This window comes from Pseudomonas sp. Z5-35, assembly GCF_051131945.1.
Taxonomy (GTDB): Bacteria; Pseudomonadota; Gammaproteobacteria; order Pseudomonadales; family Pseudomonadaceae; genus Aquipseudomonas; species Aquipseudomonas marvdashtae.
In genome coordinates this window covers 1,108,331-1,223,673 of record NZ_CP071640.1, presented here as the reverse complement: position 1 = coordinate 1,223,673, position 115,343 = coordinate 1,108,331, and the positions used below count along the sequence as shown (strand labels likewise).

Sequence of the window (115,343 nt, the reverse complement as noted above, 5' to 3'; positions counted from 1 at the left end):
CCACACAGGACGATACGCTCGCCCTGCTTGACGTTCAGGTTGATGTCTTTCAACACGTGGAACTGGCCGTACCACTTGTTCACACCCTGCATCTGAATAATGCCTTCAGGGCTCACAGGCTGTTTGATCGCTTCACTCATAAACTACGCTCCTAACGCTTGTGGCCAGTGTCCAGCTTGCGTTCCAAATGCATGGAATAGCGGGACATACCAAAACAGAAAATCCAGAACACCAGGGCGGCAAACACATAGCCTTCAGTGGCCATGCCCAGCCATTTCGGGTCGGCGGCAGCTTGTTTCACGCTGTTGAGCAGGTCGAACAGGCCGATGATGATCACCAGGCTCGTGTCCTTGAACAGCGCAATGAAGGTGTTGACGATCCCCGGAATGACCATCTTCAAAGCTTGCGGCAGAATCACCAGGCCCATGCTGCGCCAGTAGCCCAGGCCCATCGCCGCGGCCGCTTCGTACTGCCCCTTCGGAATCGCTTGCAGACCGCCACGCACCACCTCGGCCACGTAGGCCGACTGGAACAGGATCACGCCGATCAGTGCCCGCAGCAGCTTGTCGAAGTTCATGCCCTCAGGCAGGAACAACGGCAGCATCACCGACGACATGAACAGCACCGTGATCAACGGCACGCCGCGCCAGAACTCGATGAAGGTCACGCAGACCACGCGAATCGCCGGCATGTTCGAACGACGCCCCAGCGCCAGGACAATACCCAGCGGCAAGGCGCCGGCGATACCGACGGTGGCGATCACCAGGGTCAGCATCAGGCCGCCCCATTGGCTGGTCGCCACGGTGGCCAGGCCGAACACGCCGCCGTGCAGCAGGCACCAGGCGATGATCGGATACAGCACCAGGAAACTCAGGCCGTAGATCGCCTTGCGCGGGAAGCGCGAGATGAACAGCGGCGCCACGCCGATCACGGCCAGCCATACGGTCAGGTCCACGCGCCAGCGCAGGTCCGCTGGGTAATAGCCGTACATGAACTGGCCAAAACGCTGCTGGATGAACACCCAGCAGGCGCCCTCCTTGGTGCAGTCGGCTTGAGTGGTGCCGACCCAGTTGGCATCGAGAATCGCCCAGCTGAGAATCGGTGGAACCACCAGGTAGATCAGGTAGAACGCAAACAGGGTCAGCAGCGTATTGAGCCAGCTGGAGAACATGTTCGCGCGCATCCAGGCCATCGGCCCGAACACTTTGCTCGGTGGCGGCATATCAGGTTTGAAAGTATGGGATGTCATGCGCGTTTCCTCACCGCTCGATCAGCGCAATGCGCTTGTTGTACCAGTTCATCAGCAGGGAAATGCTGATACTGATCGCCAGGTACACGCTCATGGTGATCGCAATCACCTCGATGGCCTGGCCGGTCTGGTTCAACACCGTGCCGGCAAACAACGAAACCATTTCCGGGTAACCGATACCGGCCGCCAGCGAAGAGTTCTTCGCCAGGTTCAGGTACTGGCTGGTCAACGGCGGAATGATCACGCGCAAGGCTTGCGGGATGATCACCTTGCGCAAGGTCGGACCGTTGCGCAGGCCCAGCGAGTGAGCCGCCTCGGTCTGGCCATGGCTGACCGACTTGATGCCCGAACGCACGATTTCGGCGATGAACGCCGCGGTGTATACGGTCAAGGCGAGGGTCAAAGCCAGCAGCTCAGGAATCAGTACCCAGCCACCCACGAAGTTGAAGCCCTTGAGTTCCGGCATTTCCCAATGCACCGGAGCACCGAAGATCGCGGCGCACAACGCCGGGATCACCAGGAACAGTGCCAGGCCCACCCAGAATTTATGGAACGGCACGCCGGTCGCTTCGAAACGCTTGTTGGCCCAGCGGGTCATCAGCACGATGGCGACGATCGCCAGCACCACGCTGACCGCGAACGGCCAGAACCCTTCGGCCATCAACGCCGCCGGCATGTTCAGGCCCCGGCTGCTGACAAAGAAGGTGTCGCCGAAGTTATGGCTGTTGCGCGGCCCTGGCATGGTCAGGAATACCGCGAAGTACCAGAACAGGATCTGCAGCAGTGGTGGGATGTTGCGGAAGACTTCCACGTACACCGTCGCCACTTTGGCGATGATCCAGTTTTTCGAGAGCCGGGCCACGCCGACAATGAAACCGAGGATCGTCGCCAGGATCACACCGATGAAGGTCACCAGCAGCGTGTTGAGCAACCCGATGACGAAGACCCGGGCATAACTGTCCGCCTCGGTGTAGTCGATCAGGGTTTGAGCGATGCCGAAACCGGCACTGCGCTCCAAAAAGCTGAAACCGGAGGTGATGCCCCGGTGCTCAAGGTTGGTCTGAGTGTTGTCGAACAGAAACCAGCCCAGAGAAATGACCGCCACGATGGTGACGATCTGAAATACCCACGCACGCACTCGTGGATCGCTGAGGCTGAGCCTCTGCTTAGGTGCGCCGATTGAATTTTGCATGAAGTGCCCCGCAAAGAATGGAACAGAACATCACCCGGTGGTTGGCCCACCGGGTGATAGAACCATCAGCGCACTGGTGGTGCGTATTGAATGCCGCCTGCGTTCCACAGAGCGTTCAGGCCACGATCGATTTCCAGCGGGGTGCCCTTGCCGAGGTTGCGCTCGAAGATTTCGCCGTAGTTGCCGACTTGCTTGACGATCTGCACAACCCAATCTTTCGGCAGTTTCAGGTCTTTGCCGTATTCGCCATCAGCGCCGAGCATACGGGCGACGTCCGGGTTCTTGGTGGCTTTGGCTTCAGCTTCGACGTTCTTCGAAGTGATGCCGGCTTCCTCAGAGTTGAGCAAGGCGTAGCCAGTCCAGCGGATGATTTTCGACCACTCTTCATCGCCATTACGCACGACTGGGCCCAGTGGCTCCTTGGAAATGGTTTCCGGCAGAACTACGTAGTCCTTCGGCGAAGCCAGCTTGCTGCGCTGGGCGAACAGCTGGGACTTGTCGGAGGTCAGCACATCGCAGCGACCGGATTCCAGCGACTTGGCGCTTTCATCGGAGGTGTCGAAAGTGATGGGGGTGTACTTCAGGCCATTACCGCGGAAGTAGTCGGAAACGTTCAGCTCAGTGGTGGTACCGGCCTGGATGCAGATAGTCGCGCCGTCCAGTTCCTTGGCGCTCTTGACGCCCAGCTTGTTGTTTACCAGGAAGCCGATGCCGTCGTAGTAGGTAATGAAGCCAGGGAACACCAAGCCCATGCCGGCATCGCGGGAACTGGTCATGGTGGTGTTGCGCGACAGGATGTCGATCTCGCCGGACTGCAGCGCGGTGAAACGCTCCTTGGCGTTCAACTGGCTGAATTTCACCTTGTTGGCGTCGCCAAACACGGCGGCGGCCACGGCGCGGCAGAAGTCAGCGTCGATGCCGAGGATCTTGCCGGAGGCATCAGGTACCGAGAAACCCGGCAAACCATCGCTCACACCGCACTGTACAAAGCCTTTCTTCTGTACGGCATCCAGGGTTGCACCCGCCTGAGCGAACCCGCTGACGCCGAGAACTGCTGCTGCAGTCACGACTGCCAGGGTGGATTTCAGTAACTTCATTCAAACCTCCAGTTTTGCTCTTGTTGTGTCGGAGCTTGAGCCCTGTCGCACCCTTTTGAGGCATTGCCGACCCTTGTTGGCTTTTTTTAGGGTCAACCGACGTCTGGGCCTTCGCTATGAGTCTAATCATGAGAGTGCCTATAAACAGCGGCCTTACTCACTTCTCACCAATCGGCCGAACGGGCTGTAGCCCTTCACGTTCGCGAAGCCCGTAGCGGCTATTGGCGAACATCCATCACCGGATTCTGATATCCCATGCGGCGCGTCGAGCTGATAGTGTTACCGCGCAGCGTAAGAATCATCACTCAGGCTTCCCCATAGCAAAGCCCGTACCACACCGCTGCGCTTGCCCCTTACTAAACACGTCAAGACAAAAAGTTGTAGCATTGCGACATCTAATTAACTGAGGCACCAGGCCCGCACCGTAATCACGCACTGATTGAGCGCGCCCGCACATTTTTGGAGCACACCATGACCGACCCCTTGATTCTCGAGCCTTCCAGCACCGTCGACGCGTGCGTTATCTGGCTCCACGGCCTGGGCGCCGATCGTTTTGATTTCCTGCCGGTCGCCGAAGTGTTGCAGGAAAAACTGCTCACCACGCGGTTCGTCCTGCCCCAGGCACCGACGCAGGCGGTCACGATCAACGGTGGCTACGCCATGCCCAGTTGGTACGACATCCGTGCCTTGAGCCCGGCCCGGGCCATCGACGAGCAGCAACTGGAAGCGTCCTCGCAACGGGTCATCGACCTGATGGAAACCCAGCGAGCCAGCGGAATAGACGCCTCGCGGATCTTCCTGGCGGGTTTCTCCCAAGGCGGCGCGGTGGTTTATCACACGGCATTCGTCAAATGGCAGGGGCCTCTGGGCGGCGTGATCGCATTGTCCACGTACGCGCCAACGTTCAGCGAAGAACTGCAGTTATCTGCCAGCCAGCAACGCATTCCGGTCCTGGCGCTGCACGGTCAATACGACGAAGTGGTACTCAACCCCATGGGGCGGACCGCTAAAGAGTATCTGAAGCACCATGGTGTCACCGTGACATGGCAGGAATACCCAATGGGCCACGAAGTGTTACCCGAGGAGATTCGCGATATCGGCACCTGGCTGGCCGAGCGTTTGCGCTAAGCGGCCAATCGCCACGCCGACGCTTTGATGATCACACTACGCCGCGCCCGTTTCTTGCATTACACTGGCCGGCGTACATTCCTTAACCAATCGATGAGATGACCGTGCTCAAAGCACTCAAGAAGATGTTCGGTAAAAGCGAGGCCGAGCAGCTCGCGCCTGGCACCAGCACGCCGATCCACGGCCCGAGCCGTACCGAAGCACCCCAGCAGCCGCGCCGCGCCGCACCGGTTGTCAGCGATAAAAAAGCGCCGGCGCCCGCTGCCGCAACCGAGCCAGACGTTTCCCCGGCACCGGAACGGCCACCCGAAGCCGCCAAGCCACGCCGCGAACGCGCACCGAAACCGCCGGTTGTCGCCTGGAAGCTCGAGGATTTCGCCGTAGAGCCCCAGGAAGGCAAGACCCGTTTCCACGACTTCAAACTGGCCCCGGAACTGATGCACGCCATCCAGGACTTGGGTTTCCCGTATTGCACGCCCATCCAGGCGCAGGTGCTGGGTTTTACCCTGGCCGGCAAAGACGCCATCGGTCGCGCCCAGACCGGCACCGGCAAGACTGCCGCGTTCCTGATTTCCATCATCACCCAATTGCTCCAGACCCCGCCGCCCAAGGAACGCTACATGGGCGAACCGCGGGCGCTGATCATCGCGCCGACCCGCGAGCTGGTGGTGCAGATCGCCAAGGACGCCGCCGACCTGACCAAGTACACCGGCCTGAACGTGATGACATTCGTCGGCGGCATGGACTTCGACAAGCAGCTCAAGCACCTCGAAGCGCGCCACTGCGACATCCTCGTTGCAACGCCGGGCCGCCTGCTGGACTTCAACCAGCGCGGCGACGTGCACCTGGACATGGTCGAAGTGATGGTACTGGACGAAGCCGACCGCATGCTCGACATGGGCTTCATCCCGCAAGTGCGCCAGATCATTCGCCAGACCCCACCGAAAGACGAACGCCAGACCCTGCTGTTTTCCGCCACCTTCACTGAAGACGTGATGAACCTGGCCAAGCAGTGGACCACCGACCCGGCCATCGTCGAGATCGAGGCGCTGAACGTCGCCAGCGAAAACGTCGAGCAGCACATCTACGCCGTCGCTGGTGCCGACAAATACAAGCTGCTCTACAACCTGGTCAACGACAACGGTTGGGAGCGGGTGATGGTATTCGCCAACCGCAAGGACGAAGTGCGCCGCATAGAAGAACGCCTGGTGCGCGATGGTGTCAACGCCGCGCAACTGTCGGGCGATGTGCCCCAGCACAAGCGCATCAAGACCCTCGAAGGCTTCCGCGAAGGCAAGATCCGCGTGCTGGTCGCCACCGACGTGGCCGGGCGTGGCATCCACATCGACGGCATCAGCCACGTGATCAACTTCACGCTGCCGGAAGTGCCGGATGATTATGTGCACCGGATTGGCCGTACCGGCCGTGCCGGGGCTGCGGGGGTCTCGATCAGCTTTGCCGGCGAGGATGATTCCTACCAGTTGCCGTCGATCGAGGCGTTGCTGGGGAAAAAGATCAATTGCGAAACCCCGCCGACGCATTTGTTGCGGCCGGTTGAGCGCAAGCACTCCTGATTATTTGAAGTGATGGGTCCGATCAGCGCAGCCGTAACAGCTGCGCTTTTTTTTGCAGTTGCTTATGACTTCCAGCGCTGCGCCGCCGCGTGATCGCTGTCCCGCCCTTCAACCCAGCGCGGGCCGTCGGCGGTGTTTTCCTTTTTCCAGAATGGAGCGCGAGTCTTGAGGTAGTCCATGACAAAGGCGCAGGCGTCGAACGCCGCCTGGCGATGGGCACTGGCCGCCGCGACGAAGACAATCGGCTCGCCCGGTTCCAGGGCACCGATACGGTGCAGCACCTCCAGCTTGAGCAACATCCAGCGCTGCTCGGCCTCGGCGGCGATCTTGCCGAGGGCTTTTTCGGTCATGCCCGGATAATGCTCCAGGAACATGCCAGACACATCCAGTCCGTCATTGAAGTCACGCACGTAGCCGACAAAACTCACGACCGCCCCGACGCCGACGTTGGCCGCGTGCATCGCGTTGACTTCGGTTCCCGGGTCGAATGGATCGGCCTGCACACGAATCGCCATGGCTCAGCCTCCGGTCACGGTGGGGAAGAACGCCACTTCGTCACCATCCGCCAGCTGTTCATCAAGCTGGCACAGGTCTTCGTTGCGCGCGCACATGAGGTTCTGCTCCTTCAGCACCTCGACACCGTCACGTTGGGCGAGCAACGCGCGCACATCGTCGACCGTGTCGAAATCGCCTTCAACCTTTAGCGAATCCACACCCAGCGCTTCACGGTAACGGGCGAAGAACTTCACCGTGATGTTCATGACGCATCCGCCTGGAAGTGGCCGCTCTTGCCGCCAAGCTTCTCCAACACCCGCACGCCTTCGATGGTCATGCCCCGGTCCACGGCCTTGCACATGTCATAAATGGTCAACGCGGCGACGCTGGCGGCGGTGAGGGCTTCCATTTCCACGCCGGTCTGCCCCGACAGTTTGCAGCGGGCGACGATGCGCACCCGGTCCTCGCCTTCGGAAATGAGCTCGACCTTGACGCTGGTAAGCATCAGCGGGTGGCAGAGGGGAATCAGGTCGCTGGTTTTCTTGGCCGCCTGGATACCGGCAATACGCGCAACGGCGAACACGTCGCCCTTGGGATGACCGCCGCTGACGATCATCTGCAGCGTGGCGGGCAGCATGCGCACAAAGGCTTCGGCGGTGGCTTCACGGAATGTCACGGCCTTGTCGGTCACGTCGACCATGTTGGCGCGACCTTGGGAATCGAGATGGGTCAGCACAGGGCCTCCTTGAGGCAGCCGCAAGCTACAAGCCACAAGCGGCAAGTAAACAACGCAGTCCAGCTGCGGATTTAAAAGGGGCATTTAAGCAGCCACAAGTGACAAGCTACAAGCGGCAAGTGAGTTCACTCGGTCCGCTTGCAGCTTGCAGCTTAAAACTTGTAGCTGATTTTAGAGATGCGATTCGGCGTATTCGGCCAGGATCGAGCGCGGTACGCCCTGCAGGGTGATATGGACCCCGTTGGGGAAATCCTTGAAACGTTCGGTCAAGTAGGTCAGCCCGGAGCTGGTCGCGGACAGGTAAGGGGTGTCGATCTGCGCCAGGTTACCCAGGCACACCACTTTGGAACCGGCACCGGCACGGGTGATGATGGTTTTCATCTGGTGCGGGGTCAGGTTCTGGCATTCGTCGATCAAGATCAGGCTCTGCTGGAAGCTGCGGCCTCGGATGTAATTGAGGGATTTGAACTGCAACGGCACTTTGCTGAGGATGTAATCGACGCTGCCATGGGTGCTTTCATCATCCATGTGCAAGGCTTCGAGGTTGTCGGTGATGGCGCCCAGCCAAGGCTCCATTTTTTCCGCTTCGGTGCCGGGCAGGAAACCGATTTCCTGATCCAGGCCCTGCACGCTGCGGGTGGCGATAATGCGCCGGTAGCGTTTGCTGACCATGGTCTGCTCAATGGCCGCGGCCAGGGCCAGGATGGTCTTGCCGGAACCGGCGGCACCGGACAGGTTGACCAGGTGAATGTCCGGGTCGAGCAAGGCGAACAAGGCCAGGCTCTGGTAGATGTCACGCGGCTTGAGGCCCCAGGCCTCCTGGTGCAACAAGGGCTCCTGGTGCAGGTCGAGAATCAGCAGCTTGTCGACCTGGATTTCCTTGATCCAGCCGACGAATCCTTGTTCATCGATAATGAATTCATTGATGTGCACTGCTGGCAGGTTGTCGATCAGTTGCACCTGGTGCCAGGTGCGACCATGGTCCTGGCGCGTCTCGACCTTGCTCACACGGTCCCAGAACGAGCCGGTCATGGTGTGGTAGCCGTTGGGCAGCAGCGATACATCGTCGACCAGCTGGTCGGTGCTGTAGTCCTCCGCCGCGATTCCGCAGGCACGGGCCTTGAGGCGCATATTGATGTCTTTGGTCACCAGCACGACGGCTTGATCCTTGTTGCGCGCGTGCAGGTCGATCAGCTGGTTGATGATGATGTTGTCGTTCAGGTGTTCAGGCAGCACCAGGTTGGGTTCGGTGCGTTTGCTCATCAGGATCGAGAGCAAGCCCTTGGGACCACTTTTTCCGCGCTGGATCGGTACCCCGAGTTCAACGTCTTCGGGCGAGGCGTCGCCCAAGGTCTTGTCGATCAGGCGGATCGCCTGCCGGCATTCAGCCGCCACGCTGTGATGCCCGCTCTTGAGCTTGTCCAGCTCTTCAAGCACGGTCATCGGGATGGCAACGTGGTGTTCTTCGAAGTTCAGCAGCGCGTTTGGATCGTGGATCAATACGTTGGTATCGAGTACATACAGGATTGGCTGGTTGGAGGAAGGGCTACGTCCGTGGTCATCCATACTCGGTCACCTTTGTGGGGGCCATTCGACGCAATACCGTGACAGTGCTGCGCCTCGAGGTAGCCACCGAATTCACCCGCGAGGATTTCGGGTGAACTGCACACAATCTGGGTCTTGGAAGACGCCACCTGTGTTGCAGGTTTCGGCGGTCTGACTTCTTGATACTCCAAAACCCATGACAGGAAAAAGTACTTTGACGCTTTTTTGAAGTTTATTTTTCAGAGTGACGAATAACCCTTGGCGTACCGCCGCCGCGCCGTTAAAGTCGGAAGTCGGGTCGCCCCGAATGCACGACACAATTCCATCCTCGCCCAACGTTTACGGGGCTTTTGCTCTTCAGCGAAACGCGTCCTGGCAATCCTCCCAACCGATCCCACTTTGCGCCGTTTGCGCAATGAGCCAGGGCATCGCCGTTTTGACCGTGTCCTGCTTGGCGTTGAAATTGATGACGCCGTGGCGCCATAGCAACATCAGGGTCAGCACGCGCTGGGCACTTTGCTCGGGCTTGAGGCGGTTGGTGCCGTCCTGGGGATCGATATCCCATAGCGCCACTTGCAGGCCCTGGGTCCTGAAGAAGGACTGGGCATCGCCTCGGCGCTGGCCTTGGGGCGGGCGGAACAGCGGCACGTAATTCTCGGGCAGCTTGCCCTTGACCAGATCGACGCTGCGCCGCACCGAGTCCTGCCAATCCTGCCAATAGCTGTGGGAGCGGAACTCCCAGCCCTGCACCCCGACGCATTGCCCGGAATACAGCGCCTGGAGATCATTGACCGAGCGATCCACGAGCCGCGCCTGGAAGTCCTTGCCCAGCACAAAGAACGTGCCGTTGATATTCGACTTGCGCAGATACTCGGTCAGCCACGGTGTATTGTCCGGCGCGACGTTGGCGCCGCTGTCAAAGGTCAGCAAGAACAGTCGGTCGTTCATCGCCTCGCCGTTGCGTTCGTAATCGCCGAAACGCTCGATTTCGCTGCTGACCTGGGGAAAAAGTGCCGCCTTGCGCAGCAGCTCGTCCCGATATTGCGTATGGAAGATCCGGCTCGGCCCGGCCCACTTGATGTAATAGGAATTGTCATCGAGCTGGAACCTGCCCGCTTCTTCACGCAGGGTCGCCATGTCTTCGACCAGGTAACAAAACGACGCGTCCAATCCGCAACTGCGCTGGGCAAAGTTGTAGCTGGACAGCAGCCGCTGCCACAGCCGTGCCCGCAGGGCGTTGACCGCTTGCATGTTCACCGTGCGTAGCCCCAGGTACTGCTTGAGGGCTATTTCGTCCATGGCATCGACGTCCAGCAACACCCGGGCAAACATCAGGACCTCGGCCCGCGAGGCCACATCGAACAAGGTCGGGCTGGTGAGCTGCTCAGGCCAGGCGCTGCGGTCCAGGGTGGCGACGTCGTTGGGCGCGGCGATGACGCCGAGGCTCAGCAACCAGGCCGATAGAAGAAGAGCGATGCGCAAAAGGTATGTCTCCATAACGAAACCCGCGCGGGATGATAGCTGATCCAGAAGCAGTACCCATTGGCAAACTGGCACCGACCACCACCATCACCACCGATCCCCTATTGCCCCAATAGCTGGAGTCCACCCAAACAACCCCCTAGAATCGCCGCACCCTTAAAGGAGACGTTTGCATGCTGATGGTGATTTCCCCCGCCAAGACCCTCGATTTCGAAACACCACCGGCCATCGAGCGCTTTACCCTGCCGCAATACCTGGATCACTCCCAGGAACTGGTCGAGCAGTTGCGAGAACTGTCACCGGCCCAGATCAGCGAGCTGATGCACGTTTCCGACAAGATCGGCGGCCTCAATGCCGCGCGGTTCGGCAGCTGGAATCCGGCGTTTACGCCAGACAATGCCAAACAAGCCCTGCTGGCCTTCAAGGGGGATGTCTACACCGGTCTCGACGCACAAAGCCTTGGCGAAGCCGATTTCGATTACGCCCAGCAACACTTGCGCATGCTTTCGGGCCTGTATGGCCTGTTGCGCCCGCTGGACTTGATGCAACCCTATCGCCTGGAAATGGGCACGAAGCTGGCCAACGCCCGAGGCAAGGATCTTTATGCATTCTGGGGCACCCGTATCAGCGAGTGGCTGAACGAAGCCCTGGCCGACCAGGGCGACGACGTATTATTGAACCTGGCGTCCAATGAATACTTCTCGGCGGTCAAGCGCAGTGCACTGAATGCACGCGTCATCGATACCGAATTCAAGGACCTCAAGAACGGCCAGTATAAAATCATCAGCTTCTACGCAAAAAAAGCCCGAGGCTTGATGAGCCGATTTGTCACAGAGCAACGCATCAATGACCCGGCGCAACTCCGACACTTCGATGTCCACGGCTATCGCTACAATGCCGAACAGTCCTCAGCCAATAAAATGGTCTTTCTGCGCGACAGCGCCCCGCAATAACGCAACGTCTCTTTCAGGCCTCGATAAGGGGCCTCGATTGAAGCTGTATGTGTCATCCCACTTCCCCGCCCAACTTGACACTTTCTTGGCGTCAACAAAACAAACACCCCCTGCGCTAACTTTTGTTTCACTCGACAAATGTCAGATTTTTCCGTAGTGGCACAAAAATTTTTGATCCGTAGTGGCACATAACTATCGACCCCCTTTAAACGCCCGTAACTAAAGGGCCAAACCATCAGTGCTATCAGTATGAGGGCAGTGCCATCTAGGCAAATATTTCGAAAAATTTCGAAAATGGCGATGAGCGGATCGGAACTATGTGAAATTGCACGGCTCATACCACCCGTAACGATTCTCGCCGAGCGTGTACGAGATAACTTACGTAGCACGTCGTCCAAAGTAACCGAGTTGTCACGACAACTTCGCGAAACGGTCGTCTAATTGGATCCACACTTAAGGGACGGGAGATAACGCACCATTACTATCCCCTACAAGGCCAAGGCTGTGCCCCTATTAACGTGCTCCCCCGAGCACACAAGCTTCTGATTTTGTGGGCTTTTTGCCAGAAATCGGAGGTCAACGACCTTTTGCACGGACGTCCCGACAACGAGGACTGGCTGCATAACAGGGCAGGTCATAACAACTAGGCCGCTTTGCGCACAACTTGAGTGCAATTATTTAGACACTCGGAACTTAGTATGCCTGCACACGGCATTGTGGCGCCTGCATTCCACACTTCCGAGTGCTCGATGACCGCTGAACACTATTAACTCCGGCCATTTAATGGCGTGAAAACAGAGGTAAATGCGATGCGCATTAGCATATTTGGTTTGGGTTACGTCGGTGCAGTATGTGCCGGTTGCCTGTCTGCACGGGGCCATGATGTAGTTGGCGTAGATGTCGCCAAAGACAAAATCGACATGATCAACGCCGGTAAATCTCCGATCGTTGAACCGGGTCTTGGCGAGCTGTTGGCGCAAGGCATTCAAACAGGTCGCCTGCGCGGTACCACCAACTTCGCCGAAGCCATTCGCGATACTGACCTGTCGATGATTTGTGTCGGTACGCCAAGCAAAAAGAACGGCGACCTGGAACTCAACTACATCGAAGCAGTGTGCCGCGAGATTGGTTTCGTCCTGCGTGACAAGACTACCCGCCACACCATCGTGGTTCGCAGCACCGTGCTGCCAGGCACCGTGGCTAATGTGGTCATCCCCATCCTCGAAGACTGCTCCGGCAAGAAAGCCGGCGTCGATTTCGGCGTTGCGGTCAACCCTGAGTTCCTGCGTGAAAGCACCGCGATCAAGGACTACGACCAGCCGCCAATGACTGTCATCGGCGAATTCGACACCGCCTCCGGCGACGTCCTGCAATCGCTGTACGAAGAACTCGACGCACCGATCATCCGCAAGGACATCGCCGTTGCCGAGATGATCAAGTACACCTGCAACGTCTGGCACGCCACCAAGGTGACCTTCGCCAACGAGATCGGCAACATCGCCAAGGCCGTCGGCGTCGATGGTCGTGTCGTGATGGACGTGGTCTGCCAGGACAAGGCCCTGAACCTGTCCCAGTACTACATGCGCCCCGGCTTCGCTTTCGGCGGCTCGTGCCTGCCAAAAGACGTGCGTGCCCTGACCTACCGCGCAAGCTCCTTGGACGTGGAAGCGCCGCTGCTCAACTCGCTGATGCGCAGCAACGAATCCCAGGTGCAGAACGCCTTCGACATCGTCTCCAGCCACGACAAGCGCAAAGTCGCCCTGCTGGGCCTGAGCTTCAAGGCCGGCACCGACGACCTGCGTGAAAGCCCACTGGTAGAACTGGCGGAAATGCTGATCGGCAAGGGTTTCGACCTGAAGATCTACGACAGCAACGTCGAATACGCACGCGTGCACGGTGCGAACAAGGATTACATCGAGTCGAAGATTCCTCACGTCTCGTCCTTGCTCAATTCCGACTTCGACGCGGTGATCGACAGCTCCGACATCATCATCCTCGGTAACCGCGACGAGAAGTTCCGCGCGCTGACCGAGAACGTACCGGAAGGCAAGCAGGTCATCGACCTGGTTGGTTTCATGTCCAAGGCCACCTCCCCGAGTGGCCGGACCGAAGGTATTTGCTGGTAAAGCAGCCGCAAGCTTCAAGCTGCAAGCCTCAAGCTCAAAGCCCGTTTGCTTGAGCTTGCAGCTTGGAGCTTGCCCCTTGCAGCTTGCCTCTGACTTTAGGATCCCGATTATGCACAGGCTAAAGCACGGCCTGCTTCAGGCCGCCGGTTGGCTGTTTTACTTGAGTTTATTGATGGGCATCGCCACGGCGTTGCCCACGTCCACGTTCGACGCCGAATCGAAGGATTTCATTTTCCTGATCGGCGCCGTGGGCATTTGGCGTTACTCCATGGGAGCAACGCATTTCGTGCGCGGCATGATCTTCCTGTACATCGTCTACCCACACTTGCGCCGCAAGGTACGCAAGCTGGGCAAGGCGGCGGATCCGTCCCACGTGTACCTGATGGTCACCAGCTTTCGGATCGACGCACTGACCACCGCCCAGGTCTACGGCTCGGTGATTCGCGAAGCCATCGACTGCGGGCTGCCGACCACGCTGGTCTGCTCCATCGTCGAGATGTCCGACGAATTGCTGGTCAAGAGCCTCTGGGCCCGCATGAATCCGCCAGAGCGGGTCAAGCTGGACTTCGTGCGCATCCCCGGCACTGGCAAGCGTGACGGCCTCGCCTACGGTTTCCGTGCAATCTCCCGCCACTTGCCGGACGACCGCGCCGTGGTCGCCGTGATCGATGGCGACACCGTGCTCGCCGAAGGCGTGGTACGCAAGACCGTGCCGTGGTTCCAGCTGTTCGGCAACGTCGGTGGCCTGACCACTAACGAATTCTGCGAAGTGCGCGGCGGCTACATCATGAGCGAGTGGCACAAGCTGCGCTTCGCCCAGCGTCACATCAACATGTGCTCCATGGCCCTGTCCAAGCGCGTGCTGACCATGACCGGGCGTATGTCGGTGTTCCGCGCCACCGTGGTTACCAACCCGGACTTCATTGCCGACGTGGAAAGCGACTCGCTGCAACACTGGCGCCTGGGCCGCTTCAAGTTCCTCACCGGCGACGACAAATCGAGCTGGTTCAGCCTGATGCGCCTGGGCTACGACACCTTCTATGTGCCGGATGCGGCGATCAACACCGTCGAGCACCCGCCGGAAAAAAGCTTCATCAAGGCGAGCCGCAAGTTGATGTTCCGCTGGTACGGCAACAACCTGCGGCAGAACTCCCGGGCATTGGGCCTGGGCATGAAACGTCTGGGCCTGTTCACCTCGGTAGTGCTGTTTGATCAGCGCGTATCGATGTGGACCTCGCTGCTGGGCTTGACCGTGGCGATCATCGCCAGCTTCAAGTACGGCACCGCGTTCATCCTGGTGTACCTGCTGTGGATCGGCATCACACGGTTGCTGTTGACCCTGTTGCTGTCGTGCTCCGGACACCGGATCGGCCCGGCCTACCCGGCGATTCTCTATTACAACCAGATCGTCGGCGCGCTGGTGAAGATCTACGTGTTCTTCCGCCTCGATCAACAATCCTGGACTCGCCAGCCCACCCACCTGACCCGTGATCTCGCCAGCTTTCAACGTTGGTTCAACACTTGGTCGTCTCGGACCATGACCTTCTCCGCCGGCAGCATCTTTGTCGCCGTGCTGCTGACGATGGTCTGACCGGACTTGAATGAATTAACTAGGAAATCGCCCCTATGAACACCGCCGTGAATGTCAACGTAGTGCATGAATCCGAAGCCCAACGCCAACACGCCCGGGTCAAAATCCCGGCCAAGTTGCGCTTCTTCGGCCCTGACCGTACGCCCATGGAAGTCAAGGTCCTGGACCTGTCCGCCGGTGGGCTGTGCTTCAACGCCGGTCAGTTGCCGCTCAAGGTTGGCGAGACCTACAAGGCTCGCTTGCAGTTCGTGATCGACAACCTTGGCCTGGCCATGGACGTCGAATTGCAGATCCGCTCCTACGACCGCCAGACCGGCCGCGCCGGTTGCCAGTTCCAGAACCTGGAGCCGCGGGACATCTCGACGCTGCGCCACATCATCACCTCGCACCTGGCCGGCGACATCGTCGGCGTCGGCGACGTGCTGGCGACGCTGCAGCGCGACAACTTCACCAAGGCTCGCAAGCAGAAAGATGAAAACGGCGGCATGAGCGCCTTCGGTCGCCTGCGCGCCGTGACCTTCAGCCTGGGGATTTTCATCGTCGGCCTGGCGGCGTTCGGTTTCATCTTCAAGTCGGTATATGGCATGTACTTCGTCAGCCACGCCCAGGCCGGCATCGTCAACGTACCGGGCATGGCGATTACCATGCCGCGCGACGGCACCGTGCAAAGCCTGGTCAAGGCTGACGGCTTGGCGGCCAAGGGCGCCCCGCTGGCGACTTTCAGCACCAGCATGCTCGACGTGCTCAAGGGTCACCTGGACGACAACCAATTGCAGCCGGCCAAGGTCGAGGAACTGTTCGGCAAGCAAATGACCGGCACCCTGACCTCGCCATGCGATTGCATCGTGGCTCAGCAAATGGTTTCCAACGGCCAGTACGCCAGCAAGGGTGACGTGATCTTCCAACTGGTCCCTCGCGGCGCCGAAGCCAATGTCGAAGCACGCTTCTCCTATCGCCAGTTCGGCGACGTGCGTCCAGGCACCCCGGTCAGCTTCCAAGTGGCCGGCGAAGACGCCACCCGCACCGGCAAGATCGTCAGCAGCACCAGCCTGAAAAGCGCCGACCTGTCTTCCGATATCCGTGTGCTGATCCAGCCTGACGAAGCCTTGGACAGCGCGCTGGCCGGCCGTCCGGTGGAAGTCGTCAGCGACCGTGGCCCGAACCTGAACTGGCTGATCGACAAAGCCATGGCCGTTGGTCTTTAAGTCGAGGATATGCCCGTGACCATTATAAAAATCCTTAACACCCCACAGAGCCTGTGGGAGCGAGCATGCTCGCGAAAGGATCAACGCGGTCAGGATGAGATGCCGCAAGCGCGTTCCCAAGTGGGAACCCTGTGTGCCTTGGCATTGGCCGTGAGCCTGGCCGGTTGTGCCGGCCTGCCCGACCAACGCCTGGCCAACGAAGCCCTCAAGCGCGGCGACACGGCATTGGCGCAGCAAAACTATCAGCAGTTGGCAGACCTGGGCTACAGCGAAGCCCAGGTGGGCCTGGCCGATATCCAGGTGGACAGCCGCGACCCCGAGCAGATGAGAAAGGCCGAGGCGACCTACCGCGCCGCTGCCGACATCTCGCCACGGGCCCAGGCTCGCCTGGGTCGCCTGCTGGTGGCCAAGCCCGGTTCCACCGAAGCGGAAAAACATGAAGCCGAAGGTTTGCTGAAAAAGGCCTTCGCCAACGGTGAAGGCAACACCCTGATCCCCCTGGCGATGCTGTACCTGCAATACCCTCACAGCTTCCCGAACGTCAACGCCCAGCAGCAGATCAGCCAATGGCGCAGCGCCGGTTATCCGGAAGCGGGCCTGGCGCAGATCCTGCTCTATCGCACCCAGGGCACTTACGACCAGCACCTGGATGAAGTGGAAAGCGTCTGTAAGGCCGCATTGGCGACCACCGACATCTGCTACGTCGAACTGGCCACGGTCTATCAGAAACGCGGCCAGCCGGAACAGCAGGCTGAACTGATCAAGCAGATGCAGGCCGGTCACGCTCGCGGTGTGGTTTCTGCCCAGCGTGTGGACAGCGTCGCTCGTGTCCTGGCCGATTCGAGCCTGGGCAAGACCGACGAGAAAACCGCCCAGTCGCTGCTCGAAGGCATCGCGCCCGGCTATCCCGCTGCCTGGGTCAGCCTGGCGCAACTGCTTTACGACTTCCCCGAGCTGGGTGATGTCGACAAGATGATGCAGTACCTGGAAAACGGCCGTGCCGCCGACCAGCCGCGTGCCGAAGTGCTGCTGGGCAAGCTGTACTACGAAGGCAAGTGGGTGCCGGCTGACGCCAAAGCCGCCGAGGCACATTTCCAGAAAGCCGCTGGCCGTGAAGTGTCCGCCGACTACTACCTCGGCCAGATCTATCGTCGCGGCTACCTGGGCCAGGTGTACTCGCAAAAAGCCCTGGACCACCTGCTCAAGGCCGCCCGCAACGGTCAGAACAGTGCGGACTATGCCATTGCCCAGTTGTTTTCCCAGGGCAAGGGCACCAAGCCCAACCCGGTCAACGCTTATGTGTTCAGCCAGTTGGCCAAGGCGCAAAACACCCCGCAGGCCATCGAGCTTGCCCAGACCCTCGAAGCACAATTACCGCCGGAACAACTTGCACAAGCGCAACGCCTGCTACAACAAGAGCAGGCCATTCGCGGCGCAATGAGCCCCGATACGCTGGAACTGCAAGCCCTAAAAGAAGATGACGGCGAGGAACCTCTATGAAGCTTTTGAAGCTCAATCCTTTTGTGCAGGCCGGTATTGGCCTGTCGTTTGCCCTGCTGTGGTCCTGCCCAACCCTGGCGGCCCTGACCGACAGCAAGAATTTTGGCCTGGAAGTGAAGATCACCGGCCAGTCCGAAGATGACCGCGACCTCGGCACCCAACGCGGTGGCGACGTCAACGGCGTCGGCCTGGACCTGCGTCCATGGGTCTATGGGGAAAGCGGCGCCTGGAGCGCCTACGCCATGGCCCAGGCCGTGGCATCCACCGACATCATCGAGACCGACACCCTGCAGCAGTCGGACGACGCGACCCAGCAAACCGACAGCGGCGACCGCGAGGCCAAGAAAAACTACCTGGCCATGCGCGAATTCTGGATTGGCTACCGGGGCCTGACCCCTTATCCGGGCGAGCAACTGAAATTCGGTCGCCAGCGCCTGCGCAACGACGACGGCCAATGGCGCGACACCAACATCGAAGCGCTGAACTGGACCTTCGACACCACGCTGCTGCGCGCCAACCTGGGCGTCGCCGAGCGGTTCAGCGAATACCGCACCGACCTCAAGGAGCTGTCGCCCCAGGACAAGGATCGCATGCACGTCTACGGTGACGTCGGCTATCAGTGGATGCCTGGCCAGTGGGCGGGTATCCGTGCCCACCATTCCCATGACAGCGGCAGCCTCGATTACCCGACCCCGGGCGAAGCCACCGACACCCTGGACAAGACCCAGAACGGCGACTTGACCTGGCTCGGCCTGGAAGCCAACAGCGACGCCTACAACTGGCGCAACACCAACACTGTCAATTACTGGGCAAGCCTCACCGGCATGACCGGCGATCGCGACACGGTCAACCCGCTCAACGCCGACGGCACTCGCCCTGCGCAACTCAAGCGCAGTGATGACGTCGACGGCTGGGCCACTGACCTGGGCATCCGCCTGCGCCTCGACCCGCAATGGCAAGTCGGCGCGGCCTATGCCCGTGCCAGCGAGGACTACGAACAGAACGGCCTGCAAAGCAACCGGTCGAACTTCACCGGTACTCGCTCGCGGGTCCACCGTTTCGGCGAAGCCTTCCGAGGCGAAATGGCCAACACCCAGAGTGCCAGCCTGTTCGGTTCCTGGCAGCTGCGCGACGAATACGACGCAAGCCTGGTGTACCACAAGTTTTGGCGCGTGGACGGCAACAAACCGGTGGGCAGTAACGGCATCAATGCCGTGGAAAACAACACCGATGACGTGACCGGCGCCATCCTGTCCACCTCGTCCCTGCCGTTGCGTGATGGCAACAAGGACTTGGGCCAGGAAGTCGATCTGGTCGTCACCAAATACTTCAAGCAAGGCCTGCTGCCGGCCGCGCTGAGTCAATCCATTGATGAGCCGTCGGCGCTGGTGCGCTTTCGTGGCGGCGTATTCAAGCCAGGCGACGCCTACGGCAAAGAGGTCGATTCGTACATGCATCGCGCCTTTGTCGACGTGATCTGGCGCTTCTGATGCGAACGGCCATGGGAGTGCCCGATATGAACCGCTACCTCAGGAACAGCCAGGCGATGAAAGGTTCGATCAGCCTGTTGGCCGCAGCGATGCTGCTGGCCGGCTCGTCGGCGTTCGCCAACGTTGAACCGGTGGTCAAACCGGGCAACGTGGTCAAGGAACTGCAACAAGCCAAGACCTACACCGTCAGCAGCGCGCCAACCGAACCGCTGGAGCTGGCCGCCCCGACCCTGCCCGACCTCTCCGGCTACACCGCCGAAGCGGTCGCCGCAAAGATCGTGCGCAGCAAGCCCGGCAAGGTCAGCGTGCGGCGGATGATGCAGGAAAACGCCTTGAAGGACTTCATCGGCGGCGACAACAAGATGGCCGAGTGGGTGGTGCGTCAGCACGGCATCCCACAGGCCATCTTCCTTGACGACGGTTATATGAATCTCAAGGACCTGGCTAAAAAGGTGCCCAAGTACATCATCGAAACTTCTCCAGGCGTCTACCTGGCGAAGATCCCGATCGTGGTCGGCCAGAAAGGCATCCTCGAAATCGACAAACAGACCCAGGAATTGCGCCTGTCCCAAGAGGGCGGCTCGTTCCTGGTCAACGATGGCCACATGTTCATCCGCGACACCAAGGTCACCGGCTGGCGTGAAAAGGACAACGGTCCCGCCACGTTCCGCTCGGCCAACGAATTCCGGCCGTTCCTGCTGTCCTGGGGCGGCACCGAGACCTACATCGTCAACACCAAGATGGCCAGTTTCGGCTATGCCAACAGTAAGTCGTACGGGGTGAGTATTTCCCAGTACACGCCGAACATGGCCAAGGTCCTCAAGCGCCCGGAGCCGACCGGCTGGATCATCGGTTCCGAGTTCTCGGACATGTGGTACGGCTTCTACTGCTACGAGACCAGCGACTTTGTGATCAAAGGCAGCACGTACAAAGACAACATCGTCTACGGCATCGACCCCCACGACCGTTCCCATCGGCTGATCATCGCCGACAACACCGTCTACGGGACCAAGAAAAAGCACGGGATCATTATTTCCCGTGAGGTGAACGACAGCTTCATTTTCAATAACCGCAGCTACGACAACAAACTCTCCGGCGTGGTGATCGACCGTAACAGCGTGAACAACCTGATCGCCTACAACGAGATCTACAAGAACCACACCGACGGCATCACACTGTACGAAAGTGGTGACAACCTGCTGTGGGGCAACAAAGTGATCAGCAACCGCCGCCACGGCATCCGGATTCGTAACAGCGTGAACATTCGCCTCTACGAAAACCTGTCCATGGCCAACGGCTTGACCGGTCTCTATGGCCACATCAAGGACCTGTCCGATACCGACCGAGACATCAAGCTCGACCCGTTCGACGCCGAAGTGTCGTTGATCGTGGTCGGTGGCGAACTGGCCGGCAACGGCAGCGGTCCGTTGTCCATCGACTCGCCGTTGAGTGTTGAGCTGTACCGCGTGTCCATGCTCGCGCCGACCAAATCCAGCGGCATCAGCTTCACGGGGATCCTGGGCGAGCGCCAGGATGAAATTCTCGACCTGCTGGTGCGCCAGCAGAAAGCCGTGCTGATCGACCCTGTCGAACGCCAGACCGAAATGCGGGACTGAGGAATGACCTTTATGAACCCACAGATGATCAAACTCCTGGGCCTGTCCGCCCTGACTGCCGGCATTCTCGCCGCCGCAAGCGGCGCGCGCGCCGATGAAGTCAAGGCACCGGCCTTTACCGCTGAACCGTGCTGCAATCTCTGCCCTGCCGCCCATGACGCGAAGAACTACACCACGCGCTACCAGCAGAACTTCACCACGCTGGTACAAGCCCAGGGCGACTGGCTGTTCCGTACCCAGGAAGACCTGCGCACCGAATTCAACACCACGCCGGCCGGCTACAAACGCATGCAACAGCTGCACGATGCCTTCAAGAAAAAAGGCGTTGAACTGGTACTCGTCTACCAGCCGACCCGGGGCCTGGTGAACCGCAACAAACTCAACCCGCAGGAAAAGGCCAGCTTCAACTTCGACAAGGCCTTGGCTAACTACAAGACCATGCTTGGCCGCTTTGCCCAGATGGGTTATGTGGTGCCAGACCTGTCGCCGCTGACCAATGAAAACTTGCCCGAAACCCTGCCCGCCCACGACTTTTACTTCCGTGGCGATCAGCACTGGACGCCCTACGGCGCCCAGCGCACGGCAAAAATCGTCGCCGAGAAGATCAAGCAGCTCCCGGCCTTCGCCGACATTCCCAAGCAGGAATTCGAGACCAAGAAGTCCGGCCGCATGGGCAAGACCGGCACCCTGCACAACATGGCCGGGCAGCTGTGCGGCACCAGCTACGCGATCCAGTACATGGACCAGTTCACCACCGAGCCCAAGGGCGAGGCTGGCGACGGAGACCTGTTCGGCGACTCCGGCGATCCGCAGATCACCCTGGTGGGCACCAGCCACAGCGGCAAGAACTACAACTTCGCCGGTTTCCTGCAGGAATCCATCGGCGCCGACATCCTCAACGTGGCCTTCCCAGGCGGCGGTTTCGAGGGCGCGATGATCCAGTACCTGGGCAGCGAAGAGTTCCAGAAGAACCCGCCGAAAATCCTCATCTGGGAATTCTCGCCGCTGTATCGCCTCGACCAGGAAACCATCTACCGCCAGATGATGGCGTTGCTGGACAACAACGGTTGCGAAGGCAAGCCGGCGCTGATGAGCAGCAAGGCCAAGCTCAAGCCGGGCAAAAACGAATTGATGGTCAACAGCAAGAATATGGACCTGCGTAACGGCAGCCACCAGATCGACATCCGCTTCGCCGACACGTCGGTGAAAACCTTGCAAGCCACCCTCTGGTACATGAATGGGCGCCACGAGGACATCAAGATCGAAAAACCGAACACCTCCGAAACCGACGGACGTTTCGCCTTCCAATTGCGCACCGACGAAGACTGGGCTTCGCAAAACCTGCTGGCTCTCGAAGTCCAGGGTCCTGAAGCCGGTAAAGAGCCGCTGCAAGTCGAAGCGAAAGTCTGCAAACGCAACGCATCTTCGCAAGCCGAGCAACAAACGGCTCAAATCGGACAATGAGGTCTCGTCTCATGACTAGAACCATGCGCACCCGAACGCTGAAAACGCTGCTGGCGCCGTCGCTGCTGGCCTTGGCGATGTTCGCCGGGGCCACGCAGGCCTCGGCCCCGCTGCGTCCGCCGCAGGGCTACTTCGCACCGATCGAAAAGGTCAAGGAAGGTAATGGCGGCCAAAGTTGCGATGCCGTGCCGACGCCGTATACCGGCTCGCTGCAGTTTCGCAGCAAGTACGAGGGCTCCGACAAGGCTCGCTCGACACTGAACGTGCAATCGGAAAAAGCTTTCCGTGACAGCACCGCCGACATCACCAAGATCGAGCGCGGCATCAGCAAGCAAGTCATGCAGTTCATGCGCGACGGTCGCCCCGAGCAACTGGAATGCACGCTGAATTGGCTGACCGCCTGGGCCCAGGCCGATGCGTTGATGTCCAAGGACTTCAACCACACCGGCAAGTCCATGCGCAAATGGGCCTTGGGCAGCATGGCTTCGGCCTACGTGCGCCTGAAGTTCTCCGAGTCGCGTCCGCTGGCCAACCGTCAAGAGCAAGCGCAATTGATCGAAGGCTGGTTCAGCAAAATGGCCGACCAAGTCGTCAGCGACTGGGACAACCTGCCGTTGGAAAAAACCAACAACCACTCGTACTGGGCCGCCTGGTCGGTAATGGCCACCTCCGTGGCGACCAACCGTCGCGACCTGTTCGACTGGGCCGTCAAGGAATACAAGGTAGGCGTCAACCAGGTCGACGCCGAAGGCTTCTTGCCCAATGAGCTCAAGCGCAAGCAACGGGCCCTGTCCTACCACAACTATGCCCTGCCGCCACTGGCGATGATCGCCAGTTTCGCCCAGGTCAATGGCGTGGACCTGCGCCAGGAAAACAACGGTGCCCTCAAGCGCTTGGGTGACCGCGTGCTGGCCGGCGTCGAGGACCCGGATATCTTCGAAGAGAAGAATGGCGAAGAGCAGGACATGAAAGACCTGAAGATCGATTCGAAATTTGCCTGGCTCGAACCGTTCTGCAGCCTCTACACCTGCTCCGAAGACGTGCTGGAACGCAAGCATGAAATGCAGCCGTTCAAGACCTTTCGACTCGGCGGCGACTTGACCCGGGTGTATGACCCTTCGCGGGAAAAAGGCGAGAAAGGAAGCTGATGCTCGCCACGGGTAAGTAAGTGTTCGAAATGCAATGACCCCCCCGGTTTCAATGGGGGGGTTTGGGGGGGCTCTGGCCCTTGACTGTTGATTCAACATGGAGAGATCGGGATGGTATTTTCATCCAATGTGTTCCTGTTCCTATTCTTGCCGATCTTTCTCGGCCTGTATTACTTGAGCGGGCAACGCTATCGCAACCTGCTGCTGCTCATCGCCAGCTATGTGTTCTATGCCTGGTGGCGGGTGGACTTCCTGGCCCTGTTCGCAGGCGTCACCCTGTGGAACTACTGGATCGGCCTGAAAGTCGGCGCCGCCGGTGTGCGCACCAAACCAGCCCAGCGTTGGCTGCTGCTCGGCGTGGGCGTCGACTTGGCCATCCTGGGCTACTTCAAGTACGCCAACTTTGGCGTGGACAGCCTTAACGCAATCATCTCCGGCTTCGGGCTCAACCCATTCATCCTGACTCACGTGCTGCTGCCGATCGGTATCTCGTTCTACATTTTCGAGTCCATCAGCTACATCATCGACGTCTATCGTGGTGATACCCCGGCCACCCGCAACCTGATCGACTTCGCGGCATTCGTAGCGATCTTCCCGCACCTGATTGCCGGCCCCGTGCTGCGTTTCCGTGATCTGGCCGACCAGTTCAACAACCGCACCCACACGCTGGACAAGTTCTCCGAAGGCTGCACGCGCTTCATGCAGGGCTTCATCAAGAAAGTGTTCATCGCCGACACCCTGGCGGTGGTGGCCGACCATTGCTTTGCCCTGCAAAACCCGACCACCGGCGATGCCTGGCTCGGCGCCCTGGCGTACACCGCGCAGTTGTACTTCGACTTCTCCGGCTACAGCGACATGGCGATCGGCCTGGGCTTGATGATGGGTTTCCGCTTCATGGAAAACTTCAAGCAGCCGTACATCAGCCAGTCAATCACCGAGTTCTGGCGTCGCTGGCACATCAGCCTGTCGACCTGGCTGCGCGATTACCTCTACATCACCCTTGGCGGTAACCGCAAAGGCACGTTGATGACCTATCGCAACCTGTTCCTGACCATGCTCCTCGGTGGTCTGTGGCACGGCGCGAACATCACCTACGTGATCTGGGGTGCCTGGCACGGCATGTGGCTGGCCATCGAGAAAGCGGTGGGTATCGACACCAACCCACGCAGCATCAACCCGATCCGCTGGGCACTGACGTTCCTGCTGGTGGTGATGGGCTGGGTGATCTTCCGTGCCGAAAACCTGCACGTGGCCGGTCGCATGTACAGCGCCATGTTCAGCTTTGGCGACTGGTCGCTGTCGGAACTGACCCGCGCCAACCTCACCGGCCTGCAGATCGCTACGTTGGCGGTGGCCTACATCACCCTCGCCTTCTTCGGCCTGCGCGACTTCTACACCAACCGTCCGCCGGTCAAGGCCAAGCCTGAACAGAGCACCGAAGCCAACGGTCCTGCCACCGCGCAACCGGGGCTGATCAAAGCCGTACCGGGCGACAACCCGTCGACCATCCATGAACCAGGCTACACCGTCGGCGTCGAAGCCCAGGTGCAACCGGCCTACTGGACCGTGGACTGGTCGCGCTACGTGATGCGCACCCTGGTGTTGGTGCTGTTCATCGCCTCGATTCTCAAACTGTCGGCGCAAAGCTTCTCGCCGTTCCTTTACTTCCAGTTCTGAGGGATCTGAACATGACCCGCTCATTACGCATCTTCTACGTCGCGCTGTTTATGCTGATCCTGACAGCCTTGGGTATTTGGTCGATGCGCAGCTTCCTCGGCTTCAGCACCAACCCCGACGCGACCGTGCTCAACGGGCGCTGGGCCAAGGCCGTGGAAACGCACTACGACGAAGAGTTCCCGATCAAGCGCCTGGGCACCAACATCTGGGCTGCGCTGGACTACAAGCTGTTCAACGAAGGCCGCAAAGGCGTGGTCCTGGGCCGCGATCAGTGGCTGTACAGCGACGAAGAGTTCAACCCGATCGTCAACGAAGAACAGAACCTGCAGGACAACTACGCACTGGTCGAAGGCGTGCGCCAGAAACTCAAGGAACAGGGCATCACCCTGGTCATGGCGATCGTCCCGGCCAAGGCGCGGCTGTACCCGGAATACCTGGGTGAAGTGAAGCCTTCGAGCATTCACGCCAACCTGTACCAGGATTTCCACGCCCGTGTCGCGGCAGACAAAATCCTCGCCCCGGACCTGCTCGGCCCGATGCAACAGGCCAAGCAAAGCGGCCAGCAAGTGTTCCTGCGCACCGACACCCACTGGACGCCGGAAGGCGCGCAAATCGCTGCGGAACATCTGGCCAAGGCGATTGCCGAACGTACTCCTCTTAACGGCGAGCCACAGCGTTTCGTCACCGAGCCTGCTGAAAAGATCATCCACAAGGGCGACCTGCGTCAGTTCCTGCCGCTGGACCCGCTGTTTGAAAACCTGATGCCAGCCCAGGAGCCGCTGGTCAAACGCAACACTCGCGAAGCCGACGACCAGCCGGCCAGCGATGACGCGTTGTTTGCCGATGCCCAGGTGCCCGTGGCCCTGATCGGTACCAGCTACAGCGCCAACCCAACCTGGAACTTCGTCGGTGCACTCAAGCAAGCCCTGCACAGCGACGTCGTGAACTACGCCGAAGACGGCCATGGCCCGATTCTGCCGATGCTCAGCTACCTCAAGAGCGACGCCTTCAAGAACAGCCCGCCACAAGTGCTGATCTGGGAGTTTCCAGAACGTTATTTGCCAGTGAACAACGAGATCGGCGACGCCGATCCGCAGTGGGTCGCCGAGCTCAAGCAAGCCGGTGCCCGCCAACAGAACGTAGCTGCTAACACACAATCCGAGACGCCCGACCGGGCGCAAAACTGAAAGAGAGGTCCACCATGACTTTCAACACTACTCCTCGCCGTCTCGCTGCTCGCTCCTTCAAGGCCGTTGCCCTGGTCGCCAGCATGAGTGCCCTGTCCTTCTCAGCCTTCGCCGGTGACTCGGCCCTGTACGGCCCGGTCGCGCCAAAAGGCTCGAGCTTCGTGCGCATCTACAACGCCAGCAACGCCGAAGTCAGCGCCACCGTCGGCAGCACCAACATCAGCGACGTGGCCCCGTTGGCCAGCAGCGACTTCAGCTTCATGCCTGGCGGCGACTACAGCGCCAAGGTGGGCAGCCAGACCGTTCCGGTTAAACTGGCTTCCGATCACTATTACACCCTGGTCAACAACGCCACCGGCCAGCCACAACTGATCGAAGAACCACCGTTCAAGAACAAGCAGAAATCTCTGGTACGCGTCCAGAACCTCACCGACAAGGCGTTGACCCTCAAGACCGCTGACGGCAAGACCGAAGTGGTTCCGAACGTAGCGGCCAAGGGCCGTGGCGAACGTGAAATCAACCCGGTGAAAGTAAGCCTGGCCCTGTTCGAAGGCGACAAGAAAGTCGGCGACCTCAAGCCAGTTGCCCTGGAACGCGGCGAAGCAGCCGTGCTCTACGTGACCGGCTCGGGCAGCAGCCTGTCGCCAGTGTGGGTCAAGCGTCCGGCTTCCACCCGATAAGAGCAGCGGCGAGCTTTAAGCTTCAAGCGGCAAGCTTTGACTTGTAGCTTGAAGCTTGAAACTTGCCGCTGCCCTCCTGGAACAACAACAAGAGAGTGAAACGACAGAACGCAGTAGCTCTAAAACCATTTCGATTTTGTAGGAGTAACACACATGATTCCGGTGATCTTGTCAGGTGGTAGCGGCTCACGTCTTTGGCCGCTTTCGCGCAAGCAATTCCCTAAACAGTTCCTGGCCCTGACCGGCGAGCACACCCTGTTCCAACAGACCCTCGAACGCCTGGTGTTCGAAGGCATGGACACGCCGATCGTGGTCTGCAACAAAGACCACCGCTTCATCGTCAACGAGCAACTGTCCGCTCGCAACCTGGAAGCCCAGCGCATCCTGATGGAACCGTTCGGGCGCAACACCGCGCCGGCCGTGGCCCTGACTGCGATGATGCTGGTCAACGAAGGCCGCGACGAGCTGATGTTGGTGCTGCCGGCCGACCACGTGGTGGAAGACCAGAAAGCCCTGCAACGTGCTTTGGCCCTGGCCACCGTGGCCGCCGAGCGTGGCGAAATGGTCCTGTTCGGCGTACCGGCGACCAAGCCGGAAACCGGCTACGGCTACATCAAGTCGACCAACGATGCGCTGCTGCCTGAAGGCGTCAGCCGCGTCTCGCACTTCGTCGAAAAACCCGACGTCAAGCGCGCCACTGAATTCGTCGAAGCCGGCGGTTACTTCTGGAACAGCGGCATGTTCCTGTTCCGCGCCAGCCGTTTCCTCGAAGAGCTGAAAAAGCACGATCCGGACATCTACGACACCTGCCTGCTGACCCTGGAGCGCAGTGAGCAGACGGCCGACACCATCACCTTTGACGAAGCCACCTTCGCCTGCTGCCCGGATAACTCCATCGACTACGCCGTCATGGAAAAAACCCAGCGCGCCTGCGTGGTGCCGCTGTCGGCCGGCTGGAGCGATGTCGGTTGCTGGGCGTCGCTGTGGGAAGTCAACGCAAAAGACACCAACGGCAACGTCACCAAGGGCGACGTCGTGATCCAGGACAGCCGCAATTGCATGATCCATGGCAACGGCAAACTGGTGTCGGTGATCGGCCTGGACAACATCGTCGTGGTCGAAACCAAGGACGCCATGATGATCGCCCACAAGGACAAGGTCCAAGGCGTCAAGCAACTGGTCAACACCCTCAACGCCCAAGGCCGCAGCGAAACCCAGAACCACTGCGAGGTCTATCGTCCGTGGGGCTCCTATGACTCGGTGGACATGGGCGGTCGTTTCCAGGTCAAGCACATCTCGGTCAAGCCGGGCGCGTGCCTGTCGCTGCAAATGCACCACCACCGCGCCGAACACTGGATCGTGGTCAGCGGCACCGCCGAAGTGACCTGCGACGAGAACGTGTTCCTGCTCTGCGAAAACCAGTCGACCTACATCCCGATCGCGTCGGTGCACCGTCTGCGCAATCCGGGCAAGATCCCGCTGGAAATCATCGAAGTGCAGTCCGGCAGCTACCTGGGTGAAGATGACATCGAGCGTTTCGAAGACATCTACGGCCGCTCCACCCCGATCGAACGCGGCGTGTCGGTGAAGACCATCGCGCAGTAACGACCAGCAGAACAAGAAGCCCCCATCCAGCCCACTGCGTCCCCTATCCGCAGCGGGTTGGGTGGGGGCTTTTTATTGATTGACCACTCTCTTGGCATCAAACTTTTCGGCAATCCTGGCCGAGCGCGGATTGACAGCTTCCGTTCTGATTTTTCTGATATCCGCTCCCTTCGAAATCGCGTTGATTGCGTTCACCGTCAAGAATGTACCCACTCCCTTCAGAATCGGCATTTGCACCACTGAGGTGGCCCCTACCAGCGCCTCTTTTTCCAACGTCCCGTCACCCTGGGTTTCAGGATGAACGACCACTTGCACAACATCCACTTCCGTTTTTCCCTTGGAGGTAAGCATGTTCAGTTCGGCCAGACCATAAATGTGCCGCTCCTCATGCGATTTCAATTTGTCGGATTTTTTCATGACTGCGAAAAAGCGCCGCTCAACGACGAAGTCAGGGTGTCCGTTCAAGGCGTCCGGATTGATCGACTCGTCCACAAATACCTCATTGGCACTGCGCAACATATAACCGGAAATGCTTGCCCCCAGACCGAAGTTTGAAGGCTGCCCAACGACCTTCGACTGCAATGTTTCGCTGGAGAGGGTTTTATAGCGTTGCTTGTAGCGTTGAAGATTCTGTTTGACCTCATCTCCTCCCACCAGATAGTCATTGAATGCACCGACCTCCACCACTTTGAAGTCGTTCACTTCACTGTACTTTCCCGTGGTTTGCTTAAACACGCTAACACGGCTCGTAAGCGCTGCCGCTATGAGCTTGAGCCGATTTTTCACGCCCATTTCAATTTCGTACTTTCCAGTCTTGTTATGCCCGTCGGCGTCCCGAAAAGTAAGTGGGTTATTGCTCACCATCGCGTACAGGTTCAGCCCATCGACATTTCCCGCGGGGTCTGGATTGAGCCAGCGCTGCAAGCCAGGCATGTAGTAGCGATAGCCGTAGTAGTAGAACCCCGTCGCATCCCGTTCTTTTCCCGAATAACGAGCTGTCTTGTAACTGACACCGACCCCGTCAGCCCCCGCCAAGTACGCGGTCTCGCCGAAGGAGTAGAAGTGCTCCCGGCTGATAATCCGCCCGTCCTGGGCCAGTTCCAGGCCGACCGAGCCCAGGTGATCGGCAACGCTGTATCGATAGCAGTCCTTCTCGCCGGTCGGCGATGCGCTTTCCCAATGTAGGACCCGAACATCGCTGAGCCCACCCTGAGCGACGATTACCTGCAGCGCCTCGCCCGTGCCGCTGTTTGCGCGCAGTTCCAGCCCCGGCAAATAACGTACTTCGGCGGCCAGCGTGCGAGCGCCGGTTTGCAGGGTCCGCAGCTTGCGCACCCGTTGCCCGCCGCCGTCATAGATATAGGCCTCGCTATCGTTGAGCCCCGAGGCGCGTTCAATGGGCGTGACCGAACTCAACTGGTTACGCAGGTCCCACGCCAGGAACCGGCCCGCGTCCAATTCCAGGCAATTGCCCCGCACATCGAACGCGGCGGCGATTTCTTGTTCCGTGGGCGGCACGCCATTGCGGTAAGGCAGGCAGCGATTGCTGTAGCGAGCCGCTTTGATTTCCCGACCATGGCTTTGGGCACCGACGTGGGTCAGTTCCAATAAATTACCGGCCTCGTCGTAGCGGTAGGTCTGCCGGTAATTGCTCACCGCCGCTGGGTCGTTGCGCCCCACGGAGTCGGGCCCCTGGTTGGCGGCGCCCGCCTCCCAGCCGGTGGCTTCGATCAGTTGGTAGAGACTGTCGTAGGCAAAACGGCTGACTGGCTCGATGCGCTGATTGGCAAAATAGCGGATCGGCTGTTTTTTGTCCTCGATGCTCAATACGTTGCCCATGGGGTCGTAGGCGTAAAGCAAATGTTGCAGAACATCGCCCGCGCGCACGGCTTGACGCTCTATCAACCGCCCGTCTTCGGGGCTGTAGATGAGCGTGGTCCTTAGGCCATTGCCGGCCGTTTCCTGTTCGATCTGCCCAAAGGCGTCGTAGCGAATGTCGTTCACCAACGACTGCCACTCGCCCTGCCCCGCCAACTGCAATTGACTGCCAGACATCCGGCCATCGAGCGTCAGGCTTTGCCGTTGTCGATTTCCCCTGGCATCGACCTGCTCCAGCGCATCACCCAGCGGGCCAACGCGCCACGTCGAAACGGCGCCGTCGCCAGGTTCAAGCAAGAGCTCGCGATCGGCTTCCGACTCCGGCCAGTCAGCTGGCGCGGCATCGAGAATGAAACGACGATCCTGGACAAGGTTCTGCCCCGCCAAGGCAAACGACGCGAGCACCAGCGTACCCGCCGGGTCGTCGTGACGAATCAATTGCCCATGCTGATTGTGGTTCTGATCGCCCTGGCCGGGGTATCCGTGGGTCATGCGCTCGGTGCAGCGACGTGGCTGGCTGGTGCCTTGCTCGAACACCGCCACGGGACGCAGCAGGTTGTCATATAAAATCTCACGCTGCGTCCCTCGCCCGTCCCAGCCCAACAAGCCTTCATCGGCAAGACCGGGCAGACCGGTCTGTATGCCCGCGTCGACGCCGTCCGTATGCAGCGTGGCGCCGGACAGCGAATAGATCGCCGAAAGATTGGCCGGCGCCGTCTCATCCGTCCGTTGCAAAGCCCACAAGCGCGGATCCCACTGTTTCACCGCGCGTCCGGCCATATCGAAGCGGCTGCGGTTGATGCGCCGCTGCGCGGGGCCATGCTCGACGTTGCGGCAATAGCCGACCGAACGCACCGGCAAACCGCGCGCGTCGACGGCTGTCAGTGTCGGTGTTCCATGATCCAAACCCATTTATAAGACGTCCCATCGTAGCGACATGGTGTCCAAGCCATCTAGCCGACAGTCCAGCGGGCTGCCTACTGTCAGATGTGACAGTGGCGACGCACGGTCAACGACGGAGCAATACCCACGGCCCGCCCCCTTCGGTAGGATGTGGCGAAGGTCACGGAGGCTTCAACCATGCTCATCGGCGTTTTGCTGGTCATCACTTGGCTCATCCTGCTGCTGCGCTACCCGGCCAAGGCCTTGCCAGTGTCTCTGGCGGCGTTCATCGGGCTGGGACTGGTCGCGGCGTGGGTGCTCTGGCAGGAGAACCGCGAAACGCGACAATTGGCGCGCCTGGATGTGCGCATTGCCTATGCGCCTGAGCGCTGCCCTGCTGATCGTCCGCTGTCGTTGAGCCTGAAAAATGGCAACGACGTGCCGTTGACCGAGCTGCACTGGCGAATAGCGGCCTACGCGCCTGGCGACACCATCAACCTGGCCGAGAACGTCTACAGTTCACCGCGCTATCGCGGCCCCGGCGAATTGCAACCTGGCGCCGACTGGCAAGACTGCCTGCCGTTGCCGCCGTTGCGTCCCAGCTATCGCCCGCAAACCCTGGAGTTTCGCGCCGAGCGGTTGCAGGGAAGTTTCTCTAATTGATTTCAAATCCGCCGTTACACAAGGAAAGCGCCATGCCCGTTGCGTTGATCACCGGATGTTCCAGCGGCATCGGCCGTGCCCTCGCCGATGCCTTCAAGGCCGCCGGTTACCAGGTCTGGGCCAGTGCGCGCAGGGCTGAGGATGTGGCGCTACTCAGCGCCGCCGGGTTCACCGCCGTGCAATTGGACGTTAACGACGGCCAGGCCTTGGAAAAACTGAGCGAAAGGATCAACCAGCAACATGGCGGCCTTGATGTCCTGATCAACAACGCCGGTTACGGCGCCATGGGACCGCTGCTGGATGGCGGTGTGCCCGCCATGCAGCGCCAGTTCGAAACCAACGTGTTCGCCATCGTCGGCGTGACCCGCGCGCTGTTTCCCGTTCTGCGCCGCGCCAAGGGGTTGGTGGTGAATATTGGCAGCGTTTCCGGGGTGCTGGTCACGCCGTTCGCCGGCGCCTATTGCGCGTCAAAGGCAGCGGTGCATGCCTTGAGCGATGCGCTGCGCATGGAACTGGCGCCGTTCGGCATTCGCGTGATGGAAGTCCAGCCCGGCGCCATCGCCTCCAGCTTCGCCAAGAATGCCGGCCACGAAGCCGAACAGCTGATCAGCGAACAGTCGCCCTGGTGGCCCTTGCGTGAGGGTATCCGCGCCCGCGCCAAGGCGTCCCAGGACAACCCGACCCCGGCCAGCGAACTCGCCGCAGGGCTGCTCAAAGCCGTGCAACAACCCAAACCGCCGCGCTTGTTGCGTCTGGGCAATGGCAGCCGGGCGTTGCCGTTGATGGCGGGTTTATTACCCAAGGCGCTGCTGGAGAAGGGATTGATGAAACGGTTTGGGTTGGGGAAATCGCTGTAATCATCGCGAATTGGGCTTTTGGCTGCTGTGGGGTGAACCAAATCTCACCATCACCCCATCAGTAGCCAGTGATCTCAGCGCTTGTCGTGCGGCTCGACCACCACCGTACACGTCATCCCCGCCGCCAGCAGCACGCCATCCGGCACCTCGTCCAGGTGAATGCGCACCGGTACCCGCTGGGCCAGGCGCACCCAGTTGAACGTGGGGTTTACGTCGGCGACCAATTCACGGCTTTGGGGATTGTCACGGTCGTGATGCCCCTGGAAATACTTTCCACATGGCCCTTGAGCACCTCGCCGCTCATCAACTGCGACTGCGCGGGATCGCCGACCCGCACCTTGGGCAACTTGGTCTCTTCAAAGAAGCCATAGACCCAGAACGAATTCATATCCACCACCGCCATCTTTGCCTCGCCGATTCGCGCGTAGTCGCCCCGGTGCACGTTGAGGTTGGTGACGTAGCCGTCCACCGCCGCGCGAACTTGCGTGCGGGCAAGGTTCAGCTCGGCGGCCTCCAGTTGCGCCTGGGCGTGCTGGTAGTCGGCCAGGGCCGAGTCGGCGAGGTTGCTGGCGTCGTCACGGTTTTCACGGGAAATCACCAGGCTGTCCAGGTCGGCACGCCTGTGGGCATTGACCTTGCGCATTGCCCAGGTGGCCTTGCGCGACGCCACCAGAGAACGGGCCTGTTTGACCGCGATGCGGTAATGCTCGGGGTCGATGCGCATTAGCAGGTCGCCCTTCTTCACCTGCTGATTGTCACGCACTGGAACGTCAAGCACCTCGCCGCTGACATCGGCCGCCACGTTGATGATGTCGGCCCGCACCCGACCATCGCGGGTCCAGGGCGTATCCATGTAATGCACCCAGAGCGTACGACCGATCCACAGCGCCAGGGCCAGCACCAGCAGCGTCGCCATCAGGCTGAAAAATTTTTTCATGGCTTCGATCTCAACGGTAGACCGCCAGCGCCAGCGCGCCGAACAGGCAGGTAAACAGGCTCAGGCGCAGCAACGCCGGATGCCAGAAAAAACGGTACAGATCCAGCCCCGAAAGGAAACGGTCCAGCGCCCAGGCCAAGCCGGCAGCGATGAAAAACATCAGGGTCATGGTGGGCATGTACACGCCATGGAAGGCGATCTCACGAGGCATGTCGAGGTTCCTGGAGCAGCGGCGCGGCGTGGGCCGACAAGGGCGATTGCGGGTCCATCAGCGAGGTCCGGATAAAGTGCAGGTAGCTTTTCACCCGGCGCAGGGCCGAGGTGTCGAAATGCGCGGCGAAAGGTTCATCAGTGGCTTGCACGCGACTGATCGCATCGTCGACCGCCATCCGCGCCCGTTCCAGATTGTTCTGACCAGGCTGGCGGAACAGCCGCACCAGCGCTCGTCCCATCAGGCGGATCGCCTGTCGCCATGGCTGGCTTTCGGCATAGGCCGGGTGCACCGGCAGGATTGCTTGTTCCTTGCGCAATTCGATGATCGCGTGGCCGACCTCCAGCACCACCAACAGCCAGCGCAACAGCTCCCGTTGCACCTGCGGCTGCCCCGTCGCGAGACCGTAGGCTTGGTGCAGCAAGTCACGGCTGCGACTCTCGAAGCCCGAGGCCAGGCCCTTGAGCTTGCCGCTGATGGCAAACACCACTTGTTCACGCAGGTCCTGTTCGAGTCGACGCCACATCCAGCGGCTGTTGGGTGGCAGGATGACCGCACCAGCCGCCGCGCACACCAGCATGCCGAGGATCATCGCAATGTAATCATTGATGAAGGTGTAAGGGTTGTAGACCGTCGGATTGTCCGGCACCGAGCCGGTGCTGAAGAAAATCAGCAGCCCCAGCCCGACGCCGGCGTATTGCGGGCGTGAACTGAGGAATGAGCCCAGCATGATTACCGGCGCCAGCATCACGCAGAGCAAAGGAAAGCCGTCGATCAATGGGAAGACAAAAAACATTTCGACGAAACCGATCAACGCCCCGAACAACGTCCCACAAGCCATCTGGAACGCCATGCGCTTGGGGTTCGGCGTGGCGGCCGACAAGCCCACGGTGGCGGCCGCGATCATCGTCATGGTCGCGCCGCTCGGCCAGGCCGTGACGACCCAATAGCTGCCCAGCACCAGCAAGATAAAGGCTGCGCGAAACCCGGAAGCTGCAGCGGCCAAGCCGTTGGTCTGCGACACGAAGGGCTCGTCCCAGCGTTCGCGTTCGTGGCGATGATCGGTCAGGGACGCGTGGGTCTGGGCGTAGCCGTGCAAGTCGTCGACAAAGCGATAGAGCAGCTCGTAGGCCGTATGAAAATCCAGCTGCTGCGCATCACTGGGATCCGTCTCTTGGAAGCGCGCCCGCAACCGGCGCACCAAGGCCGGCAAGTCGGCCTTGTAGTCAGCCAGTGCCGCCGCCAGACGCGCCGCATCGGCATCGGTCAAGGCCCGCGCGCTGAAGCCATCGAGCAATTCGGCCAGCGTCTGTAAACCGGGTTTGATGGCGTTTACCACGTGATCTGCCCGGGCCTCGCGCAAACGTTCGAGCAACTGGTGCAAGGCATTGAAACGTGTGGTGACGCCCATGAACTCACTGTTCAAACGGCTGAGCCGGCCGTTGCGCCGACGCATGTGCGGATCTTCGAAAACAGTCACGCTGCGCAGGCTTTCCAGGCCCACCGCTTCGGCGATGAAACCAACGTTGCGCGCTTCGAATGCCTCGGGCTGGCTGCGCCCGCGCAAGCCATCGGTGACGAACAGGGCGAATACGCCGAAGCGCTGATAAAGCGCGTTGCGCATGGCGGCGCTCGCGGTTTGCGGCAGGACCGCGGCGCTGACCAAGGTCGCACAGAGTATTCCCAAGGAAATCTCCAACACGCGCCAGACCGCCGCCATGAACGCCGCTTCTGGATGGGCCAGGGCCGGCAGGCCGATCATTGCCGCGGTGTAGCCTGCCAGCACAAACCCGTAGGCCCGGAAATTGCGATAACGCGCCGCCCCCGCCGAGCAGATTCCGACCCAGATGGCCAGGCAGCCGAGGAACAGCTCGGTGTTCTGGGCGAACAAGGCGATCAATGCGACCATCACCGTCGAACCGACCAAGGTGCCAAGCAAGCGATAGAAGCTTTTGGCCAATACCTGGCCGCTCTGGGGTTGCATGACGATAAACACCGTGATCATGGCCGTGCGCGGTTGTGGCAGCTCCAGGCGCATCGCCAGCCATAACGTCAAGAACGCGGCCAACAACACTTTGAAGATGTAGACCCAGGTCACTCCGTCGCTGCGGGCCCAGTCGAAGAAACCACGGCGCCATTCGAGGCAATGGAGCCGGCGCAAGGGGGCACGTAGAGTCCTCATGAAATTTCTATTCGGCACCGTGGCTCACATCAGGCACGTCGCTGCCAGCCTCCAACCCGCCACCCAGCGCCGTCACCAGATCGGCATGGACAGTCAATCTCGCGGCTTCTACTTGCTGAAGTACCTGTTGTTGCTTGAATAACAGGCTCTGGGCATTGAGCGCGTTGAGGTAATCGGTGAGGCCGCGCCGGAACGCCACCATGGCGATGTCGTAGGTGCGCTGGGCGGCGGCCACCGATTCGGCGGCGAAGGCCTGTTGCCTGTCCATCGACTCGCGACGGATCAATCGGTCGGAAACACGCTTGAGGGCATTCACCAGGGTCTGGTTGTAGTGCGCCACGGCGATGTCATGACCCGCCGCGGCTTCTCCCAGCGCTCCACGCAAGCGCCCTGCGTCAAAGATCGGCAGCGAGATGGCCGGCCCGACGTTGTAGGTGAGTTTCTTGCCGGTCAGGAATTCCAACGCCCCGCCGCCGGTAGCCATGTAGCCGAGGCTGCCGACCAGATCGACATTGGGATAAAAACCGGCCCGGGCCACATCGACGCCACGGGCCTGGGCCGCCACTTGCCAGCGCGCAGCAACCACATCCGGGCGCTGACCGAGCAGTTCGGCGGGCAAGGCGCAGGGCAATTCCAACGGAGCACCCAGCGCCAGGCTCGGCCGTTGCAGGCGCGCGCCCTCTCCCGGCCCCTTGCCAGCGAGCGCCGCCAGTTGATTGCGGCTCAAGGCAATGGCTTCGTCGAGGGCGTCAAGTTGGCGATGGGTTTCGGGCAACGGCGCCTGGGCCTGGCTGACTTCAAAATGGGTGCCGATGCCGCCGTCCAGGCGCTTTTTCGCCAGTTGCCGAATCTGCTCCTGTTGATCGAGCGTCGCGGCGACGATGTCGCGCTGGGCGTAGTGCAGCGAAAACTCGATGTAGGCGCGCACAATGTTGTTTTGCAACTCCAACTGCGCCTGCCGCGCTTCGGCGACGCTGACATGGGCCAGATCGACGGCCTGCTCGCTGGCGTTGCGCTCACGTCCCCATAAATCCAAGGCGTAGCTCAGGCCCAGGGCGGCGTTGTTGTCCCAGGTAGTGGTATCGGCCAGCTCGCCGGGTCCATAGAACTGATCGGTCGGCCAGTTGTGACGCTTGAGGGTGGACTCGGCATTGACCTGCGGCGACTCGGCGGCCTGCGCGACACCGGCCATGGCCTTGGCCTGCCGCACTCGGGCGGCGGCCATCGCCAGGCTCGGGCTGTCTTGCACAGCCAAAGCGATCCAGCGATCCAGTTGTCGGTCGCCATAGGCCTTCCACCATTGACGGGTGGGCCAGTGGGCCTCGCCGGCGGCCTGGCGAATCGCTTCATCAGTCGCCAGTTGGTTGGCCGACAACGCCTTGCCTTGCGGCGCAATCCCTCCCGTGCCGATGCAACCGCCGAGGGTCAACGTCAAAACCCAAACACTGAGAGTCTTCAGCTCTCTGCTGATGCAACGCGGCACTGGCGCAAATTCCTGGGAGAGAAAGTCGGGGGAACTGTGGAAACGCAGGGACCGCGCCACAGTGGCGGCAATTCTAGGCATCGCCCCCAACGGCGATAAGCCAACCTTTCTGTGATTCTTTGTTACCGTTAACGTGATAATCGATCGGTCGGGGTCCCGTAGCGCCGTAACTTCATGTCACAATTTGCCACCTCCCAAGAGAGCCCTCCATGGACACTTTGCAAAACATGCGCGCGTTCAGCTGTGTTGCTGAAGCCGGCAGCTTCACCGCTGCCGCCGCGCAACTGGACACCACCACGGCCAACGTCTCGCGTGCGGTTTCCAACCTCGAAGCCCACCTGCAAACCCGCCTGCTCAACCGCACCACGCGCCGCATTGCACTGACCGAGGCGGGTAAACGCTATCTGCTGCGTTGCGAGCAGATCCTGGCGTACGTCGAAGAGGCGGAAGCCGAGGCCAGCGACGCCCATGCGCGCCCGGCCGGGCAGTTGAAGGTGCACACCATGACCGGCATCGGCCAGCACTTCGTGATTGACGCCATCGCTCGCTACCGCAAGACCCATCCGGACGTGACCTTCGACCTGACCCTGGCCAACCGCGTGCCAGACATCCTCGACGAGGGCTACGACGTCTCCATCGTCCTCGCCAGCGAGCTGCCGGATTCAGGTTTCGTCTCCCAGCGCCTGGGGATCACTTACAGCATCGTTTGTGCGTCGCCCGCCTATGTGAAGGCCAGCGGCTGTCCGCAAAAACCCAGCGACCTGCTCAACCACGCCTGCCTGCGCCTGGTCAGCCCGGTCATTCCGCTGGAGAAATGGGTGTTCGACGGCCCGGAAGGCCAGGAGATGGTGACCATCAATAGTTCACCGTTCCTGGTGAATTCCGCCGATGCGATGAAAACCGCGATCACCAGCGGCATGGGTGTAGGGGTCTTGCCGGTGTACGCCGCCATCGAAGGCTTGCGCAACGGCACGCTGGTGCGGGTCATGCCCAACTATCGCTCTCAGGAGCTGAACCTCTACGCCATCTATCCTTCGCGCCAGTACCTGGACGCGAAGATCAAGACGTGGGTCGAGTACCTGAGAGGTTCGTTGCCGGAAATCCTGGCGGCACACCAGGCGGAACTGACGGCTTATGAATTGAGTGGAAGCCTGACAGGGCCCGCCGCCACTCCTCAATTATTCAGGACATGACAGCCACGCATTCAATTTCTACCCGGGCATCACGCACCAGGCTTGCCGCGAACGTCGTGCGAGCCGGCAGCCGCCTGGAATTGAAGTATTTTTTATAGACGTCGTTCATGCTGGCGAAGTCCTTGATATCGGCAAGGATCACGGTGCACTTGGCGACGTGTTCAAGAGAAGATCCAGCCCGCTCGAGCGCCGCCTTGAGATTATCCATAGCCTGCCTGGTTTGTCCGGCGGCCCCGCCCTCGACCAGACGACCGTCCGAGCCAAGACCCAACACACCCGACAAGTAGACCGTTGGCCCAACACGCACGGATGACGAGAACGGCAGGCCTTCTAGTGATTCATAAATTGGCGAAACGTCTTGGGCAACCGAAGCCTGTTGCTGGGCATAAGACGGCGCAACACCGCTGAGCAACAAGGCAGGCAAAAAGGCAAGCCAGGTTTTATTTATCGACATGAACGTCTCCACAAAGATGACCCGTTACGCATCCTGAATGGTGGCGCCGGGGCATTTCATCTTCGCGAGGACTGATAAAGTTAGCTGTAGGCATTGACCTACATTCTTGTAGGCAACGCCTTAAATTAACGTGTACTCAGGGTCTGCAAGGCTCAGCGTTTGCCCATTGAACGACGCGTACCGGGAGGCGCCGCGCCGGGGGTCTTGGTGTGACCGTTCTTCGCGCCGTTCTTGTACCAGGGCTGTTGCCCGGCACCTTTGGCCGTGGCCAGTTCGCCGGGTTTGAACGGGAACTTGAAGGCCGCGATCGCCGCCGTGGCGTTTTCAGCGCTGCCATTCTCGCTGTTGGCCAGGTCAGCCTGGTCGTCGCTCGTGAGTTCGTCCACGGGCGAAGGTGTCGGGGAAGTCATGTAAGGCTCCGGTAAAGCGGGTATGCCGGGCTCGGTGAGTGAGCCGCGAAACGCAGCAGTATACTCGCCCGCTATCGCCGTGCACCGGGCAGATTCAATCGAGACTGACCGTCTGACAGGAAGTCGGGACAAAACTGACAGCCGTGACAGCTAGCCGTCACCTTCCTGACGGGCTCACAACGCTATATAAGAAAGCCCAAGAATTCCTTCGTCCCGAACCGGCGTTTCACGTTCATGCCTATCCAGAAAAAAACCGTCTTGCTTGTCGTGCTATTGATCGCCCTGGCCGCCCTCGCCCTCTGGTTTGCCATCAAGCCCGTCGCCACCCGACCCAGCGCGTCCGCCGCCGTACCGGTGAGGGTCGTCAGCGTGGTCGAAAAGGACGTGCCGCGCTTTGCCAGCGGTATCGGCACGGTGCTGTCGCTGCACAGCGTGGTGATCCGTTCGCAGATCGACGGCATCCTTACCAGGCTGCTGGTCAAGGAAGGACAACTGGTGAAGAAGGGAGACCTGCTGGCGACCATCGATGATCGCTCGATCCGTGCCAGCCTCGACCAGGCCCGCGCCCAGCTCGGCGAGAGCCAGGCGCAACTGGCCGTGGCCCAGGTCAACCTCAAGCGCTATAAATTGCTGAGTGTCGATGACGGCGTATCCAAACAGACCTACGACCAGCAACAGGCCTTGGTCAATCAGCTCAAGGCCTCTGCCCAAGGCAACCAGGCGGCCATCGACTCGGCCCAGGTGCAATTGTCCTACACCCAGATCCGCTCCCCGGTGACCGGTCGCGTCGGCATTCGCAACGTCGATGAAGGCAACTTCCTGCGAACCAGCGACACCGAAGGCTTGTTCACGGTGACCCAGATCGACCCGATTGCGGTGGAGTTTTCCTTGCCCCAGCAAATGTTGCCGACCTTGCAGCGATTGATCGCCGCCCCCGACCAAGCCTTGGTCAAGGCCTACATCGGCGCCGATGACGCCACCGGGGACCCACTCGGCGAGGGGCGGCTCAGCCTCATCGACAACCAGATCAATACCAACACCGGGACCCTGCGGGCCAAGGCTGAATTCAATAACGCCGCGCAACGGCTGTGGCCGGGGCAACTGGTCACCCTGAAAATCCAGACAGCCATCGAAAAAGGCGCCCTGGTGGTGCCACCCACCGTGGTCCAGCGCGGGCTGGAGCAACACTTCGTGTACCGGGTCAAAGGCGACAAGGTGGAAAGCGTGCCGGTAGAAATGGTCTACCAGGATAGCGGCATGCACATCATCAAGGGGGTGAGCGCCGGCGACCAATTGGTGAGCGACGGCCAGTCACGGCTCAAGCCCGGCGCCAGCGTCCAGGTACTCGGCGATCCCCCCGCCCTCGCCAAGACCGGGCAGGCGCAGCCATGAAGGGCCGCGGCTCGATATCGGCGTGGTGCATCGACCACCCCATCGCCACGGTGCTGCTGACATTCGCCCTGGTGTTGCTGGGGTTGATCGCCTTCCCTCGCCTGCCCGTCGCGCCGTTGCCCGAGGCGGAATTCCCGACTATCCAAGTCAGCGCCCAGTTGCCTGGCGCCAGTCCCGAGACCATGGCTTCGTCGGTGGCGACCCCGCTGGAAGTGCAATTCAGCGCCATCCCGGGCATCACCCAGATGACCTCCAGCAGCGCGTTGGGCTCGACCAACCTGACCCTGCAATTCAGCCTCGACAAAAGCATCGACACCGCGGCCCAGGAAGTCCAGGCGGCCATCAACACCGCAGCCGGCAAGCTGCCCAACGACATGCCGAACCTGCCGACCTGGCGCAAGGTCAATCCAGCCGACAGTCCGGTGCTGATCCTCAGCATCAGCTCAGACCTGATGCCAGGCACCGAGCTGAGCGATTACGTCGAAACCCTGCTCGCCCGCCAGATCAGCCAGATCGACGGCGTCGGGCAAATCTATATCACCGGCCAGCAACGCCCGGCGATCCGGGTCCAGGCCTCGGCCGACCGACTCGCGGCCATCGGCTTGACCCTGGCCGACCTTCGCCTGTCCCTCCAGCAAGCCAGCCTCAACCTTGCCAAGGGTGCGCTGTACGGAGAGTCGAGCATTTCCACGCTGTCCACCAACGACCAGTTGTTCAAGCCCGAAGAATACGGCGAATTGATCGTTTCCTACCGGGACGGCGCGCCGGTTCACCTCAAGGACATCGCCAAGGTCGTCAACGGTTCGGAAAACGCCTACGTCCAGGCCTGGTCCGACGATCAGCCCGGGGTCAACCTGGTCATCTTCCGCCAACCGGGAGCGAACATCGTCGAGACCGTCGACCGCATCCAGGCGGCCCTGCCGACCTTGGAAGCCATGTTGCCCGCCGCGGTGCAGGTCAAGGTGATGATCGACCGTACGCAGACCATTCGGGCATCGCTGCACGAAGTGGAGATCACCTTGGTGATCGCGGTGCTGCTGGTGGTGGCGGTGATGGCGCTGTTCCTGCGCCAGCTCTCGGCGACCCTGATTGTCTCGGCGGTGCTCGGCGTGTCGTTGATCGCCAGTTTCGCCCTGATGTACGTGATGGGGTTCAGCCTGAACAACCTGACCCTGGTGGCCATCGTCATCTCGGTGGGGTTCGTGGTGGACGACGCCATCGTCGTCGTGGAAAACATCCACCGGCACCTGGAGGCCGGCGAAGGCATGCGCGAGGCGGCGATCAAGGGCGCCGGGGAAATCGGCTTCACCGTGGTTTCCATCAGCCTCTCGCTGGTCGCGGCGTTTATCCCGCTGTTGTTCATGGGCGGCGTGGTCGGTCGTCTGTTCAAGGAGTTCGCCCTGACGGCCACCTCGACCATCCTGATTTCGGTGGTGGTGTCCCTGACACTGGCGCCCACCCTGGCGGCGTTGTTCATGCGCGCCCCGACGCACCATGCTCACGCCAAGCCCGGGTTCGGCGAACGTCTGCTGGGTTGGTACGAGCGGGGCTTGCGCAAGGCCCTCGCCCATCAGAAGCTAATGATCGGCGTGTTCGGCCTGACCTTGGCGCTTGCGGTAGTGGGCTACGTGTTCATTCCCAAGGGTTTTTTCCCGGTGCAGGACACTGGCCTGGTGCTGGGCACCAGTGAGGCGGCCGCCGACGTGTCGTTCCCGGACATGGTGGCCAAGCACAAGGCCCTGGCCGAGATCGTTGCCGCCGACCCGGCAGTGCAGACTTTCTCCCACTCCGTCGGCGTCTCGGGCAACAACCAGACCATCGCCAACGGCCGCTTCTGGATCGCCCTCAAGCCCCGGGGCGAGCGCGATGTATCGGCCAGCGGCTTCATTGACCGGATCCGTCCCAAACTGTTGAAGATCCCCGGCGTCGTGCTGTACCTGCGGGCAGGGCAAGACATCAACCTCAGCTCCGGCCCCAGCCGCGCTCAGTATCAATACGTGCTCAAGAGCAACGACGGACCGACCCTCAACACCTGGACGCAGAAACTCACCGACAAGCTGCGCGGCAATCCGGCGTTCCGCGACATCTCCAACGACCTGCAACTGGGCGGCAGCATCACCCACATCAACATCGACCGCAGCGCCGCGGCGCGTTTCGGCTTGACCGCCACCGATGTCGACCAGGCGCTGTACGATGCCTTCGGCCAGCGCCAGATCAACGAATTCCAGACCGAGACCAACCAGTACAACGTAATCCTGGAGCTCGACACCCAGCAACGTGGCAAGGCCGAAAGCCTGGCGTATTTCTACCTGCGCTCGCCACTGAGCGGGGAAATGGTGCCGCTCTCGGCCCTGGCCCGCTTCGATGCGCCCACCAACGGCCCGCTGTCGATTGCCCATGACGGCATGTTCCCGGCGGCGAACCTGTCGTTCAACCTGGCGCCCGGGGTGGCGCTGGGGGATGCAGTGCGCCTGCTCGACCAGGCCAAGAACGAGATCGGCATGCCCGCCGCCATCACCGGTAATTTCCAAGGCGCGGCCCAGGCGTTTCAAAGTTCGCTGGCGAGCCAGCCGTGGCTGATCCTCGCCGCGCTGGTGGCGGTGTACATCATCCTTGGCGTGCTCTACGAGAGTTTCGTGCACCCGCTGACGATCATTTCCACGTTACCCTCGGCCGGCCTTGGCGCGCTGATCATGCTCTGGCTGCTGGGCCAGGATTTTTCGATCATGGCGTTGATCGGGCTGGTGCTGCTGATCGGCATCGTCAAGAAGAACGGCATCCTGATGATCGACTTCGCCCTCGACGCCCAGCGCAATGGCGGGATGACGCCGCAGGACGCGATTTTCCAGGCCTGCCTGACCCGCTTCCGTCCGATCATCATGACCACCCTGGCTGCCCTGCTCGGTGCCCTGCCGCTGATGCTCGGCTACGGCGCTGGCGCGGAATTGCGCCAGCCCCTGGGCATCGCGGTGGTTGGCGGCCTGCTGGTGAGCCAGGCGCTGACGTTGTTCACCACTCCGGTCATATACTTGTGGCTCGAGCGACTGTTCCATCGGCCCGCCCAGCACCCAGGGCCGGCGCCGACGGCGACGCTGGCAAGCACAGACCACTGAGGCGGGCCCATGCGCGTTCTGATCATCGAAGACGAAGAAAAAACCGCTGACTACCTGCACCGCGGCCTGACCGAACAGGGCTACACCGTGGACGTGGCGCGGGACGGCGTCGAAGGGCTGCACCTGGCCCTCGAAAGCGATTACGCGGTGATCGTGCTCGACGTCATGCTGCCGGGGCTGGATGGCTTTGGCGTGCTGCGTGCCTTGCGCGTGCGCAAGCAGACGCCGGTGATCATGCTCACCGCCCGCGAACGGGTCGAAGACCGCATCAAGGGCCTGCGCGACGGTGCCGACGATTACTTGGGCAAACCCTTCTCCTTCCTTGAACTGGTGGCCCGCTTGCAAGCCCTGACTCGCCGCAGCGGCGGCCATGAACCGGTGCAGGTCAGCATCGCCGACCTGTGGATCGACTTGATCAGCCGCAAGGCCACCCGCGCCGGCCAGCGCCTGGACCTGACCGCCAAGGAGTTCTCGCTGCTCAGCGTCCTGGCCCGTCGCCAAGGCGAAATCCTCTCGAAAACCGCCATTGCCGAAATGGTCTGGGACATCAACTTCGACAGCGACGCCAACGTCGTCGAAGTGGCGATCAAACGGCTGCGGGCCAAGCTCGACGGACCGTTCGAAGAAAAATTGCTGCACACCATTCGCGGCATGGGTTACGTGCTGGAGAACCGAGGTGAGTAATAGCATCGCACTGCGCCTGAGCGGCATGTTCACGCTGGTCGCGGCGCTGGTGTTCCTGCTGATTGGCGGCGCCCTTTACCAGCAGGTCGAAAAAGGCCTGGGCCTGTTGCCGGAAGCCGAACTCGATGCCCGCTACAGCGTGCTTGAATCCACCGTCGGGCGTTTCGGCACGCCCGAGCACTGGGTGAAAATCAACAACAAGCTGCGGTTGCTGGGCGAAGAAGACAAGCGCATCCATTTCTGGGTCGTCAGCGGCGACCCGCGCTTTGAATACGGCAACCCCGCCCCTCAGGTCCGCGCCGTTGCCCAAGGCCCGCTGGGCAAGCACGACCTTGTATTGCCCGACCGGCATTATCCGATGAAGGTCCTGGTGAGCCAGTTCCCGGCCAAGGACCAGCGTCCGCCGTTGCGGTTCATGATCGGCATCGACACCGAGACCTTCTACCAGACCCAACATCATCTGCTGGTGGCGCTGGTGAGCCTGGCGTGTATCGGCGTGCTGCTGGCTTCCTTGCTGGGCTATTGGGTTGCGCGCATCGGCCTCAAGCCCCTCATCAAGTTGTCCGATGAAGCCCAGCGCCTGGCCCCGCCCCGCCTCACCGGTCGCTTGCGCTTGTCGCCGTTGCCGCCGGAACTCAGCCAGTTCGTCAGTTCGTTCAATGCCACCCTCGATCGCGTGGAACAGGCGTACTCCCGGCTCGAATCGTTTAACGCCGATGTCGCCCACGAACTGCGCTCGCCGCTGACCAACCTGATCGGCCAGACCCAAGTGGCGCTGACCCGCGGGCGTTCGGCCGAGCATTACTTCGAAGTGCTGCAATCGAACCTCGAAGAACTGGAGCGGCTGCGCTCGATCATCAATGACATGTTGTTCCTGGCCAGCGCGGACCAGGGCAGCAAGGCCACCAAGCTGACCACCACCTCCCTGGCCGACGAGGTGGCAACCACCCTCGATTACCTGGACTTCATCCTCGAAGACGCCCAGGTCCAGGTTTGCGTCAGCGGCGATGCACAAGCCACGATCGAAATCGCCCACCTGCGCCGGGCGCTGATCAACCTGCTCAGCAACGCCGTTCAGCACACCGCGCCCGGACAAGTGATCGATGTGCAGATTGAAGTCCTCGGCGACCAGGTCTGCCTTGGCGTCACCAACCCCGGCGAGCCGATCGCCGGCGAGCACCTGCCGCGTCTGTTCGAGCGCTTCTACCGGGTCGATGCCTCCCGCAGCAACAGTGGCGCCAACCACGGGCTGGGCCTGGCCATCGTCAAGGCGATTGCGCTGATGCATGGCGGCGATGTGTTCGTGCGCAGCGACCGGGGCGCAAACACCTTCGGCATCCGTTTGCCGGCCTGAAATAAGCCACGATGTGCATTGCTCAATTCCAGTGCCACACGCACAATCTTGCAAAAGGCCAGCATTGTCTGATGCCAGTCATCCGCAGTTGAAGATGAGCAGCCTATGGGAAGGATCCCAGCCACATGACAATGCAGATCGGAATCATGAACGCGAGCAGTGCAACACCCGGCAAGATCCCCCTTTCGATACGTTCGGAACGGGTACTCGTATTGGCCAGCTCGCTGGTTGTGATTGCCATCCTGAGTATCGTGACGTTCCTGCTGATCCGGGAACATGCCAGCGCCCAACAGGCGGCGACGCGGGCGGCGAGCAACATCGTGCAGCTGATCGACGCCGACGTGCTGCGCAACGTTGAACTCTACGACCTATCCCTGCGAGGTTTGATTGCCGCTGCAAAGCGCGACGATTTGAAAGACGTTTCGCCAACGATTCGCCATCTCGCCCTGTTCGACCGCGCCACCGCCGCGCCCTACAAAGGCGACATCCTGGTGCTCGACAAGCGTGGCGATGTGATCGCCGATTCCGCCTCGGTAGAACCACGTAGAGGCAATTACGCCGATCGGGAATATTTCCAGTCCCACCTTCCGGACCCCAACCCGGGCATGAAAATCAGTCGCCCATTCCGGGCCAGGAGCCAGCCGCACGATTGGCGCATCAGCTTCAGCTATCGGTTGAGTGATGACCGGGGCGATTTCACGGGCGTGGCCGAGGCAGCGATGCGCCTGGGCTACTTCAGCCAACTGTTCAAAAGCCTGAACATCGGTCACGGCGGAACGGTCAATCTGGTCAGCCGTGACGGCATCCTGCTCGCGCAGGAACCACCGCTGGCCGAAGACATGATCGGCAAGGATTTCAGCAATCGGCCGAATTTCGTGCGCATCCTGCGCGAAGGCGATGGCAGCTTCACCAGCGTGTCGAGCGTGGATCAGACGCAACGTCTCTACACCTTTTCCCAAGTGGGCGACTTGCCTTTGATAGTCGTCGTCGCGCTCTCCTCCCAGGAAGTCTTCGCTTCATGGAAACGCACGGTGTTGCTGGTCAGTGGCGCCACGGGCGCGCTGTGCATCACCTTGCTCTGGCTCACCTGGTTGCTGCGCCGGGAATTGCGACGCCGCCACCACGCCGAACGGGAGCTGGCGCAACTGGCATCCGTCGATCCGCTGACAGGCCTGGCCAACCGTCGGACCCTGGACCAGACGCTGCATCTGGAATGGCTGCGTGCGCAACGCTCCGGCCAGCCGCTGTCGGTCCTGATGATCGATGCAGACCACTTCAAGGCGCTCAACGATCGCCTTGGCCACCAACGTGGCGACCAGGCCTTGCGCGCCCTGGCGCAACTGATCGGCGAGCATGTTCGGCGACCGGCCGACTTGGCTGCGCGCTACGGAGGCGAGGAGTTTTCAGTGGTGCTGCCGGAAACCACCACCGCAGGAGCGTTCAGCATGGCGCAGAACATTCGTGAAGCGGTGGAGCAGTTGCCTGGCGACGTGCCCATGACCGTCAGCATCGGCATCGCCACTTGGGCCCAGGGGCCGTACAGCGAACTCGAACAACTGCTGCTTGCCGCCGACAAGGCGCTTTACCAGGCCAAGGCCAGCGGGCGTAATCGGGTTGTTTGCGCGATGTAAGACAGCCACAAAGTGCTTATGCCCCGAACTCCAGGTATAAAAAAGGGCCACCCGAAGGCAGCCCTTAAAAAACTAGAGAGGTTTTTTGCTTACACGGCCGCTACAGGGCGCATGTAAGAGATTGGTGCGGTGCTGGCGTCTTCGAACGTCACGACTTCCCAAGCGTCTTTCTGCTCAATCAACTTGCGCAGCAGCTGGTTGTTCAGTGCGTGGCCGGACTTGAAGCCCTTGAACTCACCAATCAGGCTGTTGCCCAGCAGGTAGAGGTCGCCGATTGCATCGAGGATCTTGTGCTTGACGAATTCGTCTTCATAACGAAGGCCGTCTTCGTTCAATACACCGTCGGAATCGACCACGATCGCGTTTTCCACACTGCCGCCGAGTGCGAGGTTGTGCTTGCGCAGGTACTCGATGTCACTCATGAAACCAAAGGTACGGGCGCGGCTGACTTCTTTTACGAACGAAGTGCTGGAAAAATCCACGCTTGCACTTTGGGTGCGGTCACGGAAAACCGGGTGATCGAAATCGATCTCGAAGCTCACCTTGAAACCTTCGAAAGGGACGAAAGTGGCGCGCTTGTCGCCGTCTTCCACTGTCACTTCCCGCAGGATGCGGATGAATTTCTTGGCCGCGTCCTGTTCTTCCAGGCCAGCCGATTGAATCAGGAATACAAAGGGTCCGGCACTGCCATCCATGATCGGGACTTCGGACGCGGAGAGCTCGACGTAGGCGTTATCGATGCCCAGGCCAGCCATGGCCGAGAGCAAATGCTCCACCGTGTCCACTTTGACGTCACCGTTGACCAGTGTGGTCGACATAGTGGTTTCGCCAACGTTTTCCGCGCGAGCAGGGATCTGCACCACAGGGTCGAGGTCGGCACGACAAAACACAATGCCGGTGTCGACAGGCGCAGGCTTGAGGGTCAGGTAGACCTTCTCGCCGGAGTGCAGGCCGACACCTGTGGCACGGATAATATTCTTCAGGGTGCGTTGTTTAATCATGGCATGGGCCGCTTCAGCGCAAATTGCGAACTGGTATCAACAAAGGCTGGCGATGATAGCAGACCAGACCTTTGCTGAACACCAATCACCCGTATACCCCTGATACATTCCATCAATCGGCCTGACGACGCAGGAATGCCGGGATGTCCAGGTAATCCAGATCGTCTTGCGGATTCATCTTCGCGGCAGTCGCAGTACCGGCCTGGGCCTGGTTGCGCATGACGGTCGGACGGTCCAGGTCACGGTAGTTCACCGCCGGTGCTTCCTGACGGGAGGACACTTGTTGTTGCGGTTGCGAAGCCATTGAGGTGTGAACGGTATTGTCGATAACCTTTACCGGCTTCTCGATTTTAGCGCCCAGACCCGTGGCAACCACGGTGACGTGCAACTCGTCGCGCATGTCCGGATCGATAACGGTACCGACCTTGACCATTGCGTGCTCGGAAGCGAAGGCTTCGATGATGCTACCCACGTCGGAGTACTCACCCAGGGACAGGTCAGGACCGGCGGTGATGTTCACGAGGATGCCGCGCGCACCTTGCAGGTTCACGTCTTCGAGCAACGGGTTGCGGATGGCCGCTTCGGTCGCTTCGCGCGCACGGTTCGGACCGCTGGCGCAGCCAGTGCCCATCATCGCCATGCCCATTTCGCTCATGACAGTCCGTACGTCGGCAAAGTCGACGTTGATCATGCCAGGACGCTTGATGATGTCGGAGATACCGCGAACGGCACCGGCCAGTACATCGTCAGCCTTGGCGAAAGCCGACAAGAGGCTTGCGTCTTTACCGAGGATGGTCAGCAGCTTCTCGTTAGGGATGGTGATCAACGAGTCGACGCTTTCAGACAGCAGACGGATACCTTCGTCGGCGATCTGCATACGCTTGCGACCTTCGAAAGGGAACGGACGAGTCACCACCGCAACGGTGAGAATGCCCATTTCCTTGGCCACTTCGGCAATGATTGGCGCCGCACCGGTACCGGTACCGCCGCCCATGCCCGTGGTGATGAACACCATGTTGGTGCCTTGCAGGACTTCAGCAATGCGCTCACGGTCTTCGAGAGCGGCCTGACGGCCCACTTCCGGGTTGGCGCCAGCGCCAAGGCCTTTGGTCACGCCAGTGCCCAATTGCAGGATGGTCCGTGCGCCGATGGATTTCAGCGCCTGGGCATCAGTGTTGGCGCAGATGAACTCAACGCCTTCAATGTTGCTCTTGACCATGTGGTTGACAGCGTTGCCGCCGCCACCGCCGACACCGATTACTTTGATAACCGGGCTAGCGGGGATGTTGTCTACGAGTTCAAACATGTTCCCTCTCCTTACATTCTCTAGTTTTTTTTCGCCTACTGCGTTTTTACCGCCTTCTAGCGCCAAGCCTGAGCTTGCCGCTTGAAGCTTGAAGCTTGCTGCTAAAAATTACCTTTCACCCAAGCCTGGAGCCGCTCGAAAAGCGGCGCTTTCGGCTCGTCGCTGCTGTAGCTGTCACGGCTGCCGATCCCCGAGAACGAGATCCCGTCGGATTGCTTTTGCAGGCCATACATCAACAGGCCCACGCCGGTGGAATAGATCGGGTTGCGGACCACGTCATCGAGGCCCTTGACGCCATGGGGCACGCCCAGGCGCACCGGCATGTGGAAAATCTCTTCGGCCAGTTCGACCGCGCCTTCCATCTTCGACGTACCGCCGGTCAGCACGATGCCGGCCGGGATCAAGTCTTCGTAGCCACTGCGACGCAGTTCGGCCTGGATCAGCGTGAACAGCTCGTCGTAGCGCGGTTCGACCACCTCGGCCAAGGCCTGGCGCGACAGTTCGCGCGGTGGACGGTCGCCAACGCTTGGCACCTTGATGGTTTCACCGGCACCGGCGAGTTTCGCCAGGGCGCAGGCGTAGCGGATCTTGATTTCCTCGGCGTACTGGGTCGGGGTGCGCAACGCCATGGCGATGTCATTGGTCACCTGGTCGCCGGCAATCGGAATCACGGCCGTGTGGCGAATGGCGCCTTCGGTGAAGATCGCGATGTCAGTGGTGCCGCCGCCGATGTCCACCAGGCACACGCCCAGTTCTTTCTCATCGTCGGTCAACACCGAGTAGGCCGACGCCAGTTGCTCAAGGATGATGTCGTCGATTTCCAGGCCGCAGCGGCGCACACATTTTTCAATGTTCTGTGCAGCGTTCACGGCGCAAGTCACCACGTGGACCTTGGCTTCGAGGCGCACGCCGGACATGCCCAGCGGCTCGCGCACGCCTTCCTGGTTATCGATCACATAATCCTGCGGCAGGGTGTGCAAGACACGCTGGTCGGCCGGAATCGCCACCGCTTGGGCCGCGTCGAGCACGCGCTCAAGGTCGGCGGAGCTGACTTCGCGATCACGAATCGCCACGATGCCGTGGGAGTTCAGGCTGCGGATGTGATTGCCAGCAACGCCGACAAACGCCGAGTGGATCCGGCAACCGGCCATCAGCTGCGCTTCTTCGATGGCGCGCTGGATCGATTGCACGGTGGACTCGATGTTCACCACCACGCCTTTTTTCAAGCCACGGGACGGGTGTGTACCGATCCCGACGATGACCAGCGTGCCGTCGTCCGCGACCTCGCCTACCAGCGCAACCACCTTGGAAGTGCCGATATCCAGACCGACGATCATTTTTCCGCTTTGCACGTTTGCCATGGGTCCTGCCTCTTCTTAATTCTTCGCGACAGCGGGTTCGGCTGTCGTCGGCGCTACAGGTTCCCGCCAGCCAACAGCGAGGCCGTTGGCGTAGCGCAGATCGATGCGCGCGATGTTCGTAATCTGTTCTTTGAGCGTCTTGTCATAGATGGCAATGAAGCGGCGCATCTTTTCCACCAGGTTGCCGCGCCCGAGCAGCAGCTCGATGCCGGGCCCCGAGCTGCCCGCGCCAGTGGTCAGAAACCAACTGCCGCGCTCACGCAGTTCCAGGCGTGCGATGGAGAAGCCCAGCGGCCGCAACATCTGACTCAACACCTGGTATTGCTGCATCACTTTCTGCTGGGCCCGTTGAGGCCCGAACAGTTGTGGCAAATGTTCGTAGTTCGCCAGTTCCCGTGGCGTGAACGCCTGGCCCTGGTTGTTCAACAGCGACTCGTCGCCCCAACGGGCCACTGGCAATTGTTCTTCCAGGCGAATCGACACCTGGTCGGGCCATACCCGCCGTACTTCGGCGTGGGCGATCCAAGGCATCTGCTCCAGCTCCGTGCGCATGCCGGCCAGGTCGATGGTGAAGAAGCTCGACGCGACGAACGGCGCGATCCGCTGCTGCACCGCCTGCTGGCTGATGTAGCTCAGGTCGCCCTGGACGTTGATCCGGGCGATTGGCCGGTCGGCATAGGGCAGCAACCGTTGTGCGCCTTCATACGTACCGAACCCCAACGCCACCAGCAGCACCGGCCAGAACAAGCTCTTGAGAAAACCAAAATTGGCTTTCGGCAAGCGCGCCGACATCGGCTCTTTGGCCACCATTCGGCTGGCACCCCGCGGCACCGGCTTGCGACCGGGAGCGGATGGCTGATGACGAAGCGATGCGCCTTGCATGGCTTAACCTCTTGGCTCTTGGTTGCCGACACTGGCGGCCAGGATCGACAGCACCAGTTGCTGGAAATCCAGACCGGCGGCACGGGCCGCCATCGGTACCAGGCTGTGATCGGTCATGCCGGGAGCGGTATTGACTTCCAGGAACCAGAACTGCCCGTCGGCGTCCTGCATCACGTCCGCGCGGGCCCAACCGGCGATCCCCAGCGCCTCACAGGCCTTGGCCGTGAGCTCCATCAATTGTTTTTCCTTGGCGGCATCCAGCCCGCAGGGAATGCGGTACTGGGTGTCATTGGCGATGTACTTGGCGTCGTAGTCGTAGAACGTGTGGGGCGTGCCCAGCGCGATAGGGGGCAACACCTGGTCACGCAGGGTGGCGATGGTGAACTCCGGACCGGTGATCCACTGTTCGACCAACACTTGCGAATCGTAGGAACTGGCGTCCTTCCATGCGGCGGTCAACTCAGGCAGCGAATTCACTTTCGCCATGCCGATACTTGAACCTTCATGGGCCGGTTTGACGATCAAGGGGAAGCCCAGTTCCGTCGCCGCCGAAATACAATCGGCCTCGCTCGCCAGCACGGCGTGACGCGGCGTCGGAATGCCGAGGCTGTGCCAGACCTGCTTGGTGCGCAGCTTGTCCATTGCCAGGGCGGAAGCCAGGATGCCGCTGCCGGTGTAAGGGATGCCCAAGCACTCGAGCAGACCCTGCATGCTGCCGTCTTCGCCGCCGCGACCGTGGAGAATGATGAAGGCCCGGTCGATTTTTTCGCTCAGCAGGCGCTGCAGGAAATCGTCGCCCACGTCGATACCGAACGCGTCGACACCGGCGCTTTGCAAAGCGAGCAGCACGGCATTGCCGGACTTGAGGGACACCTCGCGCTCGGCGCTCTTGCCACCGAACAGCACGGCCACGCGGCCGAAGGCTTTCGGGTCCAGGGTCGAGACCAGGTTGGCGTAGGCAGCAGTCATTTCAGTTTCCCCTCGCTGGAAGCCACGATTGCCCCAGCGAATAACGGACTATTCAACAGTTTCGGGGCCAGGCCACCGATGTCACCAGCACCCTGGCAAAGCAGGATGTCGCCGGCGCGCAGCAGCGGCTTGACCAGCGGCGCGAGGTCCACGCCGCGCTCGATGTAGATCGGGTCCAACTGACCGCGCTGGCGGATGCTGTGGCACAACTGGCGGCTGTCAGCACCCGGGATCGGCTCTTCGCCGGCCGGATAGACTTCCATCAGCAGCAGCACGTTGGCGTCGGCCAGCACCTGAACGAAATCGTCGTACAGGTCGCGGGTGCGGCTGTAGCGGTGCGGCTGGTAGACCATCACCAGGCGCCGTTCCGGCCAGCCACCGCGCACGGCCTTGATCACCGCCGCGACTTCGGTCGGGTGGTGGCCATAGTCGTCCACCAGCATCACGTTGCCGCCGTCCACCGGCAGTTCGCCGTAGACCTGGAAGCGTCGGCCCACACCCTGGAAGCCAGACAGGCCCTGGACGATGGCTTCATCGCTGACGCCTTCGTCGGTGGCGATGCAGATGGTGGCCAGCGAGTTCAGCACGTTGTGGTTGCCGGGCATGTTCACCGACACGTCCAACGGTTCGCGATCAGGGCGCAGCACGGTGAAGAACGTTTGCATGCCTTGCTGGCGCACGTTGATGGCGCGCACGTCGGCGTCTTCGCCAAAACCGTAGGTCACGGTCGGACGCTTGATCAGCGGCAGGATCTCGCGCACCACCGGATCGTCCAGGCACACCACCGCCAACCCGTAGAACGGCAGGTTGTGCAGGAATTCGACGAAGGTTTTCTTCAGTTTGTTGAAGTCACCGTCGTAGGTCGCCATGTGATCGGCGTCGATGTTGGTGACCACGGCCACCAACGGTTGCAGGTGAAGGAAACTCGCGTCGCTCTCGTCGGCTTCGGCGATCAGGTAGCGGCTGGTGCCCAGCTGGGCGTTGGTGCCCGCGGCATTCAGGCGACCACCGATCACGAACGTCGGGTCCAGGCCACCGGCGGCGAACACCGAGGCGATCAGGCTGGTGGTGGTGGTCTTGCCGTGAGTACCGGCGACGGCGATGCCATGGCGATAACGCATCAGCTCGGCGAGCATCTCGGCTCGCGGCACCACGGGGATGCGCCGTTCCAGGGCGGTGGCGACTTCCGGGTTGGAGGTGTTCACGGCGCTGGAAACCACCAGCACATCGGCGTTGGCGGCGTTCTCGGCGCGGTGGCCGATGAAAATCTGCGCACCGAAGGATTCCAGGCGCTCGGTGACCGGCGAAGCCTTCAGGTCGGACCCCGAGACCTGGTAACCCAGGTTCAGCAACACCTCGGCGATCCCGCACATGCCCACGCCGCCGATCCCGACGAAGTGGATGCGGCGGATACGGCGCATTTCCGGCTGCGGCATGGCTTTGCGATTCTCAACCATGGGCCACCTCCAGGCAGGTATCGACCACTTGGGCAGTGGCATCGGGTTTGGCCAGGCGGCGCGCGGCGCGGGCCATGTCTTCGAGTGTTTGCGGCTGCATCAAGACCTCTGTCAGGCGCGCGGCAAGATCCGCGGCGCCAGTCGTTCTTTGTGGCATCAGGAAGGCAGCGCCTTCACGGGCCAAATAATCGGCGTTGCGGGTCTGGTGATCGTCGATGGCGTGGGGCAAAGGCACCAGCATCGAGGGCAGACCGGCGGCAGCCAGTTCACTGACGGTGAGCGCGCCTGCGCGGCAGACCACCAGGTCGGCCCAGCCATAGGCTTGGGCCATGTCTATGATGAACGGCTGCACTTGCGCCTCGACGCCGGCGGCGCGATAGCGTTCGGCGGTCACTTCATCGTGGTTTTTGCCAGCCTGGTGAAACACCTCCGGGCGCAGTTCGGGAGCGACCTGCGACAGGGCTTCGGGCAGCAATTTGTTCAACGGTTCTGCGCCCAGGCTTCCGCCCAGGATCAGCAAACGCGCCTTGCGTCCGGCCAGGGCCGGGCGCGGTGTTGCGAGGAACAGCTCCGTGCGCACTGGATTACCGGTGGTGCGACGGCTGCCCGACAGGGTAAAGGTGTCGGGGAAGGCTTCACAGACCCGGGCGGCCAATGGCACCAGTAACCGATTGGCGGTACCGGCTACGGCGTTCTGCTCGTGAACGATCACCGGCACACCGGCCAGTTTCGCCGCGACGCCACCTGGGCCGGTCACGTAGCCACCGAATCCGACGACACAGACCGGCCGCAGCCGACGAATGATCGCCCGCGCCTGCCAGATCGATTTGAGCAGCATCAGTGGCGCCTTGAGCAGCGACAGCTTGCCCTTGCCGCGCAGGCCGCTGGCGTTGATCCGATGCAGCTCCAGGCCGGCGGCCGGCACCAACTCATTCTCGATGCCCCGTGGCGTGCCCAGCCAGTGCACGGTATAGCCGCGCGCCTGGAACTCCCGCGCACAGGCCAGCGCCGGGAACACATGCCCACCGGTGCCGCCCGCCATGATCAGCACGTTAGCGCCCATGAGTCGGCTCCTCGGCGAAGTCGCTCTCTTGGAATTCCATCTCTTCGCTGCCCAGATGCGTGCGACTCTCCCACTCGATGCGCAGCAACAAGCCGAGACAGGCGCAGCAGATTACCAGGGAGCTGCCGCCGTAACTGAGGAACGGCAGCGTCAGACCCTTGGTCGGCAACAGACCAACGTTCACGCCGATGTTGATCAGGAACTGACCAATCCACAGGAACGACAGGCCATACGCCACGTACGCGGCAAAAAACTGCTTGGCCTTCTCGGCCCACAAACCGATGTACATGCCGCGCACGCAGACGAAGACGAACAGCGCGACGGTCAGCAGCGAACCGACCACGCCCAGCTCTTCGGCGAGGACCGAGAACACGAAGTCGGTGTGGGCTTCCGGCAGGTAGAACTGCTTCTGCACGCTATTGCCCAGGCCTACGCCCAACCATTCGCCGCGCCCGAAAGCGATCAGCGCCTGGGTCAGTTGATAGCCGGAACCGAACTGGTCGGCCCATGGGTCGGTAAAGGTGATCAAACGCGCCATCCGGTAAGGCTGCGCCTGAACCAGCACGGTCACCGCGCCGACCGCCAGCGCCACCATCAGGGTGAAACGGAACAGCCCGACACCGCCCAGGAACAGCATCGCCGCCGCCGCACCCATCATGACTACAGTGGCGCCGAAGTCCGGTTCCATCAGCAGCAGGCCGGCCATCGGCAAAAGCACGATGAACGGCTTGAAGAAACCCATCCAGCTTTCGCGCACTTCTTTCTGGCGCCGCACCAGGTAACCGGCGAGGTAGATCACCACGAACACCTTGGCGATTTCCGAAGGCTGGACGTTGAAGAAGCTGAAGCCGATCCAGCGCATGGAACCGTTGACCTCACGGCCGATGCCGGGCACCAGCACCATCACCAGCAGGCCGAAGGCGCCGAGCAGCATCATCCAGCCCAGGCGCTGCCAGGTGGCGATCGGCACCATCATGGTGACGATGCACGCGCCCAGCCCGATCACCAGGTAAATCAGGTGACGGATCATGTGATAAAGGGTGTTGCCCGACTGCACGGCGGCCACTTCCGACGACGCGGAGGTAATCATCACCAGGCCCAGGCCGAGCAATGCCAGGCAACCGGCGAGCATCGGGAAATCCAAGTCGATGCCGCGCCCAGTGATCAGCGGCGACGGGTACGGTTTGATGATGTTCAGCAGGTTCATGCCAAGTCCTCCGTGGCCCGAGCGAACAACTGCCCGCGCTCTTCGTAGTTCTTGAACATGTCAAAACTGGCGCAGGCCGGAGACAACAGCACCGCATCGCCTCGGTGCGCGAGGGCACGGCATTGCTGTACCGCCTCGTCCAACGAACCCACGCGAACCAACGGCACGGCATCGCCGAGGGCATGGGCGATCAATTCCCGGTCGCGGCCCATCAGCACCACGGCGCGGCAGTTGACCGCCACCGGGTCGCGCAGATCCTTGAAGTCGGCGCCCTTGCCGTCGCCACCGGCGATCAGCACGAGTTTGCCTTCGATGTCCGCGCCCAATCCTTCGATGGCGGCCAGCGCGGCGCCGACGTTGGTGGCTTTGGAATCGTTGTACCAGGCCACGCCATCCAGGTCGCGCACCCACTGGCAGCGATGTTCGAGACCGGCGAAGCTGCGCAGGGCCGAGAGCATGGCGTCGAACGGCAGCCCGACCGCGTGCCCAAGCGCCAAGGCCGCGAGTGCATTGGCCTGGTTGTGGGCGCCACGAATCTTCAATTCGCGCACGGGCATCAGGTTCTGGAATTCGAAGGCCAGGTATTTCTCGCCGTTCTCTTCGCGCAAACCGAAGCCTTTGAAATCCGGAACGCCGAGGCCGAAGGTCCAGCAAGGCAGCCCTTCGCTCATCAACGGCCGTGTCAGCGCGTCTTGCCGATTGAATACCACCTGCCGCGCGCCACGGAAGATCCGGTGCTTGGCCAGGTGATAGGCCGGCAGGCCGCTGTACCGGTCCATGTGGTCTTCGCTGATATTGAGCACGGTCGCCACTTCGGCGCCCAGGTCATCAGTGGTTTCGAGCTGGAAGCTGGACAGTTCCATCACGTACAGCTCGACGTCGTCGCTGAGCAGGTCCAGCGCCGGGGTGCCGAGGTTGCCGCCCACGGCGACACGCTTGCCGGCCGCAGCCGCCATTTCACCCACCAGGGTGGTGACGGTGCTCTTGGCGTTGGAGCCACTGATGGCAACGATCGGTGCCTTGGCGTTGCGGGCGAACAACTCGATGTCACCGGACAATTTCACCCCACGAGCGGCGGCAGCCTGCAGGGCCGGGGTCGCCAAGGCCAAGCCGGGGCTCACGTAGAGCTCATCGGCACGGCACAGGAACTCGACGTCCAGCTCGCCACAACGCACATCTACCTGAGGATAGTCACGACGCAGCGTGGCCAGCTCAGGCGGATTTTCCCGCGTATCGGCCACGGCGAACGACACGCCCCGGTTCGCCAGGAAGCGAACCAGGGACATGCCGCTCTTGCCGAGGCCGACAACGATGCGGAAGTGGTCAGAAGCGATCAGGGACACGCGCTCTACCTCAGCTTCAGGGTGGCAAGGCCGACCAGTACCAGAATCACGGTGATGATCCAGAAACGGACGATCACGCGCGGCTCGGGCCAGCCCTTGAGTTCAAAGTGGTGGTGGATTGGCGCCATGCGAAATACCCGGCGGCCGGTCAATTTAAAGGAGGCCACCTGAATGACGACTGACAAGGTCTCCATCACGAACACGCCGCCCATGATGAACAGGACGATTTCCTGGCGGACGATGACGGCGATGGTGCCCAGGGCCGCGCCCAGCGCCAATGCGCCGACATCACCCATGAAGACCTGGGCCGGATAGGTGTTGAACCAGAGGAAGCCCAGGCCGGCACCGATCAGCGCGCCGCAGAAAACAATCAGTTCACCGGCGCCCGGTACATAAGGAATCAGCAGGTATTCAGCGAATTTCACGTTACCCGACAGGTAGCAGAAGATCCCCAGCGCGCCGCCGACCATGACCGTCGGCATGATCGCCAGGCCGTCCAGGCCATCGGTGAGGTTGACCGCGTTGCTCGAGCCGACGATCACCAGGTAGGTCAGCACGATGAAGCCCGCGCCGAGTGGGATGCTGTAGTCCTTGAGCATCGGCAGGATCAGGGTGGTTTCCACCGGCGACGCGGCGGTCATATAAAGGAAGATCGCCGCGCCGAGGCCGAACACCGACTGCCAGAAATATTTCCAGCGGCTTGGCAGCCCGCGGGAGTTCTTCTCGATGACCTTGCGATAGTCGTCCACCCAGCCGATGGCGCCGAACAGCAGCGTCACCAGCAGCACGACCCAGACGTAACGGTTCGCCAAGTCGGCCCAGAGCAAGGTACTGATGCCGATGGACGACAGGATCAACGCGCCCCCCATGGTCGGCGTGCCGGATTTGGACAGGTGCGATTGCGGGCCGTCGTTACGAACCGACTGGCCGATTTGCAGGCTCTGCAAGGTGCGGATCATCCACGGGCCCAGGAACAGCGACAACGACAGCGCGGTCAGCACACCCAGGATCCCGCGCAGGGTCAGGTACTGAAAGACCGCGAAGCCTTTGTGGAACTGTTGCAGGTACTCCGCTAGCAGCAGCAGCATTAATGTTTCTCCATACGGGTGCCGCACAAAGCCGCGACGATATTTTCCATCGCTGCGCTGCGTGAGCCCTTGATCAATAGGGTGGTGTTCGGGTCTTGCTCGGCGCCCAGGGCCTGGATCAGCTCGGCCTGAGTGGTGAAATGCCGCGCGTTCTCGCCAAACGCGGCGACCGCATGAGCCATCATCGGGCCGACGGCGTACAACGCATCGACCTTGCCGCGTGCATAGGCGCCGACATCGTGATGACCTTGTTGCGCCCACTCGCCCAGTTCGCCGATATCCCCCAACACCAATACGGTGCGACCGGAGAAACCGGCAAGGATATCCACCGCTGCGCACATGGACGTCGGGTTGGCGTTGTAGGTGTCGTCAATGACGCGCATGCCGTTGCTCGCCAGCTGCGCGACGGTACGCCCCTTGACGGGTTGCACGGCATTCAAGCCGGCGACGATGCCCGGCAGCGGCACGCCCAGGGCATGGGCGGCGGCGGCGGCAGCCAGGGCGTTGGCAACGTTATGAGTGCCAAGCAGGTTCAACTGCACGCGTTCGGCACCGTCGGGGCTGTGCAGATTGAAAGCCGGGCAACCACGGACGTCGCGGCCCAGGTCGCTGGCGTAGAAATTCGCGGCGAGGTTGCTCAGGGCGAAGGTCAACACCTTGCGCTCGCCCGCCCGGGCCTTCCAGATTTCGAAGGCCTTGTCGTCGAGATTCAGCACGGCGACGCCTTGGGCATCCAGCCCTTCGATGATCTCGCCCTTGGCCTCGACGATTTTTTCCGGGCCGCCGAACTCGCCGACATGGGCGGTCCCGGCATTGTTGAGCACGGCCACGTGGGGCTTGGTCATGCCGACGGTGTAGGCAATCTCGCCCAGGCGCGAAGCGCCGAGTTCGATGACGGCGGCGCTGTGTTCCTGCGCCAGCTCCAGCAGGGTCAGCGGTACGCCGAGATCATTGTTCAGGTTGCCGCGGGTCGCCAATACCGGACCGCGGGTGCGCAGGATGCTCGCGAGCATTTCCTTGACCGTGGTCTTGCCGCTGGAGCCGGTGATGGCCGCGACTGGGTTGGCAAACGCCGCGCGATTCTGCGCGCCGAGCAGGCCCAAGGCCTGGCGACTGTCGCTGACCAGCAGTTGCGGCAGCGTACTGTTGGTCACTTCCCGCTCGACCAGCGCCGCGACCGCGCCTTTGCCCGCGACCTCGTTCAAGTAGTCGTGGCCATCGAAACGCGGACCGGCCAGGGCGACGAACAATTGCCCCGGCGCGATGGCCCGGCTGTCAATGCTGACGCCGTCAAAACTGGCGTCGGCGGCGATAAGGCGCGCGTTCAAGGCGTTGGTCAATTCGCTGAGCTTGAGGGCCTTAAGCATGGGCCACCTCCCATGCGCTCAAGGCGTGATCGGCTTCCACCAGATCGGAAAAAGCATGGCGTTCGCCGTTGATTTCCTGATAGTCCTCATGCCCCTTTCCGGCCAGGACGACAACATCGTCCGCCGACGCACTGGCGATCAGTTGTGCAATGGCCTGGCCGCGACCGGCCACGAAGTCGACGTTATCGACCTGCGAGAAACCGGCGCGGATATCATCGAAAATCCTCTGCGGGTCTTCGCTACGCGGATTGTCATCGGTCACAAGCACACCATCGGCCAGCCGCTCGACGACTTCACCCATCAACGGACGCTTGCCTCGGTCACGATCACCGCCACAGCCGAACAGGCACAGCAACTTGCCCTTGGCATGCGGGCGCAAGGCCGTGAGAACTTTTTCCAGCGCGTCCGGCGTGTGGGCATAATCGACCACCACCAACGGCTGGGTGCCGCCGCCCAGGCGCTGCATGCGACCGGCCGGACCCTCGAGTTGCGGCAGCACTTTGAGAATTTCGTCAAGTGCGTAGTCCAGCCCGAGCAAGGCGCCGATGGCTGCCAAAACGTTGCTCAGGTTGAAGCGGCCCAGCAGAGTGCTGCGCAGGAAATGCTCGCCCTGGGGCGTGACCAGCGTGGCGCGCACGCCTTCGTCATTGAATTGCGCTTGGCGGATATAAAGGTAGGCGCTGCTGTCTTCCAGGCTGTAGGTGATCAACCGGGACTCGCGTTGCTCGGCGGCCAGTTGCCGGCCGAACTCGTCATCGATATTGATGACCCGGCACTTCAAGTTGTTCCAGGCAAACAGCCTGGCCTTGGCTTCACCGTAGGCCTGCATGGTGCCGTGGTAATCCAGGTGATCGCGGGACAGGTTGGTCAGCACGGCGACATCGAATGCCAGTGCGCTGACGCGGCCCTGATCAAGGCCATGGGAAGAAACCTCCATCGCAACGGCCTTGGCACCGGCCTTCTTCAGGTCGGCCAACGTAGCTTGTACAGCAATCGGATTTGGCGTGGTGTGCAGGCCGCTCTGCAGCGCACCGTGGAAACCGTTGCCCAGCGTCCCGACGATGCCGCAGTGCTGCCCGAGCAGGTCCAGCGCCTGCGCCACCAGTTGGGTGACGCTGGTCTTGCCGTTAGTGCCGGTCACGCCGATCAGGTTCAGGTGACGGCTCGGCTCGCCATAAAAACGTCCGGCAATATCCGACAATTGTGCCGCCAGCCCCTTGACCGGAATCAGCGGCACATCGGTGATGGGCAGCACGGTGGCGCCGTTGACCTCATAGGCCACCGCCGCCGCTCCGCGCTTCAGGGCGTCGGCAATGTGCGCGCGACCATCGAACCGGGCGCCCGGCACCGCCAGGAACAGGTCTCCAGCGCGTACGTCACGGCTATCAAGGGCCAACTCGCGAATCAACAAGTCGTGGCCGGCGTGGGCAAAAATCTTGTTCAGGCTCAGGGACATCAGCCACGCCCTCCGTCGGCTTTCAATGGAACGACCGGGGCGGTACTCGCCTGCTGGGTCGGTGGCAGGTTGTCCGGGGTGATGTTCATCAGCCGCAGCGTGCCGGACATGACTTTGCTGAACACCGGCGCAGAAACCAGGCCGCCGAAATAGCCGGCCTTGCTCGGTTCATCGATGACCACGACGATGGCATAACGCGGGTCGCTCATCGGGCCGAAACCGGCAAACAGCGAGCGGTAGGAGTTCTCGGCATAGCCCTTGGTGCCGACAGAAGTCTTGCGCGCCGTACCGGACTTGCCGGCAACGTGATAAGCCGGCACCTGGGCGCGATATACACCGCGCGGCGCCTCGATCACTTGTTGCAGCATGCCCTGCATCGTCTTCGCGACGTCTTCCGGAATCACTTGGGTGGTCTGCGGCGCCTTGTCGGTCTTGACCAGGGTCAGCGGCGCGATACGCCCATTGTTGGCCAGCGCGGAAAACGCGTGGACGAGCTGGATCGCGGTCACGGAAACACCGTAGCCGTAGGACAACGTGGCGGTTTCCGCCTTGCGCCATTCACGATAGTTGGGCAGGTTGCCGACGCGCTCGCCCGGGAAACCCAGGCCAGTGTCCTGGCCGAGGCCGATTTTCTGGGCCAGGCGATAAATCGCCTCGCCACCGATATCGAAGGCGATCTTGCTCATGCCGACGTTACTGGAATTGATCAGGATGCCGGTCAGGTCGAGCACCGGTCCTTCTGTCTTGGATACGTCGCGAATGGTGTACTTGCCGATCTGCAACGTACCCGGATAGACCTCGACGGTGTCGCTTGGCTTCCAGCGTCCGGTTTCCAGGGCAGCGGCCATGGACACGGCCTTCATGGTCGAACCCGGCTCGAATACGTCGATCATCGCGCGGTTGCGCATCATCGCCGGCTGCAGGTTGCGACGGTTGTTCGGGTTGTAGGTCGGCTGGTTGACCATCGCCAGGATCTCGCCAGTCTTGACGTCCATGATCACCAGGCTACCGGCCTTGGCACCGTTCTCGACGATGGCGTTGCGCAGCTCGCGGTTGGCCAGGTATTGCAGGCGCAAGTCAATGGACAACGCCAAGGGCTTGCCGGCCTTGGCGTTTTTCGTAACCTGGACATCCTTGATCAGCCTGCCGCGCCGGTCCTTGATGACCTGGCGCTTGCCGGCGACTCCAGCGAGCCATTCGTCATAGGCCAGTTCGACCCCTTCCCGTCCCCGGTCATCGATATCGGTAAAACCGACCATGTGGGCGGTAACTTCACCGGCCGGGTAGAAACGCCGGAACTCTTCGATGCCATAGACGCCCGGCACTTTCAGGTCGAGCACGCCCTGGCCTTGCTCAGGCGTCAACCCGCGCACCAGATAGATAAATTCTTTGTTGGCCTGGGCTTCAAGACGCTCGGCGAGTGCCTTGGGATCCTGGCCGAGGGCTGCAGCCAATGCCGGCCACTTTTCCTTGGCTTGCTGCATTTCCTTGGCGTTGGCCCACAGGGTGGTTACCGGGGTGCTTACGGCAAGGGGCTCGCCATTGCGGTCAGTGATCAAGCCACGGTGCGCCGGGATCGGGATATGACGCACGCTACGCGCATCGCCCTGCCCCTTGAGAAAGTCGCGGTCGACGACTTGCAGGTCGATGATGCGCCAGGCAATCGCTGCGACCATGATCCCGAGCAAGCCCAGGACCAGACGAAACCGCCACGGGAACAGCGCCCCTTCGAGTTTCATCATGGCGCCACCATCTGCACTTCGGCGGCGCCGGGAATGCGCATTTTCAGTTGCTCGGTGGCCAGTACTTCGATGCGGCTATGGGCAGTCCAGGTACTCTGTTCCAGGATCAACCGGCCCCACTCGGCCTGAGCCTTGTCGCGCACGCTCAGCTCGTTATAAAGAGTGTTGAGCAGCTGACGATTCCAATGGGCGCTGTAGGACACGGCGATAGCCGACACGAGCACGCCAATAAAAAGCAGCAGCATGAAAAAGCTGCCGCCCGGCAACGGCTTGGCGAAGAGCTTGCTCACCGCAACTTCTCCGCGACACGCATGACAGCGCTACGGGCGCGCGGATTGGCCTTGAGTTCTGCCTCGGAGGCGAACTGCGCTTTGCCGTGGATCTTGATCTTGGGGACGAACGCTTCGAAACGCACCGGCAGGTTGCGCGGCAGGTTGTCGGCTTCGCCTTTGGTGAGCTTGCGCATGAACAGCTTGACGATACGGTCTTCCAGGGAATGGAAGCTGATCACCACCAGGCGACCACCGATCTCCAGCGCTTCAAGGGCCGCTTCAAGGCCGGCCTCAAGATCGCCCAGTTCGTTGTTGACATGGATGCGCAGCCCCTGGAAAGCGCGGGTCGCTGGATTCTTGCCTTTTTCCCAGGCCGGATTGGCGACTTTCAGCACTTCGGCCAAGTCACCGGTACGCTCGAACGGCTTGACGTCGCGACGTTCGACTACCGCGCGCGCCATGCGCCCCGAAAAACGTTCTTCGCCATATTCCTTGAAGACACGGGCGATTTCTTCCACCGCAGCGGTGTTGACGAATTCGGCGGCGCTGACTCCGCGGGACGGATCCATGCGCATGTCCAGCGGGCCGTCGTTGAGGAAACTGAAGCCCCGTTCCGGGTCGTCCAACTGCGGCGACGACACGCCAAGGTCCAGCAGCACGCCACTGATCTTGCCGGCCAGGCCACGCTGGACGACTTCCGAACCGAGCTCCGCAAAGCTGCGCTGCACAACGACAAAGCGGCCGTCTTCGGCCGCTAGCGCTTGCCCGGTGGCAATCGCTTGAGGATCCTTGTCGAACCCCAGCAGCCGACCGTCCGGACCGAGCTGGCTGAGGATCAGCCGACTGTGCCCGCCACGCCCGAACGTGCCGTCCAGATAGCAGCCATCAGGACGTACGGCGAGAGCCTCGACGGCTTCGTCAAGCAGTACGGTGATGTGGTTAAAGCCGCTATCAGTAGTCACAGGATCAAATCACGTAGTTCATCAGGCATGGCGCCCGGTTGTTGAATAGCAGCAAGGTCGGCGGCGGAAACCGCATTCCAGGCATCTTCGTCCCACAGTTGGAACTTGTTCAGTTGGCCCACCAGCATCGCGCGTTTATCCAGCTTGGCGTATTCGCGCAGACGCGGTGGCACCAGGAAACGCCCGCTACCGTCGAGTTCGAGGTCGACGGCATTGCCGATCAGCAAGCGCTGCAAGCGGCGGTTTTCTTCACGCAACGAAGGCAGTGCGCGCAGTTTGGTTTCGATGATTTCCCATTCATCCAGCGGGTAGACCGACAAACATGGGTCAACAGCGTCGATCGTGACGATTAACTGACCCGAACTTCGCGAAACGAGCTCGTCACGATACCGGCTGGGCATGGCGAGCCGGCCTTTTGCATCGAGACTGATTGCGTTAGCTCCGCGAAACACGTCTGCGTTTCTCCACTTTTGGGCGGTTTACGTTCAAAAAAACCCACTTCATGCCACTTTCCGCCACTTGCGCACACTATAGGAATGCGCCCACCGCACCGTCAAGGCGCGAATTGAAGGAAAAGCCTTATAGATCGGAGATTTAGGAGCGTTTCAGGAGGGGTAACAAGAATCTGACGTAGGAAAATTCGCCCGAACTTGAGGAAGCACAGGGGACTGCGCGCACAAGTTAAAGTGATTTATTAAGAGTAAGATTTTTTTGGTATTAGGAACTGCGTCTGCCAGTGATTCCGGCAGGGAGGGAAAAGGTGGAGAGTCGATCTGTAAGCCGGGTTCTGTCTTGAACAGTCATTCGTCTACGATGGCCATCACTGGACATCTTTAGCAACCTACCCGGTCCCAGCGCGGGCCACGCCTTGGGACCCTATTTGGTCTTGCTCCAAGTGGGGTTTACCTAGCCACGAACTGTTGCCAGCCGTGCGGTGCGCTCTTACCGCACCTTTTCACCCTTACCGGCGCCGAAGCGCTTAGGCGGTTATTTTCTGTGGCACTTTCCGTAGGCTCACGCCTCCCAGGCATTACCTGGCACTTCGCCCTATGGAGCCCGGACTTTCCTCCCCCCCCTAATTTTCATAGAGGGCAGCGACTGTCCGATCGACTCTCCGCCGCGAAGGTTAACGGTAGAGCGTTCCAAGAACAAGCGCTAAAAGCCATGGCCAGCCCGGCACCCAGCTTTCACTGGTTCTTCTGTTTTTCCAGTGCGACCTGGTACAGCACATTCTTGCGCTCGCCGGTAATCTGCGCCGCAAGGGCGGCCGCGCGCTTGAGAGGCATTTCCTCGAGCAGCAGGTTGAGGATACGCATCGCTTCGCCACTGACGGCGTCTTCGCTTTCCGGCGGCGTCCAGCCCGCCACCAACACGACGCATTCGCCGCGCTGCTGGTTGCTGTCGCTCTCGACGAACTCACGCAGTTGCGCCAAGGGGAGCCCTTTTAGCGTCTCGAAGGTTTTGGTCAGCTCCCGCGCCAGCAAGGCCTGACGCTCGGGACCGAACACCAGCTCCATATCTTGCAGGCACTCCAGAATGCGGTGCGGCGCCTCATAAAAGATCAGCGTGCGCGGTTCTTCCTTTATAGCTTCCAGGCGCGCTCGCCGCCCCACAGCCTTGGCTGGCAGGAAACCCTCGAAAATAAACCGGTCCGACGGCAAGCCGGCCGCCGACAGCGCCGCGATCAAAGCACAGGCCCCAGGCACCGGCACCACACTTATCCCGGCAGCGCGAGCCTGGCGAACCAGGTGATACCCCGGATCGGAAATCAGCGGCGTACCGGCATCGGAAATCAGCGCCACATTGTCACCGGCCAGCAGACGGGTGATGAAACGACTGCCTTCGTCCCGCTCGTTATGCTCATGACAGGCGGCCAGCGGCGTGGAGATACCAAAATGCTGCAACAGACGTTGGGAATGGCGGGTGTCTTCGGCCGCGATCAGCGCAACGTCCTGCAGGATCTTCAAGGCGCGCGCACTGATATCGTCCAGGTTGCCGATGGGCGTCGCCACCACGTAAAGCGAGCCGGCGGCGGAATTCATAGCACCTGGAGCAGTCAAAACGCATACCTCATGGTCGGTCAAAACCGGCATTGTAGCGCGTAGCGTCGGTCTCGGCTGCTGCGCACCAAGGGCTTGTGCCCGCCACAAGAGTCAACTTCTCGTCTTTTATGCGGTACCACACCCTTTGAACCACCTAAATCATCCGATTCACACCACTAACATCGCGCCCCGGCCAACGCTTGGGTACAATTCGACGCTAATTTGATCTCGTATCAGGAACACTTACATGATCGCTTGCCTGCGGCTGCTCTCCGCCCTCTGCCTCGCTGCCCTCCTGGCGGCCTGCGCCAGCTCGCCCTCGTCCAGCCTTGGCGAACTTCCACGGACCCCGGATGCCAGTATCGAGCAGTTGCTCGAACAGGCCGCCCAAAGTAAAACGCCGGAACAAGCAGCCCTGTTGCGCCTGAGTGCCGCGGACCTGGCCTACCGCCAGGGCAATGCCGGCCAGTCCGCACAGATCCTGCAACAAGTGCCGATGGAACAACTCAAGCCCGGCCAGCAGATCTTTGCCAGCACGCTGTCGGCCGAATTGGCGATGACGCGCAATCAGCCCAAGGCAGCGCTGACTTCGCTGGGCCACCCAAGCCTGCAGCACCTGAGCGAAATGCCGGTGGAACAGCAAGTCCGCACCGGCACCGTCCGCGCTCGCGCCCTTGAGGCCGATGGCCAGACCCTGGCCGCCGCCAAGGAGCGGATCTTCATTGCCCCGCTGCTCGACAACGAAGCCGCAGTAAAAAATCACGAAACCATCTGGACGCTGATCGCCTCGCTGCCCACCGATCAATTGCAACCGACCACCACCGACGACCTCGGCGGCTGGTTGAGCCTGGCCAAGGCCGTGAAAACCGCCGGCACCCTGGAGCAACAACAAGCGGCCATCGACAGCTGGCGCGAGCAGAACTCGAAGCACCCTGCCGCACTGCAATTGCCGACGCCGCTGGTCAAGCTAAAAGCACTGGCGAGCCAGCCGCTGAGCAAGATCGCCGTGCTGCTGCCGCAAACCGGCCCGCTGGCCTCGGTCGCCAAGGCCCTGCGCGAAGGCTTTATGGCAGCTCACTACCAGGTGCAGCAGGCCGGGCAGAAGCCGCCGAGCATCCAGTTCTACGACAGCGCCAGCTTGACGTCGATGGATGACTTCTATCGCAAGGCCCAGGCCGACGGTGTCCAACTGGTCGTCGGCCCGCTGGAAAAACCCTTGGTCAAACAAATCAGCACCCGCCCGCAACTGCCCATCACCACCCTGGCGCTGAACTACAGCGAAGGCGAACAAGGCCCGCCCCAACTGTTCCAGTTCGGCCTGGCTCCAGAAGATGAAGCCCGTGAAGTCTCCCGTCGCGCTCGCGCCGACGGCCTGCATCGCGCCGCCGCCATGGTGCCGAAAGGGGAATGGGGCGATCGCGTATTGAAAGCTTTCAGCCAGGATTGGCAGGCGAACGGCGGAACCATCGTCGCAGTCGAACGCGTCGACCAGCCGGTGCAACTGGCCCAGCAGATCGCCGACATGTTCCAGTTGCGCCAGAGCGAAGGTCGCGCCAAGAGCTTGCAAAGCACCGTGGGCACAACGGTCGCCGCGCAGCCATCGCGTCGCCAGGACATCGAGTTCATCTTCCTCGCATCGACCCCGCAGCAGGCCCAGCAGATCAAGCCGACCCTGAACTTCCAGTACGCCGGCGACGTGCCGGTCTACGCGACGTCCTCTGTATTCAGCGTCAGCGGCGACCAGAATCAGTACAACGACATGAACGGCGTGCGCTTCTGCGAAACGCCTTGGCTGCTCGACGCCAACGACCCGCTGCGCCAGCAGGTCACCGCGCAATGGCCTCAGGCCGGCGGGAGCCTGGGCAGGTTGTATGCGATGGGTGCCGACGCCTATCGCCTCGCTCCGCGCCTGGGCCAGCTCAAGGCGTTGCCAGATAGCCGGATCGAAGGCCTGTCGGGAAGCCTGGCGATATCGCCGACCCAGCGCGTGCAACGTCAGTTGCCCTGGGCGCAATTCGTCAACGGCCAGGTACAGCGGCTGCCGGACACCCAGCGCTGATGCCTGACCGCTCACACCTGCAAAGCGGTAAGGATGCCGAGGGCCAAGCCCTCGCGCATCTTCAGCAACAGGGTCTGCGCCTGCTGGCGCAGAACTGGTTGTGCAAACGCGGCGAGCTGGATCTGGTCATGCTTGACGGCGATACAGTAGTATTCGTCGAAGTCCGCTATAGAAAAAATACCCAATGGGGTGGCGCGCTCGATAGCATCGATGCACGCAAGCGTCAGAAGCTGGTTTTCGCCGCGCAGTATTTCCTGCAACGCGAGCCTCGCTGGGCCGACCATCCCTGCCGCTTCGACGTGGTTGCCATCGACAGCAACGTCGATCAGCTGAACTGGCTACAAAACGCCTTCGACAGTTGAGCGCCCAGCCAAGCCGGACACCTTCACTTAACTTTTTGCTCTTTGCTTTGCGCGCCGCACATGTTTGTGCCGATAAGTCGCGCTACTTAAGGTCACACAGATGGACATGCAATCGCGAATCCGCCAGCTTTTTCAGGCCAGTATCGACACCAAGCAACAGGCGATGGACGTACTTGCACCGCACATCGAGCAAGCGAGCCAAGTGATGGTCAACGCCCTGCTCAACGAAGGCAAAATGCTCTCGTGCGGCAATGGCGGCTCTGCCGGCGACGCGCAGCACTTCTCCTCGGAGCTGCTCAACCGCTTCGAACGCGAACGCCCGAGCCTGCCGGCCATCGCGCTGACAACCGACAGCTCGACGATCACCTCGATCGCCAACGACTACAGCTACAACGAAGTATTCTCCAAACAGATCCGCGCCCTGGGCCAACCCGGCGATGTGCTGCTGGCGATTTCCACCAGCGGCAACTCGGCCAACATTATTCAAGCGATCCAGGCCGCACATGATCGCGAAATGATTGTCGTAGCATTGACCGGTCGCGACGGCGGCGGCATGGCATCGTTGCTGCTGCCTGAAGACGTCGAGATCCGCGTACCGGCCAATGTCACTGCACGTATTCAGGAAGTCCATCTGCTGGCGATCCACTGTCTCTGTGACTTGATCGACAGCCAACTGTTCGGGAGTGAAGAATGACCCCTAATCGCCTAGGCCTATTGGCCCTGACCCTGTGCCTCGGCATCAGCGGCTGCACATCGGTGGTTAATGCCAGCCGGGAAAAGCCGATTGAAGACGACCGCGGCACCCGCACCTTCGGCAGCAAGATCGACGACTCGCTGATCGAAACCAAGGTCGGCGTGAATATCGCCAAGGCCGACCCGGACCTGGACAACAACTCGCACATCGTCGTCACCAGCTTCAACGGCGTCGTGCTGCTGGCCGGCCAGACGCCACGCGCCGACCTCAAGGCCAAGGCCGAACAGGAAGCCAGCGCCGTGCAGCGGGTCAAGACCGTGCATAACGAACTCCAGGTCCTGCCGCCCTCCTCGCTGCTGGCGCGCCAGAATGACGCCTGGCTGACCACCAAGATCAAGACGCAGATGTTGACCGATGCCAGCATTCCTGGTTCGCGCATCAAGGTTGTGACTGAGAACGGTATTGTCTATCTGCTGGGGTTGCTGACCAAGCAGGAAGCGGCACAGGCGACCAACCTGGTGCAGGGTGTGTCTGGGGTGCAGAAGATCGTCAAGTTGTTTGAGTACATTGACTGATATCGAGCTCTGATTCGCTCAAGAAAACGGCGCTTGCTCCGCGATGGAGAGGCGCCGTTTTTTTATGGATACTGGTTGGTGTGTATATCCGTTGCTGCGGTTGCGGCCAGTAATGGTTCCGCTTTTACAGCGGCTCACTTTTAAGAGGCGCAAAAGTAAGCAAAACGCCTTTGCTGGTATGACTCACCCACATGGGTTACAAATCAGTTCAAGCACATAGGTAACAGTTATTAACTGGCATGGTCGATTTCGCGAGGATCTGACCATGCCCTGGAAGAGCTGAAACCTATGGACCTCAAAGTGATGTTCATCGCGGCGTATCTGTCTGAAGAGCACAGCTTTAGCCAGCTGTGTCAGGACTATCAGATCAGCCGAAAGACTTGCTATAAGTGGGTCGAACGCTATCAGCTAGAGGGGCCCAGTGGGCTCGATGAGCGTAGTCGGCGCCGGCACAACCAGACCTATGTGGTGCCGCTGATTGTAAGGCAAGCAATCATTGAGTTTCGCTCTGCTGGCGAAACGGTTCCGGGTCCTAAAAAGATTCAGAACGATCTGATGAAACGCTTTCCCGGGCAGGATCCGCCTTCGAAAACGACCATCTACAACATCCTTAAGGCAGCGGACCTGATCACGTCTCGACCGTTGCGCCAGCGTGTCGCTGTCTATCCCAAGCCTTTGCGTAAGGCAGAATCGCCTAATCAACTCTTCAGCGCAGATTACAAAGGCCAATTCCTCACCGGAGCGGGTGTCTGGTGTTATCCGCTGACGATCATGGACCATGCCAGTCGCTTCTTGCTTGCCTGCGAGAGCATGGCTAACACCAATCTCAAGGAGACCCAGCAAACCTTCGAGCGCGTCTTTCGGGAGTATGGGATGCCTGAGCGCATCCGAACCGATAATGGCGTGCCGTTTGCGAGCACGGGGCGTGCGGGGTTGTCGCAGTTATCGATCTGGTGGCTACGCCTTGGGATTATTCCTGAGCGAATTGAGCCCGGTCGACCAGATCAAAATGGACGTCATGAGCGTATGCACCGGACATTGAAGAGTACGTTTCCCAAACCGCCGGCCATTGCCTGGGAGGCTCAGCAAAAACACTTTGATCGATTTATGCAGCACTACAATCACGAGCGGGGACACGAGGCACTCGGCCAGAAAACCCCGGCGTCCTGCTATACCCCCTCAACCCGAGCTTACCCGGAGAAACTACCGGAAATGGGGTATGCGAGCCATGTTGAGTGTTACCTGGCCGATGGTAGCGGAATCATTAATCGAGATGGTCTGCGGATATATGTGGGGAACCTGCTCAGGCATCAAACCATTGGAATGGAGATGATCAAAGACGGGGTATGGAATGTTATCTTCGGTCCGGTGATCCTAGGTCACGTCAATGCCCGGGACGCAAAAAACGGCTATGTTTCAATCAAAGTGTCACCTATGTGAATGCACTTTTTTGTAACCCATGTGGTTGTTCCGTACATTGCCCCACCACTCGGTGCCTCGCCTGGGCTCGGCATGCCCTCACTCCGGCATTGCTCCGTGGGCCCGCCGCGAAGGGCCGTCCCTGGCCCAGCGCGGCTATCCCGGCATCCATGCCGGGATGCCCACTCCACCAATGCCTGCGTTCGGCCAGCGTGGTTAACGGGGCGCCCGAAATCAACGTCCACCACGAGGCGGCCTGAAGCCGACCTGGTTTCGGTGGGACCGCGTTACTTCCTGTGGGGAGCGGGCTTGCCCGCGAAGAGGCCAGCACATCCAGCACCTTCATCCACTGACACTCAGCCTTCGCGAGCAAGCTCGCTCCCACAGTGGATCTTCAGGGAACATAAAACTCATGTGCACCACAGATCTCCTGTGGGAGCGAGCTTGCTCGCGAAGAGGCCACCACATCCAGCATCTTCATCGACTGACACTCCGCCTTCGCGAGCAGGCTCGCTTGTATGGTAGGACTTGAAGGGAGGAGGAGGGACAAGGCTCGATTCTGACTGTTGACGCAGTACAGACCGTGGGAGATTTCGCCCCTCCTCCTTTCACCTAAGCGCCGATAAAGAATGCATCTGGCTAGACCGACGATAGGAACAAGCCTGCGCCTCTGGGTGAGCCCTTCAAGTGCTCAAACCTTATCTCGGAGGAAATCCTATGGCAATGCCGGTCTCTTTATCAAAACCGATCGTGGGTGTGGATGTCGCCAAGAATGAATTGGTGATTTATCAGGCCGATAGCGATCTGCTTGAAGAGATCCCTAATACCAAAACATCCATCAAGCAGTGGCTGAAGGCCTTGCCATGCCCCGTGTCTATTGCCATTGAGGCAACCAACATCTACCACCTGGAGTTTGCTGATCTGGCCTATGAGGCCGGTTGCACGATTTACATGGTGGGCGGCTATGAACTCAAACATTACCGCGAAGGCGTGAAGATCCGCGCTAAAACCGACGCCTTGGACGCCAGGCTGCTGGCCCGTTACCTGAAAAACGAAGCCGAGGAGTTGCGCCCATGGACCCCGCCCTCACCGCTGTACCGCCAGCTCCTGAGCCTTTTCCGCCGTCGCGCAGCCTTGGTCCAGGCCAGGGTCGGCCTAGTGCAGAGCTGGTCGAATGAGCCGCTGCTCAAGGCGGCTTTTGCCGAACAAATAAAGTCCATGCAGCGGCTTGAAACGATGATCGAAAAGACGATCAACGATCAGCTCAAAGAAGCCGGTTTGCTCGGTCAACTGAAGCGCTGCCTGAAAGTTGAGGGCATTGGATTTCTAACCGGAGCACGCTTGCTCACGGCGTTTCAGCGGGGGGAATTTAGCAACGCGGATGCGTTTATCGCCTTTCTGGGCATGGATCTGCGGGTATCGAAATCTGGGCAAAAGGACGGTCGCCGCAGCTTGACCAAGCGCGGAGACCCCGAAGCCCGCCGGCTTTTGCACAATGCAGCGATGTCGGCTAGCCGTACAAAAGCCTGGAAACGGTTTTACGAAGCCCAAAGAGCTCGAGGCTTCAGCACCACTCAGGCGTTGGTAATGCTGGCTCGCAAGCTTGCTCGGGTGGTATTCGCCTTGCTGAAAGGGCAAAGCGAATATCAGCCAAAAGCCAGTTGAGGGCTTTCCCTCAACCATAGAATCTCCCACAGGGGGAACGCGGTCAGCAAGAAACAGGCCGGCTTTAAGGCCGCCTCGCGGTGGACGTTGACCTCGGGCGCCCCGTTAACCACGCTGGCCGAACGCAGGCATTGCGCAGTGGGCACCTCGGCATGGATGCCGAGGTAGCCGCGCTGGGCCAGGGACGGCCCTTCGCGGCGGCCCACGGAGCAATGCCGGAGTGAGGGCACACCGAGCCCAGGCGAGGTGCCGAGTGGTGGGGCAAAGGCGCTTTGCTTACTTTCGCGCCCTTCGAAAGTGAGTCGCTGTAAAAGCGAAACCATTAGCAGCCATAACCGCAGCAACGGATATACACACCACCCAACCCCACAAAAAAATGCCCGCATCTCACTACACGGGCATTTTTCTCAACCAATTAACCAAGCCTTCACACAGACCCGATCACTTCACCACCTTCAAACTCGGCCGCCCGCTAGGACGCGGCGGTTCGTCATCCGGTGGTGGCAGGTCATCATCCGCCTCGAACTCTTCCTCGCCGTCCAACGGCACTTCCAGCTCGAACACCATGCCCTGGCCATTCTCCCGGGCATAGATCCCCAGGATCGAGGCAATCGGCACGTACAGCGTATGCGGCACGCCACCGAAGCGCCCTTCGAAGCTGACCGCATCGTTGTCCATGTGCAAATGCCGCACAGCGGCCGGCGATACGTTCAGGACAATTTGTCCGTCATTGGCGAAACCCTGCGGCACCTGGACCGATGGATACTCGGCATTGACCAGCATGTGCGGGGTGCAATCGTTGTCCACAATCCACTCGTAGAGCGCGCGGACCAGATAAGGTCGACTGGAGTTCATAGCGGCTCCCTAAGCCTTAGCGCATGTCGCGTTCGGCACCAGACAGACTCGCCTGGAAAGCCTCACGCGCAAATTGGCGCTCCATATAATCAAGCAGCGGCTTGGCTGGCCGCGGCAGTTCGATACCCAGGATCGGCAAACGCCAGAGTATGGGCAATAGGCAGCAATCCACCAGACTTTGTTCCTCACTCAGAAAGAACGGCTTGTCGACGAACAGCGGCGACACGCCCGTCAGGCTTTCTCGCAACTCCTTACGCGCCACCACCCGCGCCGGCTCCTTGGCCCGCGGATCCAGGATCAGATCCACCAACCCGCACCAGTCACGCTGGATACGATGGATGAGCAAACGACTGTTGGCACGCGCGACTGGGTATACCGGCAGCAAAGGCGGATGCGGATAACGCTCATCCAAATATTCCATCACCACCGTCGACTCCCATAACGCCAGGTCACGATCGACCAGCGTGGGCAGGCTGCCGTAAGGGTTCACCTCAATCAGCTTCGGCGGCTGACGGCCCGCTTCAACGTAAATGATCTCGGCGCTGACACCCTTCTCTGCAAGTACGATGCGTACCCGGTGGGAATAGTGGTCGGCGGGGTCGGAGTAACAGGCCAACCGATTGGTCACGCCCATGGCGATCCTCCTCGCTTGTTGAAATTATCGAAAAACGGAAAAACGAGCGCGCCCAGAGGGCGCCTCCCGTAACCACCTGATCAACCAGGCTCGTTACACCTTCAGAGACGCCCTTGGGCGCGCACGATTAACAGCAACGGCTTACAGCTTTATCAATGCACGTCTTTCCAGTATTCACGCTTGAGCAGATAGGCGAAGACGAAGAAGAACGCCAGGTACAGCAATACATACGTACCGATGCGCTGATGCTCCAGCTTCACCGGGTTGGCCGAGTAGGCCAGGAAAGTCACCAGGTTCTTGACCTTTTCGTCGAACTGCTCAGGCGTCAGGCTGCCGGAGTTCGGCACGATGGTCAGCTGGTCGCAGGCTTCATGGGTCAAAGCGGTGCCGGTCAGCGGATCATATTGCTTCTTGCCGTCTTCGACGATCTGAACCTGCTTGCAGCCTACCACTTGCCGACCCTGCAGGCCGACCAGAACGTTCGGCATGCCGACGTTCGGGAAGACTTTGTTGTTCACGCCCCATGGACGCGCAGGGTCTTCATAGAACGAACGCAGGTAGCCGTAGAGCCAATCGGTACCCCGCACCCGTGCTACCAGGGTCAGGTCCGGTGGTGCAGCGCCGAACCAGGTCTTGGCGTCGGACGGCTGCATGCCGATGTTCATGTGGTCGCCCAGCTTGGCGCCGGTGAACACCAGCTTCTCGAGCATCATCTCGTGAGGGATACCCAGGTCATCGGCCACGCGCTCGTAGCGCTGGAACTTGGCACTGTGGCAACCCATGCAATAGTTGGCGAACGTACGGGCGCCGTCTTGCATGGCTGCTTTATCGGAAACGTCGATGTCGACTTTTTCCAGTTCCGGCCCACTTGAGGTAGACGCGAAGGACAGTACAGGCAGAGCAGCAAGAATCAGTACAGAAAATAGCTTTTTCATCAGCCAGTCACCCTTTCCGGAACCGGTTTGGTCTTCTCGAGCCTGGTGTAGAAAGGCATCAGAATGAAGTAGGCGAAGTACAGGAAGGTGCAGACCTGCGACAGCAGCGTCCGACCCGGGGTCGGCGCCAGTACGCCCAGCACGCCCAGGATCACGAACGAGATGCAGAACACCCAGAGCCAGATCTTGCTCAGCCAACCCTTGTAGCGCATCGACTTGACGGGACTGCGGTCCAGCCATGGCAGGACGAACAGCACGGCAATGGCAGCGCCCATGGCGATGACGCCCAGCAGCTTGTCCGGAACCGCCCGCAGGATCGCGTAGAACGGTGTGAAGTACCAGACCGGCGCAATATGCTCAGGCGTCTTGAAGGCGTTCGCCTGCTCGAAGTTCGGCTTCTCGAGGAAGTAACCGCCCATCTCAGGGAAGAAGAACACGATGGAGCAGAAGATGAACAGGAAGACCACGACGCCGACGATGTCTTTCACGGTGTAGTACGGGTGGAAGGCGATGCCATCCAGCGGTACGCCGTTCTCGTCCTTGTGCTTCTTGATGTCCACGCCGTCCGGGTTGTTCGAACCGACTTCATGCAGCGCCAGGATATGCAGCACCACCAGACCGAGGATCACGATCGGCAGGGCCACGACATGCAGGGCGAAGAAGCGGTTCAGGGTAATGCCCGAGATCAGGTAGTCACCGCGGATCCACTGGGTCAGGTCGTCACCGATGACCGGGATGGCACCGAACAGCGAAATGATCACCTGGGCGCCCCAGTAGGACATCTGGCCCCACGGCAGCAGGTAGCCCATGAAGGCTTCGGCCATCAGCGCCAGGTAGATCAGCATGCCGAAGACCCAGACCAGCTCTCGCGGCTTCTGGTACGAACCGTAGAGCAGGCCACGGAACATGTGCAGATAGACCACGATGAAGAACGCTGAAGCGCCGGTGGAGTGCAGCAGACGCAGGATCGAGCCGTACTCGACGTCGCGCATGATGTACTCGACGGACGCAAACGCCTCTTCCGCCGACGGGGTGTAGCTCATGGTCAGCCAGACACCGGTGACGATCTGGTTGACCAGAACGAGCAATGCCAGGGAGCCAAAGAAGTAGAAGAAGTTGAAGTTCTTCGGAGCGTAGTACTTGCTGAGATGGTCTTCCCACATCTTGGTCGCGGGAAAGCGCGCATCAACCCAGTCCATTAGTTTGCTCATCACGCTTTCTCCGTATCGACGCCAACGACAATGATGTCGTCGGTCTCATAGGAATGCGGGGGAACCGGCAGGTTCAAAGGTGCAGGCTGCGATTTGTAGACGCGACCGGCCAGGTCATAGTGGGAGCCGTGGCAAGGGCAGAAATAACCGCCGACCCAGTCCTTGCCCAAGTCGACAGGCGCGACTTCGGGACGGAACGTTGGCGAGCAGCCCAAGTGAGTGCAGAGGCCAACCAGAAGCAGGATCTCCGGCTTGATCGAGCGCGTCTCGGGGTTGACATATTCCGGTTGGACCGAGTTCTTGGAAGAGGGATCGGACAGCTGGCCCTCGATCTTTTTCAGATTCCCCAGAATCTCCTCTGTACGGCGGACGATGAACACCGGCTGACCGCGCCACTCAGCAATCATCTGCTGCCCTGGCTCGATCTTGCTGATATTCACTTTCACCGGTGCACCTGCAGCTTTCGCCTTGGCACTGGGAAACCATGACCCCACGAACGGGACCACGGCCCCCACCGCTCCTGCAGCACCCACCACGGATGTGGCTGCTACCAGGAAGCGACGCCGGCCTGCATTCACGCCGTCATTGCTCATTCAGTCCTCTCCCATCAGCTTTGTGGCCTGTTAGATCAGGCGTCTACTAAGTAAAAATCTGAACTTATAAAAATTTTGCCGAATGGTAATGAAAACCCCCAATTCTGACAAGGTAATTACCAAGCGGCCAAACCGCCAAGCCTTGTAGTATAGGGGCTCTACGAATGTGGCAAGTTGTCACAGAGCAATTATTTTGCCCATAAAAAAACGCCCAGCTCCGTGAGGAACTGGGCGCCTTTTGAACGCGGAAGCGAAATTAACGCTTCGAGTACTGCGGACGCTTACGCGCTTTACGCAGACCGACTTTCTTACGTTCAACTTCGCGAGCATCGCGAGTTACGAAGCCGGCTTTGCGCAGAGCACCACGCAGAGTCTCGTCGTAATCCATCAGGGCGCGAGTGATGCCGTGGCGGATTGCGCCAGCTTGACCACTTACACCACCACCGATAACGGTGACGTAGATGTCGAATTTTTCGACGGTCTCGGTCAGTTCCAGCGGCTGACGAACTACCATGCGGGCAGTTTCGCGGCCGAAGAAGTTATCCAGGGTGCGGTTGTTGATGGAGATGTTACCAGTGCCCGGACGCAGGAAGACGCGTGCGGTTGCGGTCTTGCGACGGCCAGTGCCGTAATTTTGAGTCGCCGACATAATGAACTATTCCGTTAAAACTTCAGTTCTTGGGGCTGCTGAGCAGTATGAGGGTGAGCAGCGCCCGCATAAACCTTCAGCTTACGATACATGTCGCGACCCAGTGGGTTTTTAGGCAGCATGCCTTTAACCGCGGTCTCGAGCACGCGCTCAGGGGCTTTGGCGATCAGCTTTTCGAAGTTGATCGACTTGATGCCGCCAGGAAAACCGGAGTGGGAGTAGTACATTTTGTCAGTGGTTTTAGCGCCAGTAACACGTACTTGCTCGGCATTGATCACGACGATGTAGTCACCGGTGTCAACGTGAGGGGTGTACTCAGGCTTGTGCTTGCCACGCAGACGGCTCGCGATTTCGGTGGCCAGACGACCCAGGGTCTGACCAGCAGCGTCGACGACAAACCAGTCGCGCTTTACTGTTTCCGGTTTAGCAGTAAAAGTTTTCATTCTTTATAGCCTCAGGGGCCGCCCTGTAAATTAGACGGCGGATCTTACTGAATAGTGCGTACTTTGACAAGTCAAAGGCAGCCGGATACAGACGCTTTCGGGGGCTCGGGTCGGCGCGTCCGTTCAACGGCAAGATTCTTCGGCGGCGGCGCATCACTTCCACTGCAGAAAGAGGTGCGCAATTATGCAGATTGCGAAAAATATTTCAACCTGCTTTTATGATTGTTTTGCCCAAGGAGTCCCCGATGGATTATCGCAAGCTAGGCCGTACCGATCTGAATGTCAGCGCCTTGTGCCTCGGAACCATGACCTGGGGCGAGCAGAACAGCGAGGCAGAGGCGTTCGCCCAGATTGAACGCGCCAAGGGTGCCGGGATCAACTTCCTCGACACCGCCGAGATGTACCCCGTGCCGCCCAAGGCCGAGACCTACGCCACCACCGAGCGTTACATCGGCAACTATTTCAAGAGCCGCGGCGACCGTGCCGACTGGGTCCTGGCGAGCAAGATCGCCGGCCCCGGCAACACCATCGACTACATCCGCGACAAGAACCTCAAGCACAACCGCCGCCATATCGTCGAAGCGCTGGACGCCAGTCTCGAGCGCCTGCAGACCGACTGGATCGATCTCTACCAACTGCACTGGCCGGAGCGCAGCACCAATTTCTTCGGACAACTGGGCTACACCCATAAGGCCGACGAAGATTTTACCCCGTTGGAAGAAACCCTCGAAGCCCTGGACGAGCAGGTCCGCGCCGGCAAGATCCGCCACATCGGCCTGTCCAACGAAACACCGTGGGGCACCATGAAATTCCTCGCCCTGGCCGAAGCCCGCGGCTGGCCCCGCGCAGTGTCAATCCAGAATCCGTACAACCTGCTCAACCGCAGCTTCGAGATCGGCCTGGCGGAAATCGCTATTCGCGAACAGTGTGGCCTGCTGGCCTATTCGCCCCTGGCGTTCGGCTTCCTGTCAGGCAAATACGAAGGCGGCGCGCGGCCGGCCAAGGGCCGCCTGACGCTCTACAGCCGCTTCATGCGCTACTTCAACCCGCAATCGGAAGCAGCCTGCAGCCGCTATGTGGCGCTGGCTCGCGAGCATGGCCTGGATCCGGCGCAGATGGCCTTGGCATTCGTTACCCAACAGCCGTTCGTGACCAGCAACATCATTGGCGCCACGACACTGGAACAACTGGACAGCAACATCGCCAGCTTCGACCTGAAACTGTCTGACGAAGTGCTGGCGGGGATCGAGGCGATCCACAAGGATCATCCGAATCCCGCGCCATAACCCCAAGCGGAACGTCCCTTGCACCGATCCCACGCCGAGCGTGGGATCGGTCACGCTGCATCACAGCGACCGCGCAATGATCTCCTTCATGATTTCGTTGGTCCCGGCATAGATCCGCTGCACCCGCGCATCGGCCCATGCCCGGGCAACCGGGTATTCCCACATGAAGCCGTAGCCGCCATGCAACTGCACGCATTCGTCGAGCACCTTGCATTGCAGGTCGGTGCCCCAGTATTTCGCCATCGCCGCGGTCGGCACGTCGAGCTTGCCTTGCAGGTGCAGTTCCAGGCAGCGATCGACAAAGACCCGGCCGATCTGGATCTCGGTGGCCATTTCCGCCAGTTTGAAACGGGTATTCTGGAAATCCGCGATGGATTTACCGAACGCCTTGCGATCACGGGTGTAGTCCAGCGTCCACTGCAGCGCTGCTTCGGCCGACGCCAGGCCACCGATGGCGACGGTCAGGCGCTCCTGGGGCAACTCTTGCATCAGGTAGGCAAACCCCATTCCCGCCTGCCCCAATAGATTTTCCTTCGGTACGCGGACATCCTGGAAGAACAGTTCGGAGGTGTCCTGGGCCTTCATGCCGACTTTTTCCAGGCGCTTGCCTTTCTCGAAGCCGGGCGTGCCCGCCTCCACGAGGAACAGGCTGGTGCCCTTGGCCCCCGCTTTCGGGTCGGTCTTGGCGACGACAATGACCAGGTCAGCCAGGAAGCCATTAGTGATGAACGTTTTGGAGCCGTTGATGACATATTCATCGCCATCCAGCACCGCCGAGGTCTTTACACCTTGCAAGTCAGAGCCCGCGCCTGGCTCGGTCATGGCGATAGCCGTGACCATTTCGCCAGACACCAGTTTTGGCAGGTATTTGTGCTTCAGCGCCTCGCTTCCGTAATGCAGGATGTACGGCGCGACGATATCGGAGTGCAGCGAGAAGCCGATCCCGGTCAGCCCCAGGCGCCCGATTTCCTCGATCACCACCGTACTGTAGAGAAAGTCCGCGTCCAGTCCACCGTAGGCCTGCGGCAGATGCGAGCAGAGCATCCCGGCCTCCCCCGCCTTGTTCCACAGCTGACGGTCGATGTGCCCCTGCTTTTCCCACTGACTGTGGTACGGCACCGCTTCTTTTTCAAGAAAGCTTCGTACCGTGTCTCGAAACAGTTCGTGCTCGGGACTGAACAGGGTTCTTGGGATCATGGGGCACCTATGGTTATTGTTCGATGGGCTATCCAAAAGAGCCTAAGCCTGCGGCTCGCAACAGGACACTGGACACATCCGACAAAAAATAAGACGATCCAGCCGTTTGGTGACCACTATCCCCTATAAAAATAAAGATCAATTATGTCCATGCACGTCTCCACGCCCTTGCGGCGCGTCAGCATCCTGGCATCCGACCGGGTTTTCGCTTCTACTCTCATGCAGGCCAAGGATTTTTTCCACCTGGCCAGCCTGCGTTATGGCAAACAACTGGGCCACGGCCTGACGCCGGCATTCGAAACCCGGCTGGTCAGCCCCGATGGCAAACCGGTGAACAGCTTCAGCGATGTGATCATGCCGGTGGACGGTGGCCTGGAAAATACCGACGTCATCATCCTGCCGGCCTTTTGGGATGACTTCGCTGGCCTCTGCCAACGTTATCCCCAGGTCTTGCCCTGGCTGCGCGAACAACACGCTCGCGGCGCAGTACTCTGCGGCGAAGCCACTGGGGTGTTCTGGCTGGCCGAGGCTGGGCTGCTCGATGGCAAGGAAGCCACCACCTACTGGCGTTTCTTCAATGCCTTCAAGGAACGCTTCCCCCAGGTGCACCTGAACCAGGACAAGCATCTGACCGACGCCGACAACCTGTTCTGCGCCGGCGGCACCACGTCGGCGTGCGACCTTTACATCTATCTGATCGAACGCTTCTGCGGCGCCAACATCGCCCAGGCCGTGGCACGGGATATCCTCTATGAAGTGCAGCGCAGCTATTCGCCCGGACGCATCGGCTTCGGCGGGCAGAAACTGCACCAGGACGTGATCATCCTGCAGATCCAGCAATGGCTCGAAGAGCACTTCGCCGACAAGTTCCGCTTCGAGGACGTCGCCCGCGAGCATGGCATGAGCATCCGCAATTTCATGCGCCGCTTCCAGACCGCCACGGGCGACAAGCCATTGCACTACTTGCAACGGCTGCGGATCGAAACCGCCAAGGGCCTGCTGTCCGGCAGCCGCAAGAGCATCAAGACCATCAGCTACGAAGTCGGCTACGACGATGCGAGCTTTTTCGCACGGTTGTTCCGACAGCATACCGACCTGTCACCGAACCAGTATCGGCAGCAGTTTCAGCAGGCGGCGTAGGTGGAAGGGCTTGGCACCGATCCACTGTGGGAGCTTGCTCGCGATGGCGGTGGTTCAGCAGCATGGACGTTGGCTGGCAGGACGCTATCGCGAGCAAGCTCGCTCCCACAATGTGTGCATGGAAAGGTCGCACCCTCTTGCACATTCCTACATAAAAAGCGGAATGCAGAGCGCCCCAGCGCTGGATTTCGCTCACATACACCACCGCATGAACGCCGCACCATCGCTCCCTGAACAACATCATCAGGGAAGAGCAACAATGACTATCGGATCAAGCTACAACTACCCCGCCTCCGCCGCCAAGGAAGTCGCTCGAACCAAGCGCTCGGCTGGCAACAAATGGGCGGTTCGCTTTCCAAACCCACCCGATTTGTGCTTCGACTATAGGGCGTTGGTCGAGCAGAAAAATGGCATCGCCAAGGCCACTGATCCACAACACAGAATTTGCATCATAGGCGCCGGCATCACCGGATTGACTGCCGCCAGAGAGCTTTATCGTTGCGGATTCACCCATATAACCTTAATAGAGCAATCCAAGCGCATAGGCGGCAGGCACCTGACCGTACCCGGAAGCAAACACTCCACCGCGAGCCATACCCCCTTTGAGATGGGCGCGATGCGCATGCCTTTCTTTAACCGGACGGGTGAGCCGCCGACAGAAGGGCGGTCGATGTTGGCTTATTACGCAAAAACGTTTGATTTATCGACTTCGGACTTCGCCAATCCAGGAAGCCAATGGGTCCGCTCGACGGGTATTTACCTGCGCGAGGGCAGCATTGGCGGCGAATCGACTCCGCAAATGCAAATCTGGAAAAATGACGACGGCCATACACCACCTCCCGGCAGAGAATTGCAAAAGGTCTATTCCAAGTGGAAAACCTTTGCCGACCGTATGACTCGACACGTCGCGGAGGTTTACGCCAGCGATGGGTGGGAAACCATGTGGGCCGCTATTGTTTCAAGATACGAGAGCGTTTCGTTTCGCGACTTGGTGACTATGCCGGCCTTAAAAACCTGGAATGAACGCTCACCGGGGGACTTTGGCGGGATGGGAATGTCCCTGGAAGAGTCCGCGATTTTCTATGCGATTGGCATAGGCGATGGTAGCTGGGGTGCCTTCTATGACGTCTGCTCGCTTTATCCCCTGCGTACCGCTATCTTCGGATTCAGCAGCCACCTGCAGCTGATTCATGGTCGGGTGGATTCGACGGGGGACCCGCTCGCTTCGCCCTACCTGCATAGCGAAGCCGTGTTTGACTCGAAGGGCCTGATTTTCGACAGCCCCCGCTACATCGGGCTAGGGGCGTTGAACGAGTGCCTGTTATTCATGAAAACCGATGAAACTCGAAAGTCTTTTTATGAACACTGCCTCGAAGGAAACGACGGTCTGCTTACAGATTCATCCGTAACAAAACTGGTAAAACTGGCGAACCAAAAGACGCGCGTCCACTTCGACTGGAAATACAGCCAGCCCGAACAGACCCAACACCGTTTCGAGGATTTCGACTCAGTCATCATGACGCTGCCCTCGTGGCTGATTGAAACTCGTATCGAGCTTGAAAACTTCACCCCGAAAATGCTCCCCTTCGAGACAATCAATGCCTATAAAACAGCTCATTGGGAGACCAGTTGCAAGGTCTTTGCGCCATTGAAAAAGTCATTCCTTTCGAAAAACAGCAAAATTCCACAGGCCATCGTCACCGACAGCTTCATTCACGACGTCTACACCTATCGCTACAACGACCACTACAGCTATGACTGCATTCTGCTGAGCTATACGTGGGAAGACGATGCCACCAAACTCGCGTCATTCAGCGACAAGGAGCTTATCAGCAAGTGCGCCAGGGAGCTGGATCGAATACTCATGAAATGTACCAATATCCAAGAGAGGATTTCGCCCTACATCGGACTCGACCAAGCCGTGGTCCAACGGTGGATAACCGATAAAAACTCGCTGGGTTGTGCAAAGTTATACCGACCAGGTACCTACTGCGACGCTGTGAGCCTGATGAAGTACAACAGGGATTTTGGCCATCATTCGGGCCTGTATTTTTCCGGAGAATCGTTTTCCGTGGACGCTGGTTGGACAGAACCTTGCTTTCGAGGCGCCGTCGATGCCGTCATCCACATCTGCGACAAAACCGCTGCGATCTTCAATGGCGGATTCTCCCTGAACGACTACCCGCACTATAAGCTTGGAACCTGATCCTGGTCCGCTTAGCGCCATGCACGTTTGTGCATGGCGCTGCCGATTCACCAATCCTTTCAATTATCGTCTTCAGAAGCTGCCTACAACCTGTACGGAAACGGCCGACTTACATCCCTGCCTGTTTAGCCTCTCATATACACGCCATTACACAGCGTGAATAACAATAAAAAGAGGTTACCCCAATGAGCGAGCCAACCAGCCCTGTTCGTGTCGCCGTCGTGCAATTCGACCCACAGGTAGGCATCACCAATCGAGAAACCAATCTGCATCGCAGCCTCGCACTGGCGCAGAAAGCGGTCGACGGCGGTGCCAATCTCATCGTCCTGCCCGAACTATCGAATACTGGCTATTTCTTCCACAACCGACAGGACGCGTTTGAACACGCCGAGTCGATCCCCGACGGGCAAAGCGTGCAGGCCTGGATGGACTTCGCCCGCCAGTACCAGATCTACCTGGTAGCCGGTTTGACGGAGCGCGAAGGCATGCGGCTCTTCAACACTGGCGTCCTGGTGGGGCCTGACGGCTTCATCGGCAAATACCGAAAGACACATCTGTGGAATCTGGAAAAACTCTGGTTCACGCCAGGTGATTTGGGCTTTCCAGTGTTTGAAACACCTATAGGTCGCATCGGGTTGTTGATCTGTTGGGACATCTGGTTTCCGGAAGTGCCGCGAATTCTCAGCCAGCAAGGCGCAGACATCATATGCAGCTTGAACAATTGGGTCTGGACGCCACCGCCTCTGTTTGATGATGCCGGCAAATGCATGGCGTCCTACCTGACGATGACAGCCGCTCACGTGAACAATGTATTTATCGCAGCGGCAAGTCGCATAGGGGAAGAGCGAGGTGCTCGCTACCTAGGCTGTTCGCTAATCGCGGGCACCAACGGTTGGCCGATTGGCGCGGTGGCTTCCGCTGACCAGCAAGAAGTCCTGTTTGCCGATATCGACCTGACCAGCTCCCGTAGCGCGGCCATCTGGAACGACTTGAATGATCTACACCGCGATCGTCGATCTGACCTATACGATCAGATGCTCGGTTATACCCAGCACCCTTGTCTGCCGCGTTGATAAGGGAGCGACCCGATGGAAACTGCAAGCGAAAAGCTCGAACAACCCCAGCAGACTGCAAGATCACCACTGGACGTTGCCATCGTTTTGCTGATGCTCGGCACTATAACGCTGGTCATCTGGCTTTCATTCACCCACAGCGCTTCCTGGCCCGCCCATTGGCCAGACTACAGCCACATGGTATCGAACCTGCCACAGCCCACTGCCTGGTTACGCTGGGTATTGGGAGATATCAGCGAGGTGGCCTTCTACAAGCATGAGTTCGCCTCTATTGGATTACTAGCCGGGGCCTACCTAGCGTACCGGGCCAATCGGACCGGAAAAGCCTGGCAAGGTTTTTCCATCTGCTATGGCAGCGGCCTGTGGCCGTGGCTGGTCACCAGCTCATTGCTGGGGCTCTTGCTGAGTAACCTTTTGTGGGGCTGGACAGTGACAGCCACGACTTGGCAGCCCACATTTGCGGCTTTCGTTTCATTGCCAGCGGCGATGGTGCTGATGTTTGGCGGCGGCTGGAAGATCGCGATCAATGGCGCAATCATGGGTGCCCTGCTGGTTACCCCTGCGTGTCTAGTGATCGTCAACTACGTCTGCAATCCGCTCGGCTTGCCCGTCGTGATTGGCAATGTCTCGGGAATGGCCGTCGCCAGCGTCATTGCCTTCCTGCTCTGTCGCTACGTGCCAAGCCTCATGCAGTCACAGGCTCAAGCAGAGTCGTCGGAATCAGAACCACAACCAGCCCTCACCCTCACCAAGAAGCCTGACTACGGTGTCGTCTGGAGCTTACGCCGGGTCTTGGCGGACTTTTCGGAGGCGCCATTTTTCGGCAATGAGTGGGCCAGCCTCGGCCTGATAGTGGGTGCGTTACTGGCTTATAGCTTGAACCCTATGAGCCCTGCCTACGGCTCGGGCTTGCTCCTTCAACTGATCGGTGCCCAAGCATTGACCTCGGCTCTGGGCGTGATCATCTGGCGTCGACAATGGATGCTACGCGGGTGGTACCCCACCTACATACCGTTGGTATCCGTCGTACCGGCGGCGGTTTTGACCTACGGCGGCAGTTGGCTGGTCATTGCTTCAAGCGCTTTGCTAGGCGCATTGATTGCGCCGCCGCTGGCGTGCGCAATTGCCAAACGGTTACCCGCTGACATGCATGCCTACATCGCCAATGTCCTGTCCATGGCCATCAGCACCCTGCTAATCGTTCCGTTTATCGGATCTCTGATGATCAGCTGAGCCTTCCATCCCATGGCTGTATTGCGGCCCCTGAGGCGCGTACAGCCAATTCCTATTAAAAAGCGAGGTGATCCACATGGACTTGCCCAAACTGGCCATCGCGTCACTCGGCGGCACCGTAAGCATGCAGGCCCGGGCTGCCGGAGAAGGAGTGATCCCGACCATCAGTGGCGCAACCCTGCTGGCTTCGGTGCCGGAACTGACGAAGCTGGCACGCATTACTGTTGAAACACTGGGGATGTTGCCCAGCGCTTCATTGGATTTCGAGTTTTTATTGAGCGTTCTCCGCTGGGCGAACTATCAGATACAGCAAGGTGCGGTGGGTATTGTCATCACACAAGGTACGGATACGTTGGAAGAAACTGCGGCTTTTTTCGACCTGCTGTGGGACCACGACGAACCATTGGTTCTGACGGGAGCAATGCGCTCGGCGACCCAGGCAGGCGCCGATGGGCCGGGAAATCTGTTGGACGCCTGCCGGGTTGGCCTGGCCAGAAGCAGCCGGCAGCGTGGCGTCCAAGTGGTCATGAACGGGCAGATTCATTTGGCGCAGGCTGTTCGCAAAACCGATGCGATGGCAATGCAGGCTTTTTCTTCGCCTATTGTGGGCCCAAGCGGTCTGTTATTGGAAAGCAGCGTTCACTACTTGCGTCCCACGCTGCAACGCAACGTTTTGCCGTTACCGAAGCAAACGACACAGAAAGTTGCCTTGCTACAAGCGTCACTGTCTGCCGACACCCAATTGTTGGAAAACATCGTCACGCTGGGCTACGACGGGTTAGTGATCGCTGGTTTCGGTGCAGGACATCTTTCTGAAAGCTGGACAGCGTTGGTTGATGTCATTGCCAAAAAAATCCCGGTCATTATTGCAACTCGCTGCGGCTCAGGATCCACGGCTCGTTCAACTTACGGGTTCAAGGGTGGCGAGATGGATTTGATTCGCAGAGGCGCATCGATGGCTGGCTTTTTCTGCCCACGCAAAGCCAGGATTCTCCTGTGGCTGCTGATTGGTTGCCAGAGACAGGATGATTTGGCTCGTTATCTGAAAGAGGACATCCGGTTTTAGTAGCTTTGAGACTTACCGATTCATTGCGGCGTTAGCCCGGAGGCCTGGCACCGATCCACTGTGGGAGCGAGCTTGCTCGCGATGGCGGTGGTTCAGCAGCATGGACGTTGGCTGGCAGGACGCTATCGCGAGCAAGCTCGCTCCCACAGGGTCCGGTGGGGAATCAATAAATAAAAAGGCCTGCAATCGCAGGCCTTTTCTATTCTCCGAATCCCTACGGCTTATGCGCCCGCGACAGGAATTCGTGGGATTGCATTTCCAGCAACCGGCTCAGGGTCCGCTGGAATTCGAACGTCAGGCGACCGCCGGTGTAGAGGTCCTTGAGCTCGACTTCAGCCGAGATGATCAGCTTCACGTTACGGTCGTAGAACTCGTCGACCATGTTGATGAACCGGCGGGCGATGTCGTCGGTGGTGACGCTCATCTGCTCGACGCCGCTGAGCAGCACGGCGTGGAAGATCTTGCCCAGTTCGATGTAATCGTTCTGGCTGCGCGGGCCGTCGCACAGTTCGCGGAAGTCGAACCAGGCGACGTCGTCGCAGGTGCGAATGGCGCGGATCTTGCGATTTTCGATGATCAGTTCATCGTTTTCGACCGCTTGGGTGCATTCCGGTGTCAGGGCGCGGAAGCTCTTGCGCAAACTCTCTTCAGCGGCGGCGTCCAACGGGAAGTGGAACAGCTCCGCTTGCTCGAGATGACGCAGGCGATAGTCCACACCACTGTCGACGTTGACGACTTCGGTGTGTTCCTTGATCAGCTTGATCGCTGGCAGGAAGCGCGCCCGTTGCAGGCCATCCTTGTACAGGCCGTCTGGCACGATGTTCGAGGTGGCGACCAGGGTTACGCCGTTCTTGAACAACTCTTCCATCAGCGTGCCAAGAATCATCGCGTCGGTGATGTCGGACACGAAAAACTCATCAAAGCAGATCACCCGCGTTTCGTCGGAAAAACGCTTGGCGATGAGGGTCAACGGGTTCTTTTCACCACCCAGGGTCTTCATTTCTTCGTGCACGCGCTTCATGAAGCGGTGGAAGTGCGTCCGGGTCTTTTCCTTGAACGGCAGCGCTTCGAAGAAGGTGTCCACTAGGTAGGTCTTGCCACGGCCGACGCCGCCCCAAAAGTACAGGCCCTTGACCGGCGCCTGGTCTTTTTTGCCGAACAGTTTGCCCAAAAAGCCCGGCTTGTTGTTCGAAGCGGCAATCAAGTCGTCGTACAGGCGCTGCAAGTGCCGCACGGCCGTTTCCTGCGCTGCGTCGTGGAAGAACTCCGGGCGTTTCAAATCAGCTTGATATCGTTCTAGGGGCGTCATATTCGTTAGCAAGGCAACAAAAACGGGCCGTCACTGTAGCGACGGCCCGGAAGAATGGCAATCGGCCCTTTTCCGGACCGATGGTCGGATATTGCCTGGGATCAGTCCTGCGTAGGCGTCAGGGCGACACGCAGGGCGTCGATCGCCGCATCCCGGGCGCTGCTGTCGGCGAAAACCGGGCTGTTGGCCACGCATTCGCCGTCGAGCCAGACACTGAAACTGAGGTCGTCGCTGCGTACGTCCAGCGGCTGGCCGGCTTGCAGCTGCTTGGTCGCCTGGCCTGCGGTCTTGCCGTCAGCGAAATTGCTCGAGAGCAACAATTGCTCGCCATCGGCCGACAGCAGGCGGAAGCGGAAACTGCCGTCGTCTTCGCGGAAGCTGACGAAGCGTGCCGCCTTGGCCGCTTTCTTTTTGGCCTGGGGCGCTACCTGGACCTGGCTGACGAACGAACGCAGGCCAACGGCTTCGCGCAGTTCGTTGAGGAACGGCGTTGCCACGGCCCGGGCTTTGCTCGCGCCCAGTTGCAGGATGTCTTCAAGGTCCGATGGACGCTCGATGAACTGGTGATAACGCTCGCGCGCTTCACCCAGCTCGCTGTCGAGCAACTGGAACAGGCGGTTCTTGGCTTCTCCCCAACCCAGGCCTTGCAGCAGTTCGCTGCGGAACTCGGCGGACTGTTCAGCCGTGGCGAAGGCCTGGAACAGCGTGAACAGATGCGAATTGTCCGGATCCTTGGCTTCGCCCGGCGCGCGGGAGTCGGTGACGATCCGCGAGATCGCGTCCTTCATGTCCTTGGCGCTGCTGAACAACGGGATGGTGTTGTCGTAGCTCTTGGACATTTTGCGACCGTCGAGGCCTGGCAGCGTGGCAACGCTTTCTTCGATCAGCGCCTCGGGCATGGTGAAAAATTCCTTGCCCTGGCCGAACAGGTGGTTGAAACGCTGGCCGATGTCGCGGGCCATTTCCACGTGCTGGATCTGGTCACGACCGACCGGCACCTTGTGGGCGTTGAACATCAGGATGTCGGCGGCCATCAGGATCGGGTAGCTGTAGAGGCCCATGGTGACGCCGGCGTCCGGGTCTTCGCCGGTCTCGACATTCTTGTCCACCGACGCCTTGTAGGCATGGGCACGGTTGAGCAGGCCCTTGGCGGCGACGCAGGTCAGCAGCCAGGTCAGTTCCGGAATCTCCGGAATATCGGACTGGCGATAAAACGTCACCCGGTCCACGTCCAGGCCACCGGCCAGCCAGGTGGCGGCGATTTCCAGGCGCGAACGCTGGATGCGCAGCGGGTCGTCGCATTTGATCAGGGCGTGATAATCGGCCAGGAAGTAGAACGAATCGGCATTGCTGTCGCGGCTGGCGAGGATCGCCGGACGGATGGCGCCGGCATAGTTGCCCAGGTGCGGGGTGCCGGTGGTGGTGATGCCGGTCAGGATACGGGTACGCGTCGTCATGGGTTTATCGCTTGTCAGACTGCTGTCAATTCGAGAGGCGCGGCAGGAGCAGATCCTTGAGATCGGTCAGCTTGCCATGAAAAAAGTGTCCGCATTCTGCCACTTTCAGCAGCTCATGGGGGCGCTGCAGCGTGTCGGACCATTCGTAGACAAGCCGGGGATCGACGACTTCATCGGTTTCAGGCTGGATCACCGTCAACTCACCACCCGTCGGCAGGGGCGATTGTTCATTCAGGCGCATCACGGCAGGTGCGACCATGAACAGGTGCTTGAGCGCCTGGCCCTGGACTTCCAGGCGACCGCCGAGGGTGGCGGCGACAAAACCGCCGAATGAGAAACCGAACAGCGTCAGGGGCAGATCCGGGTGCTTTTCCAGCAACCAGGCGGCCGCGGCCTGGGCGTCGTCCACTTCGCCGGTGCCCATATCGTGACTGCCGGCACTGGCGCCAACGCCGCGATAATTGAAACGCAACGTAACCAGGCCGGCGTCGCGTGCGGTACGTTGCAGGGTCGAGACCACCTTGTTGAGCATGGTCCCGCCCTGCACCGGGTTCGGGTGGCAGATCAGCGCCAGGCCACGGGGCGCTTCGCTGTCCAGGTACAAGGCTTCCAGTTGGCCCACAGGGCCATCGATGAATACAGGGGTTTCGCGCATAAGCAAGGGAAAGAACTCCGTGACCCCAAATAGGGTCGACTCGTCTAGCTAAAAGTCTGTGCCTGGCATGATTGCGATGTTCTTCGCGGTATACAGCGCAGGTCCGAGCCGTTAACGTAAAGCAAAGCCGTTTATAGAGGAAGGACTCGTGGAACACTCGCTCTTAGTTTGGCTGTTGCCGACTCTTGCCCTGGTTGCCGGTGTCGCCATTGGATTCCTGGTTGCCCGACTGCTGCCCAACGCGGTGCCCAACAGCACGCAGCGTCAGCTGGACGACATTCAGGAACGTTTCGACAGTTACCAGAATGAAGTGGTCACTCACTTCAACAGCACCGCGTCTCTGGTGAAGAAACTCACCCAGAGCTACCAGGACGTCCAGGATCATCTGTCCGAAGGCGCCAACCGCCTGGCCCTGGACGAACAGACTCGCCAACGCCTGCTGGCCGCCCTGCAAGCCGATGCGGCGCAGACGCCACGGGAACGCCTGACCCCACCAAAAGGGATCCAGGAACCGCCACGGGACTACGCCCCCAAGGCGCCGAATTCACCCGGCATGCTCGATGAGCATTACGGTTTGAAGAAGTAATTTCCAAGCGACACCCAAAAGCCCGCCCGATCACTTGATCGGGCGGGCTTTTTATTGGTTCTATTTTCTCACTTCAATTTGATTCCCCCGTGGCGAGGGAGCTTGCTCCCGCTGGGCTGCGCAGCAGCCCTATAGCAGCGAACACAATTTTCCTGGCACACCGAGTTGCCTGGTTTTGGGGCCGCTTCGCGGCCCAGCGGGAGCAAGCTCCCTCGCCACGGGATACAGGTTTCCTGAAGAATGATTCACTCCGCTTACGCCAACACTTCGCTGGCCACCTGATCGATAGCCCCTTTGGTGATGTCGACGATCAGGTCAGCCTCCTCGCGGGTCAGGATCAGCGGAGGGGCGAAGCCCAGGATGTCGCCGTGGGGCATCGCACGGGCGATCATGCCGCGCTCCAGGCAGGCGGCTGAAACCTTCGGGCCGACTTTCAGCGCCGGGTCGAACGCCGTGCGCTGTTCACGATCAGCCATGAACTCCACCGCCGCCAACATGCCATCACCGCGCACTTCGCCCACCAGCGGATGACCTTCAAGGGTTTCGCGCAGCCGGCGATTCAGATAACCCCCCACCTCTTTGGCGTTGGCCGTGAGGTTTTCCCGTTCAAGAATGTCGAGGTTGGCCAAGGCCGCCGCCGCGCAGATCGGGTGTCCGGAGTAAGTCCAGCCATGGCCCATCGCACCTTCGGCCTGGGAGGCTTTTTCGATCACGCTCCAGACTTTTTCGCCGATGATCACCGCCGACAACGGTGCATAAGCACTGGTCAGCCCCTTGGCGGTGGTGATCAGGTCCGGCTTCATGCCGTAGCGCTGGCTGCCCATTTTCGAACCGAGGCGGCCAAACGCGCAGACCACTTCGTCGGCGATCAGCAGCACGTCGTACTTGTCCAGCACGGCCTGGATCGCATCCCAATAACCCGCCGGCGGAACGATGATGCCGCCGGTGCCCATCACCGGTTCGCCGATGAACGCCGCGACAGTGTCCGGACCTTCGGCGAGGATCATTTTTTCCAGCTCATCGGCGCAATAGCGCACAAAGTTCGCTTCGTCCATGCCCGCCGGGGCCTTGCGATACCAATGCGGACATACTGTGTGCTTGACGCCTTCGGCCGGCAGGTCGAAGTGTTGGTGAAAGGCCGGCAGCCCGGTCAGGCTGCCGGTCATGATGCCCGAGCCGTGGTAGCCACGGTCACGGGAGATGATTTTCTTCTTCTGCGGTCGACCCAGGACGTTGTTGTAGTAACGCACCAGTTTGATTTGGGTTTCGTTGGCGTCGGAGCCGGACAACCCGTAGTAGACCTTCTTCATGCCCGTCGGCGCCCAATCCATGATGCGGCTGGACAGTTCGATGATCGCCTCGCTCGAATGGCCTACATAGGTGTGGTAATAGGCCAATTCCTTGGCTTGCTTGTAGATGGCGTCCGCCACTTCGGTACGGCCGTAACCGATATTCACGCAATAGAGCCCGGCGAAAGCGTCGATGAAATCACGCCCTTCATGGTCACGAATGCGAATGCCCGACGCACTCTTGATGATCCGGCCCTTGAGCGCGCCGCTGGCGTGGTCGTGGGCGTGGGTCGAGGGGTGCATGAAATGCGCACGGTCTTGTTCGAACAGCGTGTTGAGTTCTTGGCTCATGCGGGCTCTCCTGGGAACTGGCCTTGATGGTGCAGGCAAAAATATTTGGTTTCGACAAAGGGCTCAAAGCCCTCGCTGCCGCCCTCGCGGCCGAGGCCCGAGGCCTTCATGCCACCGAAGGGAATCGGGTGGCCGGTGAACTTGACGCCGTTGACCGCGACCATGGCGTGGTCGAGACGGCGAATCAGCGGATAAATGACGTCCAGGCGGTTCGAGCAAATATAGGCCGCCAGGCCGTACTCGGTGTCGTTGGCCATTTCGATGGCCTCGTCCAGGGTATCGAACGGCATCACCCCGGCGATGGGCGCGAAGTTTTCCTCGCGGTAGATACGCATCTGCGGCGTGACATCGGCCAGCACGGTCGGCTGATAGAACAACCCGCCCAAGGCATGGGCCTCGCCGCCCACCAGGCGTTGAGCGCCGAGGGCCAGCGCATCGGCGACACGATCAGCAGTCGCATCGAACGCCGCCTGGTGCATCAACGGCCCGACCTCCACGTCCTGCTCTTGTTGATCGACCATGGCCGGCCCGACCCGCAAGGCACGGACAGCTTCGGCGAAACGCGCAAGAAATGCCTGGTAGACCGGACGCTGCACCATGATCCGATTGGCCGCGCAGCAATCCTGGCCCGACGTCTGGAACTTCGCTTCGACGGCGACTTTCACCGCTAGCGCCAAATCGGCGTCGGCGCAGACAATGAACGGCGCGTTACCGCCCAACTCCAGCGCGACTTTTTTCACGTCATGAGCTGCCGCTTGCAGGACCAATTTGCCCACCCGGGTCGAGCCGGTGAAACTTACCGAGCGCACGCGACGGTCCTTGACCAGGGTTTCCATGACCATTTGCGGTTCGCCCAAGACCACGTTGAAGACCCCGGCGGGAAAGCCTGCTTCCTCGGCCAGTTGCGCCAAGGCCAGGGCCGAGTAAGGCGTTTCATGTGCCGGCTTGACTACCACGGTGCAGCCGGCAGCCAGTGCGGCGGCAGCCTTACGGGTGATCATCGCCGAGGGGAAATTCCACGGCGTAAGCAGCGCGCAAACGCCCACCGGTTCCTTGACCGTGCCCAAGTGCGCGCCGGCGATATGGCTGGGGATGTTCTGCCCGTACAGGCGTCGGGCCTCTTCGGCGAACCACGGGATGAAGCTGGCGGCATAGGCGATTTCACCACGGGACTCGGCCAACGGCTTGCCCTGCTCCAGACTGAGAATGCGCGCCAGGTCTTCACTGTGCTCGTTAATCAACGCCGCCCAACGTCGCAGGATCGCGCCACGAGCCTCCAGGCTCTGCTCGCGCCATGCCGGGAAGGCGCGATGCGCCGCGTCCACCGTCGCGATGATTTGTGGCTGATCGAGCATCGGCACATGGCCGATCACCGTGCGCGTGGCAGGATTGTGCACCGCGATGCTCTGGCCGCTGTCGCTATGGACCCAATGGCCATCTATGTAGCAGAGCGCCTTGAACAGCAGCGGGTGTTGATAAGTCATGACGTTCACTCCAGACCATGTGCGTGAATCCATGCTAGGGCAGCTAGGCCTGGGTCATTGCCCGTTTGCCAGGGGCCAAACCCTGGTTTTTTTCCGGAAAAGCCAGGTGGGAAGGTGTTTTCTGTGGTGCTCAGCAGGACTGCGCCAGCTCCGCCGGCAAGGCACCGGCAGCCTTGATGGTCTTGGTGACGATGTAGGTAAAGTAGCGCTCGATGCCGAGGTCTTCGAGCAGCAGTTGATCGACGAAACGCTGGTAGGCATCGACGTCCGGCGCCTGGATCATCGCCAGGTAATCCACACCGCCGCCGGTGGCGTAACAGAACGCCACTTCCGGCGCGGCGATCATGCGTTGTTCGAAACGGCGCATGTCCTGGGCGGTGTGCCGGGCCAGGGTGATTTCCACCAGCACTTGCTGGCGCTTGAACACCGCGCCCCAATCGATCTGCGCCCGGTAGCCAATGATCAGCCCCGCCGCTTCCAGCTTGCGCACCCGCTCCCAGGCCGGCGTCACCGACAGGTTGATGGCCTCGGCCAGGCTCGACTTGGTGATGCGCCCGTTCTCGGCGAGGATCTGCAGGATCTTCAGGTCGTAGCGATCGAGCTTGTGCATGGCCGGGGCTCTCCAGAGAATTCAGACATCACACCGCTCCCTGTGGCGAGGGAGCTTGCTCCCGCTGGGCCGCGCAGCGGCCCCAATGTCAGAGTCGCGATGGCTCAGGCCAAAAAGCAACGACTGCTTCGCAGCCGAGCGGGAGCAAGCTCCCTCGCCACGAGGTGGTGTGTCAATTGAGGGGGCGGTGTCAAGCCAACACATCCGCAATCACCACCATCGTATCGCCACACTGCACCAACCCGGGAAAGTGCCGGGCCGCCAGCAGGCCGCTGCGGGTGGCGCGGTATTCGACCGGGGCGACGCCGCTGCGGGTAGCGTCGTAGATACGCGCGACCACCTCGCCGCAGGTCACGTTTTCGCCGAGGTCGCGGCACATTTCCACCAAGCCGTCGTGCTCGCTGGCGATGAAGCAACTGGCGTCCGGCATGTCGAGCATCAGCGACGGTTGCAACTCGATCGCGCCCCGCAGGATGCCGGCGTGGATCAACAGGTTGCGTACCCCGCGCTCGGCGATCGCCACGCTGCGCGCGGTCGACGAACCGCCGCCGCCCAGCTCGGTAGTAACAAACACCTTGCCCTGGGACTCGGCCGCGGTGTCGTACATCGACCCGGCGTCCAGTTCCAGCATGCGCATGCAATAGGGCGCATTGAACGCCAGCATCGCGGCCTCGCAGCGCGCCTGCTGCGTTTTGTCAGGCAGCACATGGCAGGCGGCAAACGGTAGGAAATCCAGGGTCCGGCCGCCGGAATGAATGTCGAGGACAATGTCTGCCAAAGGCAACAAGGTGCGATTGAAATAGTCGGCGATTTTCTCGGTGACGGTGCCGTCCGGCCTGCCGGGAAAGCTGCGGTTGAGGTTGCCTTTGTCGATAGGCGAAGTCCGGCGCCCGGCATGAAACGCCGGGGTGTTCATGAACGGTACGATGATCACCCGCCCGCTGACGTCTTCGGCGTTCAACTGTTGCGCCAGCTTGCTCAGGGCCACCGGTCCTTCGTATTCATCGCCGTGGTTGCCACCGCTGAGCAGCGCCGTCGGACCGCTGCCGCGCTGGATCACGGTGATGGGGATCATCACCGCGCCCCAGGCCGAATCGTCCCGCGAATATGGCAGCTTGAGAAAGCCGTGCTGCACGCCCTCGCGGCTGAAGTCGACCGTGGCGCTGATGGGGTTGCTGATGGGATTGATGGACAAGTCGGGCATGGCTCAATCCTTCACGAACAGTTGACGAGGCACGTTGCACAGCGTCTCGACGCCGGTCTCGGTGATCAGGATGCTTTCGGTGATTTCCAGGCCCCAGTCGTCCATCCACAGCCCCGGCATAAAGTGAAAGGTCATGCCCGGCTGCAACACGCTGTTGTCGCCGGGACGCAGGCTCATGGTGCGCTCGCCCCAATCCGGTGGATAACTGATCCCGATGGGGTAGCCGCAACGGCTGTCCTTATGGATACCGAATTTCTCCAGCACCTTGAAAAACGCCACGGCGATGTCGCCAGTGGTGTTGCCTGGCTTGGCCGCGTCCAGGCCGGCGGCGATGCCCTCGACCACGGCTTTTTCGCCGTCGAGGAAATGTTGCGGCGGCTTGCCCAGGTAGATGGTCCGCGACAGCGGGCAGTGGTAACGCTTGTAGCAACCGGCGATTTCAAAAAAGGTGCCGGCGCCCTTCTCGAACGGTGAGTCGTCCCAGGTCAGGTGCGGCGCGCTGGCATCGGCGCCGGTGGGCAACAGAGGCACGATGGCCGGGTAGTCGCCGCCATGGCCGTCGGCGCCGAGGATGCCGCTGCTGTAGATCTCGGCCACCAGTTCGTTCTTGCGCATGCCCGGCTCGATGCGTTCGAGGATCCGGCTGTGCATGTTCTCGACGATCCGCGCGGCGATGCGCATGTAGGCGATTTCCTGCGGTGACTTGACCGCCCGCTGCCAATTCACCAGGCCGACCGCGTCCACCAGTTTCGCCTCGGGCAGGTGCTTTTGCAGCGACAGGTACGCGGCGGCGCTGAAGTAGTAGTTGTCCATCTCCACGCCGATGCTCAGCGCGCCCCAGCCACGGGCGATGATTACCTCGCGGGACAAGTAGTCCATCGGGTGGCGCTCGCGGGACTGCACGTAAATGTCGGGATAGCCGACGATGTTGTCGGCCTGCATGAACACCGTACGCTTGGCGCCGTTGGCATCCTGGCCGCGACCGAACCACACGGGCTCGCCGTCCAGCGCCAGCAACACGCACTGGTGCACATAGAAGGACCACCCGTCATAGCCGGTGAGCCAGGCCATGTTCGATGGATCGGTGACCACCAGCAGCTCCAGGCCCTGGGCCTGCATGGCGGCCCGAACCTTCGCCAGGCGCTGGGCGTATTCCTCCCGCTTAAACGGAAGATTGACGACTATCTCTGACATCCATCTGCCCTCGAATCAATGACGCACGAATGAAAAATGGTTAGCGGCCGAATGGGAAACCCTTGCCCGCCGCCCGCGCCCGCTCGAACGCCAGGTTGGCGATGGCGGTGTCCTGGGCGCCGGTGCCCGTGAGGTCGCACAGGGTGATTTGCGACGGGCTGGTGCGCCCGGCCCGTTGCCCCGCCAGCACTTGGCCCAGTTCCATCAGCACCCGTTCGTCGCGGACGATTCCGGCGGCCAATGCGTGATGCAACTCGCCAAGCACGCGCGTCTGGCTCAGGCGATCGGCGACGTAGCAATCGACAGCCGCCAAGGCTTGCGGAGAAATTTCGTTCTTGTGTTCAGCGTCCGAGCCCATCGCAGTGATGTGCAGGCCGGGGCGCAAATGGCGCGCCTCGATCAGCGGCTCGCGGCTGGGGGTGCAGGTGATGGCGATGTCCACGCCTTCCAGGGCTTCGTCGACCGCGCAACATGCGGTGATCGACAATCCGCTGTCGCGCGCCAGTTCAGCGCTGAACGCCTTGGCCTTCTCTGCGTCCCGCGCCCAGACCCGCACCTCGTCGATGGGTCGCACCAGGCGCAGCGCCTGGAGCTGCAACGCGGCTTGCTCGCCCGCGCCGATCAGCGCCACGCTGCGGCTTTGCTCGCGAGACAGGCACCGCGCCGCCACCGCCCCGGCCGCTGCGGTGCGCACGGCGGTGAGGTAGCCATTGTCCAGCAGCAGCGCTTCCAACAGGCCGGTGCGCGCCGAGAGCAGCATCATCATGCCGTTGAGGCTGGGCAGGCCAAGCTTGGGATTGTCGAAAAAGCCCGGGCTTACCTTGATCGCGAAGCGCTCCAGGCCCGGCAGGTAAGCGGTCTTCACGTCCACCTCGCCGTTATGTTCGGGGATGTCCAGCCGCAGGATCGGCGGCATCGCCACGGCCGCGGTCGCCAGCAGCACGAAGGCCTGCTCGACGGCATCGATGCTGGGCACATCCAGGGCGACGCAGCTGCGCAGATCCGCTTCGCTCAATAGGGTCACTTCACTCATGGCTGGCTCCGTTGCGAGTGGTTATTCATTGGCGCCGGCGATTACGCGGGCATGGTGTTCGGTGTCGACGTTGCGCCCGCTGACCACCAATACGATGGGCCCGCGGGGCTCGATCAGGCCATCGAGCAGCGCGGCGATGCCGACCACGGCAGCGCCTTCGAGCACCAGGCGTTCCTGGTGATAAGCGTGGCGGATGGCGTTGGCGATCGAAGCTTCCGAGAGCAGGTGCAGGTCGTTGATCAGTTGCCGGGTCATGTCGAAGGTGTAGCGGTTGTCCAGGCCGATGCCGCCGCCGAGGGAGTCGGCCAGCGTCGACAGTTCTTCGACGTCCACTGGGTGTCCGATCGCAAAGCTGGCGTGCATGGCTGCGCCCCGAGCCATGCTGATGCCATGGACCTGGATCGCCGGATTCGCGCTTTTGAGAGCCAGGGCCACGCCGGCGAACAGCCCGCCGCCGGACAACGGCACCAACACCTGGGCCACGTCGGGTTGTTGTTCAAGGATCTCCAGGCCGAGGGTGCCTTGGCCGGCGATGATCGCCGGATGATCGAAGGGCGGCAGGAAGGTTGCGCCCTGCTCCGTGGCAATGCGCTCGGCTTCACGCTGGGCATCGTCCTGGGACTGGCCAACGATGCATACCTCGGCACCCAGGTCGCGGATCGCCTGCACTTTGTTGCCCGGCACGAGGTTCGACAGGCAGACAACCGCCTTGATCCCTTGCTGCGAGGCGGCATGGGCCAGTGCCCGACCATGGTTACCGGTCGAGGCCGTCACCACGCCTGACGCTTTGCGCTCCGGGCTGAGTTGCGCCACGGCATTGCTCGCCCCACGCAGTTTGAAACTGCCGGTGACTTGCATGGATTCGAGCTTGAGATACACCGCCACGCCCATCAGTCCCGACAGGCTGGGAGAATGTTCCATGGGCGTGCGTCGCACCAGCGACTCGATACGCTGGCGAGCGAGATAGACATCCTGTAGCTGCAACACTGCCATGACCGCGTCCCGAGCTGATGTGTTGGGCGCAGTTTAAGAGGGCTGGATTGTGGCAATGAATGTACTAGGGCAATTTAGTTTGCATTCGTTGCGATTGAACGAAAGTGAACCGAAAACTTGAAGATGACCTCATTCCCGTGGCGAGGGAGCTTGCTCCCGCTGGGCTGCGCAGCAGACCCAAAACCATTCGACCCGTTGCATCAGCAGACAGTCGGAAGCTTTTACGACTGCTTCGCAGCCGAGCGGGAGCAAGCTCCCTCGCCACAAAGGCCCCATGCAATTTTTGAGTAAACACCTTGCCTTCAGAGCACCCTCTTGCCCATCAAAAATCATGAATCTGCGGGTACTGGTTGAAGATTTCCCGCATCCCCGCCAGCGCATGGCGCATTTCTTCGTCACTGCATTCGGCACCGACACACACCCGCACGGCACGAGGCTTGGGCGTCCCGCGTACGGTGAACGGGTCGGGCGACGTGACGGCGATGTGCTTGTGCCGCAGCGCCCGCACCAGGCTGTCCACTTCCCAATGGGGCGGGATGCCGATCCAGGCGTTCAAGGCGTGAGGGTGCTGGGCCAGCAGATGCTCGCCCATGTATTCGGTGACCATCGCCTGGCGTCCCGCCAACAGGCGTCGCTGCAAATGCACCAGCGATTCGGCGCGCCCATCGCGGATCCACCGGGCGGCGATTTCCGAGACCATCGGCGTGGCCATCCAACTGTTCACCCGCAGGATGCTCTCGGTGCGCAGCGCCAGGCGCTTGGGCACCACCAGGTAGCCGACGCGCAAGCCCGTGAGCACCGACTTGGTCATGCTCGTGCAGTAGAAGGACAGCTCCGGCAGGTAATGGCTGATGGGCGGCGCGCGGCGCTCGTCCAGCAACGGACCGTAGACGTCGTCTTCGATGATGTGCACGCCGAAACGCCGGGCAATCTCGGCGATTTCCCGGCGACGCGTGTCGGGCATCAGGCTGGTGGTGGGGTTGTTCAGGTTCGGCGTGCACACCAGCGCGGTGATGCGCTCGTTGCTGCACATGTCTTCGAAATGTTCCGGGTCGATGCCATGGCGGTCCATCTCCAAGCCCTTGAGGGTGAAGCCCAGCACCTGGGAATTGCCGATCACGCCGTGGTCGGTCACGCCTTCGCAGAGCACCACGTCGTCGGGGCCGGCCAGTGACGCCAAGGCGAGGAAGATCCCGTGGGCCGCGCCGTTGGTGATCAGGATATCGTTGCGATCAACCTTGAGCCCCTGGCGACCGATCCATTGAGCCGCCGCTTCGCGATGGGATTCGAAACCGGCGATGGGGCGAAACGCGTGAATCCACGGCTGGTCTTCTTCGGTGCTCAGCTCGGCGCAGGTGTCGCGCCAGAATTGATCATGCTCGCGGGTGTGCAGGATGCGCGTGATGGAAAAATCCACCAGGGCGCGCTCGGGGCTATCGAGTATGTACGTGGCGACCCGGTCGCTCATGCGTCGCGAGACGAAGCTGCCACGCCCGACCTCACAACGCACCAGCCCCTGGCGCTCCAATTCCTTGTAGGCATTGGTGACGGTCTGCACGCTGATGCCCATGGCGTCGGCCACCTGCCGTTGCGGCGGCAGGCGCTGGTCATTGGCCAAGGTGCCCTGTTCGATATCGTCGGAGATGGCCTGTACCAGGATCTTGTATTTGGATTCACCGCTACGGGCGACGTCCAAGGCTGTTTTCCACTTATCCATAACGCTGCAACCCGCGTGTGTACTGGTGCGCACAGCATTGCGCGGCAATCGCGGCAAAGCAATTGTCCTAGTGCAATACAATCAGCGCCGGGGCTTTTGTATGCTCGGCCCAAGGTCGTCATCCAGGCGGGTTCATCGCCCCGACAAAAAGCCGGATCGACCTGTACCGGCGCCGTTATCGATTCCAGGCCTCGCCCGGGTCCGCCGCTGTACGCTTTGCTCTTGTCACACTGCCTCCTAACACAGAACCGTCCCCCGACGGATCCACAAGAAACAGGAGATTTTATCGATGAGCAATTTTCTTCCCGGCACCTGCGCGCCCCTGCGCCGGCTCTTGTTGACCTGTGCCGTGATCGGCCTGGCCGGCAGCGCTCAAGCGGCGACCCTGGATACCGTCAAAAGCAACAGCAGCATCCGCATCGGCTATGCGAACGAAACCCCGTTCGCCTTCACCGAAACCGACGGCACCGTGACCGGTGAATCGCCGGAAATCGCCAAGATCATCTTCGCTAAAATGGGCATCAAGCAGGTCAACGGCGTGCTCACCGAATGGGGATCGCTGATTCCTGGCCTGCGCGCCGGCCGTTTCGACGTGATCGCCGCGGGCATGTACATCACCCCCGCGCGCTGCAAGCAAGTCTTGTTCACCGATCCCCAGTACCAACTGCCCGACGCCTTGCTCGTGGCCAAGGGCAATCCGAAAAAACTCCACAGCTATGAAGACATTGCCAAGCAACCGGACGTGAAGCTGGCGATCATGGCCGGCACAGTGAACCTGGCCTACGCCCGCGATTCCGGGGTCAAGGATGAGCAGATCCTCCAGGTCCCCGACACCACCGCACAATTGCAAGCGGTGCGCGCCGGTCGCGCCGACGCTGCCGTCGGCACGCAACTGACCATGAAAGGCCTGGCTTCCAAGGGTGGTGACAAGGTCGAGGCAATGACCGAGTTCAAGGACGATCCGTCCCACATCGGCTACGGCGCCTTGGCCTTTCGCCCCGAGGACAAAGACCTGCGCGACGCGGTCAATGCCGAGCTGAAAAAGTGGCTGGGCTCCGAGGAACACCTCAAGGCCGTCGCGCCATTCGGTTTCGACAAGTCCAACGTCACCAGCAAGACCGCCGCCGAGCTCTGCGCTCAGCCATAGTCGAACTGGCGTGCCGAAACGGGCATGACGCGCACGCGTGATGTCTGTTCCCTGCTTCATCGGATATCGGGTTGAACCATGGGCGAATTACTTCCGTTACTGATTCAAGGGGCCTGGGTCACGCTGCAGGTGACCTTCTTCGGCTCATTGCTGGCAATTGTCGCGGCGGTGCTCGCGGCCCTCGGTCGGCTGTCGCCGTGGCGCGCGTTGCGCTGGTTTTCGATTAGCTACATCGAAGTGTTCCGTGGCACCTCGCTGCTGGTGCAGTTGTTCTGGCTGTTCTTCGTGTTGCCGCTGCCGCCGTTCAACATCGAGCTGAGCCCGTACGCCGTGGCGATCGTCGGCCTGGGGCTGCACATCGGCGCGTATGGGGCCGAAGTGATGCGCGGCGCCATCAGCTCGGTGGCGAAAGGGCAATACGAAGCCTGCACGGCGCTGAATTTCGATGGCTTCACCCGCTTCAAGCGGATCATCCTGCCCCAGGCTTTGCTGGCGGCGATTCCGCCGGGCACCAACTTGCTGATCGAACTGTTGAAGAACACCTCGCTGGTGTCGCTGATCACTTTGTCCGACCTGAGCTTTCGGGCGCGACAGTTGGACCAGGCGACGTTCCAGACCTTGGAAATCTTCAGCCTGGCGCTGGTGATGTATTTCATCCTCGCCCAGGCCATCAACCTGGGCATGCGCAGCATTGAGCGTCGGTTGAGCCGGGGCCGGATGCGTGGAGGCCTGTCATGACCCTGTTCGACTGGGCGTACGCGGCGCAGATCCTCCCGGACCTGTTGCGGGCCTCCCTCAACACCGTGGCCATTACCCTGATCGGTTTCCTGATCGCGATCGTGCTGGGGCTGTTCCTGGCGATTGGCCGGCGCAGCCGCAAGTTCTGGTTGTCGTGGCCGGCCACGGCGCTGATCGAATTCATCCGCAGCACGCCGTTGCTGATCCAGGTGTATTTCCTCTACTACGTGCTGCCCAACTACGGCTTGAGCCTGACGGCCATGCAGGTCGGCATCATTGGCATCGGCCTGCATTACGCCTGCTACATCGCCGAGGTCTATCGCAGTGGTCTCGACGCCGTGCCACGGGCGCAGTGGGAGGCGGTGACGGCGCTGAACATCGCGCCGTACGACGCCTACCGCAACATCATCCTGCCCCAGGCGCTGCGGCCGATCATCCCGCCGCTGGGCAACTACCTGGTGGCGATGCTCAAGGACACGCCGGTGTTGTCGGCGATCACCGTGGTGGAAATCATGCAGCAGGCCAAGAACATCGGCTCCGAGCATTTCCGCTACCTGGAACCGATCACCCTGGTCGGCCTGTTCTTCCTGGCCCTGAGCCTTGCCCTGGCTTATCTGGTACGGCGCCTTGAAACGCGCATGGAGCTACGCTAATGACTTTACCTCTGTCCACGCCCACCGATTTGTCCCGGCGCAGCACGCTGGCATCGCAGCAGGAGGCCCCCGCCATGCAGGTTCCGACACCGTCCCGGCCGATTGTGAGTTTCCAGGACGTGACCAAAAGCTATGGCAGCTTCACCGTGCTGGATCATTTGAACCTTGATGTCGCGCCCGGCGAAAAAGTCGCGATCATCGGCCCCAGCGGCTCGGGCAAATCCACCCTGCTGCGGGTGTTGATGACGCTGGAAGGCATCGACCAGGGCCAGATCCGCATTGAAGACGATTCCCTGACCCACATGCCCAACCGCAACGGGGTGCTGGTGCCCGCCAACGACCGGCACATTCGCCGCGTGCGCGGCAAGATCGGCATGGTGTTCCAGAGCTTCAACCTATTTCCCCACATGACCGCGCTGCAAAACGTGATCGAGGCGCCAGTGCGGGTGCTGGGCATGAACCCGAAAGAAGCCCGCGAGCGCGCCGCCGACCTGTTGGAGCTGGTGGGCCTGGGCAACAAGCTCGACCATTACCCGTCGCAGTTGTCCGGCGGTCAGCAACAGCGGGTGGCGATTGCCCGGGCGCTGGCGATGCGGCCCAAGGTGATGTTGTTCGACGAGGTGACTTCGGCGCTGGATCCGGAGTTGTGCGGCGAAGTGCTGAACGTGATCCGCAAGCTGGGCGCCGAACACAACCTGACGATGCTGATGGTGACCCACCAGATGGGCTTCGCCCGGGAGTTCGCCGACCGGGTGTGCTTCTTCTACAAGGGGCAGATCCACGAACAAGGCACACCGGCACAGATCTTCGAGAACCCGCAGCAAGAGCGTACATGTGCGTTTCTAAGTGCGGTGAAAGAGGCGAACTAAACCCTAACCCATCACTCAAGTGAACACCTTTGTGGCGAGGGAGCTTGCTCCCGCTGGACTGCGCAGCAGGCCCAAAACCGACCGCCGCGGTGTGTCTGGAGGATTGAGGTGACTGGTCTGGGGGTTGCTGCGCAACCCAGCGGGAGCAAGCTCCCTCGCCACAAAAGCCCAAACGCCAGCCGCAAAAAAGGGGGACCCATTTCCGGCCCCCCTATCATTTACCGCCCAGCGCTTACGGATACTGCTGGTACGTCTGCCCCTGCTGCTGCGGCGCCTGGTACTGCTGGCCCGGAATGGCCTTGAGGTTGACCTCGACACGACGGTTCTGCGCGCGGCCATTGACGTCGGCGTTGCTGGCGACCGGGTTGTCCGGGCCGGCTCCGCGAGCCGTGAGGTTGGCACCGCTCACGCCTTGCGACGTCAGGTAGGTCGCCACGCTCTGGGCGCGACGCTGGGACAGGTCCATGTTGTGCTGGCGGCTGCCAGTGCTGTCGGTATAGCCGACGATTTCGATCTGGTTCTGGTTGAACTCCTTGAGAGAGTTGGCCAGGTTGTTCAGCGGCTGGTAGAAGCTCGATGCGATGTTCGCCGAGTCGGTGGCGAAGGTGATATTGCCCGGCATGATCAGCTTGATCTGGTCGCCCTGGCGCTGCACTTCGACACCGGTATTGGCCATGCTGGCGCGCAGTTTCTTTTCCTGCTGGTCGGCATAGTAACCGTAGCCGGCCGCCGAAGCCCCTACCACCGCCGCGCCGATCAATGCCCCTTTGCCGCGGTTATCGTGGCCGATGGCCGCGCCCGCCAATGCACCGGCCAAGGCGCCGAGACCACCATACTTGGCGGTTTTGCTCATGCCGGAAGAATCGGTAGAGGCCTGGCCTTGGTTGTCATAGGGGTTGGGCGACGCACAGCCGGACAACAGGGCCACGGCAGTAGCGACAACGATCAAGCGACGCGAGGTGAACATGGAGATGCTCCTGGGTTTTCAGTCTGAGTGCCAAAGTGTAGGCAATCGACTCTGGCTGGCGTTGGAACGCGACAATCGTTAAAAATTCCGTCCCGCTGCGCTTCGCCCGAGTCGACGATGGATCATCGGTCCAGGCGAAGTCCCCCTCAAGCCTAGGCCAAGCAGCGGCTCACGCCCCTGACGATCATCGCCACTTCCCGCCCGTCAATCGTCAGTGGCGGCAGCAGGCGGATGGTCTTGCCCCGGGTGACATTGATCAGCAAGCCGTGGTCCCGGGCGGCGCAGAGGGCCAGGTCACGGACCGGTTGCTTGAGTTCTACGCCGATCATCAGCCCTTGGCCACGGATCTCACGCACGTTCGGATTATCCGCCAACTCGGCCCGCAACCGACCGAGCAATTGCTCGCCCTGGCGCCGGGCATTCTCCAGCAGGCCTTGTTCCTCGATGATGTCCAACACCGTGCAACCGACGCGACAGGCCAACGGATTGCCGCCAAACGTGCTGCCATGGCTTCCGGGGGTAAACAGCTGAGCGGCCTTGCCCCGGGCCAGGCAGGCGCCGATAGGCACCCCGTTGCCCAGTCCTTTGGCGAGGGTCATGACGTCCGGCACGATGCCCTCGTGCTGGAAAGCGAACCACTGGCCGGTGCGGCCGATGCCGGTCTGGATCTCGTCAAGCATCAGCAACCAGGCGCGCCGGCTGCACAGGTCCCGCAGCGCTTTCAAGTAACCCGGCGGCGCGAGTTGCACGCCACTTTCGCCCTGGATCGGTTCAACCAATATCGCGACGATACGCTCGCCGTGGGCTTGCTGGACTTTTTCCAATGCGCCGAGATCGCCGAACGGCACCTTGATGAAGTCCCCCGGCAACCGATTGAAGCCCAGCCGCACCGAGGGTCCGTCGCTGGCGGACATCGTGCCCAGGGTGCGCCCGTGGAAAGCGTTGTCCATCACCACGACCAATGGTTGTTCGACGCCTTTGTGCCAGCCATGCAGGCGGGCCAGCTTCAATGCGGTTTCATTCGCTTCGGCGCCGGAATTGTTGAAAAACACCCTCTCCATCCCCGAGAGCTGCGTGAGCCTATGGGCCAACCGCTGCTGCCAGTCGATGCTGTACAGGTTGGACGTGTGCAGCAACAGGCCGGCCTGCTCACTGATGGCCGCCACCAGCTGCGGATGGGAATGACCGACATTGGTCACCGCCACGCCCGCCACCGCATCGAGGTATTCGCGACCGTCCTGGTCCCACAGGCGCGTACCCAAGCCATGGGTGAAGTTCAGCGCCAAGGGTTGGTAAGTGCTCATCAGGCAGGCGGCAGTCATGACATCTAGCTCCATCGGGTGGTTTTTTCCAGTATGGTTAGCCACTCTTGCTGGATAAACCTCGCCCTACTTCAATCATTTAAAAGCAGAGCTTGATAATGGACCTGTTCCAGGCAATGACCGTTTACGTGAAAGTGGTGGAAACCGGCAGCCTGACTGCGGCGGCGCAGGCGTGTGAAATGTCGACGACCATGGTGGGCAATCATCTTCGGGCATTGGAGCAACGCCTCGGGGCGCGCCTGATCAACCGGACGACCCGCCGCCAGCGCTTGACCGAAATCGGCTCGGCCTACTATCAGCGTTGCCTGGAAGTGATCGGGCTGGTCGCCGACTCCGAACGCCTGGCCGAGCAGACCCAAGGTGAACCCACCGGCACGTTGCGCATCACCGCGCCGCTGACATTCGGCACGGAGCGCCTGGCACCGGCGTTGGCCGAATTCAGCCAACGCTATCCGCAGGTCAAGCTCGATGTGGTGCTGACCAACCAGCGTCTCGATCTGCTCGACCACGGCTTTGACGTAGCCATTCGCCTGGGCCATCCCGACCCGAAGCTGATCGCCCGCCCCCTGATGGACTACACCCTCACCGTTTGCGCCTCCAAGGCTTACTTGGCCCGGCGCGGCACGCCGCAAAAGCCCGATGACCTGCAACACCACGATTGCCTATCGTTCGCCTATTCGGCCGGCGACGAATGGCGCTTTGCCCAGGAGCATTGGCCGATCAACGGACCGGAGGGCGAAATCAAAGTGCCGGTGACCGGACCGATGCTGATCAACAGCTCTTCCGGCCTGCACCGTGCGGCCCTGGCCGGCATGGGCGTGGTGATGCTGCCCGATGCATTGGTGGAGCAGGACCTGAAGCACGGAGACTTGGTGGCCCTCCTGCAGGGCTATCAACTGCCCCACCGCCCAATGAGCCTGCTCTACGCCCAGGATCGCTACCGCTTGCCGAAACTGCGCAGTTTTGTGGAGTTTGCGTTGCACAAGTGGGGTAAACCCAGTCTGAACAGTGCCCGCTAGTGGCGCTCCGCCCCATCGGCTACTCTTCAGTCCTGGAGAGCATTTTGATATCAGGGCTGATTGAGGGAACGATGATGGACGACGCCTCGAAAATCGAATTGCTGCGGCTCGATTTATCCGATCTGGACGAAAGCGTGCTGCACACCATCATGGAACTGGTCAGCGACGGCATCTGGGACTGGAACGCCAACACCGGGTTCGTCTACCGCAACCCCGGTTGGTACACGATGCTCGGCTACACGCCCCACTCGCTGAGCAATACCGTGCTGACGTGGGAGAACGTCATCCATCCCGATGATTACCCCCAGGTGATGGCGCTGTTCGATGACTACCTGGAACACCGATCCCCCACGTATCAGGCCGAATATCGCTGCCGCACGCAGGACGGTTCCCATATCTGGATCGAAGACCGCGGCTATGTGATTGCCCGCAACCCCGACGGCAGCGTGGCCCGGATGATCGGCGCCCATCGCAGCATCGACGACAAGAAGCGCCTGTTCCAACAACTGGAACGGCGCAACAAGTCCCTGGAAGCGGTCATCGAGGAACGCACCCGCGAACTGTCCCGGGTCAATCATCAATTGCAAATCCAACTCGACGAAAACCGTAGGCTCGCCGAAACCGACGCCTTGACCCTCGTCGCCAACCGTTATCGCCTGGAACAGGCGCTGCCGCTGGCCTGTGATCGCGCCCAGCGCTTTCGCGAACCGCTGTCGCTGATCGCGATGGACGTCGACGACTTCAAGGACATCAATGACCGTTACGGTCATGCCTTCGGCGACGCAGCGCTGGTGCAAGTGGTGCAGGCTGTCAAACGCTGCGAGCGCGACGGTGATCTATTGGTGCGCTGGGGCGGTGATGAATTCATCATGATTTTGCCAAGCACCTCCTTGGCCGATGCCGTGCTGATGGCCGAAAGCATTCGCCGAGGCCTGTCCGACCTGCTGCCGGTGGGCGACTTCCAGATCACGATGAGCTTTGGCGTGGTGCAACGGTTCGAGGACGAGCCGCAGGCGACGCTGCTGGACCGGGCGGACCAGGCGCTGTATCGCTCCAAGATGGGCGGCAAGAATGTGATTTGTGTCTGACTCGAATTGAACCCTTGAGGCGCTTGCAGCGGTCATAGGCTGTAACCCTTTCGAATCAGGTTCCTGCCGTTGACGACTCGACTCCCCTCCTGTTCACGCCTTTTCCTGGGTTGTGCCGGCTGGTCGTTGCCCAGGGAGCATTGGCCATCCTTTCCTGTCGAGGGCACTCATTTGCAGCGCTATAGCGCACGCTTTCCGGCCGTGGAGATCAACAGTTCGTTCTACCGCCCGCACCGCCCCGCGACGTACGCAAAGTGGGCCGACAGCGTGGCGCCGGACTTCCGCTTCTCGGTCAAGGTGCCGAAGCAAATCACCCACGAGCGGCGCTTGCACGATTGCGCCGGGCTTGTGGATGAATTCCTGGGGCAATGCTCGCAACTGGGCGAAAAACTGGGTTGCCTGTTGATTCAATTGCCACCGTCGCTGGCCTTTGACAGTGAGCAAGCCGGGCGTTTCTTTACGGCGTTGCGAGACCGCTATCAGGGCCACGCGGTACTTGAACCTCGACACCCGAGCTGGCTCGCACCGCAGGTCACGGCGATGCTGCAAGACGAACGCATCGGTCGGGTCGCCGCCGATCCTTCGCCTCTACCAGGCGGCGATGAACCGGCGGGCTGGCCGGGGGTGCGTTACTACCGGCTGCACGGCTCGCCGCGAATTTACTATTCCCGATACGAAAACGCCTGGCTGCAGCAGCTCGCCCGGCAACTGAAGGCCGCCCCGGACACACCGACCTGGTGCATCTTCGACAACACCGCCAGCGGCGCCGCAACAGGGGATGCGTTGCGATTGATGGACTTGATGCGAGGGTAAAATATTCACCGGCGGCCGGTCCGACCGTGACAACATCGCCCGCGTCCAATAGATTAGGCGACCGGAAAAAAGCTCAATGCCTTTCTCGCCTTATCCAGCTAACAGAAGTAGTGAAATTTCAATGTCCGATTCCAATACCGCTGAATCTGTAGTCTCCCTGTCGTCCAAAGCGGAATACGAAAACTCCATCAATCTTTCACAGCATCTGCCCCAGGCCAAAACCATTAGCGAAATGGTTCTGGATGCCTTCCAGTCGAACCGCGAAAGCGACCAGATCCGCGAGCTGCGCAACGCCATTCGCCAGGCTCACGATGCCTTCGACGATGACAAGGCCTACGAACTGATGGGCCAGCTCAAGCAACTCAAGGACGCCGAAGCCGCCGATTTCGCCGCGCTGGAAGATCTCAGCAGCCGCTTCCCCATCAGCCGTATCTTGTCCAGCTACAAGGACGACCCGGATTTTCAGGAATTGGTCTATGGCCTGGCGCTGAAAGTGCTGAACCAGACCCACCAAGCCATCAGCAACCCGAGTGGCAGCAAGGGCAAGGCCACGCGTCCCAAGAAGGAAGCCGAGGTGTTTGTCATCAGCAAGGACGGCATCAGCGTCACCCTGCCCTTGCGCACACCACGCTCCAAACCCAACGTCGACCGCGAGGCGTTCGAGTTCCTGGGCTTCAATTTCGTTGGCGAAGGCGACGAAGCCGAGCTGGAAAGCGAAACGTTCCTGGACAATGACGGCACCGAACAGCCGGTCACACGCAAGAGCATTGTCACCGCCTTGCAGCAGCAAAAAGCCTTCGACGGCTACAGCATCGCCCAGCAATAAGCCCCGGTTGATTTCCCCTGTGGTCGCGACGCTCTGAGACAGCGGCCATGAAAAAGCCCCGCGCTTCTCTCGAAGGCGGGGCTTTTTCATGACTATCAGCTTTTCAAACAGCGCCGAGACGCTCGACCATATCTGGAAACTTTTCGACCAGTTTGATCAACAAAGCCGCTTGGGCATTAGGCTTGGATTTTTCCTGCTCCCAGTTCCGAAGGGTGCCTGGACTGGTCCGGATGCTCTTGGCAAAAACGGCTTGAGACATATGAAGCCGGTCACGCAAAGCCACGATTTCCTGGGCCGATACCTCGGGAACCGGTTTGTCCTCGATCGATATCTGGCGAAGGGTAATCTTGCCCTCGCGGTGAGCGGCCATCTCTTCGACGCCTTGCATCATCTCGGCAAACAGATCGCGCTTTTTCATAAGGTACCTCGTACTTTCAACTCAGCTTCTATGGCGCGCTTGAGCGTCTTCTCTTGCTCGGAGGTCAGGTTTTCCAACTCATCCTTGTCATAAATTGCAAACATCCAGAACTGACGGTCATTCATGAGCCAATAGTAAATAACTCGCAACCCACCTCGTTTCCCTTTGCCACGACGTTCATCGAACCAGCGCAGCTTACGAAAGCCTCCGGTACGTGGCATGACATCACCGACCTCTGGATGCCGCAGCATATAGGACTGGAGGAGGCGATATTCATCGTCAGCCAAGTATTGACCAACTGTGGCGGTGAACGACGTTGTTTCGAAAAATAGGGTTTGCATGGCCAAAACTATAGGCAAATTGCGTATAGTTCAACAAGCCACAACCTGTTGCGACGAATGACACCCCGCTTCCCGCGCCTGATTGCAAAAAAGCCCCGCGCTTCTCTCGAAGGCGGGGCTTTTTTGCAGCGTCTGAAGATTAAGGTGCGTAGGTCAGCAGCAGCTCACTCGGCACTTTGAAGTCCAGGGACATCATGACGCTCAGGGCGGTGATGGTGAAGATCGAGAACACGAACAGCTTGCGTGCCCAGACCCTGTCATCCACCGCCTTGTAGCCGGTCCAGGCCATGTACAGCCAGTACATGCCCATGGCGGCGGCGACGGCGAGGTAGCTCATGCCGGCGTAGCCGCTGAAGGTCAGCATCAAGGTCGCCACGAGGAAAGCCAGGATGTAGAGCAGGATGTGCTTCTTGGCGACCTGGATGCCACGCTTGACCGGCAGCACCGGAATCGAAGCGGCCAGGTAATCGTTGAAGCGGAAGATCGCGATGGCGTACGAATGCGGCATCTGCCACAGGCTGAACATCACCAGCAGCGTCAGCGCGGCCATGTCGAAGCTGTTGCTGACGGCGACGTAACCGATCACCGGCGGCATCGCCCCCGACAGGCTGCCCACCAGCGTGCCGTGGACCGACTTGCGCTTGAGGTACAGGCTGTAGAGGCCGACGTAGATGACAAAACCGATCACCGCGAACAACGCCGCCAACGGGTTGGCGACCCAATAGAGCAGCGCCACGCCGGCCACGCCCAACACGGTGGCGAACACCAGTGCCAGCTTCACCGACACCAGGCCTTGCACCAGCGCCCGGTTCTTGGTTCGCTCCATCTTGATGTCGATGTCGCGGTCGATGCAGTTGTTGAACACGCAACCGGACGCCACCACCAGGGAAGTGCCGATCATCGCCGCCAGGAAGATGGCCAGATCGACATGCCCTTTCGAGGCCAGGAAAAAACCGCCCGCCACAGAAAGCACGTTACCGAAAATGATCCCCGGCTTGGTGATTTGGATAAAGTGCTTCAGTGACATTCGGAGTTTCCTCAGTGCGCCATCATGTTGGTGTGGATACTGAACATGATCCACAACGACAGGCCGACCAACAGTACGATCACCAACGCCGCGAAGACGAACGCAATCACGTTGTTACGCTGGGCGGCCGAACGGTCCAGGTGCAGGAAGTACACCAGGTGGACCAATACTTGGACCACCGCGAAGATCAGGATGATCCAAAGCGTCAGGCTCTTCGGCAGCGTTGGATACATCACCAGGCCGAACGGAATGACGGTCAAGATCACCGACAGGATAAAACCGATGGCGTAGGACTTGACGCTGCCGTGGCCGGCGTCGTGGCCATCATGGGAATGTGCGTTAGCCATTTACAGAGTCCCCATCAGATATACAACGGTGAATACGCAGATCCACACCACGTCCAGGAAGTGCCAGAACAAGCTCAGGCAGCTCAGGCGCGTCTTGTTGGTGGCGGTCAGGCCATTTTTCTGGACCTGGTACATCATGATCGCCATCCAGATCAGACCGCTGGTCACGTGCAGGCCGTGGGTTCCGACCAGGGTGAAGAACCCGGACAGGAAGCCGCTGCGGCTAGGGCCGTAGCCTTCGGCGATCAAGATATGAAACTCGTTGATCTCCATGGCGATAAAGCCGGCGCCCAGCAGGAAGGTCATGGCCAACCAGCCCAGGACCTGGGTTTTCTTACCCTTGAACAACGCCAGCATGGCGAAGCCGTAGGTGATCGAACTGAACAGCAGCAGCGCGGTTTCGCCCAGCACGTAAGGAAGTTCGAAGATGTCGGCGCCCGACGGGCCACCGGCGACGTTGTTAACCAGCACCGCGTACACCGCGAAGATCGACGCAAACAGAATGCAGTCGGTCATCAGGTAGAGCCAGAAACCGAATACGGTCATCTCGCCCGAGTCGTGGTGATGGTCATCGTGCCCATGGTCATGACCATGGGCGTGTCCAACATTGGTCACTAAGTTCGACATGGTTTAAGCCTGTTCCAACGAGGTTTCAACACGGGTGGCGGAGGCTGGGACTTTCCCGGCCGCGACCAGGCGCTTGTGCTGCTCGGCTTCGATGCGCTCGATGACATCCACCGGCACCATGTAGCCCTGGTCATCACGGGCGGCATGGATGGTGAAATACACCACGGTGCCGACCAGGCTGGCGATGGCCAGCCACCAGATGTGCCAGATCATCGCGAAACCGAACACGGTCAACAGCGCCCCCATGACCACACCGGTAGCGGTGTTGTTGGGCATGTGGATCGGCGCGTACTTGGCCGGAGCCTGGTACGCGGTACCGTCTTCCTTGGCCTCGGTGAACGGGTCGATGACGTCCGCTTTTGGCAGCACGGCAAAGTTGTAG

The 115,343-nt window shown here is 60.6% G+C and carries 103 protein-coding genes, 1 other RNA gene and 2 pseudogenes (2 of these 106 running past the window's edge); 44 read left to right on the top strand and 62 right to left on the bottom strand.

Translation table 11 applies throughout. The annotated features are described in order from the left end of the window. From J3P95_RS05770 to J3P95_RS05755, 4 genes are all read right to left on the bottom strand, one after another. Positions 1–140: the beginning of an amino acid ABC transporter ATP-binding protein gene (locus tag J3P95_RS05770; protein ID WP_003178331.1), read on the bottom strand. The gene continues 625 nt to the left of window position 1, outside the view; only the first 140 of its 765 coding nucleotides appear in the window; the start codon lies at positions 138–140; its stop codon lies beyond the left edge, outside the window. A gap of 11 nt (positions 141–151) precedes the next feature. Continuing rightward, a complete protein-coding gene (locus J3P95_RS05765; protein ID WP_186610952.1) occupies positions 152–1,249 on the bottom strand; it encodes an amino acid ABC transporter permease in 1,098 nt (365 codons plus the stop codon). Between the two features lie 10 nt (positions 1,250–1,259). Beyond that, positions 1,260–2,441, bottom strand: a complete 1,182-nt coding sequence (locus J3P95_RS05760) for an amino acid ABC transporter permease (RefSeq protein WP_434561409.1) — start codon at positions 2,439–2,441, stop codon at positions 1,260–1,262. Positions 2,442–2,506: 65 nt separating this feature from the next. Continuing rightward, positions 2,507–3,538, bottom strand: a complete 1,032-nt coding sequence (locus tag J3P95_RS05755) for an amino acid ABC transporter substrate-binding protein (RefSeq protein ID WP_434561407.1) — start codon at positions 3,536–3,538, stop codon at positions 2,507–2,509. A 471-nt stretch (positions 3,539–4,009) separates the two neighbouring features. Here J3P95_RS05755 and J3P95_RS05750 point away from each other — a divergent pair, with 471 nt between their 5' ends. Then, positions 4,010–4,666 (top strand): alpha/beta hydrolase, encoded by a 657-nt coding sequence (locus tag J3P95_RS05750; protein WP_434578352.1) that lies wholly within the window; start codon positions 4,010–4,012, stop codon positions 4,664–4,666. Positions 4,667–4,764: 98 nt separating this feature from the next. Beyond that, on the top strand, positions 4,765–6,240 hold the full coding sequence (gene rhlB, locus J3P95_RS05745; protein ID WP_434578354.1) for an ATP-dependent RNA helicase RhlB: 1,476 nt from the start codon (positions 4,765–4,767) through the stop codon (positions 6,238–6,240). 62 nt (positions 6,241–6,302) lie between these two features. On the opposite strand, the gene moaE is transcribed toward rhlB, so the two are convergent. The 5 genes from moaE to J3P95_RS05720 all read right to left on the bottom strand — a co-directional run bounded on the left by moaE (position 6,303) and on the right by J3P95_RS05720 (position 10,498). After that, on the bottom strand, positions 6,303–6,755 hold the full coding sequence (gene moaE / locus J3P95_RS05740; RefSeq protein WP_434578355.1) for a molybdopterin synthase catalytic subunit MoaE: 453 nt from the start codon (positions 6,753–6,755) through the stop codon (positions 6,303–6,305). Between the two features lie 3 nt (positions 6,756–6,758). Beyond that, positions 6,759–7,001: a MoaD family protein gene (locus tag J3P95_RS05735; protein ID WP_434561399.1), complete on the bottom strand. Its 243-nt coding sequence runs from the start codon at positions 6,999–7,001 to the stop codon at positions 6,759–6,761. Then, a complete protein-coding gene (moaC, locus tag J3P95_RS05730; RefSeq protein WP_434578357.1) occupies positions 6,998–7,471 on the bottom strand; it encodes a cyclic pyranopterin monophosphate synthase MoaC in 474 nt (157 codons plus the stop codon). Before moaC ends, J3P95_RS05735 begins: the two co-directional genes overlap by 4 nt. 171 nt (positions 7,472–7,642) lie before the next feature. Then, positions 7,643–9,037 (bottom strand): PhoH family protein, encoded by a 1,395-nt coding sequence (locus J3P95_RS05725; RefSeq protein ID WP_072408927.1) that lies wholly within the window; start codon positions 9,035–9,037, stop codon positions 7,643–7,645. A 336-nt stretch (positions 9,038–9,373) separates the two neighbouring features. Further along, a complete protein-coding gene (locus J3P95_RS05720) occupies positions 9,374–10,498 on the bottom strand; it encodes a polysaccharide deacetylase family protein (protein ID WP_434563722.1) in 1,125 nt (374 codons plus the stop codon). Positions 10,499–10,671: 173 nt separating this feature from the next. Between J3P95_RS05720 and yaaA the strand changes: the two genes are divergently transcribed. The 13 genes from yaaA to J3P95_RS05655 all read left to right on the top strand — a co-directional run bounded on the left by yaaA (position 10,672) and on the right by J3P95_RS05655 (position 28,740). After that, on the top strand, positions 10,672–11,451 hold the full coding sequence (gene yaaA, locus J3P95_RS05715) for a peroxide stress protein YaaA (RefSeq protein WP_434578359.1): 780 nt from the start codon (positions 10,672–10,674) through the stop codon (positions 11,449–11,451). Between the two features lie 809 nt (positions 11,452–12,260). Further along, positions 12,261–13,577 carry a nucleotide sugar dehydrogenase gene (locus J3P95_RS05710; RefSeq protein WP_186610962.1) on the top strand — a complete coding sequence of 439 codons (1,317 nt, stop codon included), beginning with the start codon at positions 12,261–12,263 and terminating at the stop codon, positions 13,575–13,577. 109 nt (positions 13,578–13,686) lie between these two features. Further along, complete coding sequence (alg8, locus tag J3P95_RS05705) at positions 13,687–15,168, top strand: mannuronan synthase (RefSeq protein ID WP_434561393.1); 1,482 nt, start codon at positions 13,687–13,689, stop codon at positions 15,166–15,168. A gap of 35 nt (positions 15,169–15,203) precedes the next feature. Beyond that, positions 15,204–16,373, top strand: a complete 1,170-nt coding sequence (locus tag J3P95_RS05700; RefSeq protein WP_434561391.1) for an HlyD family efflux transporter periplasmic adaptor subunit — start codon at positions 15,204–15,206, stop codon at positions 16,371–16,373. 15 nt (positions 16,374–16,388) lie between these two features. Then, positions 16,389–17,873: an alginate biosynthesis TPR repeat lipoprotein AlgK gene (gene algK / locus J3P95_RS05695; protein ID WP_434561389.1), complete on the top strand. Its 1,485-nt coding sequence runs from the start codon at positions 16,389–16,391 to the stop codon at positions 17,871–17,873. Positions 17,874–17,878: 5 nt separating this feature from the next. Next, positions 17,879–19,363 (top strand): alginate export family protein, encoded by a 1,485-nt coding sequence (locus J3P95_RS05690; protein WP_434563720.1) that lies wholly within the window; start codon positions 17,879–17,881, stop codon positions 19,361–19,363. 26 nt (positions 19,364–19,389) lie between these two features. After that, complete coding sequence (gene algG, locus J3P95_RS05685) at positions 19,390–20,979, top strand: mannuronan 5-epimerase AlgG (RefSeq protein ID WP_434561387.1); 1,590 nt, start codon at positions 19,390–19,392, stop codon at positions 20,977–20,979. 12 nt (positions 20,980–20,991) lie between these two features. Beyond that, positions 20,992–22,443: an alginate O-acetyltransferase gene (locus J3P95_RS05680; RefSeq protein ID WP_434561385.1), complete on the top strand. Its 1,452-nt coding sequence runs from the start codon at positions 20,992–20,994 to the stop codon at positions 22,441–22,443. An 11-nt stretch (positions 22,444–22,454) separates the two neighbouring features. Beyond that, a complete protein-coding gene (locus J3P95_RS05675; protein ID WP_434561383.1) occupies positions 22,455–23,591 on the top strand; it encodes a mannuronate-specific alginate lyase in 1,137 nt (378 codons plus the stop codon). A 111-nt stretch (positions 23,592–23,702) separates the two neighbouring features. Beyond that, positions 23,703–25,268 carry an MBOAT family O-acyltransferase gene (locus J3P95_RS05670; protein WP_186638388.1) on the top strand — a complete coding sequence of 522 codons (1,566 nt, stop codon included), beginning with the start codon at positions 23,703–23,705 and terminating at the stop codon, positions 25,266–25,268. 11 nt (positions 25,269–25,279) lie between these two features. Beyond that, positions 25,280–26,455, top strand: a complete 1,176-nt coding sequence (locus J3P95_RS05665) for an alginate O-acetyltransferase (RefSeq protein WP_434578362.1) — start codon at positions 25,280–25,282, stop codon at positions 26,453–26,455. Positions 26,456–26,469: 14 nt separating this feature from the next. Then, positions 26,470–27,135: an alginate O-acetyltransferase AlgF gene (locus tag J3P95_RS05660; RefSeq protein WP_434561379.1), complete on the top strand. Its 666-nt coding sequence runs from the start codon at positions 26,470–26,472 to the stop codon at positions 27,133–27,135. 153 nt (positions 27,136–27,288) lie between these two features. After that, positions 27,289–28,740 carry a mannose-1-phosphate guanylyltransferase/mannose-6-phosphate isomerase gene (locus tag J3P95_RS05655; RefSeq protein WP_186610970.1) on the top strand — a complete coding sequence of 484 codons (1,452 nt, stop codon included), beginning with the start codon at positions 27,289–27,291 and terminating at the stop codon, positions 28,738–28,740. A gap of 72 nt (positions 28,741–28,812) precedes the next feature. Here J3P95_RS05655 and J3P95_RS05650 read toward each other — a convergent pair whose 3' ends face one another. Further along, a complete protein-coding gene (locus tag J3P95_RS05650; protein WP_434578363.1) occupies positions 28,813–31,530 on the bottom strand; it encodes an RHS repeat domain-containing protein in 2,718 nt (905 codons plus the stop codon). A gap of 168 nt (positions 31,531–31,698) precedes the next feature. Here J3P95_RS05650 and J3P95_RS05645 point away from each other — a divergent pair, with 168 nt between their 5' ends. Further along, positions 31,699–32,163, top strand: a complete 465-nt coding sequence (locus tag J3P95_RS05645; RefSeq protein WP_434561373.1) for a multidrug transporter — start codon at positions 31,699–31,701, stop codon at positions 32,161–32,163. Between the two features lie 32 nt (positions 32,164–32,195). Next, positions 32,196–33,020, top strand: coding sequence for an SDR family oxidoreductase (locus J3P95_RS05640; RefSeq protein ID WP_434561371.1), 825 nt, complete (start codon positions 32,196–32,198; stop codon positions 33,018–33,020). Positions 33,021–33,094: 74 nt separating this feature from the next. Here J3P95_RS05640 and J3P95_RS05635 read toward each other — a convergent pair. The 4 genes and pseudogenes from J3P95_RS05635 to J3P95_RS05620 form a co-directional block, all read right to left on the bottom strand. Then, a pseudogene (locus tag J3P95_RS05635) lies at positions 33,095–33,957 on the bottom strand (efflux RND transporter periplasmic adaptor subunit). 10 nt (positions 33,958–33,967) lie between these two features. Continuing rightward, positions 33,968–34,168: a DUF1656 domain-containing protein gene (locus J3P95_RS05630; RefSeq protein WP_186610974.1), complete on the bottom strand. Its 201-nt coding sequence runs from the start codon at positions 34,166–34,168 to the stop codon at positions 33,968–33,970. Beyond that, positions 34,158–36,350, bottom strand: a complete 2,193-nt coding sequence (locus tag J3P95_RS05625) for an FUSC family protein (RefSeq protein WP_434578365.1) — start codon at positions 36,348–36,350, stop codon at positions 34,158–34,160. Before J3P95_RS05625 ends, J3P95_RS05630 begins: the two co-directional genes overlap by 11 nt. Positions 36,351–36,357: 7 nt before the next feature. Then, the gene (locus tag J3P95_RS05620) at positions 36,358–37,833 is read right to left on the bottom strand and encodes an efflux transporter outer membrane subunit (RefSeq protein WP_434581284.1); all 1,476 of its coding nucleotides are present in this window, start codon (positions 37,831–37,833) and stop codon (positions 36,358–36,360) included. Positions 37,834–38,042: 209 nt separating this feature from the next. Between J3P95_RS05620 and J3P95_RS05615 the strand changes: the two genes are divergently transcribed. Beyond that, positions 38,043–39,026, top strand: coding sequence for a LysR family transcriptional regulator (locus tag J3P95_RS05615; protein WP_434561365.1), 984 nt, complete (start codon positions 38,043–38,045; stop codon positions 39,024–39,026). On the opposite strand, the gene J3P95_RS05610 is transcribed toward J3P95_RS05615, so the two are convergent. Together J3P95_RS05610 and J3P95_RS05605 are read right to left on the bottom strand one after the other, a co-directional pair. Further along, positions 39,016–39,480 (bottom strand): RidA family protein, encoded by a 465-nt coding sequence (locus J3P95_RS05610; RefSeq protein WP_434561363.1) that lies wholly within the window; start codon positions 39,478–39,480, stop codon positions 39,016–39,018. The genes J3P95_RS05615 and J3P95_RS05610 overlap by 11 nt on opposite strands. Before the next feature lie 152 nt (positions 39,481–39,632). Further along, entirely contained in the window at positions 39,633–39,890 is a 258-nt protein-coding gene (locus J3P95_RS05605; RefSeq protein WP_434561361.1) for a hypothetical protein, read from the bottom strand. Positions 39,891–40,124: 234 nt separating this feature from the next. On the opposite strand from J3P95_RS05605, the gene J3P95_RS05600 reads away from it, so the two are divergent. The 5 genes from J3P95_RS05600 (at position 40,125) to J3P95_RS05580 (ending at position 48,064) form a co-directional block, all read left to right on the top strand. Further along, entirely contained in the window at positions 40,125–41,282 is a 1,158-nt protein-coding gene (locus tag J3P95_RS05600; RefSeq protein WP_434578367.1) for an efflux RND transporter periplasmic adaptor subunit, read from the top strand. Then, entirely contained in the window at positions 41,279–44,395 is a 3,117-nt protein-coding gene (locus J3P95_RS05595) for a multidrug efflux RND transporter permease subunit (protein WP_434578368.1), read from the top strand. Before J3P95_RS05600 ends, J3P95_RS05595 begins: the two co-directional genes overlap by 4 nt. Before the next feature lie 9 nt (positions 44,396–44,404). Beyond that, positions 44,405–45,079, top strand: coding sequence for a heavy metal response regulator transcription factor (locus J3P95_RS05590; RefSeq protein ID WP_434561355.1), 675 nt, complete (start codon positions 44,405–44,407; stop codon positions 45,077–45,079). Next, positions 45,072–46,433, top strand: a complete 1,362-nt coding sequence (locus tag J3P95_RS05585; RefSeq protein ID WP_434626379.1) for a heavy metal sensor histidine kinase — start codon at positions 45,072–45,074, stop codon at positions 46,431–46,433. The genes J3P95_RS05590 and J3P95_RS05585 overlap by 8 nt, the downstream gene beginning before the upstream one ends. A gap of 146 nt (positions 46,434–46,579) precedes the next feature. Then, positions 46,580–48,064, top strand: coding sequence for a sensor domain-containing diguanylate cyclase (locus J3P95_RS05580; RefSeq protein WP_434581288.1), 1,485 nt, complete (start codon positions 46,580–46,582; stop codon positions 48,062–48,064). An 89-nt stretch (positions 48,065–48,153) separates the two neighbouring features. Here J3P95_RS05580 and lpxC read toward each other — a convergent pair whose 3' ends face one another. From lpxC to rsmI, 18 genes are all read right to left on the bottom strand, one after another. Then, complete coding sequence (gene lpxC / locus J3P95_RS05575; RefSeq protein WP_095106092.1) at positions 48,154–49,065, bottom strand: UDP-3-O-acyl-N-acetylglucosamine deacetylase; 912 nt, start codon at positions 49,063–49,065, stop codon at positions 48,154–48,156. A gap of 112 nt (positions 49,066–49,177) precedes the next feature. After that, entirely contained in the window at positions 49,178–50,371 is a 1,194-nt protein-coding gene (gene ftsZ, locus J3P95_RS05570) for a cell division protein FtsZ (RefSeq protein ID WP_135847083.1), read from the bottom strand. A 101-nt stretch (positions 50,372–50,472) separates the two neighbouring features. Beyond that, the gene (gene ftsA / locus J3P95_RS05565) at positions 50,473–51,732 is read right to left on the bottom strand and encodes a cell division protein FtsA (protein ID WP_003205342.1); all 1,260 of its coding nucleotides are present in this window, start codon (positions 51,730–51,732) and stop codon (positions 50,473–50,475) included. Positions 51,733–51,747: 15 nt separating this feature from the next. Further along, entirely contained in the window at positions 51,748–52,614 is an 867-nt protein-coding gene (locus tag J3P95_RS05560) for a cell division protein FtsQ/DivIB (protein ID WP_018606096.1), read from the bottom strand. Between the two features lie 3 nt (positions 52,615–52,617). Next, positions 52,618–53,583, bottom strand: coding sequence for a D-alanine--D-alanine ligase (locus tag J3P95_RS05555; RefSeq protein ID WP_434561353.1), 966 nt, complete (start codon positions 53,581–53,583; stop codon positions 52,618–52,620). After that, on the bottom strand, positions 53,580–55,040 hold the full coding sequence (gene murC / locus J3P95_RS05550; protein ID WP_434561351.1) for a UDP-N-acetylmuramate--L-alanine ligase: 1,461 nt from the start codon (positions 55,038–55,040) through the stop codon (positions 53,580–53,582). The genes J3P95_RS05555 and murC overlap by 4 nt, the downstream gene beginning before the upstream one ends. Further along, positions 55,033–56,103 carry an undecaprenyldiphospho-muramoylpentapeptide beta-N-acetylglucosaminyltransferase gene (murG, locus tag J3P95_RS05545; protein ID WP_434561349.1) on the bottom strand — a complete coding sequence of 357 codons (1,071 nt, stop codon included), beginning with the start codon at positions 56,101–56,103 and terminating at the stop codon, positions 55,033–55,035. The genes murC and murG overlap by 8 nt, the downstream gene beginning before the upstream one ends. After that, positions 56,093–57,310: a putative lipid II flippase FtsW gene (gene ftsW / locus J3P95_RS05540; protein WP_434561347.1), complete on the bottom strand. Its 1,218-nt coding sequence runs from the start codon at positions 57,308–57,310 to the stop codon at positions 56,093–56,095. The genes murG and ftsW overlap by 11 nt, the downstream gene beginning before the upstream one ends. After that, positions 57,307–58,653: a UDP-N-acetylmuramoyl-L-alanine--D-glutamate ligase gene (gene murD / locus J3P95_RS05535; RefSeq protein ID WP_434578371.1), complete on the bottom strand. Its 1,347-nt coding sequence runs from the start codon at positions 58,651–58,653 to the stop codon at positions 57,307–57,309. The genes ftsW and murD overlap by 4 nt, the downstream gene beginning before the upstream one ends. Before the next feature lie 5 nt (positions 58,654–58,658). Further along, positions 58,659–59,741 carry a phospho-N-acetylmuramoyl-pentapeptide-transferase gene (gene mraY / locus J3P95_RS05530; RefSeq protein ID WP_186610987.1) on the bottom strand — a complete coding sequence of 361 codons (1,083 nt, stop codon included), beginning with the start codon at positions 59,739–59,741 and terminating at the stop codon, positions 58,659–58,661. Continuing rightward, the gene (locus J3P95_RS05525) at positions 59,741–61,108 is read right to left on the bottom strand and encodes a UDP-N-acetylmuramoyl-tripeptide--D-alanyl-D-alanine ligase (RefSeq protein ID WP_434578374.1); all 1,368 of its coding nucleotides are present in this window, start codon (positions 61,106–61,108) and stop codon (positions 59,741–59,743) included. The genes mraY and J3P95_RS05525 overlap by 1 nt, the downstream gene beginning before the upstream one ends. After that, positions 61,101–62,564: a UDP-N-acetylmuramoyl-L-alanyl-D-glutamate--2,6-diaminopimelate ligase gene (locus tag J3P95_RS05520; RefSeq protein ID WP_434578376.1), complete on the bottom strand. Its 1,464-nt coding sequence runs from the start codon at positions 62,562–62,564 to the stop codon at positions 61,101–61,103. The genes J3P95_RS05525 and J3P95_RS05520 overlap by 8 nt, the downstream gene beginning before the upstream one ends. Further along, positions 62,564–64,303, bottom strand: a complete 1,740-nt coding sequence (locus J3P95_RS05515; protein ID WP_434563712.1) for a peptidoglycan D,D-transpeptidase FtsI family protein — start codon at positions 64,301–64,303, stop codon at positions 62,564–62,566. The genes J3P95_RS05520 and J3P95_RS05515 overlap by 1 nt, the downstream gene beginning before the upstream one ends. Then, positions 64,303–64,596, bottom strand: a complete 294-nt coding sequence (gene ftsL / locus J3P95_RS05510; protein WP_003178214.1) for a cell division protein FtsL — start codon at positions 64,594–64,596, stop codon at positions 64,303–64,305. The genes J3P95_RS05515 and ftsL overlap by 1 nt, the downstream gene beginning before the upstream one ends. Beyond that, positions 64,593–65,540 (bottom strand): 16S rRNA (cytosine(1402)-N(4))-methyltransferase RsmH, encoded by a 948-nt coding sequence (rsmH, locus tag J3P95_RS05505; RefSeq protein ID WP_434561339.1) that lies wholly within the window; start codon positions 65,538–65,540, stop codon positions 64,593–64,595. The genes ftsL and rsmH overlap by 4 nt, the downstream gene beginning before the upstream one ends. After that, a complete protein-coding gene (gene mraZ, locus J3P95_RS05500; RefSeq protein WP_003178209.1) occupies positions 65,537–65,992 on the bottom strand; it encodes a division/cell wall cluster transcriptional repressor MraZ in 456 nt (151 codons plus the stop codon). The genes rsmH and mraZ overlap by 4 nt, the downstream gene beginning before the upstream one ends. Before the next feature lie 308 nt (positions 65,993–66,300). Further along, an RNA gene (gene rnpB / locus J3P95_RS05495) (RNase P RNA component class A) lies at positions 66,301–66,654 on the bottom strand. 73 nt (positions 66,655–66,727) lie between these two features. Then, positions 66,728–67,582 carry a 16S rRNA (cytidine(1402)-2'-O)-methyltransferase gene (gene rsmI, locus J3P95_RS05490; protein ID WP_434561337.1) on the bottom strand — a complete coding sequence of 285 codons (855 nt, stop codon included), beginning with the start codon at positions 67,580–67,582 and terminating at the stop codon, positions 66,728–66,730. A 247-nt stretch (positions 67,583–67,829) separates the two neighbouring features. Here rsmI and J3P95_RS05485 point away from each other — a divergent pair, with 247 nt between their 5' ends. The 6 genes and pseudogenes from J3P95_RS05485 to J3P95_RS05460 all read left to right on the top strand — a co-directional run bounded on the left by J3P95_RS05485 (position 67,830) and on the right by J3P95_RS05460 (position 74,356). Continuing rightward, a complete protein-coding gene (locus J3P95_RS05485) occupies positions 67,830–69,641 on the top strand; it encodes a penicillin-binding protein activator (RefSeq protein ID WP_434578377.1) in 1,812 nt (603 codons plus the stop codon). Then, a complete protein-coding gene (locus J3P95_RS05480) occupies positions 69,641–70,003 on the top strand; it encodes a YraN family protein (protein WP_434578378.1) in 363 nt (120 codons plus the stop codon). Before J3P95_RS05485 ends, J3P95_RS05480 begins: the two co-directional genes overlap by 1 nt. Before the next feature lie 100 nt (positions 70,004–70,103). Further along, on the top strand, positions 70,104–70,697 hold the full coding sequence (locus J3P95_RS05475) for a phosphoheptose isomerase (protein ID WP_007928463.1): 594 nt from the start codon (positions 70,104–70,106) through the stop codon (positions 70,695–70,697). After that, positions 70,694–71,272 carry a BON domain-containing protein gene (locus J3P95_RS05470; protein WP_186638315.1) on the top strand — a complete coding sequence of 193 codons (579 nt, stop codon included), beginning with the start codon at positions 70,694–70,696 and terminating at the stop codon, positions 71,270–71,272. Before J3P95_RS05475 ends, J3P95_RS05470 begins: the two co-directional genes overlap by 4 nt. A gap of 265 nt (positions 71,273–71,537) precedes the next feature. Further along, positions 71,538–72,712: pseudogene (locus J3P95_RS05465) on the top strand (integrase core domain-containing protein). 696 nt (positions 72,713–73,408) lie between these two features. Beyond that, a complete protein-coding gene (locus J3P95_RS05460) occupies positions 73,409–74,356 on the top strand; it encodes an IS110 family transposase (RefSeq protein ID WP_434578380.1) in 948 nt (315 codons plus the stop codon). On the opposite strand, the gene J3P95_RS05455 is transcribed toward J3P95_RS05460, so the two are convergent. The 8 genes from J3P95_RS05455 to rplM form a co-directional block, all read right to left on the bottom strand. Continuing rightward, on the bottom strand, positions 74,338–74,562 hold the full coding sequence (locus J3P95_RS05455) for a hypothetical protein (RefSeq protein ID WP_434563985.1): 225 nt from the start codon (positions 74,560–74,562) through the stop codon (positions 74,338–74,340). The two genes, J3P95_RS05460 and J3P95_RS05455, sit on opposite strands and share 19 nt — an antisense overlap. 235 nt (positions 74,563–74,797) lie before the next feature. Then, on the bottom strand, positions 74,798–75,211 hold the full coding sequence (locus J3P95_RS05450; RefSeq protein ID WP_186638313.1) for a ClpXP protease specificity-enhancing factor: 414 nt from the start codon (positions 75,209–75,211) through the stop codon (positions 74,798–74,800). A gap of 16 nt (positions 75,212–75,227) precedes the next feature. Next, entirely contained in the window at positions 75,228–75,845 is a 618-nt protein-coding gene (locus J3P95_RS05445; RefSeq protein WP_434561329.1) for a glutathione S-transferase N-terminal domain-containing protein, read from the bottom strand. A 152-nt stretch (positions 75,846–75,997) separates the two neighbouring features. Then, entirely contained in the window at positions 75,998–76,780 is a 783-nt protein-coding gene (locus J3P95_RS05440) for a cytochrome c1 (RefSeq protein ID WP_434561327.1), read from the bottom strand. Further along, complete coding sequence (locus tag J3P95_RS05435) at positions 76,780–77,991, bottom strand: cytochrome b (RefSeq protein WP_039591564.1); 1,212 nt, start codon at positions 77,989–77,991, stop codon at positions 76,780–76,782. Before J3P95_RS05435 ends, J3P95_RS05440 begins: the two co-directional genes overlap by 1 nt. After that, the gene (petA, locus tag J3P95_RS05430; RefSeq protein WP_434561325.1) at positions 77,991–78,584 is read right to left on the bottom strand and encodes a ubiquinol-cytochrome c reductase iron-sulfur subunit; all 594 of its coding nucleotides are present in this window, start codon (positions 78,582–78,584) and stop codon (positions 77,991–77,993) included. The genes J3P95_RS05435 and petA overlap by 1 nt, the downstream gene beginning before the upstream one ends. A gap of 256 nt (positions 78,585–78,840) precedes the next feature. Continuing rightward, on the bottom strand, positions 78,841–79,233 hold the full coding sequence (rpsI, locus tag J3P95_RS05425; RefSeq protein WP_003178188.1) for a 30S ribosomal protein S9: 393 nt from the start codon (positions 79,231–79,233) through the stop codon (positions 78,841–78,843). Positions 79,234–79,247: 14 nt separating this feature from the next. Continuing rightward, entirely contained in the window at positions 79,248–79,676 is a 429-nt protein-coding gene (rplM, locus tag J3P95_RS05420) for a 50S ribosomal protein L13 (RefSeq protein WP_003178186.1), read from the bottom strand. A 245-nt stretch (positions 79,677–79,921) separates the two neighbouring features. Here rplM and J3P95_RS05415 point away from each other — a divergent pair, with 245 nt between their 5' ends. Further along, positions 79,922–80,962: an NADP(H)-dependent aldo-keto reductase gene (locus J3P95_RS05415; protein WP_434561323.1), complete on the top strand. Its 1,041-nt coding sequence runs from the start codon at positions 79,922–79,924 to the stop codon at positions 80,960–80,962. A gap of 60 nt (positions 80,963–81,022) precedes the next feature. Here J3P95_RS05415 and J3P95_RS05410 read toward each other — a convergent pair whose 3' ends face one another. Beyond that, the gene (locus J3P95_RS05410) at positions 81,023–82,159 is read right to left on the bottom strand and encodes an acyl-CoA dehydrogenase family protein (protein ID WP_434578382.1); all 1,137 of its coding nucleotides are present in this window, start codon (positions 82,157–82,159) and stop codon (positions 81,023–81,025) included. A 243-nt stretch (positions 82,160–82,402) separates the two neighbouring features. On the opposite strand from J3P95_RS05410, the gene J3P95_RS05405 reads away from it, so the two are divergent. From J3P95_RS05405 to J3P95_RS05385, 5 genes are all read left to right on the top strand, one after another. Beyond that, positions 82,403–83,299, top strand: coding sequence for a GlxA family transcriptional regulator (locus J3P95_RS05405; protein ID WP_434581290.1), 897 nt, complete (start codon positions 82,403–82,405; stop codon positions 83,297–83,299). 259 nt (positions 83,300–83,558) lie between these two features. After that, a complete protein-coding gene (locus tag J3P95_RS05400; RefSeq protein WP_434581292.1) occupies positions 83,559–85,505 on the top strand; it encodes a flavin monoamine oxidase family protein in 1,947 nt (648 codons plus the stop codon). A gap of 185 nt (positions 85,506–85,690) precedes the next feature. Continuing rightward, entirely contained in the window at positions 85,691–86,578 is an 888-nt protein-coding gene (locus tag J3P95_RS05395) for a nitrilase family protein (protein ID WP_434561319.1), read from the top strand. Between the two features lie 15 nt (positions 86,579–86,593). Beyond that, positions 86,594–87,811 carry a hypothetical protein gene (locus J3P95_RS05390; RefSeq protein ID WP_434561317.1) on the top strand — a complete coding sequence of 406 codons (1,218 nt, stop codon included), beginning with the start codon at positions 86,594–86,596 and terminating at the stop codon, positions 87,809–87,811. Positions 87,812–87,887: 76 nt separating this feature from the next. Next, a complete protein-coding gene (locus tag J3P95_RS05385) occupies positions 87,888–88,877 on the top strand; it encodes an asparaginase (protein WP_434578384.1) in 990 nt (329 codons plus the stop codon). A gap of 214 nt (positions 88,878–89,091) precedes the next feature. Here J3P95_RS05385 and zapE read toward each other — a convergent pair whose 3' ends face one another. The 3 genes from zapE to J3P95_RS05370 all read right to left on the bottom strand — a co-directional run bounded on the left by zapE (position 89,092) and on the right by J3P95_RS05370 (position 92,298). Then, positions 89,092–90,186 (bottom strand): cell division protein ZapE, encoded by a 1,095-nt coding sequence (gene zapE / locus J3P95_RS05380; protein ID WP_434578386.1) that lies wholly within the window; start codon positions 90,184–90,186, stop codon positions 89,092–89,094. A gap of 101 nt (positions 90,187–90,287) precedes the next feature. Further along, the gene (locus tag J3P95_RS05375; RefSeq protein ID WP_434578388.1) at positions 90,288–91,643 is read right to left on the bottom strand and encodes a tryptophan--tRNA ligase; all 1,356 of its coding nucleotides are present in this window, start codon (positions 91,641–91,643) and stop codon (positions 90,288–90,290) included. Between the two features lie 25 nt (positions 91,644–91,668). Beyond that, on the bottom strand, positions 91,669–92,298 hold the full coding sequence (locus tag J3P95_RS05370) for an alpha/beta hydrolase (protein ID WP_434563706.1): 630 nt from the start codon (positions 92,296–92,298) through the stop codon (positions 91,669–91,671). A 148-nt stretch (positions 92,299–92,446) separates the two neighbouring features. On the opposite strand from J3P95_RS05370, the gene J3P95_RS05365 reads away from it, so the two are divergent. Beyond that, positions 92,447–92,884 carry a ZapG family protein gene (locus tag J3P95_RS05365; protein ID WP_186638269.1) on the top strand — a complete coding sequence of 146 codons (438 nt, stop codon included), beginning with the start codon at positions 92,447–92,449 and terminating at the stop codon, positions 92,882–92,884. Positions 92,885–93,138: 254 nt separating this feature from the next. On the opposite strand, the gene J3P95_RS05360 is transcribed toward J3P95_RS05365, so the two are convergent. The 8 genes from J3P95_RS05360 to J3P95_RS05325 form a co-directional block, all read right to left on the bottom strand. Beyond that, on the bottom strand, positions 93,139–94,524 hold the full coding sequence (locus J3P95_RS05360) for an aspartate aminotransferase family protein (protein WP_434578391.1): 1,386 nt from the start codon (positions 94,522–94,524) through the stop codon (positions 93,139–93,141). After that, positions 94,521–96,008, bottom strand: a complete 1,488-nt coding sequence (locus tag J3P95_RS05355) for an NAD-dependent succinate-semialdehyde dehydrogenase (protein WP_434578392.1) — start codon at positions 96,006–96,008, stop codon at positions 94,521–94,523. Before J3P95_RS05355 ends, J3P95_RS05360 begins: the two co-directional genes overlap by 4 nt. Before the next feature lie 130 nt (positions 96,009–96,138). Then, complete coding sequence (locus tag J3P95_RS05350) at positions 96,139–96,618, bottom strand: Lrp/AsnC family transcriptional regulator (RefSeq protein ID WP_434561307.1); 480 nt, start codon at positions 96,616–96,618, stop codon at positions 96,139–96,141. 190 nt (positions 96,619–96,808) lie between these two features. Next, positions 96,809–97,822, bottom strand: coding sequence for a N(2)-acetyl-L-2,4-diaminobutanoate deacetylase DoeB (gene doeB / locus J3P95_RS05345; RefSeq protein WP_434578394.1), 1,014 nt, complete (start codon positions 97,820–97,822; stop codon positions 96,809–96,811). Between the two features lie 3 nt (positions 97,823–97,825). Next, complete coding sequence (gene doeA, locus J3P95_RS05340) at positions 97,826–99,016, bottom strand: ectoine hydrolase DoeA (protein WP_434561303.1); 1,191 nt, start codon at positions 99,014–99,016, stop codon at positions 97,826–97,828. Between the two features lie 40 nt (positions 99,017–99,056). Further along, positions 99,057–100,049: an ectoine utilization protein EutC gene (eutC, locus tag J3P95_RS05335; RefSeq protein ID WP_434578396.1), complete on the bottom strand. Its 993-nt coding sequence runs from the start codon at positions 100,047–100,049 to the stop codon at positions 99,057–99,059. 21 nt (positions 100,050–100,070) lie between these two features. After that, entirely contained in the window at positions 100,071–101,042 is a 972-nt protein-coding gene (gene eutB, locus J3P95_RS05330) for a hydroxyectoine utilization dehydratase EutB (protein WP_434578398.1), read from the bottom strand. A gap of 322 nt (positions 101,043–101,364) precedes the next feature. Further along, complete coding sequence (locus J3P95_RS05325) at positions 101,365–102,759, bottom strand: PLP-dependent aminotransferase family protein (RefSeq protein WP_434578400.1); 1,395 nt, start codon at positions 102,757–102,759, stop codon at positions 101,365–101,367. A gap of 289 nt (positions 102,760–103,048) precedes the next feature. Between J3P95_RS05325 and ehuB the strand changes: the two genes are divergently transcribed. The 4 genes from ehuB to ehuA all read left to right on the top strand — a co-directional run bounded on the left by ehuB (position 103,049) and on the right by ehuA (position 106,166). After that, positions 103,049–103,906: an ectoine/hydroxyectoine ABC transporter substrate-binding protein EhuB gene (ehuB, locus tag J3P95_RS05320; RefSeq protein WP_434578402.1), complete on the top strand. Its 858-nt coding sequence runs from the start codon at positions 103,049–103,051 to the stop codon at positions 103,904–103,906. 78 nt (positions 103,907–103,984) lie between these two features. Beyond that, the gene (gene ehuC, locus J3P95_RS05315; RefSeq protein ID WP_434578403.1) at positions 103,985–104,644 is read left to right on the top strand and encodes an ectoine/hydroxyectoine ABC transporter permease subunit EhuC; all 660 of its coding nucleotides are present in this window, start codon (positions 103,985–103,987) and stop codon (positions 104,642–104,644) included. Next, positions 104,641–105,297, top strand: a complete 657-nt coding sequence (gene ehuD, locus J3P95_RS05310; protein ID WP_434561291.1) for an ectoine/hydroxyectoine ABC transporter permease subunit EhuD — start codon at positions 104,641–104,643, stop codon at positions 105,295–105,297. Before ehuC ends, ehuD begins: the two co-directional genes overlap by 4 nt. Continuing rightward, positions 105,297–106,166 (top strand): ectoine/hydroxyectoine ABC transporter ATP-binding protein EhuA, encoded by an 870-nt coding sequence (ehuA, locus tag J3P95_RS05305; protein ID WP_434578404.1) that lies wholly within the window; start codon positions 105,297–105,299, stop codon positions 106,164–106,166. The genes ehuD and ehuA overlap by 1 nt, the downstream gene beginning before the upstream one ends. Before the next feature lie 232 nt (positions 106,167–106,398). On the opposite strand, the gene J3P95_RS05300 is transcribed toward ehuA, so the two are convergent. After that, complete coding sequence (locus J3P95_RS05300; protein WP_186611013.1) at positions 106,399–107,133, bottom strand: OmpA family protein; 735 nt, start codon at positions 107,131–107,133, stop codon at positions 106,399–106,401. A gap of 152 nt (positions 107,134–107,285) precedes the next feature. After that, on the bottom strand, positions 107,286–108,455 hold the full coding sequence (locus J3P95_RS05295) for an aspartate aminotransferase family protein (protein ID WP_434561287.1): 1,170 nt from the start codon (positions 108,453–108,455) through the stop codon (positions 107,286–107,288). Between the two features lie 98 nt (positions 108,456–108,553). Between J3P95_RS05295 and J3P95_RS05290 the strand changes: the two genes are divergently transcribed. The 4 genes from J3P95_RS05290 (at position 108,554) to J3P95_RS05275 (ending at position 112,201) form a co-directional block, all read left to right on the top strand. Then, a complete protein-coding gene (locus J3P95_RS05290; RefSeq protein ID WP_434578405.1) occupies positions 108,554–109,474 on the top strand; it encodes a LysR family transcriptional regulator in 921 nt (306 codons plus the stop codon). A gap of 74 nt (positions 109,475–109,548) precedes the next feature. Then, positions 109,549–110,562 carry a sensor domain-containing diguanylate cyclase gene (locus J3P95_RS05285; RefSeq protein WP_434563704.1) on the top strand — a complete coding sequence of 338 codons (1,014 nt, stop codon included), beginning with the start codon at positions 109,549–109,551 and terminating at the stop codon, positions 110,560–110,562. A 69-nt stretch (positions 110,563–110,631) separates the two neighbouring features. Next, positions 110,632–111,375 (top strand): DUF72 domain-containing protein, encoded by a 744-nt coding sequence (locus J3P95_RS05280; protein ID WP_434578406.1) that lies wholly within the window; start codon positions 110,632–110,634, stop codon positions 111,373–111,375. A 121-nt stretch (positions 111,376–111,496) separates the two neighbouring features. After that, the gene (locus tag J3P95_RS05275) at positions 111,497–112,201 is read left to right on the top strand and encodes a hypothetical protein (RefSeq protein ID WP_434561281.1); all 705 of its coding nucleotides are present in this window, start codon (positions 111,497–111,499) and stop codon (positions 112,199–112,201) included. 103 nt (positions 112,202–112,304) lie between these two features. Here J3P95_RS05275 and J3P95_RS05270 read toward each other — a convergent pair whose 3' ends face one another. The 6 genes from J3P95_RS05270 to cyoB all read right to left on the bottom strand — a co-directional run. Then, a complete protein-coding gene (locus J3P95_RS05270) occupies positions 112,305–112,619 on the bottom strand; it encodes a helix-turn-helix domain-containing protein (protein WP_030139928.1) in 315 nt (104 codons plus the stop codon). After that, positions 112,616–112,960, bottom strand: coding sequence for a toxin (locus J3P95_RS05265; protein WP_434561279.1), 345 nt, complete (start codon positions 112,958–112,960; stop codon positions 112,616–112,618). The genes J3P95_RS05270 and J3P95_RS05265 overlap by 4 nt, the downstream gene beginning before the upstream one ends. A gap of 139 nt (positions 112,961–113,099) precedes the next feature. Beyond that, entirely contained in the window at positions 113,100–113,987 is an 888-nt protein-coding gene (gene cyoE / locus J3P95_RS05260) for a heme o synthase (protein WP_434561277.1), read from the bottom strand. Positions 113,988–113,998: 11 nt separating this feature from the next. Then, positions 113,999–114,334: a cytochrome o ubiquinol oxidase subunit IV gene (gene cyoD, locus J3P95_RS05255; protein ID WP_434561275.1), complete on the bottom strand. Its 336-nt coding sequence runs from the start codon at positions 114,332–114,334 to the stop codon at positions 113,999–114,001. Further along, the gene (locus J3P95_RS05250) at positions 114,335–114,961 is read right to left on the bottom strand and encodes a cytochrome o ubiquinol oxidase subunit III (RefSeq protein ID WP_434561273.1); all 627 of its coding nucleotides are present in this window, start codon (positions 114,959–114,961) and stop codon (positions 114,335–114,337) included. Between the two features lie 3 nt (positions 114,962–114,964). Then, positions 114,965–115,343 carry the 3' end of a cytochrome o ubiquinol oxidase subunit I gene (cyoB, locus tag J3P95_RS05245; RefSeq protein ID WP_434578407.1) on the bottom strand. The gene runs 1,652 nt beyond the window's last position, so the window shows 379 of its 2,031 coding nt (coding positions 1,653–2,031); the start codon falls outside the window, past its right edge; its stop codon occupies positions 114,965–114,967.

What these genes read in the sequence shown, in the direction of transcription:
- J3P95_RS05765 (WP_186610952.1), bottom strand. Translation starts at nt 1,249, where the DNA reads ATGACATCCCATACTTTCAAACCTGATATGCCGCCACCGAGCAAAGTG.
- J3P95_RS05760 (WP_434561409.1), bottom strand. Translation starts at nt 2,441, where the DNA reads ATGCAAAATTCAATCGGCGCACCTAAGCAGAGGCTCAGCCTCAGCGAT.
- J3P95_RS05755 (WP_434561407.1), bottom strand. Translation starts at nt 3,538, where the DNA reads ATGAAGTTACTGAAATCCACCCTGGCAGTCGTGACTGCAGCAGCAGTT.
- J3P95_RS05750 (WP_434578352.1), top strand. Translation starts at nt 4,010, where the DNA reads ATGACCGACCCCTTGATTCTCGAGCCTTCCAGCACCGTCGACGCGTGC.
- rhlB (WP_434578354.1), top strand. Translation starts at nt 4,765, where the DNA reads ATGACCGTGCTCAAAGCACTCAAGAAGATGTTCGGTAAAAGCGAGGCC.
- moaE (WP_434578355.1), bottom strand. Translation starts at nt 6,755, where the DNA reads ATGGCGATTCGTGTGCAGGCCGATCCATTCGACCCGGGAACCGAAGTC.
- J3P95_RS05735 (WP_434561399.1), bottom strand. Translation starts at nt 7,001, where the DNA reads ATGAACATCACGGTGAAGTTCTTCGCCCGTTACCGTGAAGCGCTGGGT.
- J3P95_RS05725 (WP_072408927.1), bottom strand. Translation starts at nt 9,037, where the DNA reads ATGGATGACCACGGACGTAGCCCTTCCTCCAACCAGCCAATCCTGTAT.
- yaaA (WP_434578359.1), top strand. Translation starts at nt 10,672, where the DNA reads ATGCTGATGGTGATTTCCCCCGCCAAGACCCTCGATTTCGAAACACCA.
- J3P95_RS05710 (WP_186610962.1), top strand. Translation starts at nt 12,261, where the DNA reads ATGCGCATTAGCATATTTGGTTTGGGTTACGTCGGTGCAGTATGTGCC.
- alg8 (WP_434561393.1), top strand. Translation starts at nt 13,687, where the DNA reads ATGCACAGGCTAAAGCACGGCCTGCTTCAGGCCGCCGGTTGGCTGTTT.
- J3P95_RS05700 (WP_434561391.1), top strand. Translation starts at nt 15,204, where the DNA reads ATGAACACCGCCGTGAATGTCAACGTAGTGCATGAATCCGAAGCCCAA.
- algG (WP_434561387.1), top strand. Translation starts at nt 19,390, where the DNA reads ATGAACCGCTACCTCAGGAACAGCCAGGCGATGAAAGGTTCGATCAGC.
- J3P95_RS05680 (WP_434561385.1), top strand. Translation starts at nt 20,992, where the DNA reads ATGAACCCACAGATGATCAAACTCCTGGGCCTGTCCGCCCTGACTGCC.
- J3P95_RS05675 (WP_434561383.1), top strand. Translation starts at nt 22,455, where the DNA reads ATGACTAGAACCATGCGCACCCGAACGCTGAAAACGCTGCTGGCGCCG.
- J3P95_RS05670 (WP_186638388.1), top strand. Translation starts at nt 23,703, where the DNA reads ATGGTATTTTCATCCAATGTGTTCCTGTTCCTATTCTTGCCGATCTTT.
- J3P95_RS05665 (WP_434578362.1), top strand. Translation starts at nt 25,280, where the DNA reads ATGACCCGCTCATTACGCATCTTCTACGTCGCGCTGTTTATGCTGATC.
- J3P95_RS05660 (WP_434561379.1), top strand. Translation starts at nt 26,470, where the DNA reads ATGACTTTCAACACTACTCCTCGCCGTCTCGCTGCTCGCTCCTTCAAG.
- J3P95_RS05655 (WP_186610970.1), top strand. Translation starts at nt 27,289, where the DNA reads ATGATTCCGGTGATCTTGTCAGGTGGTAGCGGCTCACGTCTTTGGCCG.
- J3P95_RS05650 (WP_434578363.1), bottom strand. Translation starts at nt 31,530, where the DNA reads ATGGGTTTGGATCATGGAACACCGACACTGACAGCCGTCGACGCGCGC.
- J3P95_RS05645 (WP_434561373.1), top strand. Translation starts at nt 31,699, where the DNA reads ATGCTCATCGGCGTTTTGCTGGTCATCACTTGGCTCATCCTGCTGCTG.
- J3P95_RS05640 (WP_434561371.1), top strand. Translation starts at nt 32,196, where the DNA reads ATGCCCGTTGCGTTGATCACCGGATGTTCCAGCGGCATCGGCCGTGCC.
- J3P95_RS05630 (WP_186610974.1), bottom strand. Translation starts at nt 34,168, where the DNA reads ATGCCTCGTGAGATCGCCTTCCATGGCGTGTACATGCCCACCATGACC.
- J3P95_RS05625 (WP_434578365.1), bottom strand. Translation starts at nt 36,350, where the DNA reads ATGAGGACTCTACGTGCCCCCTTGCGCCGGCTCCATTGCCTCGAATGG.
- J3P95_RS05615 (WP_434561365.1), top strand. Translation starts at nt 38,043, where the DNA reads ATGGACACTTTGCAAAACATGCGCGCGTTCAGCTGTGTTGCTGAAGCC.
- J3P95_RS05610 (WP_434561363.1), bottom strand. Translation starts at nt 39,480, where the DNA reads ATGTCGATAAATAAAACCTGGCTTGCCTTTTTGCCTGCCTTGTTGCTC.
- J3P95_RS05605 (WP_434561361.1), bottom strand. Translation starts at nt 39,890, where the DNA reads ATGACTTCCCCGACACCTTCGCCCGTGGACGAACTCACGAGCGACGAC.
- J3P95_RS05600 (WP_434578367.1), top strand. Translation starts at nt 40,125, where the DNA reads ATGCCTATCCAGAAAAAAACCGTCTTGCTTGTCGTGCTATTGATCGCC.
- J3P95_RS05595 (WP_434578368.1), top strand. Translation starts at nt 41,279, where the DNA reads ATGAAGGGCCGCGGCTCGATATCGGCGTGGTGCATCGACCACCCCATC.
- J3P95_RS05590 (WP_434561355.1), top strand. Translation starts at nt 44,405, where the DNA reads ATGCGCGTTCTGATCATCGAAGACGAAGAAAAAACCGCTGACTACCTG.
- J3P95_RS05580 (WP_434581288.1), top strand. Translation starts at nt 46,580, where the DNA reads ATGAACGCGAGCAGTGCAACACCCGGCAAGATCCCCCTTTCGATACGT.
- lpxC (WP_095106092.1), bottom strand. Translation starts at nt 49,065, where the DNA reads ATGATTAAACAACGCACCCTGAAGAATATTATCCGTGCCACAGGTGTC.
- ftsZ (WP_135847083.1), bottom strand. Translation starts at nt 50,371, where the DNA reads ATGTTTGAACTCGTAGACAACATCCCCGCTAGCCCGGTTATCAAAGTA.
- ftsA (WP_003205342.1), bottom strand. Translation starts at nt 51,732, where the DNA reads ATGGCAAACGTGCAAAGCGGAAAAATGATCGTCGGTCTGGATATCGGC.
- J3P95_RS05560 (WP_018606096.1), bottom strand. Translation starts at nt 52,614, where the DNA reads ATGCAAGGCGCATCGCTTCGTCATCAGCCATCCGCTCCCGGTCGCAAG.
- J3P95_RS05555 (WP_434561353.1), bottom strand. Translation starts at nt 53,583, where the DNA reads ATGACTGCTGCCTACGCCAACCTGGTCTCGACCCTGGACCCGAAAGCC.
- murC (WP_434561351.1), bottom strand. Translation starts at nt 55,040, where the DNA reads ATGGTTGAGAATCGCAAAGCCATGCCGCAGCCGGAAATGCGCCGTATC.
- murG (WP_434561349.1), bottom strand. Translation starts at nt 56,103, where the DNA reads ATGGGCGCTAACGTGCTGATCATGGCGGGCGGCACCGGTGGGCATGTG.
- ftsW (WP_434561347.1), bottom strand. Translation starts at nt 57,310, where the DNA reads ATGAACCTGCTGAACATCATCAAACCGTACCCGTCGCCGCTGATCACT.
- mraY (WP_186610987.1), bottom strand. Translation starts at nt 59,741, where the DNA reads ATGCTGCTGCTGCTAGCGGAGTACCTGCAACAGTTCCACAAAGGCTTC.
- J3P95_RS05525 (WP_434578374.1), bottom strand. Translation starts at nt 61,108, where the DNA reads ATGCTTAAGGCCCTCAAGCTCAGCGAATTGACCAACGCCTTGAACGCG.
- J3P95_RS05520 (WP_434578376.1), bottom strand. Translation starts at nt 62,564, where the DNA reads ATGTCCCTGAGCCTGAACAAGATTTTTGCCCACGCCGGCCACGACTTG.
- J3P95_RS05515 (WP_434563712.1), bottom strand. Translation starts at nt 64,303, where the DNA reads ATGAAACTCGAAGGGGCGCTGTTCCCGTGGCGGTTTCGTCTGGTCCTG.
- rsmI (WP_434561337.1), bottom strand. Translation starts at nt 67,582, where the DNA reads ATGAATTCCGCCGCCGGCTCGCTTTACGTGGTGGCGACGCCCATCGGC.
- J3P95_RS05485 (WP_434578377.1), top strand. Translation starts at nt 67,830, where the DNA reads ATGATCGCTTGCCTGCGGCTGCTCTCCGCCCTCTGCCTCGCTGCCCTC.
- J3P95_RS05480 (WP_434578378.1), top strand. Translation starts at nt 69,641, where the DNA reads ATGCCTGACCGCTCACACCTGCAAAGCGGTAAGGATGCCGAGGGCCAA.
- J3P95_RS05475 (WP_007928463.1), top strand. Translation starts at nt 70,104, where the DNA reads ATGGACATGCAATCGCGAATCCGCCAGCTTTTTCAGGCCAGTATCGAC.
- J3P95_RS05470 (WP_186638315.1), top strand. Translation starts at nt 70,694, where the DNA reads ATGACCCCTAATCGCCTAGGCCTATTGGCCCTGACCCTGTGCCTCGGC.
- J3P95_RS05460 (WP_434578380.1), top strand. Translation starts at nt 73,409, where the DNA reads ATGGCAATGCCGGTCTCTTTATCAAAACCGATCGTGGGTGTGGATGTC.
- J3P95_RS05450 (WP_186638313.1), bottom strand. Translation starts at nt 75,211, where the DNA reads ATGAACTCCAGTCGACCTTATCTGGTCCGCGCGCTCTACGAGTGGATT.
- J3P95_RS05445 (WP_434561329.1), bottom strand. Translation starts at nt 75,845, where the DNA reads ATGGGCGTGACCAATCGGTTGGCCTGTTACTCCGACCCCGCCGACCAC.
- J3P95_RS05440 (WP_434561327.1), bottom strand. Translation starts at nt 76,780, where the DNA reads ATGAAAAAGCTATTTTCTGTACTGATTCTTGCTGCTCTGCCTGTACTG.
- J3P95_RS05435 (WP_039591564.1), bottom strand. Translation starts at nt 77,991, where the DNA reads ATGAGCAAACTAATGGACTGGGTTGATGCGCGCTTTCCCGCGACCAAG.
- petA (WP_434561325.1), bottom strand. Translation starts at nt 78,584, where the DNA reads ATGAGCAATGACGGCGTGAATGCAGGCCGGCGTCGCTTCCTGGTAGCA.
- rpsI (WP_003178188.1), bottom strand. Translation starts at nt 79,233, where the DNA reads ATGTCGGCGACTCAAAATTACGGCACTGGCCGTCGCAAGACCGCAACC.
- rplM (WP_003178186.1), bottom strand. Translation starts at nt 79,676, where the DNA reads ATGAAAACTTTTACTGCTAAACCGGAAACAGTAAAGCGCGACTGGTTT.
- J3P95_RS05415 (WP_434561323.1), top strand. Translation starts at nt 79,922, where the DNA reads ATGGATTATCGCAAGCTAGGCCGTACCGATCTGAATGTCAGCGCCTTG.
- J3P95_RS05410 (WP_434578382.1), bottom strand. Translation starts at nt 82,159, where the DNA reads ATGATCCCAAGAACCCTGTTCAGTCCCGAGCACGAACTGTTTCGAGAC.
- J3P95_RS05400 (WP_434581292.1), top strand. Translation starts at nt 83,559, where the DNA reads ATGACTATCGGATCAAGCTACAACTACCCCGCCTCCGCCGCCAAGGAA.
- J3P95_RS05395 (WP_434561319.1), top strand. Translation starts at nt 85,691, where the DNA reads ATGAGCGAGCCAACCAGCCCTGTTCGTGTCGCCGTCGTGCAATTCGAC.
- J3P95_RS05390 (WP_434561317.1), top strand. Translation starts at nt 86,594, where the DNA reads ATGGAAACTGCAAGCGAAAAGCTCGAACAACCCCAGCAGACTGCAAGA.
- J3P95_RS05385 (WP_434578384.1), top strand. Translation starts at nt 87,888, where the DNA reads ATGGACTTGCCCAAACTGGCCATCGCGTCACTCGGCGGCACCGTAAGC.
- zapE (WP_434578386.1), bottom strand. Translation starts at nt 90,186, where the DNA reads ATGACGCCCCTAGAACGATATCAAGCTGATTTGAAACGCCCGGAGTTC.
- J3P95_RS05375 (WP_434578388.1), bottom strand. Translation starts at nt 91,643, where the DNA reads ATGACGACGCGTACCCGTATCCTGACCGGCATCACCACCACCGGCACC.
- J3P95_RS05370 (WP_434563706.1), bottom strand. Translation starts at nt 92,298, where the DNA reads ATGCGCGAAACCCCTGTATTCATCGATGGCCCTGTGGGCCAACTGGAA.
- J3P95_RS05360 (WP_434578391.1), bottom strand. Translation starts at nt 94,524, where the DNA reads ATGAGCCAAGAACTCAACACGCTGTTCGAACAAGACCGTGCGCATTTC.
- J3P95_RS05355 (WP_434578392.1), bottom strand. Translation starts at nt 96,008, where the DNA reads ATGACTTATCAACACCCGCTGCTGTTCAAGGCGCTCTGCTACATAGAT.
- J3P95_RS05350 (WP_434561307.1), bottom strand. Translation starts at nt 96,618, where the DNA reads ATGCACAAGCTCGATCGCTACGACCTGAAGATCCTGCAGATCCTCGCC.
- doeB (WP_434578394.1), bottom strand. Translation starts at nt 97,822, where the DNA reads ATGCCCGACTTGTCCATCAATCCCATCAGCAACCCCATCAGCGCCACG.
- doeA (WP_434561303.1), bottom strand. Translation starts at nt 99,016, where the DNA reads ATGTCAGAGATAGTCGTCAATCTTCCGTTTAAGCGGGAGGAATACGCC.
- eutC (WP_434578396.1), bottom strand. Translation starts at nt 100,049, where the DNA reads ATGAGTGAAGTGACCCTATTGAGCGAAGCGGATCTGCGCAGCTGCGTC.
- eutB (WP_434578398.1), bottom strand. Translation starts at nt 101,042, where the DNA reads ATGGCAGTGTTGCAGCTACAGGATGTCTATCTCGCTCGCCAGCGTATC.
- J3P95_RS05325 (WP_434578400.1), bottom strand. Translation starts at nt 102,759, where the DNA reads ATGGATAAGTGGAAAACAGCCTTGGACGTCGCCCGTAGCGGTGAATCC.
- ehuB (WP_434578402.1), top strand. Translation starts at nt 103,049, where the DNA reads ATGAGCAATTTTCTTCCCGGCACCTGCGCGCCCCTGCGCCGGCTCTTG.
- ehuC (WP_434578403.1), top strand. Translation starts at nt 103,985, where the DNA reads ATGGGCGAATTACTTCCGTTACTGATTCAAGGGGCCTGGGTCACGCTG.
- ehuD (WP_434561291.1), top strand. Translation starts at nt 104,641, where the DNA reads ATGACCCTGTTCGACTGGGCGTACGCGGCGCAGATCCTCCCGGACCTG.
- ehuA (WP_434578404.1), top strand. Translation starts at nt 105,297, where the DNA reads ATGACTTTACCTCTGTCCACGCCCACCGATTTGTCCCGGCGCAGCACG.
- J3P95_RS05300 (WP_186611013.1), bottom strand. Translation starts at nt 107,133, where the DNA reads ATGTTCACCTCGCGTCGCTTGATCGTTGTCGCTACTGCCGTGGCCCTG.
- J3P95_RS05295 (WP_434561287.1), bottom strand. Translation starts at nt 108,455, where the DNA reads ATGACTGCCGCCTGCCTGATGAGCACTTACCAACCCTTGGCGCTGAAC.
- J3P95_RS05290 (WP_434578405.1), top strand. Translation starts at nt 108,554, where the DNA reads ATGGACCTGTTCCAGGCAATGACCGTTTACGTGAAAGTGGTGGAAACC.
- J3P95_RS05285 (WP_434563704.1), top strand. Translation starts at nt 109,549, where the DNA reads ATGGACGACGCCTCGAAAATCGAATTGCTGCGGCTCGATTTATCCGAT.
- J3P95_RS05275 (WP_434561281.1), top strand. Translation starts at nt 111,497, where the DNA reads ATGTCCGATTCCAATACCGCTGAATCTGTAGTCTCCCTGTCGTCCAAA.
- J3P95_RS05270 (WP_030139928.1), bottom strand. Translation starts at nt 112,619, where the DNA reads ATGAAAAAGCGCGATCTGTTTGCCGAGATGATGCAAGGCGTCGAAGAG.
- J3P95_RS05265 (WP_434561279.1), bottom strand. Translation starts at nt 112,960, where the DNA reads ATGCAAACCCTATTTTTCGAAACAACGTCGTTCACCGCCACAGTTGGT.
- cyoE (WP_434561277.1), bottom strand. Translation starts at nt 113,987, where the DNA reads ATGTCACTGAAGCACTTTATCCAAATCACCAAGCCGGGGATCATTTTC.
- cyoD (WP_434561275.1), bottom strand. Translation starts at nt 114,334, where the DNA reads ATGGCTAACGCACATTCCCATGATGGCCACGACGCCGGCCACGGCAGC.
- J3P95_RS05250 (WP_434561273.1), bottom strand. Translation starts at nt 114,961, where the DNA reads ATGTCGAACTTAGTGACCAATGTTGGACACGCCCATGGTCATGACCAT.